The organism is Methylocystis sp. H62 (genome assembly GCF_015709515.1).
Classification (GTDB): Bacteria; Pseudomonadota; Alphaproteobacteria; order Rhizobiales; family Beijerinckiaceae; genus Methylocystis.
The window spans coordinates 283,457-398,319 of sequence record NZ_JADNQZ010000059.1 but is presented as its reverse complement, the minus strand read 5'-3'; the positions used below and the strand labels follow the sequence as shown (position 1 = coordinate 398,319).

At 62.9% G+C, this 114,863-nt stretch carries 104 protein-coding genes, 3 tRNA genes, 1 pseudogene and 1 riboswitch (2 of these 109 running past the window's edge); of the genes and pseudogenes, 47 read left to right on the top strand and 61 right to left on the bottom strand.

Going from position 1 to position 114,863, the window contains the following annotated elements; translation table 11 throughout:
- A protein-coding gene (locus IYY11_RS21245; protein ID WP_196405701.1) for a cation:proton antiporter crosses the window boundary here: on the bottom strand, positions 1-232 show its beginning. 980 nt of this gene lie to the left of the window's left edge; only the first 232 of its 1,212 coding nucleotides appear in the window; the start codon lies at positions 230-232; its stop codon lies beyond the left edge, outside the window.
- Positions 233-423: 191 nt separating this feature from the next.
- On the opposite strand from IYY11_RS21245, the gene purE reads away from it, so the two are divergent.
- Entirely contained in the window at positions 424-888 is a 465-nt protein-coding gene (purE, locus tag IYY11_RS21240) for a 5-(carboxyamino)imidazole ribonucleotide mutase (RefSeq protein WP_196405919.1), read from the top strand.
- Positions 888-1,964: a 5-(carboxyamino)imidazole ribonucleotide synthase gene (locus IYY11_RS21235; protein ID WP_196405918.1), complete on the top strand. Its 1,077-nt coding sequence runs from the start codon at positions 888-890 to the stop codon at positions 1,962-1,964. Before purE ends, IYY11_RS21235 begins: the two co-directional genes overlap by 1 nt.
- On the opposite strand, the gene nhaR is transcribed toward IYY11_RS21235, so the two are convergent.
- Positions 1,961-2,851 (bottom strand): transcriptional activator NhaR, encoded by an 891-nt coding sequence (nhaR, locus tag IYY11_RS21230; RefSeq protein ID WP_196405700.1) that lies wholly within the window; start codon positions 2,849-2,851, stop codon positions 1,961-1,963. The two genes, IYY11_RS21235 and nhaR, sit on opposite strands and share 4 nt — an antisense overlap.
- Positions 2,852-2,971: 120 nt before the next feature.
- Between nhaR and IYY11_RS21225 the strand changes: the two genes are divergently transcribed.
- From IYY11_RS21225 to IYY11_RS21210, 4 genes are all read left to right on the top strand, one after another.
- Positions 2,972-3,199, top strand: coding sequence for a hypothetical protein (locus IYY11_RS21225; RefSeq protein ID WP_196405699.1), 228 nt, complete (start codon positions 2,972-2,974; stop codon positions 3,197-3,199).
- 88 nt (positions 3,200-3,287) lie between these two features.
- Entirely contained in the window at positions 3,288-3,956 is a 669-nt protein-coding gene (locus tag IYY11_RS21220) for a carbonic anhydrase (protein ID WP_196405698.1), read from the top strand.
- A gap of 44 nt (positions 3,957-4,000) precedes the next feature.
- Positions 4,001-5,566: a SulP family inorganic anion transporter gene (locus IYY11_RS21215; protein WP_196405697.1), complete on the top strand. Its 1,566-nt coding sequence runs from the start codon at positions 4,001-4,003 to the stop codon at positions 5,564-5,566.
- Between the two features lie 78 nt (positions 5,567-5,644).
- A complete protein-coding gene (locus IYY11_RS21210) occupies positions 5,645-6,385 on the top strand; it encodes a DUF2490 domain-containing protein (protein WP_312029760.1) in 741 nt (246 codons plus the stop codon).
- Positions 6,386-6,407: 22 nt separating this feature from the next.
- Here the strand turns inward: IYY11_RS21210 and IYY11_RS21205 are convergent, their stop codons facing one another.
- From IYY11_RS21205 to IYY11_RS21185, 5 genes are all read right to left on the bottom strand, one after another.
- A complete protein-coding gene (locus IYY11_RS21205; RefSeq protein ID WP_196405696.1) occupies positions 6,408-8,417 on the bottom strand; it encodes an acetyl/propionyl/methylcrotonyl-CoA carboxylase subunit alpha in 2,010 nt (669 codons plus the stop codon).
- 74 nt (positions 8,418-8,491) lie between these two features.
- A complete protein-coding gene (locus IYY11_RS21200; RefSeq protein WP_124737773.1) occupies positions 8,492-9,127 on the bottom strand; it encodes an ATP-dependent Clp protease proteolytic subunit in 636 nt (211 codons plus the stop codon).
- A gap of 207 nt (positions 9,128-9,334) precedes the next feature.
- Positions 9,335-10,681, bottom strand: coding sequence for a trigger factor (gene tig, locus IYY11_RS21195; RefSeq protein WP_196405695.1), 1,347 nt, complete (start codon positions 10,679-10,681; stop codon positions 9,335-9,337).
- Between the two features lie 76 nt (positions 10,682-10,757).
- Positions 10,758-10,842 (bottom strand) — tRNA-Leu (locus IYY11_RS21190).
- 218 nt (positions 10,843-11,060) lie between these two features.
- On the bottom strand, positions 11,061-11,378 hold the full coding sequence (locus IYY11_RS21185) for a hypothetical protein (RefSeq protein WP_196405694.1): 318 nt from the start codon (positions 11,376-11,378) through the stop codon (positions 11,061-11,063).
- Positions 11,379-11,488: 110 nt separating this feature from the next.
- Here IYY11_RS21185 and IYY11_RS21180 point away from each other — a divergent pair, with 110 nt between their 5' ends.
- From IYY11_RS21180 to IYY11_RS21170, 3 genes are all read left to right on the top strand, one after another.
- Positions 11,489-12,844, top strand: a complete 1,356-nt coding sequence (locus tag IYY11_RS21180) for a multicopper oxidase family protein (protein ID WP_246720147.1) — start codon at positions 11,489-11,491, stop codon at positions 12,842-12,844.
- A gap of 122 nt (positions 12,845-12,966) precedes the next feature.
- On the top strand, positions 12,967-14,028 hold the full coding sequence (locus tag IYY11_RS21175; protein ID WP_246720146.1) for a crotonase/enoyl-CoA hydratase family protein: 1,062 nt from the start codon (positions 12,967-12,969) through the stop codon (positions 14,026-14,028).
- A gap of 3 nt (positions 14,029-14,031) precedes the next feature.
- Complete coding sequence (locus IYY11_RS21170) at positions 14,032-16,326, top strand: bifunctional diguanylate cyclase/phosphodiesterase (protein ID WP_196405692.1); 2,295 nt, start codon at positions 14,032-14,034, stop codon at positions 16,324-16,326.
- Between the two features lie 17 nt (positions 16,327-16,343).
- Here the strand turns inward: IYY11_RS21170 and IYY11_RS21165 are convergent, their stop codons facing one another.
- Complete coding sequence (locus IYY11_RS21165; protein ID WP_246720145.1) at positions 16,344-17,036, bottom strand: enoyl-CoA hydratase-related protein; 693 nt, start codon at positions 17,034-17,036, stop codon at positions 16,344-16,346.
- A gap of 415 nt (positions 17,037-17,451) precedes the next feature.
- Between IYY11_RS21165 and IYY11_RS21160 the strand changes: the two genes are divergently transcribed.
- A complete protein-coding gene (locus IYY11_RS21160) occupies positions 17,452-18,030 on the top strand; it encodes a hypothetical protein (RefSeq protein ID WP_196405690.1) in 579 nt (192 codons plus the stop codon).
- Positions 18,031-18,037: 7 nt separating this feature from the next.
- On the opposite strand, the gene IYY11_RS21155 is transcribed toward IYY11_RS21160, so the two are convergent.
- From IYY11_RS21155 to proS, 3 genes are read right to left on the bottom strand one after another with little or no spacing between them, the layout of a single operon-like run.
- Positions 18,038-18,721: an ABC transporter ATP-binding protein gene (locus IYY11_RS21155; RefSeq protein ID WP_196405689.1), complete on the bottom strand. Its 684-nt coding sequence runs from the start codon at positions 18,719-18,721 to the stop codon at positions 18,038-18,040.
- Positions 18,722-18,726: 5 nt separating this feature from the next.
- Positions 18,727-20,007 carry a lipoprotein-releasing ABC transporter permease subunit gene (locus IYY11_RS21150; RefSeq protein WP_196405688.1) on the bottom strand — a complete coding sequence of 427 codons (1,281 nt, stop codon included), beginning with the start codon at positions 20,005-20,007 and terminating at the stop codon, positions 18,727-18,729.
- Positions 20,004-21,344 carry a proline--tRNA ligase gene (proS, locus tag IYY11_RS21145; protein ID WP_196405687.1) on the bottom strand — a complete coding sequence of 447 codons (1,341 nt, stop codon included), beginning with the start codon at positions 21,342-21,344 and terminating at the stop codon, positions 20,004-20,006. The genes IYY11_RS21150 and proS overlap by 4 nt, the downstream gene beginning before the upstream one ends.
- A gap of 174 nt (positions 21,345-21,518) precedes the next feature.
- On the opposite strand from proS, the gene IYY11_RS21140 reads away from it, so the two are divergent.
- The gene (locus IYY11_RS21140; protein WP_409455272.1) at positions 21,519-21,854 is read left to right on the top strand and encodes a GNAT family N-acetyltransferase; all 336 of its coding nucleotides are present in this window, start codon (positions 21,519-21,521) and stop codon (positions 21,852-21,854) included.
- A 105-nt stretch (positions 21,855-21,959) separates the two neighbouring features.
- Here IYY11_RS21140 and IYY11_RS21135 read toward each other — a convergent pair whose 3' ends face one another.
- From IYY11_RS21135 to IYY11_RS21120, 4 genes are all read right to left on the bottom strand, one after another.
- Positions 21,960-22,496 (bottom strand): DUF3365 domain-containing protein, encoded by a 537-nt coding sequence (locus tag IYY11_RS21135; protein WP_196405686.1) that lies wholly within the window; start codon positions 22,494-22,496, stop codon positions 21,960-21,962.
- Between the two features lie 74 nt (positions 22,497-22,570).
- A complete protein-coding gene (locus IYY11_RS21130) occupies positions 22,571-23,302 on the bottom strand; it encodes an RNA polymerase sigma factor (RefSeq protein WP_196405685.1) in 732 nt (243 codons plus the stop codon).
- Between the two features lie 251 nt (positions 23,303-23,553).
- On the bottom strand, positions 23,554-23,883 hold the full coding sequence (locus tag IYY11_RS21125) for a TfoX/Sxy family protein (protein ID WP_281431711.1): 330 nt from the start codon (positions 23,881-23,883) through the stop codon (positions 23,554-23,556).
- A 6-nt stretch (positions 23,884-23,889) separates the two neighbouring features.
- The gene (locus tag IYY11_RS21120) at positions 23,890-24,243 is read right to left on the bottom strand and encodes a GFA family protein (RefSeq protein ID WP_246720144.1); all 354 of its coding nucleotides are present in this window, start codon (positions 24,241-24,243) and stop codon (positions 23,890-23,892) included.
- A 151-nt stretch (positions 24,244-24,394) separates the two neighbouring features.
- On the opposite strand from IYY11_RS21120, the gene IYY11_RS21115 reads away from it, so the two are divergent.
- Complete coding sequence (locus tag IYY11_RS21115; RefSeq protein ID WP_196405682.1) at positions 24,395-24,799, top strand: winged helix-turn-helix transcriptional regulator; 405 nt, start codon at positions 24,395-24,397, stop codon at positions 24,797-24,799.
- An 11-nt stretch (positions 24,800-24,810) separates the two neighbouring features.
- On the opposite strand, the gene IYY11_RS21110 is transcribed toward IYY11_RS21115, so the two are convergent.
- A complete protein-coding gene (locus tag IYY11_RS21110; protein ID WP_196405681.1) occupies positions 24,811-26,685 on the bottom strand; it encodes an ABC-F family ATP-binding cassette domain-containing protein in 1,875 nt (624 codons plus the stop codon).
- 142 nt (positions 26,686-26,827) lie between these two features.
- Between IYY11_RS21110 and IYY11_RS21105 the strand changes: the two genes are divergently transcribed.
- Positions 26,828-26,903, top strand: a tRNA-Glu gene (locus IYY11_RS21105).
- A 325-nt stretch (positions 26,904-27,228) separates the two neighbouring features.
- Here the strand turns inward: IYY11_RS21105 and IYY11_RS21100 are convergent.
- From IYY11_RS21100 to IYY11_RS23900, 6 genes are all read right to left on the bottom strand, one after another.
- On the bottom strand, positions 27,229-28,299 hold the full coding sequence (locus tag IYY11_RS21100; protein ID WP_196405680.1) for a toll/interleukin-1 receptor domain-containing protein: 1,071 nt from the start codon (positions 28,297-28,299) through the stop codon (positions 27,229-27,231).
- A gap of 470 nt (positions 28,300-28,769) precedes the next feature.
- Positions 28,770-31,541, bottom strand: a complete 2,772-nt coding sequence (locus tag IYY11_RS21095; protein ID WP_196405679.1) for a Dam family site-specific DNA-(adenine-N6)-methyltransferase — start codon at positions 31,539-31,541, stop codon at positions 28,770-28,772.
- A 391-nt stretch (positions 31,542-31,932) separates the two neighbouring features.
- Positions 31,933-32,571 carry a hypothetical protein gene (locus IYY11_RS21090; RefSeq protein ID WP_196405678.1) on the bottom strand — a complete coding sequence of 213 codons (639 nt, stop codon included), beginning with the start codon at positions 32,569-32,571 and terminating at the stop codon, positions 31,933-31,935.
- A gap of 33 nt (positions 32,572-32,604) precedes the next feature.
- Positions 32,605-33,177, bottom strand: coding sequence for a hypothetical protein (locus IYY11_RS21085; RefSeq protein WP_196405677.1), 573 nt, complete (start codon positions 33,175-33,177; stop codon positions 32,605-32,607).
- Positions 33,178-33,201: 24 nt separating this feature from the next.
- Positions 33,202-33,540 (bottom strand): hypothetical protein, encoded by a 339-nt coding sequence (locus tag IYY11_RS21080; protein WP_196405676.1) that lies wholly within the window; start codon positions 33,538-33,540, stop codon positions 33,202-33,204.
- Positions 33,541-33,579: 39 nt separating this feature from the next.
- Complete coding sequence (locus IYY11_RS23900; protein WP_409455271.1) at positions 33,580-34,005, bottom strand: hypothetical protein; 426 nt, start codon at positions 34,003-34,005, stop codon at positions 33,580-33,582.
- 318 nt (positions 34,006-34,323) lie between these two features.
- On the opposite strand from IYY11_RS23900, the gene IYY11_RS23895 reads away from it, so the two are divergent.
- Positions 34,324-34,632 (top strand): hypothetical protein, encoded by a 309-nt coding sequence (locus tag IYY11_RS23895; protein WP_409455270.1) that lies wholly within the window; start codon positions 34,324-34,326, stop codon positions 34,630-34,632.
- A gap of 124 nt (positions 34,633-34,756) precedes the next feature.
- Here the strand turns inward: IYY11_RS23895 and IYY11_RS21070 are convergent, their stop codons facing one another.
- The 4 genes from IYY11_RS21070 to IYY11_RS21055 all read right to left on the bottom strand — a co-directional run bounded on the left by IYY11_RS21070 (position 34,757) and on the right by IYY11_RS21055 (position 38,267).
- Positions 34,757-34,990 (bottom strand): hypothetical protein, encoded by a 234-nt coding sequence (locus IYY11_RS21070; RefSeq protein WP_196405674.1) that lies wholly within the window; start codon positions 34,988-34,990, stop codon positions 34,757-34,759.
- The gene (locus IYY11_RS21065; RefSeq protein ID WP_196405673.1) at positions 34,987-35,379 is read right to left on the bottom strand and encodes a hypothetical protein; all 393 of its coding nucleotides are present in this window, start codon (positions 35,377-35,379) and stop codon (positions 34,987-34,989) included. Before IYY11_RS21065 ends, IYY11_RS21070 begins: the two co-directional genes overlap by 4 nt.
- Positions 35,380-35,622: 243 nt before the next feature.
- Positions 35,623-36,204: a recombinase family protein gene (locus IYY11_RS21060; RefSeq protein WP_196405672.1), complete on the bottom strand. Its 582-nt coding sequence runs from the start codon at positions 36,202-36,204 to the stop codon at positions 35,623-35,625.
- A gap of 161 nt (positions 36,205-36,365) precedes the next feature.
- The gene (locus tag IYY11_RS21055) at positions 36,366-38,267 is read right to left on the bottom strand and encodes a DUF805 domain-containing protein (protein WP_196405671.1); all 1,902 of its coding nucleotides are present in this window, start codon (positions 38,265-38,267) and stop codon (positions 36,366-36,368) included.
- Between the two features lie 782 nt (positions 38,268-39,049).
- Here IYY11_RS21055 and IYY11_RS23145 point away from each other — a divergent pair.
- Both IYY11_RS23145 and IYY11_RS21050 read left to right on the top strand, forming a co-directional pair.
- Positions 39,050-39,736 (top strand): annotated as a pseudogene (locus tag IYY11_RS23145) (hypothetical protein); the annotation flags it as partial.
- Positions 39,737-39,754: 18 nt separating this feature from the next.
- Complete coding sequence (locus IYY11_RS21050; RefSeq protein ID WP_246720169.1) at positions 39,755-40,498, top strand: enolase C-terminal domain-like protein; 744 nt, start codon at positions 39,755-39,757, stop codon at positions 40,496-40,498.
- Between the two features lie 312 nt (positions 40,499-40,810).
- On the opposite strand, the gene IYY11_RS21045 is transcribed toward IYY11_RS21050, so the two are convergent.
- Together IYY11_RS21045 and IYY11_RS23345 are read right to left on the bottom strand one after the other, a co-directional pair.
- Positions 40,811-41,650: a DJ-1/PfpI family protein gene (locus tag IYY11_RS21045; protein WP_196405670.1), complete on the bottom strand. Its 840-nt coding sequence runs from the start codon at positions 41,648-41,650 to the stop codon at positions 40,811-40,813.
- Positions 41,651-41,658: 8 nt separating this feature from the next.
- Entirely contained in the window at positions 41,659-44,031 is a 2,373-nt protein-coding gene (locus IYY11_RS23345; RefSeq protein ID WP_196405669.1) for a TonB-dependent siderophore receptor, read from the bottom strand.
- Between the two features lie 255 nt (positions 44,032-44,286).
- Here IYY11_RS23345 and IYY11_RS21035 point away from each other — a divergent pair, with 255 nt between their 5' ends.
- From IYY11_RS21035 to IYY11_RS23890, 3 genes are read left to right on the top strand one after another with little or no spacing between them, the layout of a single operon-like run.
- Complete coding sequence (locus IYY11_RS21035) at positions 44,287-44,964, top strand: response regulator transcription factor (protein WP_196405668.1); 678 nt, start codon at positions 44,287-44,289, stop codon at positions 44,962-44,964.
- Entirely contained in the window at positions 44,961-46,382 is a 1,422-nt protein-coding gene (locus IYY11_RS21030; RefSeq protein ID WP_196405667.1) for a HAMP domain-containing sensor histidine kinase, read from the top strand. The genes IYY11_RS21035 and IYY11_RS21030 overlap by 4 nt, the downstream gene beginning before the upstream one ends.
- Entirely contained in the window at positions 46,285-46,548 is a 264-nt protein-coding gene (locus IYY11_RS23890; protein ID WP_409455273.1) for an ATP-binding protein, read from the top strand. The genes IYY11_RS21030 and IYY11_RS23890 overlap by 98 nt, the downstream gene beginning before the upstream one ends.
- 93 nt (positions 46,549-46,641) lie before the next feature.
- Here the strand turns inward: IYY11_RS23890 and IYY11_RS21025 are convergent, their stop codons facing one another.
- The 6 genes from IYY11_RS21025 to IYY11_RS21000 all read right to left on the bottom strand — a co-directional run bounded on the left by IYY11_RS21025 (position 46,642) and on the right by IYY11_RS21000 (position 54,332).
- Entirely contained in the window at positions 46,642-47,637 is a 996-nt protein-coding gene (locus IYY11_RS21025; protein WP_196405666.1) for a polysaccharide deacetylase family protein, read from the bottom strand.
- Entirely contained in the window at positions 47,634-48,746 is a 1,113-nt protein-coding gene (locus IYY11_RS21020) for a hypothetical protein (protein ID WP_196405665.1), read from the bottom strand. The genes IYY11_RS21025 and IYY11_RS21020 overlap by 4 nt, the downstream gene beginning before the upstream one ends.
- A 122-nt stretch (positions 48,747-48,868) precedes the next feature.
- On the bottom strand, positions 48,869-49,456 hold the full coding sequence (locus tag IYY11_RS21015; RefSeq protein ID WP_196405664.1) for an Isoquinoline 1-oxidoreductase subunit: 588 nt from the start codon (positions 49,454-49,456) through the stop codon (positions 48,869-48,871).
- Between the two features lie 46 nt (positions 49,457-49,502).
- A complete protein-coding gene (locus IYY11_RS21010) occupies positions 49,503-50,003 on the bottom strand; it encodes a 2Fe-2S iron-sulfur cluster-binding protein (protein ID WP_210331494.1) in 501 nt (166 codons plus the stop codon).
- Between the two features lie 49 nt (positions 50,004-50,052).
- Positions 50,053-52,878: a xanthine dehydrogenase family protein molybdopterin-binding subunit gene (locus IYY11_RS21005; RefSeq protein WP_196405662.1), complete on the bottom strand. Its 2,826-nt coding sequence runs from the start codon at positions 52,876-52,878 to the stop codon at positions 50,053-50,055.
- Between the two features lie 218 nt (positions 52,879-53,096).
- Positions 53,097-54,332, bottom strand: coding sequence for a M48 family metallopeptidase (locus IYY11_RS21000; protein WP_196405661.1), 1,236 nt, complete (start codon positions 54,330-54,332; stop codon positions 53,097-53,099).
- Between the two features lie 315 nt (positions 54,333-54,647).
- Here IYY11_RS21000 and IYY11_RS20995 point away from each other — a divergent pair, with 315 nt between their 5' ends.
- The 3 genes from IYY11_RS20995 (at position 54,648) to IYY11_RS20985 (ending at position 57,512) form a co-directional block, all read left to right on the top strand.
- A complete protein-coding gene (locus IYY11_RS20995; RefSeq protein ID WP_196405660.1) occupies positions 54,648-55,049 on the top strand; it encodes a DUF423 domain-containing protein in 402 nt (133 codons plus the stop codon).
- Positions 55,050-55,153: 104 nt separating this feature from the next.
- Positions 55,154-55,519, top strand: a complete 366-nt coding sequence (locus tag IYY11_RS20990) for a response regulator (protein WP_018407617.1) — start codon at positions 55,154-55,156, stop codon at positions 55,517-55,519.
- A gap of 154 nt (positions 55,520-55,673) precedes the next feature.
- Entirely contained in the window at positions 55,674-57,512 is a 1,839-nt protein-coding gene (locus IYY11_RS20985) for an AsmA family protein (protein ID WP_246720143.1), read from the top strand.
- 10 nt (positions 57,513-57,522) lie between these two features.
- Here IYY11_RS20985 and IYY11_RS20980 read toward each other — a convergent pair whose 3' ends face one another.
- The 4 genes from IYY11_RS20980 to IYY11_RS20965 form a co-directional block, all read right to left on the bottom strand.
- Positions 57,523-57,816 (bottom strand): hypothetical protein, encoded by a 294-nt coding sequence (locus IYY11_RS20980; RefSeq protein WP_196405659.1) that lies wholly within the window; start codon positions 57,814-57,816, stop codon positions 57,523-57,525.
- Positions 57,817-57,912: 96 nt separating this feature from the next.
- Complete coding sequence (locus IYY11_RS20975; protein WP_018407613.1) at positions 57,913-58,116, bottom strand: hypothetical protein; 204 nt, start codon at positions 58,114-58,116, stop codon at positions 57,913-57,915.
- A gap of 159 nt (positions 58,117-58,275) precedes the next feature.
- Positions 58,276-58,346: transfer RNA gene (locus tag IYY11_RS20970), tRNA-Cys, on the bottom strand.
- A gap of 93 nt (positions 58,347-58,439) precedes the next feature.
- The gene (locus IYY11_RS20965; protein ID WP_196405658.1) at positions 58,440-58,925 is read right to left on the bottom strand and encodes a cupin domain-containing protein; all 486 of its coding nucleotides are present in this window, start codon (positions 58,923-58,925) and stop codon (positions 58,440-58,442) included.
- Positions 58,926-59,034: 109 nt separating this feature from the next.
- On the opposite strand from IYY11_RS20965, the gene topA reads away from it, so the two are divergent.
- Both topA and rnr read left to right on the top strand, forming a co-directional pair.
- Positions 59,035-61,959 (top strand): type I DNA topoisomerase, encoded by a 2,925-nt coding sequence (gene topA, locus IYY11_RS20960; RefSeq protein ID WP_196405657.1) that lies wholly within the window; start codon positions 59,035-59,037, stop codon positions 61,957-61,959.
- A gap of 142 nt (positions 61,960-62,101) precedes the next feature.
- The gene (gene rnr, locus IYY11_RS20955) at positions 62,102-64,363 is read left to right on the top strand and encodes a ribonuclease R (protein ID WP_196405656.1); all 2,262 of its coding nucleotides are present in this window, start codon (positions 62,102-62,104) and stop codon (positions 64,361-64,363) included.
- A 185-nt stretch (positions 64,364-64,548) separates the two neighbouring features.
- On the opposite strand, the gene IYY11_RS20950 is transcribed toward rnr, so the two are convergent.
- Entirely contained in the window at positions 64,549-65,247 is a 699-nt protein-coding gene (locus tag IYY11_RS20950) for a hypothetical protein (protein ID WP_196405655.1), read from the bottom strand.
- Between the two features lie 113 nt (positions 65,248-65,360).
- Entirely contained in the window at positions 65,361-66,347 is a 987-nt protein-coding gene (locus tag IYY11_RS20945; RefSeq protein WP_196405654.1) for a hypothetical protein, read from the bottom strand.
- 369 nt (positions 66,348-66,716) lie between these two features.
- On the opposite strand from IYY11_RS20945, the gene rpmG reads away from it, so the two are divergent.
- The 5 genes from rpmG (at position 66,717) to IYY11_RS20920 (ending at position 69,988) form a co-directional block, all read left to right on the top strand.
- Positions 66,717-66,884: a 50S ribosomal protein L33 gene (gene rpmG / locus IYY11_RS20940; protein ID WP_014892635.1), complete on the top strand. Its 168-nt coding sequence runs from the start codon at positions 66,717-66,719 to the stop codon at positions 66,882-66,884.
- A 477-nt stretch (positions 66,885-67,361) separates the two neighbouring features.
- Entirely contained in the window at positions 67,362-67,775 is a 414-nt protein-coding gene (locus IYY11_RS20935; protein WP_109024824.1) for a hypothetical protein, read from the top strand.
- Positions 67,776-67,779: 4 nt separating this feature from the next.
- Positions 67,780-68,526 carry a 3-deoxy-manno-octulosonate cytidylyltransferase gene (locus IYY11_RS20930; protein WP_196405653.1) on the top strand — a complete coding sequence of 249 codons (747 nt, stop codon included), beginning with the start codon at positions 67,780-67,782 and terminating at the stop codon, positions 68,524-68,526.
- Positions 68,523-69,386 carry a prephenate dehydratase gene (locus IYY11_RS20925; RefSeq protein ID WP_196405652.1) on the top strand — a complete coding sequence of 288 codons (864 nt, stop codon included), beginning with the start codon at positions 68,523-68,525 and terminating at the stop codon, positions 69,384-69,386. The genes IYY11_RS20930 and IYY11_RS20925 overlap by 4 nt, the downstream gene beginning before the upstream one ends.
- Before the next feature lie 167 nt (positions 69,387-69,553).
- On the top strand, positions 69,554-69,988 hold the full coding sequence (locus IYY11_RS20920; protein WP_196405651.1) for an HIT family protein: 435 nt from the start codon (positions 69,554-69,556) through the stop codon (positions 69,986-69,988).
- A gap of 82 nt (positions 69,989-70,070) precedes the next feature.
- On the opposite strand, the gene IYY11_RS20915 is transcribed toward IYY11_RS20920, so the two are convergent.
- Positions 70,071-71,651, bottom strand: coding sequence for a DEAD/DEAH box helicase (locus tag IYY11_RS20915; RefSeq protein ID WP_196405650.1), 1,581 nt, complete (start codon positions 71,649-71,651; stop codon positions 70,071-70,073).
- Between the two features lie 240 nt (positions 71,652-71,891).
- Positions 71,892-72,248, bottom strand: coding sequence for a hypothetical protein (locus tag IYY11_RS20910; RefSeq protein WP_196405649.1), 357 nt, complete (start codon positions 72,246-72,248; stop codon positions 71,892-71,894).
- A gap of 267 nt (positions 72,249-72,515) precedes the next feature.
- On the opposite strand from IYY11_RS20910, the gene clpS reads away from it, so the two are divergent.
- Positions 72,516-72,872, top strand: coding sequence for an ATP-dependent Clp protease adapter ClpS (gene clpS / locus IYY11_RS20905; protein ID WP_196405648.1), 357 nt, complete (start codon positions 72,516-72,518; stop codon positions 72,870-72,872).
- Positions 72,873-72,881: 9 nt separating this feature from the next.
- Positions 72,882-75,320 carry an ATP-dependent Clp protease ATP-binding subunit ClpA gene (clpA, locus tag IYY11_RS20900; RefSeq protein WP_196405647.1) on the top strand — a complete coding sequence of 813 codons (2,439 nt, stop codon included), beginning with the start codon at positions 72,882-72,884 and terminating at the stop codon, positions 75,318-75,320.
- Between the two features lie 97 nt (positions 75,321-75,417).
- Here the strand turns inward: clpA and uvrA are convergent, their stop codons facing one another.
- Positions 75,418-78,453 (bottom strand): excinuclease ABC subunit UvrA, encoded by a 3,036-nt coding sequence (uvrA, locus tag IYY11_RS20895; protein ID WP_196405646.1) that lies wholly within the window; start codon positions 78,451-78,453, stop codon positions 75,418-75,420.
- Positions 78,454-78,890: 437 nt separating this feature from the next.
- On the opposite strand from uvrA, the gene IYY11_RS20890 reads away from it, so the two are divergent.
- The 3 genes from IYY11_RS20890 (at position 78,891) to ssb (ending at position 81,530) form a co-directional block, all read left to right on the top strand.
- Positions 78,891-79,346 carry a type II toxin-antitoxin system VapC family toxin gene (locus IYY11_RS20890; RefSeq protein WP_196405645.1) on the top strand — a complete coding sequence of 152 codons (456 nt, stop codon included), beginning with the start codon at positions 78,891-78,893 and terminating at the stop codon, positions 79,344-79,346.
- Positions 79,347-79,501: 155 nt separating this feature from the next.
- Complete coding sequence (dctA, locus tag IYY11_RS20885; protein ID WP_196405912.1) at positions 79,502-80,815, top strand: C4-dicarboxylate transporter DctA; 1,314 nt, start codon at positions 79,502-79,504, stop codon at positions 80,813-80,815.
- A 205-nt stretch (positions 80,816-81,020) separates the two neighbouring features.
- Positions 81,021-81,530 carry a single-stranded DNA-binding protein gene (ssb, locus tag IYY11_RS20880; RefSeq protein WP_196405644.1) on the top strand — a complete coding sequence of 170 codons (510 nt, stop codon included), beginning with the start codon at positions 81,021-81,023 and terminating at the stop codon, positions 81,528-81,530.
- A gap of 16 nt (positions 81,531-81,546) precedes the next feature.
- Here the strand turns inward: ssb and lpxB are convergent, their stop codons facing one another.
- From lpxB to IYY11_RS20810, 14 genes are all read right to left on the bottom strand, one after another.
- Positions 81,547-82,689 (bottom strand): lipid-A-disaccharide synthase, encoded by a 1,143-nt coding sequence (gene lpxB / locus IYY11_RS20875; protein WP_196405643.1) that lies wholly within the window; start codon positions 82,687-82,689, stop codon positions 81,547-81,549.
- Positions 82,686-83,483 carry an acyl-ACP--UDP-N-acetylglucosamine O-acyltransferase gene (gene lpxA, locus IYY11_RS20870; protein ID WP_196405642.1) on the bottom strand — a complete coding sequence of 266 codons (798 nt, stop codon included), beginning with the start codon at positions 83,481-83,483 and terminating at the stop codon, positions 82,686-82,688. Before lpxA ends, lpxB begins: the two co-directional genes overlap by 4 nt.
- A 22-nt stretch (positions 83,484-83,505) precedes the next feature.
- Positions 83,506-83,970, bottom strand: coding sequence for a 3-hydroxyacyl-ACP dehydratase FabZ (gene fabZ / locus IYY11_RS20865; RefSeq protein WP_196405641.1), 465 nt, complete (start codon positions 83,968-83,970; stop codon positions 83,506-83,508).
- 66 nt (positions 83,971-84,036) lie between these two features.
- On the bottom strand, positions 84,037-85,107 hold the full coding sequence (lpxD, locus tag IYY11_RS20860; protein ID WP_196405640.1) for a UDP-3-O-(3-hydroxymyristoyl)glucosamine N-acyltransferase: 1,071 nt from the start codon (positions 85,105-85,107) through the stop codon (positions 84,037-84,039).
- A gap of 82 nt (positions 85,108-85,189) precedes the next feature.
- Positions 85,190-87,508: an outer membrane protein assembly factor BamA gene (bamA, locus tag IYY11_RS20855; protein ID WP_196405639.1), complete on the bottom strand. Its 2,319-nt coding sequence runs from the start codon at positions 87,506-87,508 to the stop codon at positions 85,190-85,192.
- A gap of 412 nt (positions 87,509-87,920) precedes the next feature.
- Positions 87,921-89,075 carry an RIP metalloprotease gene (locus IYY11_RS20850; RefSeq protein ID WP_196405638.1) on the bottom strand — a complete coding sequence of 385 codons (1,155 nt, stop codon included), beginning with the start codon at positions 89,073-89,075 and terminating at the stop codon, positions 87,921-87,923.
- Positions 89,076-89,130: 55 nt separating this feature from the next.
- A complete protein-coding gene (gene dxr, locus IYY11_RS20845) occupies positions 89,131-90,378 on the bottom strand; it encodes a 1-deoxy-D-xylulose-5-phosphate reductoisomerase (protein ID WP_196405637.1) in 1,248 nt (415 codons plus the stop codon).
- Between the two features lie 10 nt (positions 90,379-90,388).
- A complete protein-coding gene (locus tag IYY11_RS20840) occupies positions 90,389-91,267 on the bottom strand; it encodes a phosphatidate cytidylyltransferase (RefSeq protein WP_196405636.1) in 879 nt (292 codons plus the stop codon).
- The gene (locus IYY11_RS20835; RefSeq protein WP_196393374.1) at positions 91,264-92,043 is read right to left on the bottom strand and encodes an isoprenyl transferase; all 780 of its coding nucleotides are present in this window, start codon (positions 92,041-92,043) and stop codon (positions 91,264-91,266) included. Before IYY11_RS20835 ends, IYY11_RS20840 begins: the two co-directional genes overlap by 4 nt.
- Positions 92,044-92,093: 50 nt before the next feature.
- On the bottom strand, positions 92,094-92,654 hold the full coding sequence (gene frr / locus IYY11_RS20830; RefSeq protein ID WP_196405635.1) for a ribosome recycling factor: 561 nt from the start codon (positions 92,652-92,654) through the stop codon (positions 92,094-92,096).
- 171 nt (positions 92,655-92,825) lie between these two features.
- Positions 92,826-93,554 (bottom strand): UMP kinase, encoded by a 729-nt coding sequence (gene pyrH, locus IYY11_RS20825; protein ID WP_196405634.1) that lies wholly within the window; start codon positions 93,552-93,554, stop codon positions 92,826-92,828.
- Positions 93,555-93,749: 195 nt separating this feature from the next.
- Complete coding sequence (locus IYY11_RS20820; RefSeq protein ID WP_246720142.1) at positions 93,750-94,739, bottom strand: SDR family oxidoreductase; 990 nt, start codon at positions 94,737-94,739, stop codon at positions 93,750-93,752.
- A 372-nt stretch (positions 94,740-95,111) separates the two neighbouring features.
- Complete coding sequence (tsf, locus tag IYY11_RS20815) at positions 95,112-96,038, bottom strand: translation elongation factor Ts (RefSeq protein ID WP_196405633.1); 927 nt, start codon at positions 96,036-96,038, stop codon at positions 95,112-95,114.
- Positions 96,039-96,129: 91 nt separating this feature from the next.
- Positions 96,130-97,173: a 30S ribosomal protein S2 gene (locus IYY11_RS20810; RefSeq protein WP_196405632.1), complete on the bottom strand. Its 1,044-nt coding sequence runs from the start codon at positions 97,171-97,173 to the stop codon at positions 96,130-96,132.
- A 421-nt stretch (positions 97,174-97,594) separates the two neighbouring features.
- Between IYY11_RS20810 and IYY11_RS20805 the strand changes: the two genes are divergently transcribed.
- Complete coding sequence (locus IYY11_RS20805) at positions 97,595-97,786, top strand: hypothetical protein (RefSeq protein WP_196405631.1); 192 nt, start codon at positions 97,595-97,597, stop codon at positions 97,784-97,786.
- Between the two features lie 150 nt (positions 97,787-97,936).
- On the opposite strand, the gene IYY11_RS20800 is transcribed toward IYY11_RS20805, so the two are convergent.
- The 3 genes from IYY11_RS20800 to cobO all read right to left on the bottom strand — a co-directional run bounded on the left by IYY11_RS20800 (position 97,937) and on the right by cobO (position 100,722).
- Positions 97,937-98,866 carry a DMT family transporter gene (locus tag IYY11_RS20800; protein ID WP_196405630.1) on the bottom strand — a complete coding sequence of 310 codons (930 nt, stop codon included), beginning with the start codon at positions 98,864-98,866 and terminating at the stop codon, positions 97,937-97,939.
- The gene (locus IYY11_RS20795) at positions 98,863-99,906 is read right to left on the bottom strand and encodes a sterol desaturase family protein (protein ID WP_196405629.1); all 1,044 of its coding nucleotides are present in this window, start codon (positions 99,904-99,906) and stop codon (positions 98,863-98,865) included. Before IYY11_RS20795 ends, IYY11_RS20800 begins: the two co-directional genes overlap by 4 nt.
- Before the next feature lie 183 nt (positions 99,907-100,089).
- Entirely contained in the window at positions 100,090-100,722 is a 633-nt protein-coding gene (gene cobO / locus IYY11_RS20790; protein ID WP_196405910.1) for a cob(I)yrinic acid a,c-diamide adenosyltransferase, read from the bottom strand.
- Positions 100,723-100,770: 48 nt separating this feature from the next.
- A riboswitch (cobalamin riboswitch) is annotated at positions 100,771-100,968 on the top strand.
- A 49-nt stretch (positions 100,969-101,017) separates the two neighbouring features.
- On the opposite strand from cobO, the gene IYY11_RS20785 reads away from it, so the two are divergent.
- From IYY11_RS20785 to IYY11_RS20730, 12 genes are all read left to right on the top strand, one after another.
- Positions 101,018-101,203 carry a CbtB domain-containing protein gene (locus IYY11_RS20785; RefSeq protein ID WP_196405628.1) on the top strand — a complete coding sequence of 62 codons (186 nt, stop codon included), beginning with the start codon at positions 101,018-101,020 and terminating at the stop codon, positions 101,201-101,203.
- A 12-nt stretch (positions 101,204-101,215) separates the two neighbouring features.
- A complete protein-coding gene (locus tag IYY11_RS20780; RefSeq protein ID WP_196405627.1) occupies positions 101,216-101,878 on the top strand; it encodes a CbtA family protein in 663 nt (220 codons plus the stop codon).
- Positions 101,875-102,906: a cobalamin biosynthesis protein CobW gene (gene cobW / locus IYY11_RS20775; RefSeq protein WP_196405626.1), complete on the top strand. Its 1,032-nt coding sequence runs from the start codon at positions 101,875-101,877 to the stop codon at positions 102,904-102,906. Before IYY11_RS20780 ends, cobW begins: the two co-directional genes overlap by 4 nt.
- A gap of 6 nt (positions 102,907-102,912) precedes the next feature.
- On the top strand, positions 102,913-106,341 hold the full coding sequence (gene cobN, locus IYY11_RS20770; protein ID WP_196405625.1) for a cobaltochelatase subunit CobN: 3,429 nt from the start codon (positions 102,913-102,915) through the stop codon (positions 106,339-106,341).
- Positions 106,325-107,605, top strand: a complete 1,281-nt coding sequence (cobG, locus tag IYY11_RS20765; protein WP_196405624.1) for a precorrin-3B synthase — start codon at positions 106,325-106,327, stop codon at positions 107,603-107,605. Before cobN ends, cobG begins: the two co-directional genes overlap by 17 nt.
- On the top strand, positions 107,602-108,234 hold the full coding sequence (locus tag IYY11_RS20760; RefSeq protein ID WP_196405623.1) for a precorrin-8X methylmutase: 633 nt from the start codon (positions 107,602-107,604) through the stop codon (positions 108,232-108,234). Before cobG ends, IYY11_RS20760 begins: the two co-directional genes overlap by 4 nt.
- Positions 108,231-108,995 (top strand): precorrin-2 C(20)-methyltransferase, encoded by a 765-nt coding sequence (locus IYY11_RS20755; protein ID WP_196405622.1) that lies wholly within the window; start codon positions 108,231-108,233, stop codon positions 108,993-108,995. The genes IYY11_RS20760 and IYY11_RS20755 overlap by 4 nt, the downstream gene beginning before the upstream one ends.
- Complete coding sequence (gene cobJ, locus IYY11_RS20750; protein ID WP_196405621.1) at positions 108,992-109,744, top strand: precorrin-3B C(17)-methyltransferase; 753 nt, start codon at positions 108,992-108,994, stop codon at positions 109,742-109,744. Before IYY11_RS20755 ends, cobJ begins: the two co-directional genes overlap by 4 nt.
- A complete protein-coding gene (gene cbiE, locus IYY11_RS20745; protein ID WP_196405620.1) occupies positions 109,741-110,943 on the top strand; it encodes a precorrin-6y C5,15-methyltransferase (decarboxylating) subunit CbiE in 1,203 nt (400 codons plus the stop codon). Before cobJ ends, cbiE begins: the two co-directional genes overlap by 4 nt.
- Before the next feature lie 189 nt (positions 110,944-111,132).
- Positions 111,133-111,537 carry a cobalamin biosynthesis protein gene (locus tag IYY11_RS20740; RefSeq protein ID WP_196405619.1) on the top strand — a complete coding sequence of 135 codons (405 nt, stop codon included), beginning with the start codon at positions 111,133-111,135 and terminating at the stop codon, positions 111,535-111,537.
- Positions 111,534-112,298: a precorrin-4 C(11)-methyltransferase gene (gene cobM / locus IYY11_RS20735; protein ID WP_196405618.1), complete on the top strand. Its 765-nt coding sequence runs from the start codon at positions 111,534-111,536 to the stop codon at positions 112,296-112,298. The genes IYY11_RS20740 and cobM overlap by 4 nt, the downstream gene beginning before the upstream one ends.
- A complete protein-coding gene (locus tag IYY11_RS20730) occupies positions 112,295-113,695 on the top strand; it encodes a cobyrinate a,c-diamide synthase (RefSeq protein WP_196405617.1) in 1,401 nt (466 codons plus the stop codon). Before cobM ends, IYY11_RS20730 begins: the two co-directional genes overlap by 4 nt.
- A 233-nt stretch (positions 113,696-113,928) precedes the next feature.
- On the opposite strand, the gene IYY11_RS20725 is transcribed toward IYY11_RS20730, so the two are convergent.
- On the bottom strand, positions 113,929-114,863 hold the 3' portion of the coding sequence (locus tag IYY11_RS20725) for a murein L,D-transpeptidase family protein (protein WP_196405616.1). Its footprint extends 322 nt past the window's final position; the window shows 935 of its 1,257 coding nt (coding positions 323-1,257); its start codon lies off the right edge, out of view — the gene reads right to left on this strand; it ends in the stop codon at positions 113,929-113,931.

Genomic DNA, 114,863 nt, shown 5'->3' with positions numbered 1-114,863 from the left:
CCAGTTCGCGCCAGGACAGAGTCAGCGCCGCCTCGAACAGCAGCGGCGGCAAGATCAAATCAAAGATCAGATCATGCGTGAGATGCGGCGCGAAGTCGGCGCCCGACAACGCGACGGCGGCGCCGACGATGACCAGCCCGACGGTATAGGGCAGTCTGATTTGACGGGCGGCGATCGCCACGATCATCGCCACCGCCAGCACGGCGACCGCTTGTCTCAGGCTTTCATCCATAATTCGTCCACGCCGATAGAGAGAATGCTGTGGAGTCTTAGCGCGGGCGCCGCCCGCTCGCGAAGCGAAATCGGTCCGCGATCGACGCCGATCGCGCGCTTGCCTATCGAGAAGCCATCGTCTATGCCGCATGGCTTCCCTTTGTAAAGGAATGCAGTGTGGGGAAGTCGAAACCGCCCGTCGCCGTCATCATGGGGTCGCAATCCGACTGGGCGACGATGCGCCACGCGGTGGAAACTCTCGCGGCGCTCGATATCGGCTGCGACGCGCGCATCGTTTCGGCCCATCGCACGCCCGATCGACTGGCGACGTTCGCGAAGGGCGCCGAATCGGAAGGCTTCCAGGTCATCATCGCCGGGGCTGGCGGCGCCGCGCATCTGCCGGGCATGACAGCCGCGATGACGCGGCTGCCGGTCCTCGGCGTTCCGGTCGAATCGGAAGCGCTGAAGGGCCTCGATTCGCTTCTCTCGATCGTGCAGATGCCGGGCGGCGTGCCCGTGGGAACCCTCGCCATCGGCAAGGCCGGCGCGATCAACGCCGCGCTGCTCGCCGCCGCGATTCTTGCCCTCGCCGACAAGGCGCTCGCCGCGCGACTCGCCGACTATCGCGCGCGTCAGACGGACAGCGTGGCGGCGACGCCGCGCGACGGCGCTTGATGCTCGCGCCGGGCGCGACGATCGGCATTCTTGGCGGCGGCCAGCTCGCGCGCATGCTGGCGCTGGCGGGCGCGCGCCTCGGACTGAAGGCGCATGTTTTCTCTCCAGTGTCCGACGATCCGGCCTTCGACGTGTGCGCCGCCCGTACGCAAGCCGGCTTTAACGACGAAGCCGCTCTCGCCGCCTTCGCCGAATCTGTCGACGTCGTGACGTATGAATTCGAGAACGTGCCCGCCCGCACGGCGCAAGTGCTCGAGGCGCATCGGCCGGTGCGCCCCAATCCCAGGGCGCTGGCCCTGACTCAGGATAGGCTCATCGAGAAGCAGTTCGTGCAAAGCCTCGGGATCGCGACGGCCGATTTCGTCGCCGTCGACAACGCCGGCGCGCTTGCGCGCGCCGTCGCGCAGCTCGGCCGCAACTCGATCCTGAAGACGCGGCGCCTCGGCTACGACGGCAAGGGTCAGACGCAATTGCGCGATGGCGGCGACCTCGCGGTCGCCTTTCGCACGCTTGGCGGCGCGCCATGCATTCTGGAGAGCGTCGTGCCCTTCGAAAAGGAAGTGTCCGTCGTCGCGGCGCGCGGACTTTCCGGCGAGTTTCGCGCCTATGACGTGTGCGAGAATTTCCATGAACAACACATTCTAGCGAGGACTCTGGCGCCCGCGGAGATCTCCGAGGAAACCGCGACAAGGGCGGTCGACGTCGCCCGGCGCCTCGCCGAGGCCGCCGATTACGTCGGCGTGATCGCGGTCGAGATGTTCGTGGTCCGCGATGGCGACCGCGAAACCTTGATCGTGAATGAAATTGCGCCGCGCGTGCATAACTCCGGACATTGGACGCTCGACGGCGCGCTGACCTCGCAATTCGAGCAGCATATGCGCGCGGTCGCCGGCTGGCCGCTCGGCGCCACGCGCCGGCACGGCCGTCGCGTCGAGATGCGCAATCTGATTGGCGAGGACGTCAACGCATGGCCGGAGCTGGCGCGCGAAGACGGCGCCTGTCTGCATCTTTACGGAAAAAAAGAGACGCGCGCGGGCCGCAAGATGGGTCATGTGACGCGCGTGTTCAACGATTAGACCAGCCAGTCCCGGGCGCTCTCGAGAATGGCCGCGACTCCCGCGTGCTTGATCTTTCTCTGCGCGGTGATCGCATAGAATCGTTCGCTGACCCCGTCCAGCGTCGCGATATATTTAACGCCATATTGCTCCTCGACCTGGGCGCGAACGGCGGTCGGCGCCATGAAGACGCCGGCGCCCCCCGCCCCGAATGTCTTCAGCAGGGCGCTGTCCTCGACTTCCGCGACGATTTTCGGAAACAGACTGTTGGCGTCCAGCCATTGGTCGAGCGAACGTCGCAGCGCCGTGTTCGTCGTCGGCAGCAAGAGCGGCGCACCGTCAAGGCAACGCGGGAAATTCTTCCGATAGCGCTGCTGCAGTTCGAGCGTCGCAAACGCAGCCACCCCGCATTCGCCGATCGGATGATTGTAGATCCGCGCATCCGCGGCGCCTGTCGCAGGCCAGTCTGAAAACACGAGATCGACTCCGTGCACTGGCAGTTCAGCCAGGAGGCGCTCGGTTTTATCCTCATGACAGACGACTTGATTATGCGCGGCGAGCGCGGGTTCGAGCAGACGATAGACGAGAAGTTTCGGCAGGGCGTTGGAGACGCCGACGCTCAGCCTGACGCTTACCGCCCCGGCGCGGTTCTTCAAGGCGCTGCCGAGTTCGCGGCCCAGCGAAAATATTTCGTCGGCGTAATTGAACACCGTGCGTCCGGTTTCGGTCATCACGAGATTGCGGCCTTCCTTGCGGAAGAGCTGCGCGCCGATCGACTCCTCCAGAACCGCGATCTGGCCGCTGATCGTCGGCTGCGCCAATCCGAGCTTTTCGCTCGCGCGGGTGACGCCGCCCTCCCGGGCGACGTTCCAGAAGTAGAACAGGTGCTGATAGTTGAGACGGTCCATGGTTCCATAGCTTTTATCGATGTAACTAATTTATATATCCTTATTTTCAATATCAATCCCCTGCGCCATCTTTGATGACGTCAGCGTCGCGGCGGCGCTCGACGAAAAGGAGGACAGGCAATGGCGCATCGCTTCGCACTCATCGCGCTGGCCTTGGCCGGTGCGCTGGCGTCGCCCGGATTCGCCACCGGGCGTGAATTCATCGACGGCGCTCCTGGACACTGCCTGCTTTGCGACCTCTTTAGCCAATTGCGCACGCGCAACGCAGATGCGGATTGCCGACCGCCGACGGCCGACGACGTGGGCGGATCGGAGCAGGCGGATGAAGGAACCGGCGGCCTGAATTGACGCGGCCGCCAGAGACGCTCGGGCTGTTTTCATGCGGTTGGAGCGCGACTTCACGGCGCGATCTGACGCTAAGCAATAGGAGTTCAAGGTGCAGCGGTTAATCGAAGGCCTACACCACTTCCAGTCGCAGGTGTTCGGTAGCCAGCGCGACTTGTTCGAGCGCCTCGCCCAGGGGCAGGCGCCGGAGACGCTGTTCATCACCTGCGCCGATTCGCGCATCGACCCGTGCCTGCTCACCCAGTCGGCGCCTGGAGACCTTTTCATCCTGCGCAACGCCGGCAATCTCGTGCCGCCCTACGGCGCCGTGCGCGGCGGCGAAGCGGCGACCATCGAATTCGCGATCGCCGGCCTTGGCGTCAAGGACATCATCGTCTGCGGCCATTCGCATTGCGGGGCGATGAAGGGCCTGCTCGATCCGCCGCCGGCCACAGCCTTTCCCGCGCTGAGCGACTGGCTGTCGCACGCCGAAGCCACACGGCGCATCATGCACGAAAAATACGCGGACAGAACCGGGGCAGAACAGCTCAACGTCGCCATCCAGGAGAATGTGCTCGCGCAACTCGAAAACCTGCGCACGCATCCTGTCGTCGCCTCCGCCCTCGCTCAGGACAAACTGAGGCTGCATGGCTGGGTCTACAAGATCGAGACAGGCGAAGTCTTTGTTTATGACCCCGCGACGCGCCAATTCGCGCTTGCGCCGACGCCATCGGAAATGCCTGCGCACGAAGAGAGAGAACGCGTCAACGTCGAGGTTTGACCTCGCGCCGCCTCCGCGAACCTGAACCATTAAAGGATGCGAAAATGTCTTTAGATCTTGATGTCGCGCCTTCTCGTCTCTCGAGGATTAAAGACGACGTCTTCGCTTCCATCGTCGTGCTGCTCGTCGCCCTTCCCTTGTCGATGGGTCTCGCGCTCGTCGCCGGCTTTCCCTTCGAGAACGCCGCCGCCGTCGGCCTCATCAGCGGCGTCATCGGCGGCATCGTCGTCGGCATGCTTTCGGGCTGTCCGCTGCAGGTGAGCGGCGCGGCGAATGGCGCGGCCGTGATGGCCGCCGTGTTCATCAAGGACCTCGGCTTCGAGGTCTTCGGGCTCATCGTGATAATGTCGGGCGTGATTCAGATTGCGGCCGGCGCCCTGCGTTTCGGACCGGTGTTCCGGGCGGTCGCGCCGGCGCTGATTCAGGGCATGCTCGCCGGAATCGGCTTGCTGATTTTCGCCTCGCAATTTCATGTGATGGTCGACGATACGCCGCCCGGGACGGGACAGGAATTCGGCGGCGTCATCAATCTCTGGTCGCTGCCGGTCGCCGTTTGGAAGGGCCTGACGATGGAGGCGCACCAATCCGCCGCCCTGATCGGACTGCTCACGGTCACCGTCATTCTCGCGTGGCGCCGCTGGGCGCCGAGATGGCTGTCTTTTCTCCCGGCCCCGCTCATCGGCGTCGGCCTGGCGACGGCGGCTGCGGCGTTCTTCGCCCTCGACATCAAATATGTCCCGGCGCCGGACGATCTTCTGGCTGCGGTGAATTTGCCGACGACGCACACCCTTGGCAGGATCGGCGAGGGCGCGCTCTGGGCGGCGGCGTTGTCGCTCGCGTTCGTTTCGAGCGCGGAATCGCTGCTGACGGCGACCGCCGTCGATGCGATGCAGCGCCGCACGCCGCGAACCCGCTACAACAGGGAACTGGTGGCGCAGGGAGTCGGCAATTTCCTTTGCGGAATTCTTGGCGTGCTACCCATATCGGGCGTCATCGTGCGCAGTTCGGCCAATGTCACGGCGGGGGGACGCACGAGACTCTCGACCGTGCTGCATGGCCTGTGGATTCTGCTGTTCATCACCCTCGCGCCCGACGTGCTCCGCATCATCCCCGTGGCGAGCCTCGCGGCAGTGCTGGTCTACGCGGGGATCAATCTGATCAATCTCGGATTCGCGCGCTTTCTCTGGGGTCAGGATCGTATCGAGACCGGCATCTACGCGGCGACGATGGCGACGGTGGTCGCGACCGACGTCTTGACCGGCATTGCGGTCGGCGTCGGTCTGGCGGTCGCGCGCCTGCTCTACACGTTCTCGCATCTCAACATCCGCAGGGAACAGATCAACGGCATGACCGTGATCCACCTGGAGGGCGCCGCGACGTTTATACGGCTGCCGCAACTCGCCGCCGCTTTCGAAGCCCTGCCGCGGGGCGCGCGTCTCCATGTGCATCTCAACGAGCTGAAGTATATCGATCACGCCTGTCTCGATCTGCTCGCGAGCTGGGACGAGCAACTTCGCAGCGACGGCGGCGAACTGGTGCTCGATTGGGATGCGCTGCACGGCCTGTTCCGGGAGCGGGCGCGTCCCACGCCCACATCAGTCGCGGCCTGATCTACCATCTCTGTGGTTTGACTGGCGTGAGAGGAGTCGCTCCAATGCGCTGGGCGCTCGATTTTCACGGAGACGGCGGTGTCAGCGGCGACACTTCAAAGGACGAGGCGGCTCGCCGTTTGCGTCGGGTCCTTGCTCGGAATTTTCGCGACCGGCCCAGCGGCGGCCGTCGACGAAGATTTCAGGATCTGGGAAAACGTCACCACCATCGCCAAGCTCGGCGCGATTGATCCGAGTCTGGAAAAATGGCGGCTGTGGCTGGAAAGCCAGGGACGCTTTCGGAACGATGGCACAAGCGCCGATCAGGCGCTGGGGCGCGCCGGCGTCGGCTATGCGCTATCCGACAAGGCCAGCCTGTGGCTGGGCTACGCGCATATCGCGACGTTTCCGCAAGACGCCAAAACGCAACATGAAAATCGGATCTGGCAACAGGTCCTGCTGACCGACAAGGCCGCCTTCGGCGACCTGACAAGCCGCACCCGCCTTGAACAACGCTTCATTCAGAACGTGAACCCCGTCGAATGGCGCCTGCGCCAATTTGTGCGCTTTTCGCATCCGCTCTGGGAAAACGCTCCCTTGAGCCTCGTGCTCTGGGATGAGGTGTTTGTGCGGCTGAATTCAACGACGCCTTCAACGCGGTTCGGCTTCGATCAAAATCGCGGCTTCGCCGGCCTTGGCTACAGTTTCAGCGAGAAGGCGCGCGTGGAGATCGGCTATATGAACCAGCTCATCCAATCGCGCGTCGTCTCGCAGCGCGAGCAGAAGTTCGATCACCGGATCAATCACATTCTCTCGGTGAGCATGTTCCTCAACCTGTAACGCCCCGTCAGCGCGCGACGCCTTAAGCGAACTCCATGATCACGGCGTCGACCGCAAGACTGTCGCCGGCCTTCGCCAGGATCTTCTTCACGGTCACGTCGCGCTCGGCGCGCAGCACGTTCTCCATTTTCATGGCTTCGACCATGCACAAAGCCTCTCCGGCCTTGACTTCCTGACCTTCCGTGACGTCGACGGTCTTCACCAGGCCGGGCATTGGACACAACAGGTGCTTGGAGGCGCCGGCGTCTTTTTTCTTCGGCATGAAGGCGACAAGCTCCGCCTCACGCTTGGTGTAGACGCGCGCGGTGACGTCGACGCCCTGATGCGACAGCCCATAGCCGTTGAGGATGGGCCGCGCCTGCACATAGACCGTGCGGCCGTCGACATCCCCTTCGAGCACGAGTTCGCCGGGACGCCACTGGGTCGAAACGCGATGGGCGCGCTGATCGCCGTCGGCGAAACGCACGATCAGCGCTTCGCCTTGCGCCTCGACGCAGACGTCGAATCTCTGATCGCCAAGCATGCACACGCGTTCGCGCTCGAATTCGACCGGCCGTCCGCCGCGCAGTTGTCCGGAGATCTTGCGTTTACGCTCATTGCCGATGTGGTCCATGAGCGTCGCGATCGCGGCAAGCGTGTGCGCCAGATCTCCACGAGGCTCGGGCGAAGAAAATCCTTCCGGATATTCTTCGCTGATAAAGCCCGTCGAGAGATTGCCTGAGCGCCAGCGCGGACTCTGCATGAGCGACGACAGAAACGGAATGTTGTGGCGAATTCCATCGATCACGAAGCGATCGAGCGCGTCGGCCTGCGCCACGATCGCCCGAAGGCGGTCCGGCGCATGCGTCACCAGCTTGGCGATCATCGGATCGTAGTGGATCGAGATTTCGCGGCCTTCGGTGACGCCGGTGTCGTTGCGCAGCGTAACGCCGCCTTCGCGCTTCTCTTCCGGCGGCCGGTATTTGACCAGTCGCCCAACCGAGGGCAGGAAGTTGCGCGTCGGGTCCTCGGCATAGATACGGCTCTCGACCGCCCAGCCGTTGATCTTGACGTTTTCCTGCTTGAGTTGCAGCGGCTCGCCCGCCGCGACGCGGATCATCTGCTCGACAAGATCAATGCCGGTGATGAGCTCCGTCACCGGATGCTCGACCTGCAGGCGGGTGTTCATTTCAAGGAAGTAGAAGCTCTTGTCCTGACCGGCGACGAATTCGACCGTGCCCGCCGAATCATAGTTCACGGCCTTGGCGAGGGCGACGGCCTGCGCGCCCATTTCGCGACGAGTCTTCTCGTCCAGCAGCGGCGACGGCGCTTCTTCAATCACCTTTTGATTGCGGCGCTGAATGGAACATTCGCGCTCGTTCAGGTAGATGACATTGCCGTGCTTATCGCCGAGCACCTGAATTTCGATGTGGCGCGGATTGACGATGAATTTCTCGACGAAGACGCGGTCGTCGCCGAAGGAAGACGCCGCCTCCGAACGCGCGCGCGTGAAACCTTCGATCACTTCGGCGTCGGTGAAAGCGACGCGCATGCCCTTGCCGCCGCCGCCAGCCGACGCTTTCAACATCACCGGATAGCCGATGTCCCTGGCGATCGTAACGGCCTCTTCGGCGTTCTCGATGACGCCAAGGTAGCCGGGCACGACGCTGACATTGGCGGCTGAGGCGAATTTCTTCGACTCGATCTTGTCGCCCATCGCCTCGATGGCGCGAATATTGGGGCCGATGAAAACGATATTCGCCTCGGCGAGCGCATTGGCGAAGGCGGCGCGCTCGGACAAAAAGCCATAGCCCGGATGCACCGCTTCGGCGCCGGTTTCCTTACAGGCGGCGACGATCTTATCGATCAGCAGATAAGACTGGGCGGCGGGCGGCGGGCCGAGACGGACGGCCTCGTCGGCCATTTCGACATGCAAAGCGTCGGCGTCGGCGTCGGAATAGACGGCGACGGTTGCAAGTCCCATGCGCTTCGCCGTCTTAATGATGCGACAAGCGATCTCGCCGCGATTGGCGATTAGAATTTTACGAAACATGCGCGCCCCAGTGCCCCAATCCCTCAAGCAATTGGCGCCGGACGCTCAGAAAACGCGGCCGACGCCTTCAGCGTTTATCGCTTGGCGTCGCTCTCGTCGTCAGGCCGTCGCTCCTGAACGGCGTCGACGATTCCGAAATGCCGCGCCTCTTCCGCCGACATGAAATGATCGCGGTCAAGCGTGTGCTCGATCGTCTCATAATCCTTGCCCGTGTGTCGGACATAGATGTCATTGAGGCGCTTTTTGACTTTCAGAATGTCTTCCGCATGGCGCTGGATATCCGACGCTTGACCCTGAAAGCCGCCAGACGGCTGGTGAAGCATCACGCGCGCGTTCGGGAGCGCATAACGCAGACCGGCGGCGCCCGCGGCCAGCAGAAGCGAGCCCATCGACGCCGCCTGCCCCACGCAAAGCGTCGAAACCTTCGGCTTGATGAACTGAATCGTGTCGTAGATGGCGAGGCCGGACGTCACCACGCCGCCCGGCGAATTGATGTAGAGCGAGATTTCCTTTTTGGGGTTCTCGGACTCCAGAAACAACAGCTGCGCGATGATGACCGACGCCATGTGATCTTCGATCGGCCCGGTGATGAAAATGATGCGCTCGCGCAGCAGGCGGGAATAGATGTCGAAACCGCGCTCGCCGCGCGAAGTGTTCTCGATCACCTGTGGGATGAGATATTGGCTGTAGTTTTCGATTGGGTCGCGCATCGCGTATCGCCTCTGTGGTCCGGCGGAGGCGGATGCGCCTGCGCCGGGAACTCTTGACCCGTCATATATCTGCGCCCGCGCCGGACGCAAAGACTCGTTTGCGGCCGTCACGCCACGATCACCGCAGCGCGCCATGCGCATGAGCCTGAGATCCCGGATTTTCTCGCGGCGCGCCGCCGCCTGCGGGGAAGGCGGCCGGACGACAGACTATTCCTCGTCTTCCTTGAACAGCTCTTCGCGGGAGACGGTCTTGTCGGCGATCTTGATCAGCTTCGAGAGGTGGTCGACGACGCGCTCCTCGTAGATCGGGGCGCGGAGCTGGGCGAGGGCCTGCTCATTGTTGCGGTAATAGTCCCAAACCGCCTTCTCCTGGCCTGGGAACATGCGCGCCCGCTCGACCAAAGCGTCGGTCAGATCCTTTTCGTCCACCTTCACGTCGGCGCTTTTGCCGATTTCCGCCAGAACCAGCCCCAAGCGCACGCGTCGTTCGGCGATCTTGCGGAACTCGGCCTTCGTCTCTTCCTCCGTCTTGCCGTCTTCGGCGACGGGTTGGCCCGCCCGCTGGCTTTCCTGCTCGTGCTGGCCCCAGATATTGGCGAATTCCTGCGCTACAAGGCTCTCCGGCAGCTCAAAGGAATAGCGTCTGTCGAGCGCGTCGAGGAGCGCGCGCTTCATCTTTTCGCGCGACGCCTTGTCGAAATCGGCTTCGAGATTGCCGCGAACGGCGGTCTTCATCGCCTCGAGCGACTCGAAGCCGTATTTCTTGGCGAGCTCCTCATCGAGCCCGAGCGTCTTGGGCGCCGAAACGGCCTTGACCGTCACGTCGAACTCGGCGTCCTTCCCCGCCAGCTGCTTGGCGGCATAGTCCTCGGGGAACCGGACCTTGACGACCGGCTGGTCGCCGGCGGCGGCGCCCTCGAGCTGCTCCTCGAAACCGGGGATGAAGGTTCCCGCGCCCAGCACCAGATCGACGTCCCCGCCCGCGCCGCCCTCAAAGGGCTCGCCGTCGAGCTTGCCGGTGAAATCGATCGTCAGTCTGTCGCCCTTCTCCGCCTTGCCCCCTTCGGGCTTGGCCTCGAATTCCTGAGCACGATCGGCGAGAGACTGCAGCGCCTTCTCGATATCGTCCTCGGCGACTTCGGCGACGGGACGCTCCAGGGAGATGTCGTCGAAGGCGCCGATGTCGAACTTCGGCAGCGTTTCGAAGGTGACGACATAGGAGAAATCGCCCTCTGCCGTCAGCGCGCGCTCGACTTCCTCCTGCCCGCCGGGGAAATCGATCTTCGGCTCAAGCGCGATGCGCAGCTCGTTTTCCTCGACGATCTTGCGGTTGGCGTCGTTAACCGCCTCCTGCAACACGTCGCTCATGATGCTCTTTCCGTAGAGCTTCTTGAGATGGCCAATCGGCGCCTTGCCGGGGCGAAATCCCTTGATCTGACTCTTCGCCTGAATCTCGGTGAGCTGGGCGGCGAGCTTGGCGGCGAGTTCGCCGGCCGGCAGAACCACCTTGTATTCCTGCTTCAAGCCCTGCGAGGAGGTCTGCGTTACTTGCATCTCGATTAGCCTTCTTAATGACTGCGACGTCGCCGGCGCGCGACGACGATTATGCGACTGCCACGGTAGGCGGCTCTGGTGCGGGCGGAGGGAGTCGAACCCCCACGACTTTCGTCACCGGAACCTAAATCCGGCGCGTCTACCAGTTCCGCCACGCCCGCGATCGGCGGATAGGGCCCGCCTCAATTCCCTGCCCGTGAACCGGGATCGCTTGAGATGAAATCGAACCGTTCGACTCCCTCTCAAACGATCCTGTTCCCCCGAAAAGGCGCAGTCCCTTGCGCGTTTTGAGGGCGCGCCAAGGCGCTCCCAAGCGCGAACTCGATTCGTCGGGCGTCGCTCTATAGCATGGACGCGGCGGGATGCCAGCCGCCGCTGGCTATTGTGGCGCCACGCGGTGATCCGCCCCCTCGAGGCCGCGGATCAGCGTAATGACCTTTTCGCGCCCCTGGGGATCGCGCCATTTGGCGTTGCAGATCGTCGGACCGCAGACGACTTCCGGAAACTTATAGAGGGGCTTGCCGCGGGCGGTTTTCAGCCCGTAGCCGACATTGGGCTTCCAGCCGCCGGCGATCAGCGACTGGCGATAGTCGGAATAGCCTTGCGACGCCTGCGCCCACGCGGCGAGCGGCAGAAACCCGCATGCGCTGCAGAAGCCTAAAATTGCGGCAGTCTTCTTCATGCGCGGCGCGCTCATGTCTCTCGCCTCCTCGTGTTTTGGCCGTTCTCGCGCTCCCCTCACGGCGCGTGACGTTGAAGCTCTCAATCATTGCCCAACGGGCCGGGCTGCGCCATAGCTAGATGGCGATGTCACAACTCCTCTCCCGCCGCGTCGTTCTTTCCGGCGTCGCCGCCAGCCTGGCGGCGCTTCCGGCGATGGCGCAGTCGCCGCCGCTCCCCGCCCTGCGGCGGCTCGAGGCGCGGCCGGGGAAGGCGCGCCTGTCCGGCGGCGGCGAAACCAGCATTCTCGGTTTCGACGGGATCACGCCCGGGCCCATCCTTCGCTACCAGCAGGGCGACGACCTCGCCGTCTCGTTCCTCAACAAGCTAGACCAACCCGCAACCATTCATTGGCATGGCTTGCGCGGCGACAATGCGATGGAGGGCGTCGCCCCGCTGACGCAGGCGCCGGTCGCGCCCGGCGGGTCCTTCGATTACCGCCGCAGGCTCGCCGATCCCGGCCTGTTCTGCTACCGGCCGAGCGTCTATGGCGCGACGCCGGAGCTTGTCGGGCGCGGCCTCAAGGGCCTGCTGGTCGTCGATGAGTCGGCGCCGCTGCCCGCAGACGCCGACCTGCTCCTCGCGCTCGACGACTGGCGGCTTGATGACGCCGGTCAGATCGTCGGCGGCTTCGACGATCCTGCGGCGGCAAGCGGCGTCGGCCGGATCGGCCCGCTGCTCTGCGTCAACGGCAAGGCTGCCCCGGCCCTGCAGAGCCTCGCGCCCGGCGCCAGGGTGCGGCTGCGCCTGGCCAATCTCAGCAATGCGCGCATCATGGTGCTGTCCCTTGCGGGCGCGCAGCCTTTCGTGATCGCCATCGACGGCCAGCCGTGCGACGCCTTCGAGCCGATCAAGCGCAGCATTCCCGTTGCGCCGGGGGCGCGCTTCGAGCTGATGTTCGACATGCCGGAGACCGAGGGCGCCAAGGCCAATTTGATCTTGCGCGGACCGAATGGCGAGGATCGCGACCTTTTCGTCGCGGACGCCAAGGGCGCAAAGGCGTCGAAGCGCCCGCCGATAGCGTCGCTCCCGCAGAATGCGGCGCTCCCTGCCGAGATTAAGCTTGCGAACGCCAAAAAAGTCGATCTCGTGATCGAACCGCGCAAGGCCGCAACCGGCCCCGCCTGGACGATCAACGGCGCGCTGACGAAAGGCTACGAAGGCCAGCCTCTCTTCAAAGTGGCCCGCGGAACCCCGGTGACGCTGGGCTTTGTCAATAAGTCGGGAGCAGCGCTCGCGATGCATGTTCACGGGCAGTGCATGCGTCTTCTGCATGACCTCGATGACGGATGGGAGCCCTATTGGCGCAACGGCGTGATCGTTCCCCCCGGAAAAACCAAGCACGCCGCCTTCCTCGCCGAATCGCCTGGAAAGTGGGCCGTTCATGATGATATTCTGGAGCACGAAGCAGGCGGACTGGCGACGTGGTTCGAAGTCGCCTAGAGCAAGCGTCACAAAGGTTAATAGAACACCGAAATAGAACCACGCTTTTTCCGTCTGTTCAGACCTTTGTCTGAACTTCTTTGACGGAAAATGCTTCGAATACGAGTTGAAGGCATTGCCAAATGCTGGATCAAACTCACTTGAAGCTTGGCGGCTTAGCCCGCCCGCGCCGCCGCGCCTTGCGTCGGGACCCGGACGGCTCGTTTTCTTGCGTCATCGAGGGGGGAGGCCTTGGCCCCGAAGTATCGGATATGATCGGCGCCGCGCACCTACGGCACCCTCCCCAAGATTTTCCGCACTGGCGCTTCGAACTCCTAGAAATTGAATATGACGCGCCGACGCAATCGGTGTGGATGAATTATCGCGCAGACTCGCCGCACTGTTACACTTTGCGGATGTTGCAGGAGGCGATCGAGTTTCGCGACGCGATCAAACGTCTGGCGCAGACGGAGGGCTCGACTTGGCCGATCCGCTATATCGTGATGGCCTCCAAGAAGCCGAATGTATTCAGCTTGGGCGGCGATCTTGCGACATTCGTTTCCTGCATCAGGAACAATGACCGAGATTCCCTGTTAACCTACGCCTACGCCTGTATCGAGGTCATGTACGCGCTAACCTCGGCTTTCGATCTTCCTGTCTTGACGCTGTCCGTCGTCAGGGGACAATGCATGGGCGGCGGCTTCGAAGGGGCGCTGGCCACCGATTTTGTCATCGCCGAGGAGAGCGCGCGTCTTGGAGTGCCCGAGATCGCCTTCAACACCTTTCCGGGAATGGGCGCGGTGACGTTTCTCACCAGGCGCGTGGGGCCGGCGCGAACACAACAGATTCTCTCGGCCGGCCGCGTTTATACGGCGCGCGAACTGTTCGATCTCGACATTGTCGACGTCGTCGCGCCGGAAGGCCGGGCGCTCGAAACCGCCCATGAGTGGATGCTCGACCCCGACGGCGCGAACTGGCGGCGCCGTCAGGCCCTCGTCAACTTTCGGAAGCAATGTTTCCCCGTGCGCAAAGAAGAATTGCTTCGGGTGGTCGAGCTTTGGACGGATTGCTCCATGGCCATTTCACGGCACGACCTGCGCTATATGGAACGGCTCGTTTCGGCTCAGTCGCGTCTTCCCCGCGACGAGCTTCCCTCCGGCAAGGGCGAGGCTTTAAAAAAGCCGCCGCCTTCCAAAGAGGATTAGCTCATGCTCGTCCGCGCGAAGCCAGCCGCCAGCGAAAGCTCCGATGTTCAAATCCATAGCGACCTGGTTGAAACCCTGTTCGGCACCGCCGGTTCGTTTTTTGCGGGCCTTCTCGGCGGCCTCATCGCGCCTGCGCTCGCATGGCTTCTTCTCGGCGATCGAATCTACCTCTACTTCGTGGCGCTGATCGCCGTTCTCGGCGCCTTTCGCCTGTACGTTTTCTTTGCGCATGCGAGCACGCCGGTCTCGCTTCGCCGACGGGATTCGCTGGAATGGGAGAGGCTCTACGCAATTGGCGCGGTCGGCTTCATGACAGCGGTCGGTGCGTCCGTCGCGGTCTTGTTCTATAATCACTACAATGATGTGCTCGGCATTTACAGCATCGTCATTATGATGAGCGGCCTTAGCGGGCTTGCGGGTCGCAACGCCGGCCGTCCCTGGATCGTTCTCGCGCAATCGCTCGGCCTCGCGCTTCCGCTTGCCATCGCCGCGATGATGCATGAAGAACGGCGCTACCTCGGCCTTGCGCTGATTGTCGTGCTGCTGATCGTCTCCATTCATTCAACGACGAAATTTCTGCACGGCAATCTGGAGTCGGCGCTGCGCAACGGCTTGGACGCCACCCGCCAGCGGCAAAAATTCAGCCTCGCATTGAACTCGATGACACACGGCCTGTGCATGGGCGACGCCGATCTGTCCGTCACGGTCGTGAACCGGCGCGTGATCGATTTCTTCGGCATCGTGGCCGCGGCGACGCCGATCCGGCTCGAAGCGCTGGCGCACGCGATCTGCAAGAGCGTCGGCATGTCGCCGCACGAAAGCAAGATCTTTTTTGAGCGGTGGAAGCGGCACGTCACAATGCCGCGTGCGACCATCTTCACGCACAAGCTCGGCGAACGTTTTTTTGAGTTTCACTGCGAACGCGCCGAAGCGGGCTCCTTCATCACCGTCATCGAGGACGTGACGATACAAAAGCGCGCGCTCCGTGAGATTGAGCGCATGGCGCATTTCGACGATCTGACCAATCTCCCGAACCGCTATCAATTTCAGGAGACGCTCGAAGAGGAAATGGTTCAGCTCAGGCAGCGCGGGTTCCACGCCGCGCTGCTCAACATTGATCTCGATCGGTTCAAAGACGTCAATGACACGCTGGGCCACTCCATCGGCGATCAGCTGCTGTCCGCGGTCGGCGCGCGTCTCGCCGCCTGCGTGCCGCATCCGCACGTCGTGGCGAGGCTCGGCGGCGACGAATTCTGTGTGCTGCTGCGCGCCGGCGAACACCTTCCTGAGGTTGACGAACTCGCCGCCAATATCCTTGCCGAGATGCATCGCACCTTCATCGTCGAAAATCACGTCATCAACATCGGCGCGAGCATCGGCATGGCTGCGGCGCCCAACGACTCGGAGACCTCCGGCGGCCTGCTCAAATGCAGCGATCTCGCGCTTTACCAGTCGAAAGCCGAAGGGCGCGGCAAGGCGATTTGGTATTCCCAGGAGATGCAGGATGCGTTGACCCGAAAGCGGGCAATCGACACCGAACTGCGTCACGCGTTCCTGGCGAACGAATTGATCGTCTACTATCAGCCGGTCGTCGATTCCCGCACCGCGACCATCGTTTCCATGGAGGCGCTGCTGCGATGGCGCCACCCGACCCGAGGAATGATCTCACCGGGCGAATTCATTCCTGTCGCTGAAGAAACCGGCATGATCATCGAACTCGGCGCCTGGGCGCTGCGGCAGGCGTGCAATGACGCGAAGTCGTGGCCTTCGAACGTCCGTGTCGCCGTCAATATCGCGCCGAGACAGTTCCAACAGAAGGATCTCGCCGAGATGGTCGCGGCGACGCTCCACGAATCTGGATTGGAGCCCGATCGTCTGGAACTCGAAATCACCGAAACGACGCTCATGGTGTCAGATGACGTCGACAGTAAGTTACGCGAGATCGAAGCGCTCGGCGTCCGTCTCTCGCTCGATGATTTCGGAACCGGCTACAGCAGCCTCGGCTATCTCAATCGTTTCCCGGTCAAGAAGGTCAAGATTGATCGCTCCTTCGCGCGGCAGGCGATCGAGTCGCCGAAGACGCAGGCGATCATTTCGGCGATCTCTGCGCTGGCGCGGGATCTGTCCATCGATCTCGTCGCCGAGGGCGTCGAAACTGACGCTCAACTCGCCTTCATGGCGAGCAAGAATATTTTTCTTATTCAGGGATATCTATACACGAGACCGCGGCCAATCGAGGAGCTGAGACCGCTCCTCAAGTATTGGCGCGACGCGCCGCGCCTCGTCAGCGCGGCGTGATTTACGTTCAACAAGCATCAGTTGCGCTCAAGCGCCACTAAGCTCCGCCGATCAACCCCAGGTTGCACCATGCGCTGCGCGCGAAAAATCGCGTGCGAGGCGTTATAGCGTCGACCGAATTGAGCGAGGTAGCGCTCTATCGCAGCGGCGCCTGGCTGTGGCTCGACGACGTCTCTAACGATCAGCAGTTCATGGGCGTCTTCGGCGGTGAGCGCCCTATTGCTCTCCATGAGACGTTCGGCCTTGACGAAGCCGAGCGTCCGGCCAACCGCCGCGTAAAGTCCCAGAAGATCAGAGGGATCACCCGAGAAGGAGAACTGCGCGTCCCTTTCTGCGACGATGGCGGAGCAATGCATCGCGAAGTCGAAATCGGAGCCGCTCATCAGGCCGCGCGCCCAGGCGAGCGTGATCACCGGCGTATCGACGATCAGCTCGGAATTTTCGGCAGCCATCTCCCCAAAACCCTCCGCCGGCCTCGGCGCCTCTCGCACGCCATGCGCGAAATCATAGACGAGGTAGCGGATCTCGTTCAGCTCGCCTCGGTCGATCGCCGACAGAATCTCGGTAATTGTACGCATCGTTAGGGCGTCAAAACCCGGCCGAGTCTTGCGCAATACTAGAGCCTGGTGGTCTTTCAACCAGATGGTTGAAAGACAGCCGCCGGCGCCAGAAAGTTCAGCTTGGTCACGGAGATAAGGAAAGTTCAACATGTTTCCCGCCATAGTTTGTGAAGGCTCGGTTAAGTTAAATGAAAATTTAACTTCGCCAACCCTGGCGCTCATGATTGCCTCGAAATTGCGCCGAACTTGCGCCAAGTGCATGACGTTTAAGCAACTTCGCTAACGGCGGGCCTTATGAAAAATCATCGTAAGGCGACGAGTTTGTACAATAAAAGGGCCGCGCATACTTTTTTCGCGCCCGTGTGGCCCTTGGTCGCGGGACAAGCGAGCGCAGCTAATTTATATTAACTAAAGCGCTGCTGGAGGTTCCGGAATCTCGCCCGTCGCAGCTCGCGGCTCGCATTCGCTCAAAGGGTGTGCGAAAACTGGCGCGTCGGAACCGGACCTGCGCGCCAAGAAGAGACCGCTCATCGCAGAGCGGCCGGTTCAGAAGGGAGAAAACCAGATGATCATGCGATTTTTCGCCGTTGTGCTGTTCGCGGCGGCTGGCTGGGTCACGCAAGCACACGCGCATGGCGACGTCGGCATCAATCAGGGCCAGTGCCTGATGAAACTCGGCCCCGATACGATGACTTTCACAGGGTATCAGCCGCAAAAGTCGCGTGAACAGTTCTGCGACGACATTCCAGACGCCGGGCCCACCATTATCACCCTGGATGCGCAGCAGGACGAACTGCGAGACATGAATCTCGAAATGCGCGTCGTCCGCGACGTGGGCCAGAAGGACGACACCGAAAATCTTGAGGGGAACACAGAGTATTACTCTCCCCCCAAGAAGTATAAGTCTGGCACACTCACCTTCGAACACGTCTTTCCGCAGGAAGGCAAGTTCATCGGGCTGGTGAAGGCGAAAAGCGACGATGGCGCAAAAGAATATGTCGCTCGCTTCCCCTTCTCTGTCGGCTTGACCCAAACCAGGGAAATAACGATCGCCGTGTTCTTCGCGGGTCTGGCGCTGGTCGGCTTCGGGCTTTGGTACAAAAATCAGTTCATCGACAAGAAGAAGTCTGCGCCGAAGGCTTAAATCGGCTTCAGCTTAGCAGCTCTACTCGACCGTCGCGTAAGGTTACGCGGCGGTCCATTTGTTTGGCGAGCTCCAAATTGTGGGTCGCGATGAGCGCCGCCAGTCCGGTGCTGCGGGCGAGCGCCAACAACGTTCCGAAAACATGCTCCGCCGTGCGCGGATCGAGATTGCCCGTCGGTTCGTCGGCGAGCAGAAGATGCGGCGCGTTTGCGACCGCGCGGGCGATGGCGACGCGCTGTTGTTCGCCGCCGGAAAGCTCGGAGGGCCGGTGCGACGCGCGCGGTCCCAGCCGCAAATAGTCGAGCAATTGTTGCGCCCGCAGGCGCGCTTCGTTTGCGCTCAGGCCATTGATCATCTGCGGCAGCGCCACATTCTCGAGCGCCGAGAACTCCGGCAACAAATGATGGAATTGATAGATGAAGCCGACGGTGGCGCGCCGCAGACGCGTGCGCTCCGCGTCAGACATGCGCGACGTCGGCGCATTCTTGATCAGCACTTCGCCGCCGTCCTGGCGCTCCAAGAGTCCGGCGATATGAAGGAGCGTCGACTTGCCGGCGCCAGAGGGCGCCAGCAACGCGACCGTCTCGCCCGGGTAGATGGACAGATTGACGTCCATCAGAATGTCGAGCCGCGCCTCGCCCTCGCGATAGTGGCGCGCAATGCTGCGGAATTCGAGAACGGCCTCGCTCATCGCGACTACTCGTGGCGCAGCGCTTCGATCGGATCGAGCGATGCGGCTTTCCAGGCTGGATAGATCGAGGCGAGAACGGCGAGCGTGAGCGTCATGGCCACAATGGCCGTCACCTCGCGCGGGTCGACGATCGCCGGCAACCGCGAGAGAAAATAAAACTCCGCGGGGAAGAGATTGGCGTCGAAAAGCTTATTAACGCCGAGGCGGATGGTGTCGAGATTTTTCGCCAGCGCCAGACCGAGCGCAAAGCCGGCCAGCGTGCCCACGACGCCGATCGAAGCGCCGATGATCAGGAACACGCGCAGGACCGCGCCCCGCGTCGCGCCCATCGTGCGCAGTATGGCGATATCCTGAGTCTTGTCCTTCACGAGCATCGTCAACCCGGAGATAATGTTGAAGGCCGCGACCACGACGATCAAAGCAAGAATGATGAAGAGGATGTTTTTCTCGACCTGCAGCGTGTCGAAGAACGTCTTGTTGCGCTGTCGCCAATCGGTGACGATCAACGGCCGCTCAATCGCCTTTTCGACGTTGATACGAAAATCGTCCATCTTCTCGGGATCGGTGACGAAAGCTTCGACGACCGTCGCCTCATTCTCCCTGTTGAAGAAGAGCTGCGCCTCGGTGAGCGGCATATAGACGAAGACGCTATCGAATTCGGACATGCCGATAGAAAAGATCGCGACGACTTTGTAGGCTTTGATGCGCGGGGCGACCCCGAAAGGCGTCTGCGCCCCCTTGGCGATGAGCAGGCTGACCGAATCGCCGACGCCGACGCCGAGCGTCTCCGCCAACCGCTGACCGACGGCGACGCCGCCGGCCTTATCGAATCCCGCGAGCGCGCCGCTCTTGACGTTGCCCGCGACGCCAGGAAGCCGCGTCAGGTCCTTCTCGCGCACGCCGCGCACAAGCACGCCCGATTGGCCGAACTGGGTCGATATGCCGGCCGCGCCCTCGACCATGGGAATTGCAAGCTGGACGCCGGGCAGCTTGGCGGTCTTCGCCGAGACGCGGTCCCAGTCCGTGAACGGCGTCTCCACCGCCTGTAAAAATGCGTGGCCGTTGATGCCGATGATCTTGTCCATCAGCTCGCGATGAAATCCGTTCATCACCGACGTGACGACGATGAGAGTCGCGACGCCCAGCATGATGCCGAGGAACGAAAAGCCGGCGATGACCGACACGAAGCCGTCGGCGCGGCGGGCGCGCAGATAGCGCAGCGCCACCATCCGCTCAAAGGTCGAAAAGGCGCCGGCGCCTCTTGCCGGCTGCGCCGCTTCCGTCATGCCTGAGCCTGTCGCATTGCGGCGACGATGCGGGTGACGGCGTCCTGAGGCGCGAGAAGCTCCCGCTCTCCGGTGCGGCGCTGCTTCACCTCCACCCTGCCCTCAGCCAGGCCCTTGGGCCCGACCACGACCTGCCAGGGCAGACCGATGAGATCAAGCGTCGCGAATTTCGCGCCGGGGCGCTCATCGCGGTCGTCATGCAGCACGTCCAGTCCCGCGTTCTCGAGCTGCTCTACGAGATCGGCGCAGACCTTGCCGGTCGCCGGGTCTCCGGCTTTCAGATCGGCGACCCCGACATGGAAGGGCGCGACGGATTCGGGCCATATGACGCCGTTGTCGTCATGGCCCGCCTCGATGATGGCGGCGGCGAGGCGCGACGGCCCGATGCCGTAGGAACCCATTTGCACGACGACCTCCTTGCCGTCCGGTCCGTTGACGACGGCCTTCATCGGCTCGGAATATTTGGTTCCGAAGTAGAAAATATGGCCGACCTCGATGCCGCGCGCCGCAACCCGCGAATCCTCGGGAACCGCGGCGAAGGCGGCGGCGTCATGCATCTCGCTCGTCGCCGCGTAGCGGCTGGTCCATTTGTCGACGACCGCCTGCAACGCCGCCGCATCGTCGAAGTCGATCGAGGCGGGCGGCGGCGCGAAGGACAGAAAATCTTTGTGGCAAAAAACTTCGCTCTCGCCTGTCGACGCGAGGATGATGAACTCGTGGCTGTTGCCGCCGATCGGGCCGGACTCCGCCGCCATCGGAATGGCGGTCAGGCCCAGGCGCGCGAAGGTGCGCAGATAGGCGACGAACATCTTGTTATAGGAATGCTGGCCGGCTTCCGCCGTGAGATCGAAGGAATAGGCGTCCTTCATCAGGAATTCGCGCGAGCGCATCACGCCGAAACGCGGCCGCACCTCATCCCGGAACTTCCACTGGATATGAAAGAGATTGAGCGGCAGATCCTTGTATGAGCGCACATAGGCTCGAAAGATCTCGGTGATCATCTCCTCATTGGTGGGGCCGTAAAGCATCTCGCGGTCATGGCGATCGGCGATGCGCAGCATTTCCTTGCCATAGGCGTCATAGCGCCCCGACTCGCGCCATAGATCGGCGGACTGAATGGTCGGCATCAGACATTCGATGGCGCCGGCGCGGGTCTGCTCCTCGCGGATGATGGCGTTGATCTTGTTTAAGACCCGCAACCCGAGCGGAAGCCAGGCGTAAATCCCCGCCGACTCCTGTCGGATCATGCCCGCCCGCAGCATGAGCCGGTGCGAAACGATCTCCGCTTCTTTCGGCGTCTCGCGCAGGATGGGCAGGAAATAGCGGGAAAGGCGCATGTGGGATCCAGTGGGCGAATCGAAGGAGCGGCGAGCATAGCCCGTTCGCCGCCCGGAAAAACGGCGCGGGCGGAGCTTTTGAACCCGGCGCGGGCGAAAACGCAAGCCGAAGGCGCCTTTCCTTTTCGCCGAGCCCGGCCCATTTCGGGATCACGAACGCTTGAGGAGGCCAGCATGGGCAAGGCTGTGGGCGAGACTATGGGCAAGGCTAAAGGCGAGTCTGCGAACAGACATCCCTGGGGAAGCGTGCGCGACAATCCCGAGTTCAGTCGCTTCGAACTCGACATCGATGGCGAGACGGCGCTCGCCTATTACCGCATCGACAATGACGTCATGGTCTTCACCTCAACGCAGACGCCGCCAAGGCTGCGCGGCCAAGGTGTCGCGTCGGAGCTCATCCGCAACGCGCTGGAATTTGCGCGGGCGCGCGGCCTGAAGGTTCGGGGCGACTGCGCTTTCGTCGCGGACTATGTGGAAAGACATCCGGAGTTCCGGGATCTTCTTCCCTAAGCGATCGGACCACCGGCAGCCTTTCGCCGCCGGTCTCATAAAAAAGCGGCCTCGACAGATGCGTCGAGGCCGCTTCATTTTGTCGCCCTGCTTGATGGCGCTGGCCTATTTCACCACCGGCATGGTGTAGGACAAAGCGCCGATATTGCCCTTGTCGCCCTTGAAATGCGCATGGCACATGACGCAATTCTCGGACACGACGGGTATCCCGGTGGCCATGCGCAGATAGCGCTTGCCGTCCTTTTCCAGGATCTCTTCATAGGCCTGCTCGCCGCCGCCGCGCAGTTTTTTCGCCGCTGTCTTTTCAAAGGCGTCCTTGGGCTCATCGTCGGGGTCGCCGACTTTGTCGGTCAGCCCGATCAGCCTGACGTCGTACCAGCCGTTCTTTTTCATCGCGGCGAAGAGCGCCTTGGCCGCCGACGCGGCGGATGGGTCCGACGGGTGTTTGACGTAAGTTTCGTCGATCAGCACCACGGCCGTCTTGAAGACGTCATCGAGCATTTTGATGTGCTGCCGCGTGCGCTCGATCTCGGGATCTTTGATCGGCGCGGCGTTTTCGGCCAATGCGGCGAGCGTCACGCCGGCCAATCCGCCGACCATCGCAACCGCCATAACGATCTTTCTCTTCATTCCCTTGGTCATCTCTTCCTCCCGGCCCCGGGCGACCGCCTGTGGGCGCATGGGCGCCAACTTCGCTCACGACTGCTGCGTGACGGTCATTGGATGAGGGCGGGCGGAAAAGGTTCCCGAATTTTATGTGGCGATGACAATCGCGCCAGAACGGCGCGCACGCTTTGCGCGCAGCGCGCGCCTCCGAAAGGAAACGCCTCCATAACGAACGGGCCGATGTCCTTCTCCAGCTGGTCGCGAATGAGACGGCGGGCGCGATGCAGGCGAGTTTTTACGGTCTCCGGCCGCAATTCGAGAATGTGCGCGGTCTCGGCGACGGTGAGGCCTTCAATGGCGCGCAGGACGAAAACCAGGCGAAAATCCTCGGGAAGCCTCTCGGTCGCCCGCTCGACGAGGCGCAGAATTTCGCGCTGGGCCAGAGATTTCTCGGGATCGTCGCAGTCTTTCGCCGGCGAAGAGAAAGCCTCGCCCTCGTTTCTCTGCGCGCCAAAGACATGAATGAGCTTCGCCCGGCGCCGGACTCTCAGCCGCGCCGCGGCTTCGTTAATCGTGATCCGTGCGAGCCAGGTAGCGAGCGCGGCCTCGCCGCGAAATTCGTCGAGATGGGTGAAAGCCTTCAGGTAGGCCTCCTGGACCACGTCCTCGGCCTCATGACTGTCGAGCACGATGCTGCGGGCGATGCGATAGAGGCGGCGGTTGTTGTCCGCCATGATAAGGCGCAGCGCCTCCTCTTCGCCGGCGAGAGCGCGCTGCGCGAGCCGGCGCTCGTCGCGCCTCTCCACCTCAGGCGTTAATTGCGCCGCGTGCGCGCCTTCCATCCGATCGGCCTTTCGACGCCCTCAAGGATAAGGCTTATCAGGCGCGACCATAGATCCAGTGGCGGCGCATTCATGCGGGCCAGCGCGGACCGGAGAACTTTACGCCTCCGCCTCCGCCTCCACGGATGAGTTCGCGCCCTTCCTTCTCCACTAGAGGAAAGGGTGGCTCGGCGAAGCCGGATCGGATGTGGGCGGACCATGCGCAACCAACTTCGCGCCACAGAGCGCGAAGTCATCGAGCGGGGAACGAACTATTTTGGCGGCAGCGTTTCAACAAAATCGACCGCGAGTTGCGCGTAGCTGGAAAGCTGAGCATCGGTCCGAATGGCTTTTGGGAGTATTGTCGCCCATCCCTTCATAACCTTGCCCGTCAAGTCCATGGGCTTGACGCCTTCGCGGGTCAGCAACTCCTTAGCTCGCGCTTCGCCGACACGAAGAATGAGGTTCGTGTTGTGGACGCCGACGCACATGTTGCCGTTCAGAGTGAAGCAAGCGCCGCCAAACATGCGGCGCGCTTCGATGTGCCGGTGGTGCGCGAGAACAGCTCGCAATCGTTCAACAAGAGCGGGGTCGGACGCCATTCGGGCCTAGCCCTTCATCATGGGCGGCATTGTTTCGAAGCGCGGCAAATTCGTATCGGAGATATCCCAGGAAGCGCCACGGCTCGCGTAAACGATCATTTGAGGCTTGAACACTTCGAGGTCGTCGAGGCTCGACGCCCGGAGGAAAATCAAATCGGGCATTGCGTCGTTAAGCGAATAGATCGGTGCGCCGCAGCGAGGGCAGAAAGCGCGCGAGACCACATGCCCGCTGTCAGCCGGTTTGTCGTAGACGGTGACGTCCCCTGATAGGGTCACAGAGGTGCGAGGAACGGCGAGATGCGAGCTATGCCCCGTCCCGCTGCTCTTGCGGCAATCAGCGCACTGGCAATGACCGGACATGAGGGGATCGGCGTTGCATTCATACTGGACAGCGCCGCAAAGACAGCGGCCTTGGAAGGGTCCCGGCATTGGATTTCCTCCTCGATTGTGCGTTCATGCCGCACGAGATTAGAACAGTGACTTGTGAATCACAAGTCACCATCAGCCAACGATGCGCGCCTTGAAAAAACTCAGGTCGGGATGCCCGATAGCCACCGCTCTCGATATTTTTGGCGACCGATGGACGCTCGTCATCATGCGCGATCTTGCAATGGGGAAAACCCGGTTTGGAGATTTTTGCCAATCTCCTGAACGCATCCCGACGAACGTGCTGACCGATCGACTCTTACGATTGGAGGAATTCGGCCTCATCGAGAAAAGCGCTTATCAAAAACATCCAATCAGGTACGACTATGCGGTGACGCAGAAAGGAGCCGAATTGCTGCCCGTGCTGCAAGCCGTTTGCAAATGGGCGAATAAGCATCTGCCCGACACATGGAAAACGCCGGATAAGTTTCTCTCGCTGAAGCCGTCAGACCTCACGGGTAAAAAAGCCAAAAACCGGAGAGTAGACTGACGCCATATCCGTTAAACTTCCGCCTCCGCAGCGAGCTCCAGCCATTGTTCCTCGGCTGCGGCGAGCGCCTGCGCCAATTCCTCGCGCTGCGACGCGAGCCGCGCCGCCTCCTGCGGATTGCGCGCGAAGGCGTCGGGCGCGGCGAGCGCCTCGTCGACGCGGGCGATCAGCTGCGTGAACTTCTCGACGCGTTCCTCGGCGGCGGCGAGCTTGCGCCGCGTCTGCCCGGCGTCACGGCGCCTTGGCGCCTGCTGCTTTGCCGCCCCCTGCTCTGCCGCCTCTTGCGCCGGCGTCGCAAGCGCGCGCCTCGGCTCTTCATCGCGCGATTTTGAGAGCACCTGCCGCGCATAGTCGTCCATATCGCCGTCAAAGGCGCGCACGGTTCCGTCGTCGACCAGCCACAGGCGATCGGCGCAGGCCTCGAGCAGATAGCGGTCATGCGAGACCAGAACGACGGCGCCCTCGTAATCGTTGATCGCCTCGATCAGCGCGGCGCGGCTGTCGATGTCGAGATGGTTCGTCGGCTCGTCGAGGATGAGGAGATGCGGCGCGTTGAAGGTGGCGACGCCGAGCAGCAGCCGCGCCTTTTCGCCGCCCGAAAGCTTGGCGATGAGGGTTTCGGCGCGCGCGCCGGAAAATCCGGTCTGCGCCGCGCGACCGCGAATGCGCGCCTCGGGGGCGCCCGGCATCAGCCGCGCGAAGACGGCGTAAGGCGTCTCGCCCTCATTCAGATCATCGACCTGATGCTGCGCGAAAAATCCCGCCTCCAGCTTCGGCGCGCGCACCATCTCGCCGGCGCAGGCCGAAAGCCGCCCGCCGAGCAATTTGGCGAAGGTCGACTTGCCATTGCCATTGGCGCCGAGCAGGCCGATGCGATCGTCGTTGGAGATCGACAGCGTGAGCCGCGACAGCACGACCCGATCACCGTAACCGACCGCCGCTTTCTCCAGCGCGATGATCGGCGGCGATAGCGGCTTCTCGGGCGACGGCAGACGAATCGGCAGGACGGAATCGTCGACGATCGCCGCGATCGGCTCCATTTTGGCGAGAAGCTTCAAGCGCGACTGCGCCTGGCGCGCTTTCGTCGCCTTGGAGCGGAAGCGGTCGACGAAGGCCTGCAGATGCTTGCGCTGCTCTTCCTGCTTCTTGGCGCCCTTGATGGCGAGGAGCTGCGCCTCGCGCCGCTGCTTTTCGAAGGAGGAATAATCGCCCTTGTAGAGCGTCAGCTTTCCCCGCTCGAGATGCAGAATATGCGTGGCGACGTCGTCGAGCAGATCGCGGTCATGGCTGATGACGACGACGCTCGCCGGATAGCGCGACAGATAATCGACGAGCCACAGCGTCCCTTCGAGATCCAGATAGTTGGTCGGCTCGTCGAGGAGCAGCAGGTCGGGCTGCGCGAACAGCACCGCCGCCAGCGCGACGCGCATGCGCCAGCCGCCTGAGAATTCCGACAGCGGCCGGCGCTGCGCCGCGGCGTCGAAGCCCAGCCCGTGCAGGATGGCGGCGGCGCGGGCGGGCGCCGAATGGGCGTCGATGTCGGCGAGCCGCGTCTGAATGTCGGCGATGTCATGCGCATCATGCGCGGCCTCGGCCCGCGCCAGCAGGTCGGCGCGCTCAAGGTCGGCCGCCAGCACGAAGTCGATCAGCGCCGTCGGACCGCCCGGCGCCTCCTGCTCGACGCGCCCGAGCCGTGTACGGGCGGGAATCGAGATCGCGCCGCTTTCCGGGGCGATTTCGCCGCTGATCAGCCGGAACAGCGTGGTCTTGCCGGCGCCGTTACGGCCGACAAAGCCCGCGCGGGAGCGTCCCGGCAGGAAAACCCCGGCGTGGTCGAACAGCGGCCGGCCGCCGAGCCGGTAGACGAGATCGTTGATCGTGAGCATTGCTGCGATGCTTTAGGGCCTCGCCCGAAGGGGTGCAAACGCGAGGCCATGCGCGGCGATCTGGCGCCGCCGGACGGCCTTGTCTTGCGCCGCCCGCGCCTCTATACACGCCCTCGCGCCGCCGCAATGCGGCCGCGCAGCCGCGCCCATCGTCTAGAGGCCTAGGACGTCGCCCTTTCACGGCGAAAACAGGGGTTCGAATCCCCTTGGGCGCGCCACCTTTAAATTCAATAAGTTGCGAATAATATCGCTGCGGGCAGATTCGGCATTTGTCCAATATTTGTCCAATAAGCCTGTATGGAACGTGGCGCAGAAATGTGCAGTCGCACGGACTGACCTATCGATGCACCCCGTCCCGCCGACCGTCGCCGATCTTCGCGCGCTGAGGGCGTCGCTGGCGCATGGGACTGGTGCATTGGGCTGGGGCGCGCGCATCACGGTAGGATCGCCTTCGCCATTCATCGCACTGGCGCGATCGCGCCCATTCGTCTGTAACCTGCCCGCCCACCACAGCGACGATCCCCGCCGCCAGTCAAAACCCGCTTAAAGGCGCGGGAAATCTTTTGTAAGTCGAAATAGATAACGCTTACCTTGCCCTTTGTCCTCGGTCCAAAGCACTAACGATGTCTCAAGGTAACTAAGTATTTTCATTATTCGATGTGAGTTGTCGAATGCTCTCGCAATCGTATCAAGGCCAATGATCCGATTATCGTAGGCATCTTCTGCCCAACGGTTCCAAAACGTTGCCAGCTTTTTACGTGCGCTATGAAAGGCGTCGAACATGTCACGAGGAATCGCACTACAATCGGCGAGAAGCTTAGAACTGTCCTTTGGGGGATAAATGAGATTACAAATATTCCGTAACTTAACGCTATCGCCGGTCAAATATCTTGCATAATTGACTTGGTAATTTAGCAAGTGCTCGTTTTTGTCCTTCAGCGGAAGGCCGTAAGGGGGCTCCGAGAGATCCACTAACTGCTCAATCGTGTTAGTATAACCTTTGGCCGCTCTGTACTTAGCTCCATAGTATTTGTTTAACGCCTCCCAGAAAATCTTCCGCTCATCAGCTAATTCGTCCCATTCTAAGCGCATCTTGTGGAGATGGACATGTTCCTGTTCTTTTGCGGCGGGACTAAGTGGGGCCGGCATATCGCTGACCGCCGCCAGCTTAATTATTTCTGCGCTTTGCCGCTCGTCTATGTTCGGTTTGTCGAATTCTATTTCAGAGGAAATATTCTTGATAAGGCGTTTTAGCCCCTCTTCGTCGGCGATGTTTAATAATTGCATAACGTTTAGGGGGGGGCCGACATGGTCCTTCGCAAGCCCCTTTGTGCAGACAGGAATGACCCGAATCCCTTTTCCAAGTGCAACGCCTGACTCGAAGATCACCCATGGACGGCTAAGCGATTGTGGGGTCAGGATTGAAACCAGTATCTTTGCGCCTTGCAAGTGCTCCACTATCTTTGCAGACCAATGATCTCCTGGGAGCAAAGACTCGGATGACACGAAAACAGTAACGCCTCCAGCGAAGGTGCTCTCTATGAAATTCTTGAGAGCTTCTGCAAACTCTTTGTCAATGCTCGCGTAGCTGACAAAAATTTTAGCCTTCATCATGGTTCGTATCCCTCAAAACTGTAATGGCATGTCGATTGCGCTTCGCGCGAGTTCATGAAACCTGAATTGCACATCTTTGCCAAGTTTGCGGTCGGTCGCACGGGCCGTCGAACGTGGAAATCGTGGACCATCATTAGGAGGCAGGAGCAATGGCACGACCACCCATCGATCCCGCTTCCATAATCGCATTGCCGATCATCTTACATTGGCGCGGCGCAGGCCCTGGATGACGGGCAGCGATCCCGGCGCATTGCTGCGCCCACCGCCTGAGGACGCTTTGCAGGATTGGATCGTTTTGCTGCGCGTGAATCGCGCTGGTGTCGGCGATGACGATACGGCGCTAATCGAGCCTGAACGACTTGGTGTGCGCCTCACGTCGATCAGAAGATGGGAAATCTCAAAAGATGCGGCTGAGAGCCGCCATTTTCGGCTGAATTTAATTTGGCCATCCCGTTTTCACACAGCCAGGGTCAGGATCGGCCACTCGCGGACGGCTGCTTCGCGCCAAAAGCGGACTCTCGATGTGGTGGTGGCGCTTCTCTGACCAAGCCGTCAGCTTCTGCACGGTATCCCACTGTAACGATCAATTCTTCGACGCTCCCGCGTCGTTTCGTTTCGGATGCAAGCACGCTCGCTCGCGAAACAAGGCCAATCTCGCCGAAATCCCGATATAATTCGATCACCGACTTGTGCGCCGCATTCGTAACGAGGGCCTTGCCGCCGCGCTTCCTAAACCGACGAATGCAGGCTGCCAGCCTACGCTGGTCTTCCCAAGAAAATATCTTCTCGTTGTACTTAAGGAAGCCGTTCGCGTTGTGTTTCGCCGTGTAGGGCGGATCGACAAACGCAAAGTCACCAGCGTCGCATTGGTCCAGAACATCTTCAAAATCCGTATCGACCAGCGTGGCCCGTTTGAACAGGCGCGATACGCCATCGAAATCATCTGTGCCGAAGATCACAGAGTCCTTGCTTCCTTTCGGCACGTTGAACTCGCCGCGCAGATTCACTCGGTACAGGCCATTGAAGCAGGTTCTGTTCAGGTAGACGAATTTCGCAGCACGCGACGACTCCGTGAAAGGGTTGCTAGACCTTACCCTGTAATAATAGTCGCCGGATTCCAGATGCTTGCACTGATGGACTCGCAGCTTGGCGTAAACCTCCTTTGGCTCGGCGCGGATCGCGCGATAGGTCGCGATCAATTCCGTATTGAGGTCTGACAGCAGAGCCCCTTTGGGTTGCAACGCGAAGAAGGCGGCCGCGCCGCCGAGGAACGGTTCAACGTATCTCTCGTATGGCGTTTCAAACAGTGAAAATTCGTTCAAGACGCAACGGACGAGGAGTTCGAGGCGCAGTTCAACGTCAAACTCGGTAGTGGCGGCGTCAAGCAGTATTATTTCGCGCTCTCGAAAATTACGAACGCTTCGTTGCCGGAGTTCAAGCCGACCGGGTTTGAGCAGTGGCTGTCTGAACTGAACAAGGAACAGCAGGCGCACGCAGACAGAACAGCCAAGTGGATTCAGGACGTAGTGCATAAGCACGTCGTAGAAACGCTCAAAAGCGAGTACGGCGAAAAATTCTACCGGCTCGAGAAACGGACTGATCGCCTTCTCAAGGTCCTTGAGCGCCAAGTCAGTCGCGCTAATCCCGTCAGTCTTCTCGACGTGGCGGATTATTTCCGACAACAATCTGATGTAGCCTGGGACGCCAAAGTTGTTGCAAATTCGGCCCGCCTTACCCTGTTCCCATCTGTCACGTTCAAATGAACGAATTTCGCTGAAGTACCAAGTGAGGCCATCCATGAGGCGATCTAGCGTTGCCTTATTGTCGATTTGCCCTTTTTTCAGACAACAAAAGGGCCCCGGTGCCCAAGACTCCCTGTTAGTTATGCGCCACACCAAATTCGCTGAAATTATTGTCTTGCGAATTTCTGGCAGCGTTAGAGGCCGATCCTCCGATGCGTTGATGCCAGGCGAAACAACTTTGTCTTCGAACGGATTGCCGTAGGCGGCGTTAAGCAGGTCTATCGCTCGCGAGCAGATTGCTTGCACGCGTTCGCTCACTACCTCGGAATCCCACTTCAACTCGCCGTCCAATTCGTCCAGGAGGCGTTTCTGAACCTTCTGCTGCTCTTTATTGATGGTCGCGAACAGGTTCGCTTCTTCGGTGCCGGAGATCCCATCGAACGCTACGAAGAAGAGATTTGGGTCCCTATCCTCCTCATCGAGCAGCGCGCACCCATAAAGCCGATGTTGGCCGTCAATGATTTTTACGCTCTTGTATTTTTTAGGAAGATACAGGTGACCGAATTGAATGTCCTTGTCGTTGCTAGCAAGAGCGAGATCGAACCGAGGGCGAAATTGGAAGTTGACTAGGATTGAGTTTGGGAAATAGCCGCCGCCCCTGAGAAATTCGGCAACCTTCTTGAGGCGGTTTGGATTCACAAGACGTTGATACGTGGGAGCCGAATTGGGATCTCGAAGGTCGCGGTGATTGACAAAACCGATGCGGCTCATGTCAGATGCCTTACATGAGAATACATAAGCCGGTTTGTTGTTGAGCTTAGTTTTTACGGCCGGCACGGAAACATTATCGAGTGCCGGGATGTCCTGCCCCGCTAAGTATTCTGCTTTGAATTGCTGCCGCGCAGCAGGGCCAAGCGCCTTCGCGATCTCCTCGAAGTAAGTGAGTTCCCTGTCGCTAAGGAGATGAATTTTCAACTCGCGCGCACGCGCTAAATCCTGCTGCGTTACGACGACGTTTGACAGCACGAACAGCCAGATGATCTTCGGCTTAAAGTTGCGCCCATAGTGGTTGCGCAGCGCACTCGCTATCAAGCGCTTATTTGAATCAAATTCACCAAGGTCCTTTTGCAACGATTTTTTCTTATAGGTTTCCGCAGTCTTGCATTCAGCAATCACCACCGTCTCTGCGTCCTTGGCAAAGACGTCGATTTGTTTCTCTACATTCTCGGCAGTCGGAATTTTGAAGTGACGCCCGGCATCGAGTTCAGGATAGCCAAGCCGGTACATGCAACACCAAAAGCGATTCTCCAAATTGTGGTCATCAGTTCTCGGCTTGCGAAGCTTGAATTTAGTCTTCAGTTCGCGAGCTACTGACCAGCCGTGTGGCTCGTAGTCCTGGATCGCCCCCGGGGTTACGGACTGCTCATCATAATCACGGTTGCGCTGCTTGAACTCGTTTATCCTGTCAGCTGCCGTGACAACAAGGTTCGTCAGCTTCATATTTCCCCGCCGAATCAACCACCTTTTTCTGTCATAATATAACTTTTCTAGGGTCTTCCGTTGATCCTGTCCAATTGCAGGCCGCCCCGGTTAGCTTGCGGTGACAGACGCCGAGGCCAGCGACCAGTTCGCCCAGCCGACAAATGTTCCGGGAATATCGGATGATTAGGAGACGGAACGCGACTTTTTCCAGGAGGCGGATATAGCGTCAGGAGCCCTAGCGGTGAAAATCAGACAGAAGAGTACGGAGATCGACACGCGCGAAGCTCTTTCAAAAGTCGCCCGCCCCGGAGCACGCTTGCGCCCACAAGAAAGCGCCCCGAGGCGGACTTCGCGGCGCGTGGGCATGACGTGCGGCGCTCCCTCTTGCGCGAACGCGGAGGGAATTCCTTCAACTCATCGTCGCGCCAGCGTCGGCGCACAGCGCGGCGAACCATTTGCGATGGGCCTCGCTGCCGGCAGCGCGCTCGACCGCATTTGGTGAATGCCAGCCTCTTTGCATGAAGAGTTCGATCTCGTGGCGGCGCATGCTCGATTGCGGCAGCATGCGCATAACCGTCATCAGCTCCGCCGACTCGTGAAGCGTCGCTTGCCGGGCAGCTTCAGCGCGCGCGAGCATCGCCGCGACGTCCAGCTCGATTTCGGCGACACGACGAGCGGCTTCATCGACGCGGGAGCGCGCTAGATCGAGCGCCCGTTCGCGCGCCATGACGCTTTCTTCGGCGATGGTGCGGCCGGTGGCCCATATGGCGGACTCGGCTTGCGCGTCGTCTCGCGCCTTGCGCAGTTCGTCGGTGGGGTTTTCCAAGAGAGTGGCGACGTCGCCGGCAAGCTCAGTGATGAAGCGATCCGGCGGCGCGTCTTCGGCTTCTTCTAGCGCTCTCGTAAGCGCCGCGACCTTGCTGTTGGCGTCACTCCAGCGCTGGGTTGCATTGTGCTGCGCGCGTCGCGCTTCGTCCACGGCTTGCTGTGCGTCCTTCGCCGCTTCGACTGCTTCGCGAAGGCGGGCACGTTCGGCTGATGCGGTCATTCTCTTACGTCCCTTCCTTATAGCGCTCGCCGATCAGGCTTGCCCGATGCGCATAGCGTTCGGAAAACGCTTGGCGTAGTCGGACATTGACGCGGGCGGGGATTGTCGCTGCGGCGCTGGCGTGCATGACGGCTCGACGCGAATTCGCGCGGCGTCCGGCCAGCGCTGATCGTAGGCGATTCTTGCATCTTCCGCCGTATCGTTGCCGGGATCGTATCGACCGCCCTTCGACGGCTTCGACATTAAGATAGTTTTGACAGCCGACAATTCGCTTGGCGTCAGTCGCATTTCGAGCAGCGCCAAAACCTTGGCGACAATGTCCTCGTCGACTTCACCACCTTTCGTAGTTCCATCGGGTTGCGGCTCGTCGACAGCCTTTTTCAGGTTTCTGCGCAATTCGGGAACGACAGCGTCAAAAACGAGATCGCCAGATGTTGCGCGACAGACAGCGCCGATGACGTCGTCGATACGGTCGGCGAGATTTCCGTCATGCACGCCGATGAGGAACGGCGTAGCGTCGAAGTGGACGCCCGGTCGCAACTTCGGAGCGAGAAACTGACGCAACGCGCGATGGACTTTTTCGGTTTTCTGATTGCGGACTTGCATGGCTTTTGTTCCTTCTTCTGCGATTTAAAACGGGACGATGCGAGGATGCCCCGGCGTCGGTGCTGGACTATCCCCGAAGCGGTTACGCGGCGGACCGGGCATGCCGGCGAGTTCGATCATTTTCGGCGTGACTTTGAAGGAAGATTTGCGTTTGGTGATAAGGGCCAGCGCTGCTGCATTGCAGAGATCGTCGTGGCCGGCTGCGGGATGGTCGACTCGATCCCGACCAAGCGAACTTGTGCGCCGCTCCAGTTGCGCGAACTGCGTAATCAGCCGCTGACTGTCGAGAAGCCGCACTCTGCCAGAGGTGAACAAGGGCATTGCGTCAAGATAGATTTGGCTGCGATCGCGCTCGCTGTGCATGTAGCGAATGCCTTCCTTCTGGAAAGCGGAGACGACCCATCACGCAGCATATTTATCGCCGGTTGTTGAATGTAGACCATAGCTCTTGAGAACATGCGCAATCTGCTTTGTCGCTACGGATGGATCGAACGGCGCTTTGATTTCGACAACGCAATCGAGAATTGAGACGCCGTCTTCGTCATGCGCAATCGCGCAAGTGAAGGAATCTTTCTGGCCCCCGCTTGGATCGCACCCGCTCCTGTAAAAGATGCGTTTGCTTGAATTGAGATGTGGCGGCCGGACCGTAACGCCGCCATCGCGCGCCGCTTCGATGATCTCCAACGGCATCCAGCCGGCGACATCGTCACGCCATTCGGCGAACCATTCCGCTCTTGCGGCGGCGTAATCATCGGCGAGGTCTCGTTCGATTTCCGCATCGTCCAATGTCGGATTGAGCATCTTGCTAGCGGCGCGAATGACGAGCACGTCATCATCGTTCTTGCCGAAGTGCTTGGTGAATTTGCGATAGAGCAGACCGCTTTTTCGGTAAGGACTGGAAATGCCAATCACGACGCTGCCGGGCACGCGCGCCAGCGACGGGCGAATTGCGCGATAGGTCTCTTCATCAGGCGAAACGCTGTTCTCGTCGCGATAGAAAGCGCATTCGTCGAGCACACAGCCCAACATCGATCTGCCGCGAATGCTGCGATAGCTGTTCGTTAAGATCGAAACATCGACGCAGTTACTCAGTCGAAGCCCGTCGGCCGTGTCGTTCTCGACCATCTCGCGAAGAGGCAGACAGTCGTGAAAGAAGCTGCGCACATAACCTTTGATGATCGCGGCTTGCTCTCGGTCGACTGCGATGCAACCGACCAACGCTCGTTCGCCCGGCCGCAATGCGCTGCACTTGCGATCGAACAACATTGCGGTATGCGCGATGATCAAACTGGCGATGGAGTCTTTGCCGCCGCCGCGTCCGACGACGAACCACATTTCCTTGACCGGCCGCTTGGGCGGATCACGGCCGGCGACGCTGCGGAAGAAATCAATCTCAGCAGCGCTCATCGGCAAGGCGTAGGCGGCCTTGAGAACTGCCCGCCAGCCGTCCCATGACGGACCATCGAACCACGGCCGGAATAGCGCCGGGCTGTCCATCGCATCGACAATGGTGAGCAAGGCCAAGTCGGCGGAGGGCATTGAACGATGACCGCCACTCGGCGAGCGCCGTCGTGAGCCATCAATGCGTCAAACTGAGCGTCAGGCGCGCGTTGCGTCTCTGACGAAGCGTCTCGCCGGCAACCGACTCTCGCCATACGCTTCGCGCCAAGACTCGCCAGACTTCGCATCGCGCGGCGGCGCGGCGGCCCTCGTCTCTGACGCGGGCATAGACCAGAACAGCGCGGCCGATATCCTCGTCGGACCAGGGAACCAGGGCGTCAGACGGCTCCGGGCGCGGTTGAAGATGGCTCATGTCGCCTCTTCCTCGGCGATGACGTCGTCGCTGCACGGAGAGGACGCGTTCGTGCGTGATTCGGCGTCGGCTGCGGCGGTAGTCGCCTCAGACGCTTCCGGCGCTCTGTTGGGCTTCTCAGGCGCTTTGGACTGGTGGGCGGCGATGATTTGCTGGAGCGTGGGCGAAACGTCGCGCGACACGCGATTTAAGCCGATCGATTCGCTGATTCGCCGAATATGGCTCGAAACGCGCGCCAAAACGTCGATATCGACCGGCTGACCGTCGGCGAGTTGGCATTCAAGGCGCTCGGCTTCGACGGTCAGCGCCGCAACCCTGCGGATAAGCCCGAGTTTAAGTTCGCTGATCGCTTCGATGCCTCCAGCATCCTCAACCAGCAACTGCGTCAAATCACGGTAATGCCTCGACCATGCCGATCTGCCACTGCCCTCAAGGAGCAGGCTTCGGACGCCGAGCTGCTTGTGTTTAAGCCGTCGGTTGGTGATCCGCGAACGGGCGGTCGCCTTCATGAGCCCGGTATGTGGATCACCTTTAGATTTCATACCGGCTAATATAAGGCGATCCTAATACAATGTGAATAGCATTAACATTAGTCGCCCGCTAAGTTCGAGGCGGGACGGTGCGACCGGGAGTCAGGGCGCAGCCGCTCTCGCCCGTTGGATCAGACGACGATCGACACCGAACTCTCGCGCCAATTGAGAGACTGTCGCCCCGGCCCCGAGCCGATCGCGGACGCTCCTTCGCTCTTGTTCCGTAAGCCGCCACGGCCGCCCCGTCACTCGGCCTTCGGCCTTGGCGCGGGCGAGCCCGGCTTGCGTTCGCTCAATCAAGAGATCGCGCTCGAATTCAGCCATGGCGGCGACGACGCCCATCAACATCTTGCCGGCGCTGGACGTTAGATCGGTAGCGCCGCCAAGTCCGAGACACGCCACTTTAACGCCGCGCGCAGCAAGGTTTTCAACAGTCTGCCGCACGTCGAGCGCATTCCGGCCGAGCCTGTCGAGTTTCGTGCAAACCAGCATGTCGCCCGGTTCCAAACGCTCCATCAAGCGAGCAAAGCCCGGACGCTGACTGGCGACCACGCCGCCGCTGATCTCCTCTTCAACGATCCGATGCGGCGCAATGTCGAAGCCGGCGATCTTGATTTCTTCGACCTGATTTTGCGTCGATTGCTCCTTCGTCGAGACGCGACAATAGGCGTAAACGCGTGGCATGGCTGGTCCTGATGTGCGTGACTAGCCTTCATTTTCGCACATGCGCGTAAAGTCGCAACAGCTATATTCTGCGCAATGCGCATCAGGCATGTGCGCAACCGATCGTTTTCGCGCATGCCTTCAAGAAAGCAGGCTTTGCAGCGAGGAGCGCAAAAAAAAGATCAGGGGGCGTTTGTCCGCGTCGTCGGGCCTGTATTTGCCTCGACTTGTTCGTTTTCTAACGACCTCCTCTGATACGTCACCGTCAACGTGCCTTCAGGCGGGACGATAAGCATGTAAAGAAAAACGAAAAAACCGACGAACAAAAAACATAGCAGAAGAGCCACGATAAAGGACCCACAACCCCAGTGGCCGGGGGTCCAACTCTGAGAAACAGGAAAATAGCCTACCGCCGCCATTTCATTGGCCTCAGATTGAAACTGCGCGATGGCCCTGGATTCCCGCCCTGTATAGGTCTTAACAACGATTGGCGGCCATTTTTCGGGTGGGGGACCGCTCATCCACTCCGTGATACGGTTTGTTGCAATCTCGTCGAGAAGTGCAAGTTTCTCCTCAGCACTCTTCGCTGCAGTTACAAGTTTCTCCTCGATCAAGCGGGCTGTTTGTTCGACTTGCTCTAGCGGGGTTTGCACTATGTCTGCCTGCATCCCTTCAGGCCCTGGCTTCTTAGGCAAGAGGTCTGCTCCGAAACGGTTCGCCCCACGGGTCCCCGGAACGAGCAAAAGCGCTGCCACGTAGAACAATATAAAGGCCAATGAAAAGAAAAAGGCATAGCCTGTAAATCGGTAATCGAGAAAAGGATTCAAAATGCCGAACAAAAGAAGAAGCACGTAGAAAGTAGGGATAGAGAAAATTATTACGTAATAACCGTTGTTATTTAGGTCGTGAAGACGCTTTACCGTTGTTGCCGCGACAATCCAAAGTAATGGCAAGAGCATTAAGAGCTCACAAATCAAGAGACCTGCGGCTAAGACACTTGGAGGCGATGTGACAAGCAAAATAATAATACTTGTATTTATTACAAATAAGCAAGCAATGATACCCAGCTGAACAAACAGGAAATGGAGGCGGTTTAAACGTCCCTTGAAGCTGAAGAGAAGCGTTTTCAATTTTGGCGCGGCTTGCGAGCCGTTCAATATTATACCAAAGAGAGCCAGAGCCGCCAGAACGGTTATTGAATACAGCACGGCCAAAGCAAATGGACCATTCGACTGGTTATTCGTTTGTAACGCGGTCGCTTTCGACGGCGGCGAGCTCGGTGTTGTGCCAGGGTGAATCGTGTTTTTTTTGGCTTGCTCTGATGGAGATAGATTCTCAGCCGGCGCTGCAGCCGACACCTTAGGCTTTATCTGGTTCAGGGCATCAATCGCTTCCTTATCTCCTGGTTCTAATCTGGCAAATGCCTCCAAATCGCGAATAGCGGCATCAATTTGGCCAACGCTCCTAAAGGAAAAACCGCGTTCCCGCAGCGCGAGCCGGTTCTCTGGTTCAATATCCAAGGCTTTGGCGAAGTCCGCGATAGCCTCGTTGGCCTGTCCTTCTCTTGCAAAAATTCTCCCTCGGGCGACGTAAAGGCCAGCATCACCTGGATTGATGGAAATGCCGCTCGTGTAATCTTGAAGCGCCTCGTCGTAGCGCTGCATCGTTTCATAGAGGATCGCCCGGCTGAGATATACAAACGATTGATTGGGGGCCAATTGAACAGTGCGATTGGCGTCCTCCAGGGCCTCATTAAATCGGAAAAGCAACTTCAGCACATTTTGCCGGTTATCATAATACCCGGCAATTTTTGGATTCAGCTGAATGATCTCAGTAAAATCCTTAGCTGCTTCTTCAAGACGATCTATTTCCTTATAAGCATTGCCACGCCGAAGATATGCCCGTTCCAGTTGCGCGCGTTTGCGCGATGTTGAAATGACGGTCGAGCAGCGGTCGATTTTTTCTAACGCCGCCTTAGCCTTTAGACATAAATCGAATGCGCTTCCAGTCGTCGTTGCACAGGCTAAGTCCGGCCGGGAGACGAGCAAGACAGCGGCGAAAAGTTGTTTCCAAATCCGTTGCATTTTACCACCGCGCCGCGTCCAGCTTCGCGGAAATCCACGATTTTGAATCCGATCATGCAGAGCCAGCGTAGTCAATCACGACTGATGACGGTCGGTCAGGCACTGTCGCCAATATTCCTCATAGGCCATTGTGCGAGCTTGTTGCCGTCCTCATCGCCCTCACAGCTTTCAAACCGCCGTGTAACGCGACAGCGGAGCCCGCAGGAGCGTCTTTCACAGAAGGGAGGAGAAATCCCGGCTCAGGCCGCCCGTTGATCGTTCTCGCCGTGCTCACTGGAGCGTCGGCTTCATTCCTGCTCCCCGTGCTCATTGCCGACTCGTCAAGGCGCGCGTCCGAGATGTCGGGCGCTTAGGCTGCATTGCCGCCGCCAAGGGTTTTGCCAGCGTGTTCGGAACGGGAGCTCAATTTCGCCGACGACGGGAAAACGTTCGGCCGCCCAGGGGGCACTTGAAGGACGCGTCCAGCTCAAAAATCAGGTCCAGGGCTCGCGCGCGCATACTCTCTCAAACCCGATCACAATGGTCACAACGGTAACAATGAGGACTCAGGAAGAGAGTCAGAGGGTCGGATTGTGATTGGGCATATAAGGAGCGATCACAATGCCGGTCACAATTGACGGACGATAAATACCTTGTATATCAAGCGCTTGGGCAGCGTGATCGGCCGTTGTGATCGTTGTGATCATTGTGATGGGTGGTAGAGAAAAAGCCGATTTTTGGCGTCTGGCGCTCCGCCGCCATTGTGACCGCTCATTGTGAACGCCAAAGTCACAACGGTCACAATGAGAGCGAATCTTGCCGCTGAAACCGCCTCAACCCTCCTTAAACAGCTCCGTCGCGCTGTCCTCTGCGGCCAGCTTCTCCGCGTGCTCAGCGTGCAAATAGCGACCGCGTCCCGCCTTCAACGCCTCGCCGGCCGTCACCATTTTGCCGATCAACTTGCGCACGTTGGCGTCTTTCATGCCCGTTTCGGCGGCGATCTCTCGCGGCGTCATTCCCTCTCCGCCCGCAGCCTTGAGAGCCGTGAGAATCGTGTTGCGCTCGTCCGTTCGCCTGACTTCAGCCGCCTCACCGAGCGCGCGCCATTTACAAGCCTCCTTGTCGAAGACGACGGCGACGTCGAAATCGGGAATGTCGCGCCCGCGCCCATAGAGCGTCGCGCCCTGAGAGTCGCGGCGCGGCCCTTGATCCTCAAATTGGAACGCCCGATCGTCGCCAGAATAGCGACGATCTCCGACTGGCCCGTGATCCTCATCGATCTTTTCACAAACGAAGGAATCGTTGGGCGCAGCTACCTCGAACCGTACACGGCGAAGGCGATGAAATACATCATTGCCGCCTTGGAGGATTTTGGCGAACTTCTCGAGGGTCATGCCGTCGCGCCGACCGAGATCTTCGAGCTGACCCGCAAGTCTCTCCATTTCGTTGGCTATCAGGGATTGAGCATGATCGCCGTTTCGGGCCTCGATATGGCGGCGTGGGACGCCTTGGCGAAGGCCGCGAATCTACCCTTGTGCGTGCTCCTCGGCGGAACGGTTGGGCCGGTGAAGGCCTATAACAGCAACGGTCTTTGGCTGAGCGATCCAGCGCAATTAGGGGAGGAAGCCGCGAGGCTCATCCAAGAAGGAGGATTCGCCGGACTGAAAATCCGGCTAGGCCGCGCAACCGCAGATCAGGATTTGCGCGCGATCGAGACTGTGCGCGCGGCAGTTGGCCCCGGCGTTCGTTTGATGGCGGATTTCAATCAAGGGCTCGATCTTGCTGAAGCGCTCGTGAGGTGCCAGTCGGTCGACGGCTTGGGCCTGGATTGGATCGAGGAACCTATCGTTTACGACAATCTGGATGGATATGCGCGCCTCGCTTCGCAACTGAAAACGCCGCTGCAGATAGGAGAAAACTTCTACGGTCATCGGGATCTGCACCGTGCGCTTCAAATGAAGGCGTGCGACCTGGTCATGCCCGACTTCATGAGGATCGGCGGCGTAACCGGCTGGCTAAAATCGGCAGCGATTGCGGCGGCGTTCGGGGCGCCCATTTCTACGCATCTCTATCCAGAGGTCGGCGCCCACGTCATGCGGGTATCCGAAACGTCGCATTGGCTTGAGTGGCAGAATTGGGTCAATCCAATCCTGAAGCAGCCCTATGACGTCGTAGACGGGATGTTGCATATTCCCGCTGTGGCCGGAACAGGCCTTGATTGGGATGAAGCTGCTATTGGACTCAGGAACTGACTGCTTGCGCGGCGTGCGCTCGGTTCAATCAGCCTCGCCGATACGCTCGGTTGGCGCATTGCGGCTGCATCACTACGGCGCTCGGGATGCACGGTCACATTCCGCTTTTTCGAGATATCGCCGAGGAGAGCGAAATGCTGTTCTCCAACGCGGAATTGTTGTGGCCTAAATCGGTTTATCGAGCGGCGACCGCCGCTCGTCTAGCGGCGCCAACCCCGCCATCATCGTCCGGCCCTTCGACGTCGTGCGATTCACAACACCTTCATGCATGATAATTTCGAAGGCGGGATGCAAGTGTTCGCCGATTTCGCGTCAGAGCCCTTTCGATCTTGTATAGGCCGCCGCAGCAGCGGCGCGCATTTCCTCTTTGAAACCGGCAAACATAGTGTCGAGCATTGTCGTGACCGCCGCGGGCGCCGTTCCAGGTTCGCCGGCGTTGAAGGGCGGCGCTGGCGCATATTGCGCCAGCAGCTGAACGCCCTCGGCATATTTGCGATCCCGCAATTCCGCGACGAGGGCGAGCGCGAAGTCCAGACCGGCGGTGACCCCTTCCGCCGTGATCCTGTTTCGATCCCGCACGAAACGGCCTTCGGCCGGCGTCGCGCCGAAAACGGGCAACAGCGGCTTGGTGACCCAATGAGACGTGGCGCGATAGCCGTCGAGCATGCCTGCGGACCCCAGCAGCATGGAGCCGGTGCAGACCGACGTGACGTAACGCGCGCCGTGTCCGGCGGCGCGAATATAGGCGAGGGTCTCTTCATCGCGCATCGCGGCGAGCGTTCCGGCCGAGCCTCCAGGAACACACAAAATGTCGAGGTTCGACGCGGCGTCCTCGAATTTTGCCGACGGCGTGAAGACGACGCCAGTATCGCTGCGGATGGGATCGCGCGACTTGCCGACGATCTCTATCGTCGCGCCCATCAGATTGGCGAACATATATTGCGGCCCGACCATGTCGAGCGCGGTGAAGCCGGGGTAAATCAGAAAGGCGACTTTCTCCTTGCCGCGCCAATACGCAGGCATGTCCGGCATCTTATGCGGCGCCCTGCCGTCGTCCGGCGACGGGCTCGGGGCCGCCAAAGCGCCGCTTGCGAGCAGCATGGCGAAGGCGGCGACGCCGTCGCCGAACTGACGGCGGTCGATCTCACTCATCGTCACTCCTACATCCGCGCCGAGAACGACACGAAGACCGTGCGTCCCTCTCCCGGCGCAACTCTTCCGGAAAGATAGGGATATTGAACGAAATACTGTTGGCCGCCGAGATTCTTGCCATTGATCGCGAATGTAAAATTCTCGTGCTTGTAGGCGAGCGTGGCGTCGAAGGTGACATAGCTGCTGGTGCTCCAGGGGCGCCCGATCAGCGCCCAGGGTTGCGGCTGGCCGATCTCGATCACGGTCCCCGATGCGGCGTAAAGTCCCGCGCCAACCGACCACCCTCTGAGCGCGCCGTCGAAAAGCGCGCCGTCGAAGGCATAGTGTCCCCACAGGCGCCCGGAATCGCGCGGCGCAAGATTGAGCGTGGCGTTCACCAGCCTCGGGTTTTCGTCGCGCGACACTCTTGCGTCGATATGCGCATAGCTTGCGAGAACGGACAGTTCCGCCGTCGGCTGCCAAATGAGATCCGCCTCAAAACCGGTGGAACGCCATTCGCCGGACTGTCGCTGCGTCAGGCTGCCCGCCGGAGTCACCGGCACGCCGGTGCGTTTGAGATCGAAATAGTCAAGCGTGCCGGAAAGACCCATCGGGCCGTTGAGCTTAATGCCAGCCTCCCACTGCTCCGAGCCCTCGGGCTTTGGCGCGGCGCCGCCAGCGCCATTGAAGAAGGTCACCGGACGCAGGCCTTGCGCATAGCTGCCGTAGACTGAGAGCCAGTCTGTCACGTCGAAAAGCGCGCCGACGCGCGGCAGGAATGCGGTTCGGGTGGAGTTAAATCTCGTAGGCGGGACGAGGGCCGCCTCCTCCGAGTTGATGTCGATGAAGGCGACCCGGCCCGCCGCGAGAATGTGCAAACGGTCGAGTATCGTCGACTGCAGCTGCAAGGTGACGCCGGCGTTCTGATAGGCGTTGTTGACGCGACTGAAAATTGTGTAATTGCCCTGGCCCGGAAGCGGGTAGAGATAGGGCGGAAAGACCGGCGCTCTGAAGTCGGTGAAGATCGGGTAGAGCGGCGCGAAGGCTCCCAGTCCCCAAAAGTCAAGGACGCTTTGGATAGCGGGATCCGGCGCGGTGGCGTTGGCGCCGGCAAGGTAGCCGAGTTCCCAGACGCGGTTGAAATCGCCGCCAAGCAGCAATTTGTTTTTGGTCGGCCCAGCGTCGAATTTGGCCATGACGTTCGACGTGACCGACACCTCCTTCACCTGCTGTTTGAGGATCGTGTTCGCCATATAGAACTGGCTTGGGCCGCCGATGACTCCCGGGCCGCCAAGCAGGGGCAGGAAAGGATCGGCATAGAAGGTCGGCGTGTTGCCGAAGGGTATTTGCGAGGGCTCGTAAATGCCCGACGAAGAAAAGCGCGCGCTCGTGAAAGTGGAGAATGTTTCGTCGAACTTGTGATCGAAACGCAGCGTCACGCCGGACGATGAGGTCCCGGTGCTGGGCAGGCCGGGCGTCGACAAAAAGGCGGTGGGACGGATCGCAAAAAGCGAATGGTCGATCGTTCCAACGGCCGGAAGTCCCGCATAGTCCGGCTGATCCCGCCGCGTGATAATTCCCTGCACGATCAGCGAGGTGGCGTCGGTCGGCGCGATCTTGATGGTCGGGTTGATCGTATAGCTGCGTCGATGCACGACATCGATGTTCGAACGCGTCGTCTCATATTGCGCCGTGAGACGGAACAAGACGCTCTTATCCTCGGTCAGCGGCTGATTGACGTCGATGTAAGGGCTTACGTAGCTGTAGCCGCCCCCGCGCACGCCCGCTTCGGCGAAGCGATCCGGCGTCGGAAGCCTTGAGACGATGTTGACGACGCCGCCGACCGGGCTTTGTCCGCCCTGAAAGAGAATGCTTGCCGGCCCTTTGATCACTTCAATGCGCTCGACATTGACGAGGAGGTCGCGCACGCCGAGATCATAGTAATTCGGCAAACCGTCGATATAGCGCTCCGCCCGCATACCCCGCAGGCTGGGGCCGATTCCGCCGGGGAACAACGGACTTACCGGCTGTAGACCGGAAACGTTGCGAAAGACCTCGGCTTGCGAAATGGCCTGCTGATCGTCGATCAGCTTGCGTGGGATCACCTGCACCGACATCGGCAATTCTTGGATGGGGGTTTGGAATCGCGTGGCGCGCGTCGTGAGCGCCTGATAGCCCCGAACCGGTCCGGCGGTGGTCTGCTCGATCGGCGGACCATCCTGCGCTGACGAGAGAGACGATGGCGCCTCGGTCGTCGACGGGATCGACCGCTGAGACGAGCGTGGGGCCCTCGCGCCAATGTCGATCGTCGGCAGGCTTTGCTGCGCGAGCGCCGCGCCGCTCACCCAGCCAATCGCCAACACCTGTACGCTAACGCCCCAAAATAGCTTGTGAGTGAGCATGGTGGCCTCCTGCTGCTCAACTGTCGAAAAGTCGCCGCCGCGATTCAGGAAGCCTGTCTATGAGGCGAAACTTTCATGGAGGTAACATGGAGGGTCGTGACTTCGACTTATCGAAACTGTTGCATTTTTATCATTCTTCGCCTTACCCTCGCGCATTCGCTTGCGGCGGAGCGATTGATAAATGTCTCAACTTTCAAATTTGTCCCTGGCGTCCCATCGGACGCGGGCGGGTAGCGCGACGACTGGCCACGCTCGATGCGCATTCTGCTAGTCGAGGACGAGCCGGAGTTGGCGCGCGCGCTTAGCGTACGATTGGGACGGTCTGGATTTATTGCAGACCATGTCAGCGCGCTCGATGAAGCGCGTGCGGCCCTGACGTGCCACAAATACGCGCTCGCCCTCGTGGATCGGCGTCTGCCCGATGGGGACGGACTTGAGCTCCTTTCCGGGATGCGGGCGCTTCAGCCCGGAATCCGGATCTTGATTCTGACCGCATGTGAGTCGGTCGCCGATCGCATCTGCGGGCTTGACGCCGGCGCTGATGATTATCTGGCGAAGCCTTGCGATCTCGATGAACTGATGGCGCGAATCAGGGCGTGTCTCCGGCGTTCGGGCGGAGACGCGCCTCCCCCTGTCGCGCTTGGCCGCTTGTCGTTCGATCTGGCGTCCCATCAGGTGGTCGTCGGCGGCCGGCCCATCGTGCTCCACCGGCGAGAGCTCGCGCTGCTTGAAGCGCTTATCCGAAACGCCGGCCGCGTCGTATTGCGCGACAAGCTTCTCGAAGAGATTTACGGATTCGATGACGACGTTGACGGCAATGCGCTAAACATTCTGGTTTCGAGATTGCGCAGGCGCCTGCATGATCTCGACGCCGGCGTCGAGATCCATGCAGCGCGCGGAATTGGCTACATGCTCGCGCGAGAGCCGTCATGAACAAGCGCCAATCTTTATCAGCTCGGGTGATCGTCTATCTCGCGCTCGCACAATTCGCCGCGCTGTTTTTCCTGATCCCAATCACCGACTTCTTCGTCTCCATATCGGGCGTCAGCCCGAACTGGGAAATCGCGCCAGACGATTGGGGCGAATATCGTATTCATTCGCTTGTCGTCGACTCATTGATGCAGGCTCCCGAAGGGACCGTGGTTCTGGAGCCGACAGCCGCTTTGCGCGCCTATAACGACGCCAATCCGCAGGTTCGCTATGCCGCATTTGATCAACGAAGCGGTCAGGCCCTGCGTGGCTCATCGCCGGAACTCGTCGCAGCGCTCGGCGGTTTCAATCAAATAGAGGCCTCGGCGATAAAGTTTCGGATTCCGGGTAATGAGACAAGCCAAGCGCGCGGCTATTTGCGGCAGGCGCAGACCGCGTTCGGGCCGTACGCAATAGCGGCCTATGGATATAGATTTGCGTGGAGCGATCTCGTTGCAGTCGCCGGACTGTTCTTGACGCTGCATACCGCTATCGTCACTGCCCCCGCGATGTTGGGGGCGCTTGCCATTGCATGGTTCGTCGTTCAGCGCGGGCTTGCGCCGCTGCGCGCCGCCGCGGCTGACATCGCCGCCATCGACATGAACACTTTGCACCAGCGCGTCGCGGCCAACGACGCGCCGAAGGAGGTCGTCCCCTTCATCGACGCGGTCAACGCCGCGCTGGCGCGTCTCGACGCCGGAGTCGCCGCGCAACGCCGCTTTACCGCCAACGCGGCCCATGAGTTGCGCACGCCCATCGCAATTATGCGCGCCCATGCAGATAATCCCGACGACGTTGCGTTTCGTCGCAATATCCGGCGCGACATTCGGCGCATTCAGACGATCGTAGAACAGCTGTTGGCGACGGCGCGATTTTCGGTTCGCAAGGAATGCGAACAAGACCGCATTGATCTGGGAACGACCGTTCTGCATCTCGTCGCCGATTATGCGCCGCTGATGATCGAAAACAAAAAGCGGATCGCGTTCGAAGAGCCCGAATCGCCGACCGAAGTAAGGTGCGCGCGATGGGCGCTTGAATGCGTCGTCGCCAATCTTCTCGACAACGCGCTTCGAGCCGAGCCGGAGGGCGACGTCGTCCGGGTTCGCGTCCTTTCAGGGGCGGCGATCGAAGTAATCGATCATGGCCCGGGCGTCGCGCCTTCGGATCGCGAAAAGATATTCGAACCTTTTTGGCGCCGAGACAGGGAAGGCGTTGGCGTCGGCCTCGGACTGTCGATTTCGAAGCGACTCGTCGAGCGGATGGGAGGATCGATCCTCGTCAAGGATACGCCGGGCGGCGGCGCGACATTCAGGATCGAGCTGGAAGAATTCGGGTCGGGCGGCTGTCGAGCTGACCGACGTCGACGCTCAATCGCGCACTGACGCAGGACTCGGTAATCTGCTCCAGGCGACTTGGCGCAAGAACGAGGCGGAGCCTGGAACAGGACTTGGGCTCGCGATCGCGAAGGAGATTATGGACGCCCTGGGGGGCTCTATTGGAGTGCAGGAAACGCTCGGAGGCGGCGCGACATTCACATCTTTGTCCTGACCGGCGCGCCAAACGGCGTTGGCCTGTTCCAGGCGATCCGTCGGGATCAAGCGCGCGAATACCGGTGAAAGTCGTCGGAATCGACGGCTTCGCTCATCTCAGGCCAGCCGCCTTCAAAAGGGCGTCGGCGTCCGCCAGCCATACAGCGTCGTCTTCCTTGAGGCGCAAAAGAACGCGCCGCAGCGCGAGGGCGCCGTCCGGCGTGCCGACGACAAAGGGATGTATGCCGATGACCACGGTCGTGGCGCCTCGCGCCGGATCTGCGCGCGCCTCGATGGTCAGTTCCGAGACATAGTCCAACCAGAGCGTCTCGATCTCTCTCGTCGTTTTCATCCGAGCGAGATATTGGCCCATGTCGACGGTTACGGCCGGATAGGGCAGCAGAATGAGCGAGCCTTCCGGCGTCTTCAAACGTGAAATGACATCCGAATCCATCTGGTCGAGCGTATAGGCGACGCCTTCGGCGGCCAACGCACGCATCGTGTCGCGATTGGCGTAGACGCTCGGACTCGACCAGCCCGTCGGCCTGACGCCCGTGGCTTCGGCGATGAGATCCAATGTTCGGCGAATGTAGGCCTTCTGCGCGGCGATCCCGCTCCGAAGCGGCAACATGCGGCTTGTGTTGTTCATGCCGTGCGCGACGATCGGCGCGTTCGGCAGCATCGAACGGAACTCCTTCCAGACCGATGGATGCTTGCCGAAAAACTCCGCGTTCACCACGATGGTGAGCGGCACATTCAGTTCTTGAAATAGCCGGCCGACGCGGACAACGCCCCAGTCGATCGCATATTGACGGAACGCTTCGTTCACGAGGTCAGGATTGCGCGAGGCAAGATCTGGACGGAAGATCGGACCTTGGCCGAAGCCGAACTCCTCCACGAAAAACGCGAAGCTGACCGCGACCTTTTTGCCGGCCGGCCAGGCGGCGGTGTGGATCGCTTCGCGCTCGAAACCCGTGACGCGATCAATGCGATCTTGCGCGTGAGTCTCAAGCGGAAGCAGAACGCCAAGAACGAGCGCAACTCCGACGATAAAACGAGATTCAGGAGCCTTTCGCGCCGTGATCCTGGCTACAGGATTCAACTTCACGGAAGGTCGCTCAAGCTCTTCGCGCCGGGCCCCGGCGTGATCAACGTCGGCCATTGATGCGAGCCGAACGGCACTTGCGGCGGCAGGACCACATTCATCTTGCGCTTCGCGTCTTCATCGATGATCGCTTGCCGTGCGTCACCGCCCATCAATTCAAAATCCATGAGATGGGAGTCGCCAAAGAAGGCGGCGCCCACCGATCGGTCGGCGATGATGCGCGTCAGCGATTCCAGCATATCGTCGGGCGTCGTAGTGAATGAGATTGTCTCGATCAGCATCAGGCGATCATTGATGGCCTCAGGTCCGAAGAACTGCGCCAGCACGCTGAACAGGACATTGTTCTGGCGGGCGACGTAGATCGTATTGCTGGCCGCATAGGTTTTGTCCCAGTCGGCGCCAAGCATCTCTTTCCAACCGCCGAGGACATCCATCCAATGGGCGACCTGAGTTTGCGCCGCCCAAGCGATATTTTTCTTCAGCAGCGGCGACTGCGTCTTGGCGAATTTCTGCAGGCCTTCCGCTGAGATCGCATTATTTTTCAGGCACTCGTCCATGAACGCGATATTGTTTCGCAGAATGCTTCGATTGTTTGTTCGCCAGTCTTTTTGCATGCCGCTCGCATCAAGCGTGTCGAGCGCGGATTGCATGCGGCTCCGATACGCCGCCAACGCGCCGCGCCATGTCGTGTCCTTGGGACTGTTCAGATACGGAACGACGACTTCGGCCAACGCCATCGTGCTGTGGCCAACCGATTTCAGCAACTGATAGACGATCGGCGCCTGCGGCGCCTCAATCGGCGCCATGCCGGGACGATAAAGGATAAATCGCCCGCCGGCGCCGGAAAACAGTCCCAGAATAATCGGATGCTTCGCGAGGATGTTTTTCTTGAAGATCTGTGCGGCGTCGCCATACAGCTGGAACATCGACGTATTCAGCTGCAGCAGGTTTTTGTTGGCGATGTCGGCGGGGCTGGCCGTCTCGGCGCCGACAAGTCCTGTGAAGTAGCTTGGCGACTCCGTCGCGAACGCGGGCGAAACCGATAATCCAAAGACGACAACCGACGACAGCAGCTTGCGGAGACCGCTCGTCGTGAGCGTGGTGGGCATCATGAGACTCTCCAGTGAGATGAGGACAGCAAAGGCGCGGCGTGGACGGCCAATTGTCTCGACGATAGATGCGGGGGCGTCGTGCGATCGCCGCCGGAAGCCGCGCGGGGTTCGCTTATCCTCCGCTAATTCGGGCATACCGCCCCGGTGTTGATCCATGCTTCGACGAGCGCCCCCGCCTCCTTCTGCGTTCCCGGCGCGGGTTGACGGCCAAATCCGGGCGACCACGCCCAGCCGACGAGCGTGTCGCCGCCAATGTGGCGTGCAAGCGCGTCCAGCGAACGGCCGCCGTTGCGCGACTGATCTTTGATCTGCGCACAGATATCACCGAGCGTTTTGCCTTCCCAGCCCATCGCACGCGGCGCGAGACGCCATTCGTGGTGACCGGGAACGCGGCCGGGGTCGAAATTGGCGTCCTGATGGCAGATCGGACAGCGCATCGCCGTGAGGCCTCGGCCATCCGGCCCGCGCTCGACCGGCGGCTGGTGACTCCGGCCCAGTTCACCCTGATGCGGGCGATCGCCGGCGGGATGGCAATTGACGCAGCGTGGACTGGTCAGGACTTTGCCGAGTTCGGCAAACAAGGCCGCGGACCGCGCCGCGGCGTCGCTAATGGCGGCAAAACTTTCTGGAGTCGCGAGCGTCGCCGATTGGCAGTCGGACGTCACGCATGTCGTTAGCCCCACGACCCCTGCGAGAACCGCAAATTTCATCCTCGGTCCCCCTCCTGCGCCGCGCTCCTGCGGAACGCCGTTTTCACTACGTCAGATATCGTCCCGGATCGGCGAGAATGACGTCGCGCACAGCCTCGTGATATTTGAAGTAGCCCGTGCAACGGCACAGATGTCCGTCAAACGCATCAACGATTGTTTTCTCGAGATCGGCGCGCGCCACCGGCGTCTTCGCCAGACGCTCCAGCAGAACCTGTCCCTCGTTCAAGAAGCCGGCTGTGCAATAGCCGCATTGGAACGCGAAATGCTCGATGAACGATCTTTGCAGCGCAGTGAGTTCGCCGTTCTTCGCATGGCCTTCCACGGTCCGAATGGATTTCCCGTTGAAGCTCGCCGCCGGAACGATGCAGGTTGGACTGGTGTGGCTCGTCCCGTCCGGATCGTCGATGATCACTGCGCAACTGAGGCACTGCCCGGCGCCGCAGCCAAATTTGGTGCCGGTAAGTCCGAGGCGCTCGCGCAGAAAATCATTCATGGTCAGCTCGTCGCGCACCTTCACCGGGCCATATGCGCGGCCATTGATCCTCATGCGCACGGTCGTCACGTGAGCGCTCCCTTGATCCTCATGCGCACAGTCGTCACGTGAGCGCTCCCTTGAGCACGTGTTGAGTCACCGGCAGGGCATGGAAGCGACGCCCCGTCGCGTCGAAGATCGCGTTTAACAACGCTGGAACGATGGGAATCATAACGACCTCAGCCATGCCCTTTGGCGGATCGTTCGGCAGCGGGGGCAACACGTCGATCTCGAGCCCCTGCCGAGGCAGGTCCGACCCGCGCGCGATCAAATATTGTCCGAGATTCCATTGGCCATTGCCGGGTCCGTCTTCATAAAGCGGCAGCGATTCGAGGAGCGCGTAGCCGACGCCCATCGCGAAACCGCCCTGCGCCTGGCCAAGCACGATTTCAGGCGTCAGCGCGCGACCACATTCGAGGACGGTATATGCCCTGTCGATGCGCAAGGCGCCGGTGTCTCGCTCGATCTCGACACGGACCAGCGCGCCGCATAGCGATGTGTAGGAGGTCCCGATCCGGTTGAACACGGTGGGCGGATATTTGACATCGGCGCGATCCAACCGAACGAATTTTCCAGAACTCTTTCGCACGGCCAGCGCATCGATCTCCGCCGTCCACGGTTGTCCGCCGATCGCAAACGTCGCTTTCGACCACGACCAGCGAGAGAAGCTGTGCGCCATCGCCCCTGTCACGCCTTTGCGCGCATGGGCCCTTGCGGCGATCTCCGACAGCGGCAAAGGTCTCAACTCCGGCATCGTGAGCCGCCCCTGCTCCCAACGCGCCGCGTCCCATTTCGCGGCTCTCGGATCGGTTGGCGCGAGTCCCCATAGTTCGAGCGCCGCGGGCCACAGCCCGAACCGGAAGATGACGCGGGCGGCTTCCGACGCCGAATGAGTTCCGACGTGCGCGCCAATCGAGGAACTCGTTGGCGAACTGATCGCCGGAACCCAGCGCGGATCGCGTTGCGCGGCGTCCTGCGTCGCCTGGTCCATCGTGTAAGAATCGCCGGAGGTGACGAGCCCGAGCGCGCCGAAGCGGTCGACTTCCGCGACGGCGACTTCGTCGGCCACGGCGCCGAGATGGGCCGCGACCCGGTTCGCAAGCGCCGTCCCTATGCCGTTCCCCATCTCGACGTGATCGCAATGGATGGAGATCCGACCCTTTGGATCGACCTCAACTGACGACAAAGAAGTGTCGGCTCCACTGCCGTAATCCTTGGTGACGCAAGCCACTCCCGTGCCGACAACGCTTCCCGGGCGCCGTCCGCGCGCTTTCTCTTCGGCGCGCTGTCGCCAGATCGCATGCTTTTCCAGTCTGTCGAGGATCTCGGGCGTGCGAACCACGACGTCATAGGTGTTTCCCGCCATCGTCCTACCGCCGGTCTTCAGCGCGTTGCGTCGGCGAAATTCGATCGGATCAATCGCCAGCGCCGACGCCGCCTCATCAATCAACACTTCCAGCGCCGTCATCGTCTGCAGCGTGCCATAGCCGCGCATCGACCCTGCCGTCACGCCGCGTGAATGCAGCGCGACGGTAGTGACGTCGACTTTTGGAACATCGTAGATGCCGATCGCGGCATTGGCGGAAACCGCCGCCACGCTCGCCGAATAATTGGCGAGGCCGCCGCCATTCAGCACATGGTCAGCGGCGAAGGCGGAGATTTTGCCTGTCGCTCGATCGACGCCGATGCGTGTGCGCATCTTGAACGCATGCCGCTTAATTCCCCCCTGGAACTGCTGATAACGATCTTGGGAGAGCCGCACGGGGCGACCGGGAAGGAACATCGCGGCCAGCGCGACGTAAAGCGGGAATGGCGTGTGGTCGCGTCCCCCAAATCCGCCGCCCATATAAGCGAAATGCGCGTTGATATGCGCCGGCTTGAAGTTGGCGCGGGCGTTGCCCAGCAGGGTTGCGACTGAGGTTGCGGCGTCGTACGGCGACTGCACGCCGAGCACGAGCTCCAGGTTCTTGCGATCGGCGTCATACCAGGCAAGACCGCATTCGGGCTCGAGAAACATTGGATCAACGGACTGGGTCTCAAATTCGCGATCAAGAACGAGAAGGCTTGGATTGTCGGCCTCAAGTTCAGCGCGGATCTGTTCGCCGTAGCTCGCCGCATTGGCGTAGGCGGCCCCTGTCGGCACGGGGAGCCGCGCCCATATTGGGCCGCCCCCGTCTTGAAAGAACCCTGGACTGACCCAGCCATCCTTGACCGGCGAGTACACGTCGGGCGCGTCTGGCGTCGCGCCGGCGACGCGCGTGAATCGAAACGCGCCGTAGTCGCGCTCGACGACGGGGCCAGTTTCCGCGCCGAATTTCAGGAGCGTTTCGTTGCGTAAGGCAAGCCGCGCCTGATCGAAATTGTCGAAGCTTTCATAGATCAACAGAGCCGCCGGCTGACCAAGATACAAGGGCGTCTTGCCGACGGGGCAGAACAGGTCGCCGGAATAAAATTTTGGAACGCGAGCGCCGATGCGCGCGAGATCAGCTGCGGTGACGACCACGGAAGGCTTTAACGCGCCGCTCAAGCGCGCGAGATCAACGCCCTCGTAGATATGCGTGGCGTTCGCCGTCCGGATGAGCATGGCGTGCGCGGTATGCGTCGGCCATCCCGGGAGATCCGCGGCGCGGAAATCGGACGCGTACAGCTTCGCCCCTGTGACTTTGGCCACCCCATCAATCCGGCCCATGCCTGTGGCGGCCGGGTTCCAACGCTGCCTTCCAGGCAGCGTCTCGCGTGCGGCGAATCCAGGTTCATTCGCGAGGGCGAGACGCGACAGGCTGAGCGCAATGCCGCTCGCGGTGACCAGTTTGGCGAACTCGCGTCGAGAAGCCTTCACGCTCCGACCTCTTGGTTCCACCTCGGCGACCGCCAACGGCGATGCTTTCATTGGCACGGGCATAGATCGCCAGCAAGCTCGGCTCTCCGCGCCCTGGTCTTTACAGGCGCCATTCTCCCGCAGATCATCCGACCAAATGGACGATGCAGTCGCCGTAAGCGCTTCGCGCGATGGGTTCGCACGATTGCGACGGCGCTATCGCCGTCGTCGATCGCACTGAAGGGATCGCGCGCCTGCGAAGAAACCGCGGTTGACGCGCCTCGCGCCCGCTACGCCGCGGCGCGCAGTTGCGCGACCCGCACCGGCACGGGCGGATGCGAGAAATAGAAGGTGGCGTAGAGCGGGTCGGGCGTCAGCGTTGCGAGGTTGTCGCGCGTCAGCCGGGTCAAAGCCGAGATCATCGGCTCCTTGCCGACGATCTCGCGGGCGAAGGCGTCGGCTTCGAACTCCGCCCGGCGCGACCGCCACGCAAGCAAGGGCGACAGGACATGCGAGATCGGCTCTCGGGCAAGCAGCAGCGCGACGAGCACCACGCCAGGGTCGTTCGGCAGGCCGAACCAGCCGGCGAAGACATCCGAGCCGAAGGCCCACCACAGCGCCGCGAAACCGACGAAGGCGATCGCGGCCGCCAGCGCCAGCATCTGCCGCACATGGCCGAATTTGAAATGGCCGAGTTCATGCGCGAGAATCGATTCGATCTCGTCCGGCGAATGTTTCTCGAGCAGCGTGTCGAAAAAGACGATGCGCTTGGCCTTGCCGAAGCCGCTGAAATAAGCGTTGCCATGCGTGGAGCGCGTCGAGGCGTCCATCACATAGAGGCCTTTCGACTCGAAGCCGCATCTGGCGAGCAGCGACTCCATGCGCCGCTTCATGGCGCCGTCTTCAAGCGGCGAAAATTTGTTAAACAGCGGCGCGATGACGGTCGGATAGATCACTGTCATCGCAATCGCGATGGCGATGAAAACGACATAAGCGATGAGCCACCATGTGTCGGGGGCGGCGCCCAGAAGCCAGAACATGCCGAAGAGCAAGGGCGTCGAAATCGCGAGTTCCAGCGCGCCGGACTTTGCTTGGTCGACGAGAAACTTTTGCGGCGTCAGCCGATTGAATCCGAACCTGTCTTCGAGCCAGAAGGCGCGCGCTGCGGCGAAGGGCATGTCGATCAAACTGCCGATCACGCCGAAGACGAGAACGAACAGAACGCTGCGAACCAGGCCAGGTTCGACGAAGGCGGCGATCGCCGCGTAAAGCGGCGCGAGCCCCAGCGCCAGCCACGCGATAGACATCGCGGCGTCGAAAATCGTTTCGGCGACGGAAAATTTTGTTTTTGCGATCGTATATTCGGCGGCGCGGCGATGCTCGTCGAGCGTGACTTCCTGCGCGAAATCGGCCGGCACCCGATCGGCATGGGCCTCGACCGTCGCCGTCTGCCGCATGCGCAGATACACGCCGAGGGCGGCCGAGGCGGCGATCGCCAGACAAATCACGACGCCCATTGCGCTCATTCTTCTCTCCCGCAAACTTTCATGCGCCAATATAGGAAAGCGCGCCCGGCTTTGCGAGAGCGCCGCCTTATGTCGCCGCTGATCTCGACTTTGGTGCAGACGACATCTTTCTCTTGGCCGTTGCAGTAAAACCAAAGCCTGGACACAGTTATCTCAATCGCCTGCAACACGACGGTTGCAGGGGGTCGATCCGCGATGAAGAACGCTGTCGATTCTGCTCGAAGTCTATAATTTGGCGACGCCTGCGACTCTCCTTAAGCTGCGACTCTCCTTAAGCTGAGAACGCCATCTAGCTGCGCGAAACGGAGTTTGCCATTGAGACTGTCGTTCGCCATCGCCACGATCGCCGCTCTTCAAGGAGCGGCCGGCGTGTCTCTCGCCGCCGCCGCGGCCCATGCCGACGCGAGTCCTTTTCTCGCGACCGCCAGCCAATTTCTAATGATCCACGCCGCCGCCGGCGTCGGCCTCGCGGCGCTTATCCGCACGACGCCGCGACCAAAAGCGAATTGGCTCGCCGCGATCGCGCTGGCGCTCCAGGCGGGGGGCACGCTGTTCGCGAGCGACCTGGCGGCGCGGGTCTTCTTATCGGGAAGACTGTTTCCTCTCGCCGCGCCGATCGGCGGCGGGCTGACGATCCTGAGTTGGTGCGCTCTCGCCGTCTGGGCGGCATTCGCCATGTTCGCAGCAAATTCGCTGCAAAAGCCGCCCGAAAGCTAGACAACTGTGGCATTCCGCCCCACCATTTACTCATGTCGGTTTCAAGCTCCGGCCTTTCTTCCTCGGCCGCTCAGAGAGATGACTCCCAGCGCACGAGCGATCCTTTGCTCGGGCGACGGCTGCTGATTGTCGAAGACGATCCCTATATCGCGCTGGCGCTCGAAGAGACGCTCGCGGAATTCGGCTTAGTTATCGCGGGGATGGCGCGCAGCGTCGACGAAGCGGTGCGGCTGTCCCGCGAGGATGGCGTCGATCTGGCCTTGCTCGACGTCAATATCGGCCACGAAAGGATTGATCCGGTCGCCGACGCGCTCGCCGCCCGCGGCTGCCCCTTCATTTTCACGACGGGATGCGGGCGCGCAGGGTTGCCCGAGGCGCATCTTGAGCACGCCATGGTCGAAAAACCGTTTTACGTCGAGGAGATCCTGACCGCGCTCCGCAGCGAACTGTCGCGCGCGGAAGCGCGCTAGGCTCGGCCTTTCGCCACTATATCGCCGCCCTTGGCCGCGACAAGCAACGTCCGAAGACTTTGCTTCAGGAGCACGGCTGCTGCCCTCCGCCATAACCGACAAGCCTTCCGCATCGTTGAAAGCGCGCCGCCCTTCGGGCGCGGCGCTTCGGCTATTGGCGACGGCCTTGGCGGCGGGGGCAACCCTGGCGGCGACCGCCGCCGTCGTCGCGCCGTGGCTGTTCTCGCCCGGCGCGCTCATGGACGCCGTCGCCGACCAGCTCCAAGGCTCTTCGGGGCTTTATGTCGCCGCGCGCGGCCGGACGAGCTTCTCGCTCTTTCCGCGTCCGAGCATCGCCGTCGAAGGCGTCGCCTTCGCCGACCGGAACGGCGCGCTGCTTATCGAGTCGAGCGAACTTCGCGGCGACGTCGACGTTCTGCCGCTGATCGCAGGGCGCCTCAAGGTCGCGTCGGTGAAGCTCGTCCGGGCGCGCGCCCGCATCGATCTTGACAAAAAGCCGGCCGGCGTGGCCGGCGCAGCCGCCCGAGCGGCCGCTGCAAAGCCGGCGACGCTGGAAGCTGCGGCGGCCGATAATGTGCGGTTTGGCGTGGTGTCGATCGTCGACGGCGACGCACGGATCACCTACCGCAGCCGCGTCTACGCGCTGGAGCGAATCAACGCGAATTTTGAATGGCGCCGCATCGGCGAGGCGGCGGCTCTGACGGGCGCGTTCGATTTGAACGGCGAACGGCTCGAGGCGATCTTCTGGGTCGCGCGTCCGGGAGCGCTGTTGCGTGGTGAACCGTCCGTCGTGACCGGCCGGCTTGACGGCGAGAGCCTTCGGGCTGAGGCGCAAGGCGTGGGACAACTTGGCGCCAACGCCCGCTTCGAGGGGCGCGCGGCGGCCAGCGCGCCTTCGGCGCAGCAGGCGCTGCGGCTCTTCGGCGTCGCCGCGCCACTGCCCGGCCCCTTCACTGACGCGCAATTCTCCGCGCAGGCGACGCTCGCGCCCGGAGAGGCGCATTTCAAGGGCGCACGTCTATTTGTCGACGGAAACGAATTTCGCGGCGATATCGACCTTCAGAAGGAGGATGGCCGCCCGACGCTGACGGCTGCGCTCCAGAGCGAGTTCCTCTCCCTGCGGCCGTTTCTCGCCGACGCGCCGCCGCTTGTCGCCGCGAACGGACAGTGGAGCAAGCAGCCGTTCGATCTCCCGGACCTCTCCGGCGCCGACGTCGATCTGCATCTCGCCGTCGGCCACGCCAGACTTGGCCGGCTGAAGGTCGAAGACGCCGCCATCGAAGTCACGTTGCGCGACGGCGCCGCCGAGTTCGCGATAACGCAGGCGCACGCCTATCGCGGCGGAGTGAAGTTTCGGGCCTCGATCGCGCCTTCGCCCGACGGGCTGGCGCTGCGGGCCAATGCGCAAATGACGGCGGTCGAAGCGGGCCCGCTGCTCTGGGACGCTTATGGAAAACCTGTTCTGGCGGGAGCGCTTAACGCGACTCTCGCGGTCGACGGCGTCGGCGACCGGATGGCGACGCTGATGCAAAGCCTGAACGGGCGCGCCAGCGTCGCTCTTGTCGACGGGGAGATTTCCGGCGTCGACCTCGAGAAAGCGCTGCGCCGACTGGAGACGCGGCCTCTATCGAGCGCCATCGACATCCGCTCGGGCCGCTCGACGCTCGACGCCGCCAGCGCCACTGTAAAGATAGAGAACGGCGTCGCCGACATCGCCAAGGGCGTCGCGCGCGGTCCTGGGTTTACGCTTGCCTTCGGCGGCTCGGCGCGCCTGCCGGAGCGTAGCCTCGCGGTCAGGGCCGTTGCGCGCGAAGCTGACAGCGCCGGTCAGACCGCCGATTCAGCGCCAAGCATCGCCCTCGAACTCGCCGGCCCCTGGGATGAATTGGCGTTGGGGCTGGACGCGCAAGCCTTCATCCGCCGCTCCGACGCGGCCGCGCCGCTGCTGCCGCGCATGGACCCGCCGCCCCCGGACGGACCGGCGGCGCGATGACGCGAGAAGGTTAGACGTCCTCCAACTGCGTCTCGTGCAGCAGCCTTGTCAGTTCGTCAGGGATATCGAGGTAGCGGAAGCGTCGAAGCTCAAAACCAACCTCCACGACGCCCCAGGGCGGCGCATAGGTCCGCCAGGGCGAAACTTCCCCCAGAATGACGACGTGACCGCCATCGATGCCGCGGGCGATCCGCGCGACCGTGTAAATCCCGCCACGGGCCAAGCCCTCGCAACGGCCATAGGGGCCCGCAGTCGCGTCTACGCAAACTACCTCGGCGCCAGGAGGCGTTTCAGGACTAATCATTTGGCGACCTCGTTCTGCGGCGCGATGAACGCGCGCTCCTAAATTAATTATGGAGCGCGCGTCGGCGGGCAAAAGAGCCGACGCGCCGCAGAGCGGTCACCAGACTTTCAAAAACCCCAAAAAGCCTCTCTTGAGCTTCTTGCGGTCGAGCGCGCTGAGTTCGTCGTAGACGCGGCGCGCCGAGGCCCGCAATTCCAGAAGCCTGTCGTCTGAGACGTCGAAATCAAGCACGGCGGATTTCAACTCGCGGCGCGCCTGGTCCAGCCGCGCCTGCGCATCCGCAATCAACGCATTCAGCATCGTTACCCTCTTCGATGTGATGTCGCCCCAACTATACCGCAACTGCGAAGAAAACGAACCCAAATGCAGCGCGTATTGACCGCGCGGCCCGCTTCTTCTGCGCTATCGTTAAGTGCGCGCCTTCAAATTATGGCGCCAAATTCTCGTGTGAGAAAGGCGAGGCCTCGGAGGGAATCGAACCCCCGTACAAGGATTTGCAGTCCTCTGCGTAGCCACTCCGCCACGAGGCCTTGGCACGGCGTGCGCCGCGTGCGACCGCTCATACAGGAGGGCGTCATGGCGAGCAAGCCAGTCGCACGAGCCAAGTCGCGCGCGTCCGCGCATCAATAGGGACGGCCGTCCTTGTGCGTCATGATCCAGTGCCCGTCCGGGCCGAGCGCTGCGGCGAGGTCGTCGTCGGGATAGGTCGCCGCGTCGCCTGCCGACCGGTCGCCAATTTCCAGATAGACGACGTCGCCATCGGTTCTGTTGACGAGGCAGTGGGCTGCGCCCTGCGCGGGGAAGCCCGCGCACATGCCGGCGCGCAGGAGGATCTCTTCATCGTCGCGCAGCAGCGTCGGCTCTCCCTCCAGGATAAAGACGAATTCGTCCTGCCGGCTGTGGCGATGCTTCAGCGCGGACTGCGCGCCGGGGGCGAGCGTCGTGAGATTGACGCCAAAATTGGTCAGGCCAAAAAAGTCGCCAAGCGACCGTTTCTCGCGGCCGCGAACCCGCGCCGAGAACGGGTCGGGGTAGCTCGAGCGCTTGGCGCGAGGGGCGACATCCGTCGCCTCGACTGCGGCTGAAACGGACCTGATCGGCTTTTCCATGGCGCAGCTTTCCTTCAGGCCCCTGGACTAGCCAATTTGACAGGGGGCGCCCATTTTGACCATCTTCCGCCGCTCGCCAAGCCGGCGCGCCTCCTGGAATGATCATGAGATGAATGTCGTTATCGTCGAATCGGCGGCCAAAGCGCAGACGATCAACAAATATTTAGGCAAGAACTTCAATGTGTTGGCCTGCTACGGCCATGTTCGCGACCTTCCCGCCAAGGACGGATCGGTCGACCCCGACCAGGATTTTCTCATGGTCTGGGAAATGGACGCCAAGGGCGCAAAGCGCGTCGCCGCCATCGCCGAGGCGGTGAAGGGCGCCGACAAAGTCATCCTCGCGACCGACCCCGACCGCGAGGGCGAGGCCATCTCCTGGCACTTGCTCGACATTTTGAACAAGAAGCGCGTGCTCAAGGATAAGAAGATTGAGCGCGTGGTCTTCAATGCGGTCACCAAGTCGGCGATCCAAGAGGCGATGGCGCATCCGCGCGAGATCGATCAGGCGCTGGTCGACGCCTATCTCGCCCGCCGCGCGCTCGACTATCTCGTGGGCTTCACCCTATCGCCGGTGCTGTGGCGCAAGCTCCCCGGCGCCCGTTCGGCCGGCCGCGTGCAGTCCGTCTCGCTTCGCCTCGTCTGCGACCGCGAGCTCGAAATCGAAAAATTCGTCGCACGCGAATATTGGTCGCTCGTCGCCCATCTGAAGACCAAGGCGGGCGAACCCTTTACGGCCCGCCTGGTCGGCGCCGACGGCAAGAAGATTTCGCGGCTCGACATCGGCGCGGGCCAGGAGGCCGAGGACTTCAAGAAGGCGCTGGAGACCGCCGCCTTCGTTGTCCGCTCGGTCGAAGCAAAGCCGGTGAAGCGCCACCCTTACGCGCCCTTCACGACCTCCACCCTGCAGCAGGAGGCCTCGCGAAAGCTCGGGCTGGCGCCGGCGATCACCATGCGCATCGCCCAGCGGCTCTATGAAGGCGTCGACATCGGCGGCGAGACGGCGGGTCTCATTACTTATATGCGAACCGACGGCGTCGACATGGCGCCCGAGGCGGTCGCGAGCGTGCGCGGCGTGATTGGAAAGACATACGGCGACCGTTTCGTTCCCAAGGTTCCGCGCAAATATACGACGAAGGCCAAGAACGCGCAGGAAGCTCACGAGGCGATCCGCCCGACCGACCCGGCGCGATTGCCCAAGGACGTGGCCAAATATCTCGAACCCGAACAGGCCAAGCTCTATGAGCTGATCTGGACGCGCACCATCGCCAGCCAGATGGAGTCGGCCGAGATGGAGCGAACCACCGTCGACATCGACGCCAAAGCCGGCGCCCACGCGCTGGAGCTGCGCGCGACGGGTCAGGTCGTTCGTTTCCCGGGCTTCCTCGAGCTCTATCAGGAAGGCCGCGACGACGGCGAGGACGAGGACGGCGGTCGCCTGCCGGCGATGGCGCAAGGCGAAACGTGCACGCGCGAAAAAATCGACGCCACCCAGCATTTCACCGAGCCGCCGCCGCGTTTCACCGAGGCGACGCTGGTCAAGCGCATGGAGGAGCTCGGCATCGGGCGCCCGTCGACCTACGCCTCGACGCTCGCCGTGCTGCGCGACCGCGACTATGTGCGGATCGACAAGAAGCGCCTCGTGCCCGAGGACAAGGGACGCCTCGTCGTCGCCTTCCTCGAAAGCTTCTTCTCGCGCTACGTCGAATTCGACTTCACCGCGGACCTCGAAGAAAAGCTCGATCTCGTCTCCAATAATGAGATCGACTGGAAGCAGGTGCTGCGGGACTTCTGGAAAGATTTCTCGGCGGCCGTCGACGGCACCAAGGATCTGCGCGTCAGCGAGGTGCTCGACAGCCTCAACGAACTGCTGGGTCCACACGTCTTCCCGGCGAAGGAAGACGGAGGCGATCCGCGGCTCTGCCCCGCCTGCAACAGCGGTCAGCTCTCGCTCAAGATCGGCAAGTTCGGCGCCTTCGTCGGCTGCTCCAACTATCCCGAATGCCGCTACACGCGCACCCTGTCGCCGCCGACGGGCGACGCCGCCGATGCGGCGAGACCGGGCGTGAAGGTCCTGGGCGTCAATCCCGAGACGGGCGCGGAGGTCACCCTGCGGGATGGCCGCTTCGGCGCCTATGTGCAGGAAGGCGAGCAGGAAGAAGGCGGCGAAAAGCCCAAACGCGCGTCGCTCCCCAAAAGCATCAGGCCTGACGATCTGACGCTGATGCAGGCCATCGCCCTGCTCGCGCTGCCGCGCGAAGTCGCGAAACATCCGACGAGCGGCGAACCCATCGTCGCCGGCATCGGGCGCTTCGGGCCCTATGTCCAGCACGGCAAGACCTACGCCAATATCGGCCGCGACGACGACGTGCTGAGCATTGGCGCCAACCGCGCCATCGATCTCATCGTGCAGAAGGAGTCGGGCGGCGGGGGCTCCCGCTTCTCGCGCGGGTCCTCGGAGCCGGCGCGCGTGCTCGGCGATCACCCTCAAGGCGGTTCGGTGACCGTCAAGGCTGGCCGTTTTGGTCCTTATGTAAACTGGGGCAAGATCAATGCGACGATCCCGCGCGCCATCGATCAGGCGTCGCTGACGCTCGAACAGGCGCTCGAGCTTCTCGCCGAAAAGGCTGCCGGCGGCGGCGGCGCGACGGGCGGCGGGGGACGCTTGCTCGGCGAGCATCCCGAGGGCGGCAAGGTCACGGTGCGCCCCGGCCGCTTTGGCGCATACGTCAACTGGGGCAAGATCAACGCGACGCTGGCCAAGGGCGCTTCGGCCGAGGACGTGACTCTCGAAGAGGCCCTGCAACTGATCGAAGCCAAGGGCGGCGCGCCGAAGAAATCGGCGAAAAAAGCGCCGGCCAAGAAAGCAGCCGGTAAGAAAACGCCGACCAACGCCAAGAAGAAAATCGAAGACAGCGATGAGGCGCCATTCGACGAGTCCCAGCCGGTAAAGGTCGCCGGGACGGTCGCAAAGAAACCTGCGGCCAAGAAGGCGCCCGCCAAAAAGCTGGCGACGAAAAAAGCTGCGGCGAAGTAGAGGAACGCGCTCTCGAATTCGCCGAGCTTGAAGCAGCGTTTCAACTTTGCCGCCGGCGTCCTATATGTGTGATGCCGAGTTCGGTTGAAGCGCACGCCCGCCGCGTCGAACGGCGATTTTCTTGCCTCTATTGAGCGAGCCCTTGGCGAAAGACGACACAGCAAAACACACGCCCTCTCGCGAAGACATCCTGGCCTTCATCACCCGCGAAACCGAGGCGGGCGGCCCGCGCAAGATCGGCGTGCGCGAAATCGCCCGCGCCTTCGGCGTCGCCGGCGACGACCGCATCGCCGTCAAGCGGTTGCTCGCCGAGATGGCGGACGAGGGCCTCCTGGAAAAGCGCGGCAAGCGCGTGAACCGCAAGGGGACGCTGCCGCCAGTTGCGCTCGTCGACATCATCGCGCGCGACCGCGACGGCGAGATGATCGCCGCGCCGGTCGAATGGGACGAGGACGAGCTGGGCCCGGCCCCTCGCATCCGCATCCACGCGCCGCGCCACGCCCGGCCGGGGGAGCCCCTGCCCGGCGTCGGCGATCGCGCGCTGGTGCGCGCCGAGCCCGACCGCGACGCCGGACCAAACGAGCCGCCCTATGTCGGACGCGTCGTCAAACTCCTCTCGCGCCAGCGGCAACGCGTGCTCGGCGTGCTGCATATCGAAGCGAATGGCGCCGGCCGTATCCAGCCGATCGACAAGAAGCAGGCCGGACGCGAACTCGCCGTCGCGGCGGCCGACCTCGGCGTCGGCAAGCACGGCGACCTCGTCTCGGTCGATCTCGTCGGCAAGACGCGCTTTGGCGCGCCGCGCTCCCGCGTGCGCGAAACGCTCGGCTCGGTGACGGGCGAAAAAGCGGTGAGCCTCATCGCGCTGCGGGCGCATGACATTCCCGACGTGTTTCGCGCCGAGGCGACAACGGAGGCCGAGCGCGCGCAGCCCGCGTCTCTGCACGGCCGCGAAGACTGGCGCGATCTGCCGCTTGTCACGATCGATCCGCCGGACGCCAAGGACCACGACGACGCGGTGCACGCCGCGCTCGACAGCGCGCCGGATAATGACGGCGGCTTCGTCCTGACGGTCGCGATCGCCGACGTGGCGCATTATGTGACGCCGCGCTCGGCGCTCGACCGCGACGCCTTGGAGCGGGGCAATTCGGTCTATTTCCCCGACCGCGTCGTGCCGATGCTGCCCGAGCGCATCTCCAACGACCTGTGCTCACTGCGGCCCAATGAAGATCGGCCGGCGCTCGCCGTGCGCATGCGCGTCACCAGCAAGGGCAGGAAGATCGATCACAGTTTTCATCGCGTGATGATGCGCTCGCACGCCAAGCTCGCCTATGCGCAGGCGCAGGACGCGATCGAGGGCCGCACGGATGAAACCACGAAGCCGCTGCTCGCCCCGGTGCTGCAAACGCTTTACGCCGCGCATGAAGCGCTGCGGCACGCCCGCAATCTGCGCGCGCCGCTCGATCTCGATCTGCCCGAACGCAAGATCCTGTTGAAGACAGACGGCACCTTCGACCGCGTCATCATTCCGCCGCGGCTCGAAGCGCATCGGCTGATCGAAGAATTCATGATTCTGGCGAATGTCGCGGCGGCCGAAACCTTGGAGCAGCATCGCCAGCAGCTGATCTATCGCGCCCATGACGAACCTTCGCGCGAAAAGGTCACGGCGCTTTCGGAATTTCTTGCGACGATCGGCGTCAAGCTCGCCAAGGGCCAGGCGCTGCGCCCCGCGCATTTCAATGTGATCCTGGGTCGCGTGAAGGGCCTGGAGCACGAGAACATCGTCAACGAGATCATTCTGCGCACGCAGGCGCAGGCGGAATATACGCATGAAAATTACGGGCACTTCGGCCTCAATCTGCGCCGCTACGCGCATTTCACCTCGCCGATTCGTCGCTACGCCGATTTGATCGTGCATCGCGCGCTCATTCGCGCACTGAAATTCGGCGAAGGCGCCTTGCCGGAGATGCCGGTCGGCGAACTCGCGGAGATCGCCGCCCGCATCTCGGCCGCCGAGCGACGCGCGATGGCGGCGGAGCGCGAGACCGTCGATCGGCTCATCGCGCATCATCTCGCCGACCAGATCGGCGCGCGCTTTCAGGCGCGCATTTCCGGCGTCACGAGATCCGGTCTGTTCGTGCGCCTCGCCGAGACAGGCGCCGATGGATTCGTGCCGGCGGCGACGCTGGGCCGTGAATATTACGCCTATGACGAGGCGGCGCATGCGCTCACCTCGCGCTCCGGCGTCAGCTACCGGCTGGCGGATATTATAGAAGTGAAGCTGATCGAGGCGGCGCCGATCGCCGGCGCCCTGCGCTTCGAGGTGGTGAGCGGCGGCGAACGCCGCGCCCCGCCGCCGCGGGCGAAAAAGGAACGTGAGCGGAAGCCCGCGCGCCGCAAATGATAGTCTGATACGGGTCCGGCTGATGAGTTCGCTTGGACCGCGGTCATTCCCGACAGGCCGAAGGCCTGATCGGGAATCCGGAGCCGATTCCAAGAACGCTGGTTTGCTCTGGATCGATCGCGCGCTTTGCGCGCGTCGGGAATGACAGGCGAGCCGTTCAAAGAGATGCGTATCACGGTCAAGGCTTATGTTTGCCCGAGAATCCCTCTCTCAATTTCGCGCCAAACGTCGTTGCGCTTTTCAAAAATTACCACCGTGTGGGTAAGTTCGAGGGGCAAGGGCGTCACCCTGCCATCGGGCCATCGTCTGAATTGCCTTACTACAACATTTTCTATGAACGCCGCCTTGCGAAATCTGGTGTCGAAAACCGGAAATGTATACTCTATCCGCACAAAGTACGGAGAATAAGGAGAATCTTCGATCTCACGCTTATCCAGCGATTTGGTTTTGTTCTCGAATACTTCGCGCCACTCTTCCAATTTCTCCTTATCCTCTTCCTCGGTGCACAAAGCATCGGGCTGCAGACCTTCCGGATCGAATATTTTCATGACCTCATAGAAGCCAGAAGGGTTTTCCGCGGCCAGTCCCGCCAGCGCCCTGATCCCGAAGAATTTGCGCGAGTATCCCTCCGGAATGCTCCCCCATCTCCATCTCGCCGAATAGAAGCAGCGCCGCACTGAATTGCGAGCCACTTTAGGGTGCATGACTCCATAAGCGCGAAAGAGCGCGATCGCCTCCTTCACAACCCGCTCCTCTGACTTCTCCGCCAGAGCGACGCCTGAAAACAATATCCCGGCGAGCGCCAAAGCGGTCGCGATAAGATGTTTGAATCTCAACGTGGCCTCCATCGAAAAAGTTGAATTCACGCCTTCGAGAAAACGCAAAAGCCCCGCCGCTAACGATCGGCGGGGCTGCCATTGTATCCGCAGCTGCCAGCGGGCGCGCCGCGCCCTCCAATGATTCTACGCGAGCGAAAAGCCGATAGGCCCGGCGCGCTTCACGCGCCCCTCGCGCAGATGAAGACCTGTCGGCGACGGCCCCAGCACTCGCCGCTTCGATAGACCTTGCCGAGGCTGCGGCCGCCGAGGCTCGCCGTCCACGTCCGTCCATGATCTTGCGTCAGAACGACCGCGTCGTCTCCGGCGTTGAGCGTCAGCGTTGAGCGCCTGGGCTGGCGGAGCATGCAGCTGCGCTCGAAGAGAACCCGTCCATCGATCTTGACGAAGCATTTTGCGCGGCGGCCTTCGTCCGCGGGCTCGTCCTCGCGCTGGCTTTCGCGCGCCGCGGTCCGTGCCGCTGGCGCCGCGTCGTCCGGCGCCGCCGTCGCGGCCGCATCAACTGGCGGCGCGTCGTCGAAGGCGGTGTTCGGCAGCGCCGCGCCGAGCGGCGGAACCGTCGCCGCGCCGAGCGTTGACGTGGCGGCGGGAACGACGGCTTTTTGGGGCGGCGCCAGCGGCTCGGGCAAGGGCTCCGACGCGGCCTGGGCCTCCAGAAGCCGCTGCTTTAGCTCCTTGGAGTCGGGCGTCGACGGCGTCGGAGGCGCAATTGAGTCCGGCGGGGCGCTAAGCGCCGAGGATGACGCGACGTCGGCGGCTTGCGCCGCCTCGGTCACGGACGCCGGCGCCGGCTGCTCGATCCGCACAGGCGTCGTCGGCGTTTCGACCTGACGCAGCGTCGCGCCATCGGCGCGCGGCGCGCCTCTCGAGGCGAATTGTGCGACGAAGCCGCCGCCTCCGAGCAGGATGGCCCCGGCGACGACATAAAACCAGACCGGCGCTCTAATTGACGCGGCGCCCTGGACCGCGCGCCACGCGCCAGCGACGTCGCTCGAAAAATCCTTGATCCAGCCCATCGCGCGCGTGTTGCGGAAGGGCCTCTCCAAGCTTTCCAGCTCGCTTAAAAGGCGCCGCTTCTCTTGAAGTATCCGCCGTTCAAAATTCTCCAACTCCGCGACTTTGCGCCGCTTTTCGAGTGTTACGCTCATACTACTCACTCCAAGCGCGTTCGCGTGAAGGCGAAGGAAGCACTTCTTCACGTCGATACATGCAGGCGCTGCGCTCGACGACGCGCGTGCGCATCGGCTGCTTACGAGATATTTCTCCCCGCCCGAGTATTGCCGCGCAATTCGCCGAAGTCGTCCCGGCCCTACGCTGCTCCTCTTGTGGATTAACCAACAAAATTATGGCTGTTCTTTGCCGTATCCTCTTGACGAGGCGCGAATCGCGCTGGACTCAGGCTGGCCCGGCGCGCCTTCTTGACATCGTTCGCGCCGCACGTATGTTGCCGGCCAATTCGCTCCCGGCGCGCTCAGCTACCGGGACGATTTCATTTCTCTGATAGACTGGGATGAGCAATGGCCAAGTCCGCCATGATCAAGATCAAGCTCCTGTCCACGGCGGATACGGGCTATTTCTACGTGACCAAGAAGAACGCGCGCACGAAGACGGAAAAGCTCGTTTTCAAGAAATACGATCCCGTCGTGCGCAAGCACGTGGAATTCAAGGAAACCAAGATCAAGTAAGCGCGCGCGGACAAAGGCGCGCGCGCCTTGCCAAGGCGTTCGTCACAATCGCTGGTCTAGCCGGAAGGAGCGTCGCCGCAAGGGACGCTTCCAAACTTTATTGGCTGCAAACTTATTGGCTGGATGAGGAACCGCTTTGGGGAAGGCGGCCGACTGACGATGGCTTCAAGGAGGCCACTCCAACCACCGCCAGTCGGCCAACCCCACGGACCCAGGAGATGCGGCGGACCTGAGCACTCCGCAGGGTATTCAAAGTTGTGCCGAATACGCATCAAACGCTTACGCACGCCATGGGTCTTGTTGCAGGCCCTTCGACGCCGCCAGACGCGCAACTCATTTGGCGCACTCACGTTACTCCGGCTGCACAAAAATGCAACTATCTGATATGAATTTTCACAGACGCGGAGTTGTGAAGCGTTTGTGCAACAGCGTAACAAATAACATCGCGCTGCGATGAACGCGGCGCCGGAGGAATAGATGACATCTCGATTCCGCTTTGTTCTCGGGCTTGTGGCCGGCGTCTCAATCACCCTGACGCTTTCCGCTTGCGGCGACCATATGCCCGGCGACGCCACGGGCGCGAAGGTTTTGCGCAATCTTCTGGAGAAGAACGGCGTGGACGCCAAGCTCGTGTCCTTCAAGAAGGTGCAGGGCCGCGAAGTGAAGCGCGAGAACGTCGACGCATACGAATTGATGTATGAGGCTGAAATTCTGTTTCCCGAGGGTTTCGAAGCCAAATGCGCCGATGAGCGCGAGCGCGGAACATGCGCCTTTCTCGGCCTCGACAACGACCGGACATTCACCAAGGCGGAAGTGCACACAAGCGAAGGCACGCTGCATTTCGTGAAGAGCGAAAAGGGCTGGATGGCCGAGGATAGCAACGCCTATTAGCGCCGTGCAGGCGCTCGCGCCGATCGTCATCATTCCGGCGCGTCTACGCTCGACGCGTCTGCCCGGCAAGGCGCTCGCCGACATCGACGGTCGGCCCATGATCGTCCACGTCTGGGAGCGCGCATGCGCCGCAGCGCTCGGACCTGTCGTGGTCGCGACCGACTCTCCCGAGATCGCGCGGGCGATCGAGTCGGTCGGCGGACACGCGGCGCTCACCTGCGGCGCTCACGCCTGCGGCAGCGACCGTATCGGCGAAGTCTTGCGGGCGCTCGACCCACAGGGCCGGCATGGCGCCGTCGTCAATCTGCAAGGCGACCAGCCCTTGCTTCCTGAGGGGGCGCTTGAAGCGGCGCTCGCGCTTCTCGACGATCCGGCCGTCGACATCGGCACCCTCGCCTGCCCGGCGCGCGCCGAAGACGCCGGCGATCCCAACGCCGTCAAGCTCGTGGGAACTCCGCTCGCGCCTGGGCGGGTTCGCGCGCTTTACTTCACCCGAGCGCCCGCCCCCCATGGCGACGGGCCACGATTGAAGCACATCGGCGTCTACGCCTTTCGCCGCGCCGCTCTGGAACGATTCGTCTCGCTGCCGCCCTCCCCGCTTGAACGGCGCGAAGGGCTTGAGCAGCTGCGCGGGCTTGAGGCCGGCATGCGCATCGACGCCGCGCTGCTGGACAAAGGCGCCCCATCGGTGGATACGGAACGCGATTTGACCGCGCTGCGCGCCGCGGCGCGCGAACAGGACCCGAAGTGACGCAATATATCGCCTATCAGGGAGAGCCGGGCGCGAATTCCGACCTCGTCTGCCGTCAGGCCTTTCCGCAACTGACGCCGCTTCCTTGCGCGAGCTTTGAGGACGCCTTCGCGTCGGTGACCGAGGGGCGCGCCGCGCTTGGCATGATCCCGATCGAAAATTCGATCGCCGGACGCGTCGCGGACATTCACCATTTCCTGCCGCATTCCGGTTTGCATATCCTCGGCGAGCACTTCCTGCCGATCCATTTTCATCTGATGGCGCCCAGAGGCGCGACGCGGCAGGGGCTCAAGAGCGTCTACAGCCATGTCCATGCGCTCGGTCAGTGCCGACGCGCGATCCGCGAACTCGGCCTCGCGGCGCATACCGCCGGCGACACCGCCGGCGCCGCGCGCGAAGTGGCCGAATGGGGCGATCCGACGAAGGCCGCGATCGCGCCGCGACTCGCCGCCGACATTTACGATCTCGACGTGCTGGCGGAGAATATCGAGGACGAGGCGCATAACACGACGCGCTTCATCGTGCTGTCGAAGACCAGGCAATGGGCGTCGCCGAACGCCGGTTCGACCATCACCACCTTCATCTTTCGCGTGCGCAACGTGCCGGCCGCGCTCTACAAGGCGCTCGGCGGCTTCGCGACGAATGGCGTCAACATGACCAAGCTCGAAAGCTACATGGTTGACGGCGAATTCGCCGCGACGCGCTTTCTCGCCGACGCCGACGGACATCCCGAACAGCCGGCGATGGCGCGGGCGCTCGAAGAACTGCAGTTCTTCTCCAAGGAAGTGGAGATTCTCGGCGTCTATCCCGCGAGCGAATTCCGCCTCACCAATATCCGCGCCTTCGCCTTTGGGGATTGACAGGCCTCAAGCGCAATTGCTTTCCTTGCCGGCCTTCTTCAGCGGAAACGGGACTGTCGCCCCAAGCGACGCTTCGTTCGCGCCATGAGCGACGTCCTTCGAGACGCAAGCGCCCGTCGAAACGGCCAAAATGATTTTAAGGAGCAAGCGCTCGAAGGGAACAGCCAATGGCCGTCGCCTATGACCCCAACAATATTTTCGGCAAGATTCTGCGCGGAGAAATCCCCGCGCATAAGGTCTTTGAGGACGACGTCTCGCTCGCGTTCATGGACATCATGCCGCGCGCCGAGGGCCATGTTCTGGTCGTTCCAAAGGAAGGCGTGCGCGGACTCCTCGACGTCTCGCCGGAAACGCTCGGCGAATTGATGAAGCGCGTGCAGCATGTCGCGAAGGCGATCGAAAAGGCGTTTGCGGCGGACGGCCTGACGCTGCATCAATTCAACGAAAGCGCCGGCGGACAGGTGATCTATCACCTGCACTTCCACCTGCTGCCGCGTTGGGAGGGTGTCGCCTTGCGGCCTCCGGGGACCATGGCCGAGGACGCAAAGCTCGCTGAACAGGCGGAGAAAATTCGCGCCGCCATGGCGCCTTTCGAAGGATGAGGCCGCCGCGGCGACGGCTTGCCTGATCGGGCAAGCCTTTGACCAGGCGAGCCTTTGACCAGACGAACCTTGCCGAAAAAACCTATTCTTCGCCGACCTTCGCCGGCCTCAGCGCCACCGGGCGCAGCAGGAAGGACGGCACATGGTCGCCCAGTCCAATGACAGGGGGCCCATCGTCTTCATGATGGCGCGGACGGCGTTCACGCCCCTCTGCGGCCGGCGGCCCCGCCGGCGCCCCATAGGCCGGAGTCCGGAGACCTTCTCCCTCGGCCTTGGCGCGGCCGCCGCGCGGCCGGCCCATGCTGACCGGCGTTTCGCGTTCGGGCCGGCGGCTGACCGGCGCTTCGCGTTCGGCGGCGGCTGGACGGCGGCGGCTGACGGGCGCTTCGCGCTCGGCGGCGGCGGCGGAGCGGCGGTTGACGGACGCTTCCCGGTCGGCGGGCGCGGCTGGCCGGCGGCCGCGCTCCCGGCGGGGTCCGCGTTCGTCGCGCTCGCCGCGGCGCTCTTGCGGGCTCGTCTCCATGGGCGGCGGCAAGGCGTCGAAGCCCGGCCCCTCCCAGTCGATTGCCTTGCCGATCAGGCTCTGGATCTGATCGATGTATTTCATGTCGTCGCCGGTGACGAGCGTGATCGCCACGCCCGACCGGCCGGCGCGGCCGGTGCGGCCGATCCGGTGCACGTAATCCTCGCTGTGCGTCGGGACGTCGAAGTTGAGCACATGGCTCACGTCCGGAATGTCTAGGCCGCGGGCCGCCACATCCGAGCACACGATCAGCGACACATCGCCATTCTTGAACGCGTCGAGCGAGGCCATGCGCGCCAGCTGATCCATGTCGCCGTGCAGGGCGCCGGCGGAAAAGCCATGCTTGACGAGCGAGCGATGAAGGGTCGCGACGTCGCGCTTGCGGTTGCAGAAGATGATCGCGTTCTTGAAGTTATCGGCGTCGCGAATGAGCTTGCGCAACGTCTCACGCTTGTCGGCGTGCCCCCGCGAGGCGACGAGAACTTGCCGGATCGTGGTCGCCGTCGACGCGGCGCGCGAGACTTCGCAACGGATCGGGTTATGCAGAAAGGCTTCGGTCAGCCGCGTGATTTCAGGCGGCATGGTCGCAGAGAAGAAGAGCGTCTGCCGCGTGAACGGCACCAGCTTGCAGACGCGTTCGATGTCGGGAATGAAGCCCATGTCGAGCATACGGTCGGCCTCGTCGATGACGAGAATTTCGATGCCCGTGAGCAGCAGCTTGCCGCGATCGAAGAAGTCGAGAAGGCGGCCCGGCGTCGCGATCAGCACGTCGGCCCCGCGCATGATTTTGGTTTCCTGCTCGCCGAAGGCGACGCCGCCGATCAGCAGCGCGACGTTGAGACGATGGTTCTTGCCGTATTTGGCGAAGCTTGCTTCGACCTGCGCGGCGAGTTCGCGCGTCGGCTCGAGAATAAGCGTCCTCGGCATTCTGGCCCGGGCGCGGCCGCTTTCGAGACGGCTCAGCATCGGCAGGGTGAAGGCGGCGGTCTTGCCGGTGCCCGTTTGGGCGATGCCGAGAATGTCGCGCCCCTGCAAGGCGGGTGGAATGGCCTGCGCCTGAATGGGCGTGGGGGTCGTATAGCCGGACGTTTGGACGGCTGCGAGAACCTTTTGGGAAAGGCCCAGTACTTCGAATGTCATTAATTATCCTGAATTACGGCTCGCATATGCGGAAATTCCGCTTGCGCGCCAGCCGTAAAGAAGCGCGCGTGGATTGTTGAGAGAAGTCGCCGTCGTCGCCGCAACAGCTATTTGGCCCGCCGACGGTCCGCCGCAAAGAAGCGCGGGCGATAGCCACGGGAATGCTTTACGGGCAATTGCCGAATTGTCAATAAATATATGCGCAAGGCGTCGCGCGCGCGAGGGCTGGCCGCAAAAAAACTAATGATCGGCGATTTCGCCAGCTTCGCCGCAAGGCGTCAACGCCTTCCGCCCTTTGCGCCTGTCTGGGATCGTACCTGTCGGCAAACGGTCGATGTCGGCCTCGCGTTGTCCTGTCGGCGGCGGCGCCTCGGTTTGCGGCGCCGCCTTGGCAAGACCGGGCAGATCGGTTTCTGCTCCCCGGGAAAAGCCTGCGGGCGCCAGCGCTTCGGGAGGCTCAAACATATTTGAGAGCAGCTTGGCGCCGAGCACGCTGCACAAACAAGCGGCGATCGACAGCGCCGCAAGACTCCAAACACCCGCCGGAAGGCCGGCGCGGCGGTGGCTTAAACGGCGATGCTCGAGGGGTCGACGCACTTGAATGCCTGAAGGTTAGCGGTGTGACGCTAATCTTGCGTAGGTAAATTTTTTATTGATGCGACTTTCGACAAAACTCGGCGACGGCGCGTCGCGCGACCCCTTGCCAAGCCGGTGGGAAAGCTCAAAACTAGCGATGTTCTTGATTTCCCTCATCGTGGAAATGGCCCAGATTCTGCGAGTCGACCCTAAAAGAACCACTGTGCCGACCTACATGAAAAGGATCGAAAGGGTGAAGACGTGGCGGCGGAGGATTTAACGCGAGCGATGGCGGCCAATGGGCCGCGAGCGGCCAAAGAGCCGCGCAAGGGAGGCGACGTCGGTCCCGGGGCCGGAACCGCGCTCGTCACTCGAACGCGTCCTCAGACGCGCAAGCCTAATATGTATCGGGTGCTTTTGTTGAATGACGACTACACGACGCAGGAGTTCGTGGTGATCGTGCTGCGGAAATATTTCAACAAATCCGTGGAGGAAGCCACGCGCATCATGCTCCACGTCCACAATCACGGCGTCGGCGAATGCGGCGTCTACACCTACGAGGTCGCTGAGACCAAAGTCACCCAGGTCATGGATTTTGCAAGGAAGCATCAGCATCCTCTGCAATGCATCATGGAAAAGAAATAGGACGAGCGCATGCCGACCTTCTCGCGCAATCTCAAGCAGACCCTCGACCGTGCGCTCGCGTCCGCCCGCGAGCGGCGCCATGAATATGCGACGCTCGAGCACCTGCTGCTGAGCCTCGTCGAGGACGTCGACGCATCGGCGGTGCTCCGCGCCTGTTCCGTGGATCTCGACGTGCTAACGAAGAATTTGCGCGACTACATCGATCGAGAGCTCGACAACCTCGTCAATGAAGACGCGGATGAATGCAAGCCGACCGCCGGGTTCCAGCGGGTCGTGCAGCGGGCGATTATCAGCGTTCAATCGTCCGGCCGCGAAGACGTCAGCGGCGCCAATGTTCTTGTCGCGCTGTTCGCCGAGCGCGAAAGCCACGCCGTCTATTTCCTGCAGGAGCAGGACATGACGCGCTATGACGCGGTCAATTTCATCAGCCATGGCATCGCCAAGCGTCCGGGGCTTTCGGACGCCAGCCGGAGTCCGCGCGGCGTCGAGGAAGATGGCGAGCGCAGCGAAGGCCGCGAGGGCCGCGACGGCGAGAGCCGCAAGAAGGAAGGCGCGCTCGAGGCCTATTGCGTCAATCTCAACAGGAAGGCGCGCGACGGCCGCATCGACCCGCTGATCGGCCGCGAGCCGGAAGTGCTGCGCACGATTCAGGTCCTGTGCCGCCGGCAAAAGAATAATCCCCTGCTCGTCGGCGATCCCGGCGTCGGCAAGACCGCGATCGCCGAAGGCCTCGCGCGTAAGATTGTTTCGAACGAAGTGCCGGAGGTTCTCGCCGGCGCGACGGTGTTCGCGCTCGACATGGGCGCGCTGCTCGCCGGCACGCGCTATCGCGGCGACTTCGAAGAGCGCCTGAAGCAGGTCGTGAAGGAAATCGAGAATCACAAGAACGCGATCCTCTTCATCGACGAGATCCATACGGTGATTGGCGCGGGCGCCACCTCGGGCGGCGCGATGGACGCCTCGAACCTTCTGAAGCCCGCCCTGGCGCAGGGCGTTCTGCGCTGCATCGGCTCGACGACCTACAAGGAATACCGGCAGTATTTCGAGAAGGACCGCGCGCTCGTTCGCCGCTTCCAGAAGATCGACGTCAACGAACCCTCGATCCCCGACGCGATCGAAATCGTGAAGGGGCTCAAGCCCTATTTCGAGGAGTTCCATAAGATCCGCTACACCAACGACGCGCTGAAGGCGGCGGTGGAGCTCTCGGCGCGTTACATTCATGACCGCAAGCTGCCGGACAAGGCGATCGACGTGATCGACGAAACCGGCGCGGCGCAGATGCTGGTCGCGGAAAACAAACGCAAAAAGACCATCGGACTGAAAGAGATCGAAACGACGATCGCCACCATGGCGCGCGTGCCGCCGAAGACCGTCTCCAAGGACGACGCCGAAGTTCTCGCGCATCTCGACGAGACGCTGCGGCGCGTCGTCTATGGGCAGGATAAGGCGATCTCGGCGCTGACGTCGGCGATCAAGCTCGCGCGGGCGGGCCTGCGCGATCAAGAGAAGCCGATCGGCTGCTATCTCTTCTCCGGACCGACCGGCGTCGGCAAGACGGAAGCCGCGCGCCAACTCGCGACATCGCTCGGCATCGAACTCGTGCGCTTCGACATGTCGGAATATATGGAGCGTCATACGGTGAGCCGGTTGATCGGCGCGCCTCCCGGCTATGTCGGCTTCGATCAGGGCGGACTGCTGACCGACGCCATCGACCAGCATCCGCATTGCGTGCTGCTGCTCGACGAAATCGAGAAGGCGCATCCCGATCTCTACAACATCCTGCTGCAGGTGATGGACCACGGGAAGCTGACCGACCATAACGGCAAGACCATCGACTTCCGCAACGTCATCCTCATCATGACGACGAATGCGGGCGCGCAGGATCTTGCCCGCACGCCGATCGGCTTCACGCGCACGCGCCGCGATCTCGACGACAGCGAGGCGATCAATCGGCTCTTCGCGCCGGAGTTCCGCAATCGTCTCGACGCCATCGTGCCTTTCGGTCATCTGCCGGTCGACGTCATCAAGCGCGTCGTCGACAAATTCATCATGCAGCTCGAAGCGCAGCTTGCCGACCGCAACGTCACGATCGAGCTCACCGACGAAGCGCGCAGCTGGCTCGTCGAGCACGGCTATGACGAAGCCATGGGCGCCCGACCGATGTCGCGGGTCATTCACCAGCACATCAAGACGCCGCTCGCCGACGAGGTGCTGTTCGGCCGTCTGAAGAACGGCGGCGCCGTGCGCGTCGTCGTCGTCGGCGACGATAGCGGAACGAAGTCGCTGGGCTTCGTCTTCCCGGAGGGACCGGTGTTGCCGCGGCCTGAGCGCGATATCTTCGAGGCCGGCAAGAAGCGCGCGGCGGAGGAAGCCGCATCCGGAGATGATTCGGCGATTCGCAGCGCCGAAGCGGAACGCGACGAACGTCCGGCGCCGCTGAAGAGCTAAACGCCTAACGGGCGCGCGCACAACAAACATGGGCCGCTTCGCATGCGCTGCGAGGCGGCCTTTTTTTTGAGGAGAAGACGTGGCCGCGACGGGCTTTTTAAACCGTTCGCGCTTTCTTGGGTTTCGCCGGCGCGGTCGCCGCCACGGAGGGTTTGCGCGCCATCGCTTCAGCGAGATAGCGCCCGGTGTGGCTGCGCGTTTCCTTGATGATCTGAGACGGCGGTCCGGTCGCGACGATTTCGCCGCCGCCGTCGCCGCCCTCCGGCCCCATGTCGATGATCCAGTCCGCCGTCTTGATGACTTCGAGATTGTGCTCGATCACGACCACCGTATTGCCCTGTTCGACAAGCTCATGCAGCACTTCGAGCAGCTTGGCGACGTCGTGGAAATGCAGACCCGTCGTCGGCTCGTCGAGAATATACAGCGTGCGGCCTGTGGAGCGGCGCGACAGCTCCTTGGAGAGCTTGACGCGCTGGGCCTCGCCGCCCGACAGCGTCGTCGCCTGCTGGCCGACATGGATGTAGTCGAGGCCGACGCGTTTTAAGGTTTCCATCTTGTCGCGGATCGAGGGCACCGCCTTGAACAGAGTCGCCGCCTCCTCCACCGTCATGTCGAGCACGTCGGCGATGGATTTTTCGCGATATTTCACTTCGAGCGTCTCGCGATCGTAACGCTTGCCCTTGCACACGTCGCAGGTGACGTACACGTCCGGGAGAAAGTGCATCTCGATCTTGATGACGCCGTCGCCCTGGCAGGCTTCGCAGCGGCCGCCCTTGACGTTGAAGGAGAAGCGTCCCGGCGCATAGCCGCGCGTCTTCGCCTCGGGGAGGCCCGCGAACCATTCGCGAATAGGCGTGAACGCGCCGGTATAGGTCGCCGGATTGGAGCGCGGCGTGCGGCCGATCGGCGACTGGTCGATGTCGATGATCTTGTCGATCTGTTCCAGGCCTTCGAGGCGATCGAAGGGCGCCGGGTGCTCATGCGCGCCGGAGAGCCGCCGCGCCACGGCCTTGTAGAGCGTTTCGATGACCAGCGTCGACTTGCCGCCGCCCGAGACGCCGGTGACGCAAGTGAAGAGGCCGAGCGGCACTTCCGCCGTGACGTCCTTAAGATTGTTGCCGCGCGCGCCAAAGAGCTTGAGCCAGCGCCCTGCCGTCGGCTTGCGCAGCTTGTGACGAAGAATCACCTGCTTTTCGCCGGTCAGATATTGCCCGGTGAGCGAAGCGGGATCGTCCATGATCTCCTGCGGCGTCCCTTGCGCGACGATTTTGCCGCCGTGAATGCCGGCGCCGGGCCCGACATCGACGACGTAGTCCGCGGCGAGAATCGCGTCCTCGTCGTGCTCGACGACGATGACGCTGTTGCCGAGATTGCGCAGCCGCCGCAGCGTGTCGAGCAGACGGTCATTGTCGCGCTGATGCAGCCCGATCGACGGTTCATCCAGCACATAGAGCACGCCGGTCAGTCCCGAGCCGATCTGCGACGCCAGACGAATCCGCTGGCTTTCGCCGCCCGACAGCGAGCCTGAATTGCGCGACAGCGTCAGATAGTCGAGGCCGACGTCGACGAGAAAATTTAGCCGGTCGCGAATCTCCTTCAAGATGCGGAAGGCGATTTCATTGCGCTTCTTGTCGAGCGCGTCGGGCAGCGCGCGAAACCAGTCGAGCGCGGCGCGCACGGAAAGCTCCGAGACTTCGCCGATATGTTTGCGCGCGACTTTGACGGCGAGCGCTTCGGGCTTCAACCGAAAGCCTTCGCAGGCGAGACAGGGCGTCGCCGACATATAGCGGCCGATCTCGTCGCGCGCCCATTCGCTGTCGGTTTCAAGATAGCGCCGCTCGAGATTGATGACGACGCCTTCGAAGGGCTTCTTCACGTCATAGGCGCGAAAGCCGTCGTCATAGGAAAAGCGGATCTCCTCCTCGCCCGAACCGTAGAGAATGACGTTTCGCGCCTTGTCGGAAAGCGTCTCCCACGAGACGTCGAGCCGAAACTTGTAATGCTTGCCGAGCGCTTCGAGCGTCTGCTGATAATAGGGCGAGGTCGATTTCGCCCAGGGCGCGATCGCGCCTTTGCGCAGCGTCAGCTTCGGATTCGGGGCGACGAGGTCGGCGTCGACCTTCTGCTCATGGCCGATGCCGCCGCAGACCGGACAGGCGCCGAAGGGATTGTTGAAGGAAAACAGCCGCGGCTCGATCTCCGGGATGGTGAAGCCCGACACCGGACAAGCGAATTTCGACGAAAAGACGATGTGGCCGGGCGCGTAATGGGTAGAGACATTGGCGACGGCGGTCGGCATGTCGGCAATCGGCAGTCGGTCGTCATCCCTAGACCGCCCACTGCCGACTGCCGACTGCCGATCAGCGAATTCGACGACGGCGAGGCCGCCCGACAAATCGAGCGCGGTCTCAAAGCTGTCGGCCAATCTCGCGCTCATATCGGGACGCACGACGATTCGATCGACCACGACATCGATGTCGTGCTTCAATTTCTTGTCGAGCGCCGGCACGTCAGCGATCTCATGATAGGCGCCGTCGATCTTGAGGCGCTGGAAGCCTTTCTTCGTATATTCGGCGATCTCCTTTCGGTATTCGCCTTTGCGGCCACGCACGACCGGCGCGAGCAGATAGAGCCGCGAGCCTTCCGGAAGCGCCAGCACGCGATCGACCATCTGCGAGACGGTCTGGCTCTCGATCGGCAGTCCTGTCGCCGGCGAATAGGGCACGCCGACGCGGGCCCAGAGCAGACGCATATAGTCGTGAATCTCGGTGACCGTGCCGACGGTCGAGCGTGGATTTTTGGATGTCGTCTTCTGTTCGATGGAGATCGCCGGCGACAGCCCGTCGATCTGATCGACGTCGGGCTTCTGCATGATCTCCAGAAATTGCCGCGCATAGGCCGACAGCGATTCGACATAGCGGCGCTGGCCTTCAGCATAGATGGTGTCGAAGGCGAGCGACGATTTCCCGGAGCCTGACAGGCCGGTGAACACCACCAGCTTGTCGCGCGGGATCGTCAGATCGACGTTCTTGAGATTATGTTCGCGCGCGCCGCGTATCGAGATGGATTTAGAGTCTGCGCTGGAGTTTATTGATGCGCCCGCTCGCGCGTCCTTTTGCTTGATGATCGCCATTCATAAAGGCCGGAAGGAGAGTGGAAGCGTCATTTAGGCGCTGAGCAAGGCAAATGCCACGCGCCGCCGCATAAATCCATCGGAACGCCTATCCGATGCACGATCAGCTCCCTTGCATGCCGGCCTTGATATCGCGCCCGCATAGCGATATCATTGATATCAAACGCGGAGGCAGGCGTGCCTGACATTCTGTTGAGAGACGTTCCCCCGGAAATGAAGCGCCAGATCGAGGATCTAGCGCACGGGCATAAGCGCAGCATTTCGAGCCAGGCCAAATTATTGCTCGAACGCGCTTTATCACAGGCTGTCCGGCCAGAGCGCGCCCGAGCGACTGGAGGACTTGGAACGCGGCTCAAAAGTCTCGTGTCGCAAGAAGATTGGACGGACGATTTCATTCAGCCTCGTGATCAAAGCGACCGCGCCCCGCCAGATTTCGAATGATCTTGCTCGACACGAACATCGTCTCTGAAATGATGAAGCCGACGGGCGACGGTAACGTGCGGCGATGGATGGACTCCTATTCTGAGCTCGATTTCTTCATCCCGACGCCAGTCATCGCGGAGCTTCGTTTTGGTCTGGCGCTGCTGCCTGAGGGGCGAAAGAAGGATGTTTTGACCAAAGCCTGCGACACGATCGAAGATGAGATTTTCGCTGGCCGCATATTGGCGTTTGATCATCGCGCGGCGCACGCCTTCGCCCGTTTGCGTGGCAGACGCAAAACGCAAGGCAAGCCGCTCGCCGTCATGGATGCGATGGTCGCAAGCATCGCCGCCGCCCACGCAATGACGCTCGCGACGCGCAATGTTGCAGACTTTAGCGATTTAGACCTTGCTGTCGTCAATCCCTTCGCGGTCGAATGGGAGACTGTCATTCCCGGCAGGCCGGAGGCCTGACCGGGAATCCAGTGCAAATACTCAAAGCTTCGGAATCTACTCTGGATTCCCGATCGCTTCGCTTAAAGCGAAGCGTCGGGAATGACATCGGAGCTGTTCAGAAGGTAAAGAGCATCACGCCCTATTGAGGAGCTATTGAATTGCCGCTCGATGCAATGAGGCGCGATGGCGCGACGACGCCGAAGAAGCCACTTTACCGGCACCTCTATGTCCAGGTGCTCGCGGCCATTGCGCTTGGCGCGCTGTTCGGCTGGCTGGCGCCGCACGCCGCCGCGCAGGACTGGGTGAAGGCGCTCGGCGACGGCTTCGTCAAGCTCATCAAGATGGCGATCGCGCCGATCATTTTCTGCACGGTCGTCTCCGGCGTCGCCCATATCGAGGATGCGCGCAAAGTCGGCCGCGTCGGGCTCAAGGCGCTCCTCTATTTCGAGATCGTCTCCACATTCGCCCTCGCGCTTGGCCTGCTGATTGGAAATCTTGCGCAGGTCGGCGCTGGCTTCGCCGGCAAACCCGACCCTGCCGCCATCGCCAAATATACGGCGCTCGCGGAAAAGCGCGGCGGCGTCGATTTTCTTCTCGACATCATTCCCGAGAGCGCGATCGGCGCCTTCGCCAAGGGCGACATTCTGCAAGTTTTGCTGTTCTCGCTGCTCTTCGGCTTCGCGCTCTTGGCGCTGGGCGAACGCGGCCGCGCGCTGCGGGTGATCATCGACGACGTCGGCCACGCCATGTTCGGCGTCATCGCCATCATTATGAAGGCGGCGCCGATCGGCGCCTTCGGCGCCATGGCCTATACGGTGGCGAAATACGGCTCGGCCGCGCTTCTGTCGCTCGCCGGACTCGTCGGTCTGTTCTATCTCACGGCCGGGCTCTTCGTCGTCTTCGTGCTAGGCGCCATCGCGCGCGCGGCCGGTTTCAACATCTTCAGCCTTATCGCCTATCTGCGCGACGAGCTGCTTATCGTGCTTGGCACGTCCTCATCGGAAAGCGCCCTGCCCGCGCTGATGGAGAAGCTGCAATGGCTCGGCTGCTCGAAGTCGGTCGTCGGACTCGTCGTGCCGACCGGCTATTCCTTCAATCTCGACGGCACCAACATCTATATGACGCTGACGACGCTGTTCATCGCGCGCGCGATGGGCGTCGAGCTGGATCTGTCACATCAGGCGACCATCCTCATCGTCGCCATGCTGACGTCGAAAGGCGCGAGCGGCGTTTCCGGCGCGGGCTTCATCACCCTGGCGGCGACCTTGATGGCGGTCGATCCGCAACTGGCGCCGGGCATGTCGCTTGTGCTCGGCGTCGATAAATTCATGAGCGAGTGCCGCGCCTTGACGAATTTTATCGGCAATGGCGTCGCCACCATCGTGGTCGCCGCCTGGGAGGGCGAGCTGGATCGCGCTCGGCTGACGGCGGGGCTTGCACGCAAGATTGATCCTTCCGATGTCGCGATCGGCGTCACGACGGAGTGAGGCAAGGAGCCCGCAAGCGCTAAGCTTCGGAAAAAGAGAACAAAATTCCGCTGTGCTTGCGCGATCTTACGACCGCTGCTAGAACAAAAATCGAACGTTCCGGGGTCGAGCGGCGCAACACATCATCTGTGGACAAGCCGAGCCGGCGCGCCCCAGGACCGGCCTTTGCACTAGAGTGCCACGCGTCAAGCAAGCGGAGAGCGACATGGCGGGCAGCGTCAACAAGGTGATCCTGATCGGCAATCTCGGCCGCGATCCGGAGGTGCGGACGCTGCCGTCCGGCGATCGCGTCGTCTCCTTCTCGGTGGCGACCACCGAGTCCTGGCGCGATAAGAACACCGGCGAGCGCAAAGATCGCACCGAGTGGCACAATGTGTCGATCTTCAACGAAAATCTCGGGAAGATCGCCGAGCAATACTGCCGCAAGGGCTCAAAAATATATATCGAGGGTCAGCTGCAGACCCGCGAATATACCGACAAGGACGGCAATCAGCGCAAGGCGACCGATGTCGTGCTGCAGCGTTTTCGCGGCGAGCTGACCTTGCTCGACAGCAAGGGCGGCGGACGCGGCGAAGGCGACTACGACAGCGGCTACAGCCAGAGCGGCGGCGGATCCTTCGGCCGCTCCTCGCCGATGGAGCGCGGTCCCGCCGAACGGCGTCCCGCCCCGGCCGGCAAGCTCTCCGACCAGCTCGACGACGACATCCCCTTCTGATCCCACTACGGCGCGGCTACCCCCGACCGCGCGACGCATATTCGAGGATGATGTCAGCCGCCCGAACGCTCGGCGTTCGGCCTGCCTCGAGCAGACGCGCGCGAACGCGCTTAAAGGCCGCGAGCTGCGCGTCGCGCGCGGCGCTCTCGCGCAAGAGCGGCCTCAGCGCCTCGGCGAGCGCGTGCGGCGTCGCCGCCTCCTGCAGGAATTCCGGTACAATATTCTCGCCGATGACGAGATTGGGCAGTACGATCGAGTCGACTTTGACGAGAAAGCGCAGCAGCGATTCGGCGCGCGAGACCTTATAGGCGACAGCCATGGGAACGCCGGCGAGCGCAAGCTCCAGCGTCGCGACGCCGGACGTCACAAGTGCGGCGCGCGCATTTCGGAACGCGGCGAATTTCTCCGCCTGGCCAATCAGACGCGGCGTCATCGGCCATCCCCGCAATTCGCGTAGTAATGTCTTCTCAACATTCGGCGCGACAGGAATGACGACCTCGAAGTCGGCGCGTTCGCGCAAAAGAAGCTCGAGCGCCTCGCCGTAGATCGGCGTCATGCGCCGCACTTCCGCAAGACGCGATCCGGGCAGAACGAGCAGCGACCGCGCGCCGCCGCGATCGTGAGACGGCCGCGTCAGCTCGTCGAGCCGCTCGACCAGCGGATGGCCGACATAGACGCATCGCGGCCCGCCGAGCCGATCATGCGCCTGCGGCTCGAAGGGCAGCAGCGCCAGCAGGCAATCGACGTAGTCGCGCATCGCGCGCGCGCGGCCGGGCCGCCACGCCCATACGGTCGGGCTGACGTAATCGACGATCGGCAGGTCAGGTCGGGCGACCCGGACCCGGCGCGCGACGCGATGGGTAAAATCTGGCGCGTCGATGATGACGAGACAGTCCGGCGCCTGATCGACGATCGCCCGCGCCGTCTGAGCGATGCGCCACACAAGGCGCGGCAGCCGCGCCAAGACCGGAATGAGGCCCATCACCGCGATGTCTTCGAGCGGAAACAGGGAAACGAGGCCTTCGCGCGCCATCGCCTCGCCCCCGACGCCGGTGAAAACGGCCTCGGGACGCGCGGCGCGCAAAGCCCGCATCAGCGCCGCGCCGAGCTGATCGCCAGAGGCTTCGCCAGCGACAACGAAGATGCGCGGCGCGCTCATGGTTCGGCGCGTGCGCGAGGCGCGCAAAGCGGCCGCGTCGAGGGCGCCCGCAAGAATTCGACGATCGCCGCAATGTCCGAGTCGTCCGCGAAATCTCGCGACAGACCGTCGATGCGTTCGCTCAGCGCGCGCGCCTCTTGCGCGAAGAGCAGGCGATACGCCCGGCGTAGCCGCTCAATGCGCTCCGGCGCAAAACCGCGCCGCTGCAGGCCGACCCGGTTGAGGCCGAAAAGATGGGCGCGGTTGCCCGACGCGAGCGTAAAGGGAATGACGTCGCCTTCAACGCCCGAAAGGCCGCCGACGAAGGCGTGCGCGCCGATCCGCACATTCTGATGCACCGCCGTGGCGCCGCCGATCATCGCATGGTCCCCGATCTCGACGTGGCCGCCCAGCAGAACCTGATTGGACAATATCACGTCGTCGCCCAGCCGACAGTCATGAGCGACGTGCGAAGCGGCAAGAAAGACGCAGCGCGCCCCGATACGCGTGCCCTCGCCCACGCCTGCATTGATGGTCACGCCTTCGCGAATGACGCAGTCGTCGCCGATCGTCAGCGCGCCCTTCGCGAGCGCAGCCTTGATATCTTGCGACGCCAGTCCCACGGCGGCGAAGGGGAAAATCCGGGCGCGCGCGCCGATGCGCGTGCGGCCGCCGACGACGATATGGGAAAGGAGAGTCGCGCCGTCGCCAATCTCGACGCCGGCGCCGATGTGGCAAAAGGGGCCGATGGCGACGTTGGCGCCGAGCCGCGCGCCGTCTTCGACGACACAGGACGGATGAACCGATGGGTTCATTGTCGCACTCGCCGCTCCGACGCTAGGCGCCCATCATGACGCTGATCTGCGCCTCGCAGACCAGCGCGCCGTCGACCATCGCGCGCCCGGAATACCACCAGATGTTTCGCTTCTGCGCGGTTTTGGCCATGTGGAATTCGACACGGTCGCCGGGCGTCACCGGCTTGCGGAATTTCGCATTGTCGATCGTGACGAAATAAACGAGACGCGACCGGTCCCCGCCTTTCAGCGCGCGGATGGCGATGACTCCGGCGGTCTGCGCCATCGCCTCGATGAGCAGGACGCCGGGCATGATCGGACGCTCGGGAAAGTGTCCCTGAAACTGCGGTTCGTTGACCGTGACGTTCTTCACGCCGACGCATGATTCGTCGCCGCGGATGTTGAAGATGCGATCGACGAGCAAGAATGGGTATCGATGCGGCAGTTGGCTCATAATCTGCAATATGTCGGCGCTCTCCAGAGTCGCGCCGTCCGCGGCCTCGGGCATTTCTTCCTCCCTCTCGAGGGCATGGCGAGCGCCATCCCAGTTTTTGCTTGTTTTCGCCGGCTTGTCTTACGTCGGCTTGTCCCTGCGCGCGAGTCGGTCGAGCAGCGCCGCGCCGCGCAAGAACCGCCGCAACGGTCGCGCGGGCGCGCCGCCGACCCGCGCCCCGGCCGGCAGGTCGCGCATCACCCCGGACTTGGCCGCAACCGCTGCGCCTTCGCCGATCGTGAGGTGGCCGGCGACGGCGGATTGTCCGCCAAGCGCGACGAAATCGCCGATCTCACAGGAGCCGGCGACGCCCGATTGGGCGACAATGGCGCAAAAACGGCCGATCACCACATTGTGGCCGATCTGCACGAGATTATCGATTTTGGTTCCCTCGCCGATGATCGTGTCGCGCGACGCGCCTCGATCAATCGTCGTATTGGCGCCGATCTCGACATCGTCCTGCACGATCACGCGACCGACCTGCGGCGTCTTGAGATAGCCTTCGCCCGTTGGCGCGAAGCCGAAGCCATCCTGCCCAAGCCGCGCCCCCGGGTGAATGACGACGCGGTCGCCGATCAGCGTATGGGTGAGACTCGCATGCGCGCCGATCGAACAGTCGCGGCCGATGCGCACATTCGGGCCGATCACCGCCTGCGGCCCGATAATCGTTCCGGCGCCGATCTCGGCGCCCGGCCCGATCACGGCGCCGGGATCGACGACCACGCCAGGTTCGAGTCGCGCCTGCGGATGCACCGCCGCTCCCGGAGAAACGCCGCTGGACTGGAATAAGGAGCCGGGCCGCAGCGCGTCGGGAAAGAGATGCGCGGCCGCAAGCGTCATCGCCCTCTGCGGATCGTCGACGACGAGCGCGACGACGGCGTTAGGCAGCAGGTCAAGATGGCGCTCGCGCAGGAAGCAGGCGGTCGCTCGGCACTCCGAGAGCGCCTTGCGATAGCGCGGGTTGTCGTAGAAGCAGAGGTCGCCCGGCCTGCTCCAATCGAGCGGCGCGACGCCGAGAATAAGGGGCGGCGGCGCACGCTCGCTGGACGCTGGCTCGCCGTCAGGGCCGCCGCGAATTTTTGCCCCGGCGATCCGCGCAATTTCGCTCAAAGGGGCGGGTCGCGCCAAGGGAAAGAAGGCTGCGGCGCTCACCCTGCAAGATCCTGTCCGGCAGCCCAAGCCAAACCTTCAGCCGTCCGCCGGGCGCAGTTCGCCCGGCGATCGTCTCCAATCATTAGAAGTTGGTGCCGCCGCTGAAGCGGAAATTCTGCGTGATGTCGCCATAGACCTTGGAGGTCACGACCGCATAGTCGAAGCGGATCGGCCCCATCGGCGAATTCCACAACACCGAGGCGCCGACCGACGAGCGGATGGCGAATTTGTTCGCAATCGGCACAACGCAATTGCCCTGGCCGAAGCCCGCCTGCGGCGTGTAGGCGCCGATGCAGGTCACGCCGGGGATTGTCGGCAGATTGTTGGCGTAGTTTGTCCGGCCGCTGAAATTCCACAGCGAACCGGCGTCGGCGAAGAGCGCCCCTCTCAACCCCAAATCCTTGGGCAGGTACCAGAACGGGAACTGAACTTCGAGCGACGCGCCGACATAGTTGGAGCCGCCCAGCGAGTTGCCGCGGTTGTTGTTGAAGCTCGTCAGAATGTTCGAGTCGCGTGGGCCGATGCCGCCCGGCGCGAAGCCGCGCACCAGGCTGGGGCCGAGGTTGAAGTTGTCCTGAATGCGCGGCTTGTAGCCGCCGAAGGTCGACAGATCGCCACCCTGCAGTCGGGCGATGCCGACCACATCGTCGAGATAGGGAATCTCACGGAAGTAGCGAATGTCGCCGGTCGTGCGCAGATAGCGCGTGCCGCCGCCGAGACCCGCGACGTCCTGATTGAGCGAGGCGAGCCAACCATTATGCGGGTTCTTGAAGTTGTCGATCGTGCTGTAATTCATCGAATAGCCGACGAGCGACGTCAGCAGCCCTCCCTGCGACGACTTGATCGCGAGCGACGCTTCGCCGTTGGATTGGCAGTTCACCAGGAGGTTCGGATAGTCGGGCTGCGGGTAGAACGGACTGAAACCAGGCGTGTAGCCAAACACCGGCACCAAACAGTCGTTGTAAGGACGATTCTTGTCGTTCGGGATTGAAATCGTCGTCTCATAGATCGAGTAGTGCGGCGAGAAGCTGAGCTCTTCGGTGATCGGTATGCCGAAGCGCAATGTGCCGCCGTACGACGTCGAGCTGTAGATCGAATAGTTATAAGCGTCCTGTTGACGCACGAAGACGTCGAAGCCGGCGGCGATGCGCTGGTCGAGGAAATAAGGCTCGGTGAAGCTGAACGTCACGCCGCGGGCGATCTGGCCGCCCTGCACCGAAAGGCGCACCGCTTGGCCGCGACCCATGAAGTTGCTTTCCGACACGGACACTTCGGCGATAAAGCCCTGGTTGGTCGAATAGCCGCCCGAGATGCCGAAGTTGCCGGTGGGCTGGTCTTCGACGTCGACGTTGAGGATCACGCGGTCCGGCGCTGAGCCCGGCTCATTGGTGACTTTCACCTTTTTGAAATAGCCGAGGCCATTCAGCCGGCGTTCGGCGCGGTCGATCAGGACGCGGTTATAGGCGTCGCCCTCGCCGATATCGAACTCGCGGCGGATGACGTAGTCGCGCGTTCGCGTGTTGCCGCGAATGTTGATGCGTTCAATATAGACCCGGGGCCCTTCCTCGAGCAGGAACTGGATCGCGACCGTCTGATCGGCCGGATTGCGTTCGCCGCGCGGGCGCGCTTGGGTGAAGGCATAGCCCTTCCGAGCGATTTCGCGGGTCAGCGCTTCGACGGTCTTCTCAACCGCATCGCCGTTGTAGACGTCGCCCGGGGCAAGCCGCAGCAAATCATTCAACGCGGCGCCGTCCACGTCGGGAAGATGGGATTCGACGCCAACGGTTGACACCCGATACTGCGGGCCCTCGTTCACCACGACGGTGATGATGTAGCCGCCGGCCGTCGGATCGAACTGCACGTCGGAGCTGATCACGCGGAAATCGGCGTAGCCGTTCTTGAGATAGAATCGACGAATGAGTTCGAGGTCCGCGGCGATGCGGTCGGGATCATAAACGTCGCTTGTCTTGAGGAACGACAGGAAGTTCATTTCCGTCGTCTCCATCATGCCGACGAGACGGCGTGTGGAGTAGACCTCATTGCCGATGAAACGGATCTCCTTGACGCCGGTCTTGTCGCCTTCAACGATGCTGAAGACCAGGTCGACCCGTCCGTTCGGCAGATCAACCGTCCGAAAGCTCACTTTCGCCGCAGCGCGTCCCGACCGGCGATAGACTTCCGTCAATCGCGCGACGTCGGCCTCGGCCATCTGCGGGTTGAATTCGGTGCGGGCGCGCGAGCGCACCTGCTCCTGCAAGATGTCAGTCTTGACCTTGCTGTTGCCCTCGAACGCGATGCGATTGATGTCCGGCGCGGCGAACGCCGGAGCGCTAAACGCCAGCAGAGCGGCCACAACCGCGAACAGGAACGATGATTTCCAAATGCCGCTGATTGAGCGCATAAAGTGCAGGTCCTCGTCGCAACGTCGCCGCCCGGGCCGCGGCACGAAACTCATGTAAATGCGCTGACGATCGGCGCTTCGCCAACGTTGAGCGATTCCTTCTACAAGGTTTGTCCGACCCTGCAAATGCAGAATAAATGTTGTTTCCGCAATTTGTCGAAGGCGTGACGTTAAAGCCACGATTCATGGTCAGCGCATGGTTAAGACGTGGCGCCGCAAGCGTCATCATGTCCAAATTACGACGGGAATCGCGCGCTTACGCGGCGTCCTGCACGCCACGTCGTTGCAACGGCTGCGTGCGCTAAAGCAGGTCCGAAAAAGTTGACGGACTTTTTCGATGAGAACCTGCCCCAGCGTTTTTATTTAGAGCGATTCCTATCGATCACATGATTCCATGTGATCGGGATGCGCTCTAGGAGCCTGAGCCGGTGAGCTTGTGAATGAGCCGCGCGATGTCGTTGTAGGTCGAGAAAATCATCAGCGCGCCGACCATCGCGAGACCCACTCGGAAGGCGACCTCCTGCGCGCGCTCGTTGAGCGCGCGGCCGCGCGCCGCCTCAATCGCGAAGAACAGCAAATGTCCGCCGTCAAGCAGCGGCACCGGCATAAGATTGAGCAGGCCGATGGAGACCGAGAGAATCGCGATGAGGCTCAACAGCGGCGCGATGCCGACCTTGGACACCGCCTGCGCCATTTGCCCCGAAACTTGCGCGATGCCAATCGGTCCGGAAAGCTGATCGGCGCTCTCGCGTCCGGTGACGAGTCCGCCGATGTAATTTCCGGTGCGGCGCACGACCGTCCATGTTTCCTGCACGCCCATCGCGACTGCGTCGGCGGGTCCGTAGCGTTCCTGGCGGATGTCGGCGGCGGCCTTCGAGGCCTGAATGCCCAGCATGCCGATTCGGATTTTGCCGATCGCGCTCTCGACCTCGCGCAGGGCGGGAACGACCGGTAGCGTCAGCTGCTGATCGCCGCGTTGAATCACGAAGATGAGTTTCTTATCTGCCGAACCCGAAACGATTTCCTGCAGATTCGAAAACGAGCCGACCGGCGCGCCGTCGACGGTCAGCACCAGATCGCCGGCCATGAAGCCGGCAGCGGCGCCAGCCCCGTCAGGCGACAGCGAGCCAACCCGCGGCGCATAGGTGGTGCGTCCGTAAACCCCGAAGAGAATGGCGAAAATCGCGATCGCCAAAATGAAATTCGCAAAAGGACCAGCGAACACGATGGCGGCGCGCTTCCATACCGACTGCGCCGCGAAGGTCACCGCGCGCTCGCTCTCGGGCATCGCGCGCACCGCTTCGGGGTCGGGCGCGCTTGCGGCGTTGGCGTCGCCATGGAAGCTGACGTAGCCGCCGAGCGGAATGCTGGCGATGCGCCAGCGCGTGCCGAGACGATCCACCCGAGACCACAGCTCCGGTCCGAAGCCGATGGAAAAGGCGTCCACCTTCACGCCGCACCATCGGCCGACGATGAAGTGTCCAAATTCGTGCACGAACACGACCAGCGTGAGGACGAGCACGAAGGGGATGAGATAGAAGGCGACGGTCGTCAGGATGTCTAGCAAAGCGCTGTCTCGCAGGTCTCGCTTGCGCCAAGCCTGTCGGCGGCGCGCGCCATGATCACTGAAGCAGCATGCCTGATGTGGCACGCCCGGCCAAGGCCGATCGTGATCTTTCTCTGACAATATGGTCCACCGCGAGGGCGTCCTCAACTGTTGCGGGCGCATTTGCGGTTCCGTCGCGCAAAGCGGCCTCGCAGGCCTCGGCGACATGCCGAGCGATCCCGTCGAAGGAAATGCGGCGATCGAGGAAGGCTTCGACGGCGATTTCATTGGCGGCGTTGAGCACGGTCGGCAGACCGCCGCCGGCGCGCAGGACGTCGAGCGCCAGTCTGAGCGCCGGAAACCGATCAAAATCAGGGGCTTCAAATGTCAGGGTGGCGATTTTCGCCAGATCGAGGCGCGGCGTCGGGGTCGTCAGCCGATCAGGATAGCCCAGACAATGGGCGATCGGGGTGCGCATGTCCGGCACGGCGATTCCCGCGGTCACGGAGCCGTCGGAAAAGGCGACAAGGCCATGGATGATCGACTGCGGATGGACCACGACTTCGAGCTTTTCGGCCGGAATGCCGAATAGATGATGGGCTTCAATCAGTTCGAGCCCCTTGTTCATCATGCCGGCCGAGTCGACGGTTATTTTCGGGCCCATCGCCCAATTGGGATGGTTGAGCGCCTCCTCGACGCTCGCCTCGGAGATGCGCTCCTTGCTCCAGGTGCGGAAGGGGCCGCCGGAGGCCGTGACGATCATGCGTTCGATGCGGGAGGCGTCCTCGCCGCCAAGCGCCTGGAAAATGGCGTTGTGCTCGCTGTCCATCGGCAGCAGCCGCACGCCCATTTCCGCCGCCATCCGCATGAAGGGGACGCCGGCGCAGACGAGACATTCCTTGTTGGCGAGCGCCACGTCGCGGCCGGCGGCGAGCGCCGCGTAGGTCGGCTCCACGCCGGCGGCGCCGACGATGGCCGAGACCACGAGATCGGCGTCGCGCAGCGCAGCCTCGATGACCGCCTCGCGACCCGCGGCGACCTGAGTGTTGGTCCCGGCGAGCGCTTCCTTGAGCGCCGCATAGGCGCTCTCGTCGCGGATCGCGGCGAATTCAGCCCTGACCGCGCGGGCGACGCGCGCGAGCGCCTCGACATCGCGGCCGCCCGCCACCGCCGACACCGAATACCCTTCCGGATCGCGCTCGAGAATGTCGACCGTCGAACGGCCGATCGAGCCTGTCGCGCCCAGCAGCACGATGCGGCGCGGGACCGGCGCCCGCGGCTGGGCCGGGGCGTGCGCGTGAAACTGTCCGTTTGCTAATGTCATTGGCTCCGCCCTACCAGAAGAAAAGACCGGCCGCCACCGACGGCGCGCCGCGCAGCAGGCCCACCGCCGCCGCGAAGGCGCTGGCGAAGATGAAGCCGTCGAGCCGATCCATGACGCCGCCATGGCCGGGAATAAGCTGGCTCGAGTCCTTCACGCCGAAGCGGCGCTTGACCGAAGATTCGAAAAGATCGCCGACTTGCGAAAAGGCGGCGGTGGCCAATCCGACCAGGAACACACGCCAGTTCGCAAGTTGCGGGCCGGCGCCGAGGTAAACGGCGACGAGGCCAAGGAATGCGCCGCAGAGGACGCCGGTGATGGTGCCGGACCAAGTCTTCCCCGCCGAGACGCGCGGCCAAAGCTTGGGTCCGCCGATCAGCCTGCCGCCAAAATAGGCAAAAATATCGGTGCCCCAGACCACGGCGAACAGGAAGGCGATGGCGAGCGCGCCGACATCGGCCGATTCGCGCAAGAGACATACGGAGAAGGCGAGCGCGCCGGCGTAGAGGACGCCCGTTCCGGCCCAGAGCCGACGATCGGCCCCCGCCAGCGCTGCGCACGCAAGCGCGAAAACCACAATCGCGAGCGCGGCGGCGCCCGGCATGGAGACGCGTCCGAACGCCATTGCGGCGGCGACCGCCGCGCCGCCGACGGCGATTCTGGCGGCGCGACCTTCGCCGTCGATCAGGTTCTGCCACTCCCAACTCACCGCGAAGGCGGCCGCCAGCCAGAAGAGCGCAAAGACGTCGCCGCCCACATAGAGCGCGCCAAGCGCCGCCGCGACCATCGCTGCGGCGGAGGCGACGCGCGGCCCGAGGTCGGCGAAGCCTCCGGCAGACGGCTTCGGCCGGCCGGCGGCGCTTATGGTTGGCTCCCTTCGATCCGCCGTCATGACGCGGTCTTGGCGCTGCGCGCCGCGGCTTCAAGCCCGCCGAAGCGCCGATCGCGATGGGCGTATTCGGCGATCGCGGCCGCCAGCGCGCCCTCATCGAAATCGGGCCAGAGAATCGGCAAGAAGATGAATTCGGCGTAAGCCGCCTGCCACAGCAGGAAATTCGACAGCCGCTGCTCGCCCGACGTGCGGATAATCAGGTCGGGATCGGGAATGTCCGCCGTGTCGAGACGCTGCGCGATGGCGTCGGCGTCGATCTCCTCGGGCGCCAGACGGCCTTGCGCCACCATTTCCGCGAGCGCGCGGGCCGCCGCCGCGATCTCCTGCCGCGCGCCGTAGTTGAATGCGACGACAAGGGTCAGCCCGGAGTTCGCCTGCGTCATCTGCTCGGCCTCGCGCAGCAGGTCCGAGATGTCAGGCGCGAGCTCGGCGCGCGCGCCGATGACCCGCACGCGCACATTGCTCGCGTGCAACTCCGCCAGATCGTTGCGGATGAAGCGATGCAGCAGCGAGAGGAGGCTTTCCACCTCCTCGCGCGGGCGCGACCAGTTTTCCGCCGAGAAGGAATAGACCGTCAGATAGCCGATGTTGAGCTTGATCGCCGCCCGCACCGTGCGGCGCAGCGCCTCGACGCCGCGCCGATGCCCTTCGAATCGCGGCAAGCCCCGCTTCGCCGCCCAGCGGCCGTTGCCGTCCATGATCAGCGCGACATGACGCGGCGCCGCGCGCGCGCGCTGCGCGTTCGTTTGCGCCTCCAAAATGTCGCTTTCCGTCATATTCGGGTTCCGAATGGCATGGGACCTGCGCCAGGCGACGTCGCAGCTTCCTAGACCTGCATGATTTCCTTTTCCTTGGCGGCGAGCGCGGCGTCGATCTCCTTCACCGTCTCGTCCGTCGCCTTCTGCACCTCTTGTTCGTGGCGCTTCTCGTCGTCCTCGGGAATCGCGTGATCCTTTAGCAACTTCTTGAGAATGTCGAGGCCGTCGCGGCGCACGTGGCGCACGGAGACTCGCGCCTCCTCGGCGTATTTATGCGCGACTTTGACGAGTTCCTTGCGGCGCTGCTCGTTCAGCTCCGGCATGCGTATGCGCAAGTTCTGACCTTCAACCGTCGGCTGAAGACCGAGATTGGCCTCGCGAATCGCCTTGTCCACGGCGATGACCAGCGCCTTGTCCCACACCTGCACCGAAAGAAGACGCGGCTCGGGTACGCTGACGGTGGCGACCTGATTGAGCGGCGAAACCTGCCCATAAGCTTCCACATGAATTGGATCGAGCAAGCTCGTCGAGGCGCGTCCTGTGCGAAGCCCGCCGAATTCGTGCTTGAGCGTCGCGAGCGCGCCCTGCATGCGGCGCTTCATATCCGCAAGGTCAAAAGTTTCCGCCATGTTCACAACCTGTCTTTGATCTGTCGCCGCTCTCACGAACACTCGCGCGGCTCGGCTTCTTATATTTTCCAACTTGGCGTGGCGAAAAGGCGCACGCCGCCGCCCTCGCCGGCGCTGCGGCTCCGCGGCGCAGGATTTATGGCACGATTTCCCGTCGTGCGCGAAAGGGGCTTAGGGCGCGACGAGGGTGGCGCGCGCCCGACCGGAAAGCGCCCCGTCGATGGCGCCGGCCTCGGCGATCGAAAAGACCAGAATCGGGATCTTATTCTCCCGGGCGAGCGCGAAGGCCGCCGTATCCATCACCGCCAGGTTTTTGGCGATCGCCTCGTCATGGCTCAAGCGGTCATAGCGCTGCGCGGTCGGATCGCGCTTGGGATCGGCGGTGTAGACGCCGTCGACCTGAGTGGCTTTGAGCACGGCGTCGGCGGAGAGCTCCGCGGCCCGCAACACCGCGCCGGTGTCCGTCGTGAAGAAGGGATTGCCGGTGCCGCCGGCCGCAATGACGACGCGTCCCTTGGCCAGATGATGCAGGGCGGCGCGGCGCGAAAAGGATTCACAAACGGACGGCATCGTGACGGCGGAGAGGCAGCGCGCCTGCCGCCCCTGCCCTTCGACCGCCTGCTCCAGCGCCAAGCCGTTCATCACCGTCGCCAGCATGCCGATCGAATCGGCGCGCGCGCGCTCGATGCCGGTTTCGGCGCCCTTGATGCCGCGAAAGAAATTGCCGCCGCCGACGACGACGGCGATCTCATGTCCCGCGTCCGCGGCGGCCGCGAGATCGGCGGCGATGCGGGCGAGCGTGACGGCGTCAAGCCCGTGCGGCGCCGACCCCTGCAGGGCTTCGCCGGACAGCTTGACGACCACACGCTTGAATCGTCGCGTCGACGTGAGGTCGGACATGAGGCGGATCTCGCTGGCTGAGGCGGGGCGCGTTCTTCTTACGGAGACCGAGCGGCGCCCGCAAGTGAGGCAGTCGTGACGCAGGCGCCAAGCGGCCGTTTGCGATGTGGCGCAGACGCAGCAACGACTGGCGTCGCCCCCCACGCGAACGCAAACGACCGCCACGCGTCGACCAAGACGTGATTCAGGCTTTGATTACGGCCCCACCTCGCCGCCCGTCGCGCCGAACACCTGGCCGGTCGTGAAACTCGCTTCGCTTGACGCGAGCAGCACATAAAGCGGGGCGATTTCCGCCGGCTGACCCGGGCGTCCGAGCGGCGTATCGGCGCCAAATTCGGCGAGGTGATCGGGAAATTGTCCGCCGCTGGGCTGCAGGGCCGTCCAGAACGGGCCGGGCGCGACGGCGTTGACCCTGACGCCTTGGTCGGCGAGCTGCTTCGCCAGACATCTGGTGAAATTGAGTATGGCGGCCTTGGTCGCCGAATAATCCAGAAGCTGCGGCGAAGGATCGAAGGCCACGATCGAACTCGTATTGATGATCGACGATCCCGGCTGGAGATGCGGAATCGCGGCTTTCGTGATCCAGAACAGCGCATAGAGATTGGTTTGAAACGTCCAGTCGAGGTCCTCGGTCGTAATGTCGAGAATCGATTTGCGCGCATGCTGACGCGCGGCGTTGTTGACGAGAATGTCCAGGCCGCCGAGATCGCGCGCCGCGTCATCGACGAGCTTGCGGCAAAATTCTTCGTCACGAATATCGCCCGGAAGCGCCACCGCATTGACCTCGGCCTCGCCCAGGAGAGTCATGACCTCCTTCGCGTCCGCCTCCTCCTCCGGCAAATAGTTGATCGCGACATCGGCGCCTTCGCGGGCGAAAGCGATCGCCGCGGCGCGGCCAATGCCGCTGTCGCCGCCGGTGATCAGCGCCTTGCGGCCAAGCAGACGCCCCGAGCCGCGGTAGCTCTCTTCGCCATGATCGGGACGCGGCGTCATGAGGCCGGCGAGACCCGGCCAGGGCTGCGTCTGCTTCTCGAAGGGCGGCTTGGGATAGAGCTCGCGCGGATCGCGCAGTTCCCGCAGGGAACGCGCATCCTCAAAGCCGAGCACCGAGGTATTGGCATCGATCGCGCGCTCAACGCGCGGTCCGCGAATCGTTGCGTCGGCGGCGGTCTTCTTGGCGCGCATGCGCGGCTCCCTCTGCTCGATCTTCGCCCTGCGACGAAGATCAGGTCAGGAGCCTAAACGCCGCCCGCCCGCGATTGTTTCGCGCGGGCGCGACGACCAGAGCATCGCCAACAGCTGTCGCACCTTCTTCGCGCACGCGGCCGCAAGCAGGATGAGGCGAAGGCGAAGGTCGCCGCGGCGATGCGTGGGGAGTGTCGGCGCGGACGTTCAGCCGTCATGGCCGGGCCCGTCCCAGCCATCCACGCGGCGGGGCTGAGTAGACGGATGCTTGGCACTAGCCGGTCATGACGCGGAGAGGTTCGTGGAAACAAAAAAGGCCGGGGTCAACGCCCCGGCCCGCACTAACCTTTCCACCACAAGCGAGGGAGTGACTTACCCCTTCACAGCGGCCGCGACCTCGGCGGCGAAGTCGCTCGTCTGCTTCTCGATGCCTTCGCCGAGCGCATAGCGCACGAAGCCCTTGATGGCGATCGGCGCGCCGGCCTTGCCCTCGATCTCCTTGACCGCCTGGGCGACGCTCTTGCCGCCGTGGTCAGGATGGTTCGAGACCTGATCGAGCATGCAGACCTCCTTGGCGTAGGTCTTTATCCCCGAGTCGATGATCTTCTGCAGCACGTTTTCCGGCTTGCCGGCGTTCTTCTCGGCGAGCAGCTTCTTTTCGCGCTCGACGGTCGCCGGGTCGAGGCCTGTGGCGTCAAGCGCCAGCGGATTGGCCGAGGCGACATGCATGGCGAGCTGGCGCGCGAGAGCCGCCAGCACGTCCTTGTCGCCCTTCGATTCGAGCGCGACGATCACCGCGATCTTGCCCTGGCCGTCGACGACCTGCGCATGCACGTAACGGCCGACGACGCCCTCGCTGACGCTGAGCGCGGCGGCGCGGCGCAGCGTCAGATTCTCGCCGATGCCGGCGATCGCTTGGGTGATCGCTTCGCTCACCGTGCCGCCGCCCGGATAGGCTTCCTTGCCGAGCGCCTCGACGTCGCTCGCGCCGCTCTTCAGCGCGACTTCGGCGATGTTCTTCACCAGCGTCTGGAAATCGGCGTTGCGGGCGACGAAGTCCGTCTCCGAATTCACCTCGACGACGACGCCAGAATTGTCCGAGACCAGCGCGGCGACAAGCCCTTCGGCGGCGACGCGATCGGCTTTCTTCGCGGCCTTGGAGAGGCCCTTCTTGCGCAGCCAATCGACCGCCGCTTCGAACTCGCCGTCCGTCTGGGTGAGCGCCGCCTTGCAATCCATCATGCCCGCGCCGGTGCTCTCGCGCAGTTCCTTCACAAGGGCGGCGGTGATCGTAGCCATGGCTGAAATTCCTTCTTAAGGGAGTCATGCGACGACGCCGGCCCATTTGGACCGGCGCGCGCGTCTTAAAGCATTGGACTTGACGGATCGACTAGGCGGCGAGGAGCGCCTTCGCCTGATCGACCCAGCCGTCGCGCGCAATGCGGCCGTTCATCTTCAATTCGCCGTCGAGTTTTTCGACGTCCGCCGGAGTCATCGCGGCAAGCTGCCAATAGTGATAGACGCCGGCGTCGTTCAGCTTCTTGACAAGCTGCGGGCCGACGCCGTGCAGCTTGGCGAGATCGTCCGGCGCGCCGCGCGGCGCCGACAGCAGTTCGAAGGCCTCGAGAGGCGTCTCCGTATCCGTCCCGGCGGCTTCGGCGGGACGCAAATCTTCGCGCACCACGGCGAGCGCGGGCTCAAGCGCCGGCGACTCATCGGCGCCAATATCGATTCCCACCGAGCCCTGGCTGCGCGAAATGCCGTCGATGGCGGCTCTCGCCACGAGATCGCAGTAGAGCGCGATGGCGCGGCCGGCGTCGTCGTTGCCGGGGATCGGATGGGTGACGCCATCCGGATCGCAATTGGTGTCGAGCACGGCGACCACGGGAATCTTGAGGCGATTCGCCTCCTTGATCGCGAGCTGCTCTTTGTTGGTGTCGATCACGAAGATCAAATCCGGCGTGCCGCCCATATCCTTGATGCCGCCGAGCGCCTTTTCGAGCTTGTCGCGCTCGCGGGTCAGCAGCAGGCGCTCTTTCTTGGTGATGCCCGAAGCGCCGGCTGAAAGCATCTCGTCGAGCTTGCGCAGACGGGTGATCGATCCGGAGATCGTCTTCCAATTGGTGAGCGTGCCGCCCAACCAGCGGGAGTTGATGTAATATTGAGCGCTGCGCTTGGCGGCGTCGGCGATCTGCTCCTGCGCCTGGCGCTTGGTGCCCACGAACAGCACGCGGCCGCCCTTGGAGACCGTGTCCGAAATCGTCTTCAGCGCCTGATGGAGCAGCGGCACCGTCTGGGCGAGATCGATGATGTGGATGTTGTTGCGGGCGCCAAAGATGAAAGGCGCCATCTTCGGGTTCCAGCGATGCGACTGATGGCCGAAGTGAGCGCCGGCCTCGAGGAGGCCACGCATGGTGAAATCGGGCAGAGCCATAGTGTCTTTTCTCCGGTTGAACCTCGGCGAGAGAGTAAAGAGGCCGGAGATCCGGCCACCGGAGCGACGTCTTGAGGCAGACGCCGCGTAACTCTCGCCTGTGGAATGGCGCGGTTATAGGCGATGCGCCCACGTCCGGCAAGGGCCGCCGCTGGCCAACGGCCGCGGCCGCTTCAGTCGTTCGACGCTCGGCTGGCGCATCGGCGTTCGAAGGGAAACGCGGACAGGGAAATGCGCTTAATTTTTGCAACGTCCGCGACGTTCTGTCGCATGTTAACTGCTTGGATTTAAAAACTAATATTGCTTTTTTGGCGGAGCTTTGAGCTCCCGCAAGAGCGCATTGCCATCCGATCGGAAACAAGCTAGGCTCCCTCTCGATGCGGCAAGCATTCACGTAAAATCAAGAACAGGGGGAAAACGCATGGCCGTCAACGTTCACAATACCGGCGATATCGGCAAGATGCTGCTTTGGGTCGCCGCCTTCGTCGCGTTCGTTATCGTCGCTCTGACCTGGGTTCCGGACTGGATCTCTCCTGAAGGAACCAACGGCACGGGCAACCGCAACGGTATGCAAGGCGATGGCGTTGGTTCGACCGCCCGCATGATCCAGTAATACATACCCCTGCCGAAAAGACTCGCCGGGCGCGAAAGCTCCCGGCCCTTGTCTTTCTGGCGGGTGATCGGCCGGTTACCGCGCAGATCATTTTGGAGCCGACGTTCTCGACGTGATCGAGCGTCGGCTTCCACTTTTTCGGAACCTGCTCTAACGCGCCCTGCTCCACACTTGCGACAGCCGACTCCAATACTGCGACGCCCAAATATTTTGCGCCGCCGGTCCTGCTTCGACGAAGACGGCGCTGAGCAAGATCAGCAACCCGCCCAGCATCGCCGGCCCGGTGAGGCGCTCGGACAGCAGGAGGGCGCCCGACAAGGCTGCGAAAACACTCTCCAGCGACATGATGAGCGCGGCTTCCGCCGCTGGCGTATAGTTGAGCGCGACGATTTGCAGCGTGAAGGCGATCCCTCCGGAGAAAAGCCCCGCATAGAGAATCGACGGCAGGGCCGCGATGAGGCCATCGAGCGAAAAAGGCTCACTGCTTAGGCCCGCAACGGCTCCAAGAACGCCGATGACGCCGAACTGCGCGAAAGCCAAAAAATACGGCCGGTTGGTGCGAGCGAGAAAGGTCGGGACGAGACTGATCCCGGCCGCCCACGCGATATCCGCAATCAGAACCAAGGCGTCGCCCGACGTCCAACTCTGGAGCTGCGCGCTGTCCGTCAGCAGCCAGGCGCCCACGATGGACCCGAGGCCCGCGACGAGAACGACCTGCCGGGGTCTGACGCCGGTCTGCGCAAAGACGAACGCTGGAACGAGCACGACATAGAGCGCGGTGAGGAAGCCGCCGTTGGTCGCCGTCGTCGTGGCAAGGCCCACTTGCTGCAAAGCGGCGGCGAGAAAAACGCACAAGCCGATCAGGCCGGCGAGAGGCAAATCGCCCTTTTTTAGCGGAGCGCCGCTGTGACGGCCTTCATAGAGCGCCAGCGGCGCGAGCGCGGCGCAAGACAGGAGAAAACGGACGCCGACGAAGGTGATGGGGCCCATAAGCTCGCCGGCGTTTTTTTGCGCGATAAAGGCCGTTCCCCAGATAAACGCCGCCAGCACAAGCAGCACATCGGCGCGGATGCGGCTCATAAAACGCCTGTGCTCTTTAGCCTTTGACGGCGCTGCTCGAGTCGCTCACTCGCTGCATTCCACGCATCGGCGAGCGCGCCCCAGAGCGCGAGGGCGGCTCTCACCATCGGGGTCGCCAATAATCCGAAGGACGAATGCGGGTCCGCGGCGTCTTCCTCGACCCCGTATTTAAGGCGCGGGTTTTTGGTCGAAGGCATCTCGAGCGATCCGAACATCCAGTCCCAGACGGCGAGAACGCTGCCGAAGTTGCGATTGAAGTGCTGCGGATCTGTCGAATGATGGATCTGGTGATGCGCGGGGCTTAGGACGATGTGCCCCAAAACGCCGCGAAAGGGAATCCAGAACTGCGAATGTTGAAGATGCCCGATCGTCCAAAGGAACAAGATGAAAAGGATGTTCTTCCCGTCGACCGTGAAGGACTCTGTGGTTCGCCCAAAGACCCACGCCAACATGCCTGACGCGGCGCCAATGAACGTCGCGAGCATGTAGCCGAAAATGATGTTGTCGATCGGATGATTGCGAAAGTTCGTCACCGGGGTCAGCACCTCGGCGGTGTGATGCACCTTGTGGAATTCCCACAAAAACGGGATCCGATGCTTGAGGTAGTGATCGACCCAATAGCCGATCTCATAAGCCAAAAAGAGCACGGCGGTCGAGAAGAGCTTTATCGAAAGGTCACAGCAGGAGACCGGCGCAAAAGCGCCAAAGGAATTGCGCAGCGCGGCGCTCACGGCCGTCGCGACGGCATTCGACGATAGAACGAGCGCGCCCACCACGACCGGCATGAGAACGACGCTCAGGATGAGCAGCTTGACGTCCGCGGCGAAGGACTTGGAGAGCAGGAGTCTCTTGTCGAAGATTGCGCGGGCGATGGCCCGCAGGTTGACGCGCCCCCGGCGCATCTTGCGCTGATAGGCCAGCGCGCCAACGGCGATGACAAATGTCGTCGCCAGGGAATAGACCGAAAAAATCGATCCTGCCGAAAACAGTTCGTTGGAGATCCTCGAAGCGGAAAAGCGGAGCGCGCCGTAAACGTCCATCGAGCTTTCGGGTCCAGATGATGTTGAGAGTTCAGCCTAGGACTGACGCGCTTCGGGATGCCTGCTCGCGTCGCTGGCCCGCGTCCCGTCCGTTACGGAACTGCCTGCCCGCAAAGCGTATTCTCTACGCGCGCCGCTGCCAAGAGCGATATGCCGGCGGGCCTTCCGAGCATATGCTCCAGATTAGAATTCGATTCCCTCCTGCGCTTTGACGCCGGCGCCGAAATGGTGCTTGACGAGGGTCATCTCGGTGACGAGATCGGCGGCGGCGATGAGCTCCGGCTTGGCGTTGCGTCCGGTCACGACGACGTTGAGATCGTCGCGGCGCGCCGCGAGCGCGCCCAGCACCTCGTCCAGCGGCAGATGCTCATAGCGCAGCGAAATGTTCAATTCGTCGAGCACGAGCAGGCGAACATCTGGGTCGTCCATCAGTTCGCACGCCTTTTCCCAGGCGCGCCGCGCGGCCGCTTCGTCGCGCGCGCGGTCCTGGGTCTCCCAGGTGAAGCCCTCGCCAAGCGTATGCCAGGCGACTTGACCGAACTCTTGACCGAACTGTTGGCCTAGCTTTTCGAGCATGTTGCGCTCTCCGGTGCGCCACTGGCCCTTGCCGAACTGAACGACGCCGATCTTCCAGCCATGGCCGAGCGCGCGCAGCGCCAGCCCGAAGGCCGCCGTCGACTTGCCCTTGCCGGCGCCCGTGTGGACCATCAGCAGGCCTTTGCGGGCGACCGTCTTGCCGGCGACCTCGGCGTCCTGAACCGCCTTGCGCTTCTCCATTTTGAGGCGATGGCGGCGCGCCTCGTCGTCTTCGTTCATCTCGGTCACAGGCGCTCCTCGGCCGGTTTGACGGAAGCCTAAGCCGCGCATATGACTAGTCGAGACGGTCCTTCGCAAGAAGTGAAAAGGGAACGCGGCGCGGGCATTACGCCCCTATCCGCGGCTGCCCCCGCAACTGTAGCCGGCGAGGCCCGCGCCATCCGCCACTGAGCTTGAACGCTTGGGAAGGCGGCGCGGTCCGACGAGCCGGGAGCCAGGAGACCTGCCGTCTGGCGATCGCTTACGATCGCCGCGCGCATCGCATCGCCGCCGGTGGGGCGGCAGGGAGACCGACATGAACGCCAAATTATCCGCCAACGCCGCCGCCCTCCCCTCTTCGAGACTTGAGGCGCTGAAGGCCGCCGCCGTTGCGCTCACGCTCGGCTTCGGGCTCGTCTGGCTCGCGGGCTTCGCCTATCCGAAAAGCGTCCATGACGCGGCGCATGACACGCGCCACGCGCTCTCCTTCCCCTGTCACTAGGCCGCCACGCGCTTGATCGCGCGCGTTTTGACGACCGGCCTTATCGCCGGCCTTGTCGCCGGGCTTGCGGTCGCGGCCCTGCAGCATTTCACCACGACGCCGCTGATCCTCGCCGCCGAGGTCTATGAGGCGGCGCAGCATGCGCATGACGGCGCCGACGCCGGCGCAGCGCTTTCCGGCCTGAGCCGCACGGCGGCGACTAGCGCCGCGACGATCGCCGTCTCGATCGGCTATGCGCTCATATTGCTCGCCGCGATGCTTCTCTCTGGCGACGCCATCGCGCCGCGCCGCGCCGCGCTCTGGGGCGCCTGCGCCTTCGCCGCGACAGGACTCGCGACGAGTCTCGGCCTCGCGCCGCAGCTTCCCGGCATGGCCGAAACCGAACTCGCCGCGCGCCAGATCTGGTGGCTCGCGACCGCGCTTTGCACCGGCGCCGGACTCTTCGCCTTGTTGCGGCTCGACTCGCCGGCGGCGAAGATCGTCGGCGTCGTGCTGATCGCCCTGCCGCATTTTTTCGCGCCGCAGCCCGCCACTCCCGAGAGCACGGCGCCGGCGGAGCTCGCCGCGCGCTTCGCGGCCGCCTCGCTCGCCGTTCAGGCGATCAGCTGGGCGCTCGCCGGCGCGCTCGCCGGTCTAATCTGGCGACTCCAGTCGCGCCAACAGGAACCCTCATGAGCGCCAAAATCCCTGCAACGATCGTCACCGGCTTCCTTGGCGCGGGGAAGACGACGCTTATTCGTCACGTTCTCGAAAACGCCAAGGATCGTCGCCTCGCGCTCGTCATCAATGAATTCGGCGACGTCGGCGTCGACGGCGAAATCCTGCGCGCCTGCGGCGTCGAAAACTGCCCGGAAGAAAACATCGTCGAACTCGCGAACGGCTGTCTGTGCTGCACCGTCGCCGATGATTTCATCCCGGCGATCGAAGCGCTGCTCGCGCATGACAAGCGTCCCGATCACATCATCATCGAAACCTCGGGACTGGCGCTGCCCAAACCGCTCGTCAAGGCGTTCGATTGGCCCGCGATCCGCTCGAAGCTGACCGTCGATGGCGTCATCGCCGTCATCGACGGCAAGGCCGTGGCGGAGGGCCGTTTCGCCGACGATCTCGACGCCATCGCGCAAGAGCGCAAAGACACGCAGACGATCGATCACGACAATCCGCTTGAAGAGGTGTTCGAGGATCAGCTCGCCTGCGCCGATCTCATCATCCTGAACAAGACCGATCTGCTGGGCGCCGACGAAGAACGCGACGTCGCGGATCGTCTGGCGCGCGGCGCTCGGAAAGCGGCGAAGATCGTGCGCGCCAGCGGCGGGCGCGTCGATCCGCTCGTGCTGCTCGGCCTTTCAGCGGCGGCGGAGGATGATCTGGCGAACCGTCCGTCACATCATGACGCCGAGCCCGGACATGACCATGACGACTTCGACAGTTTCGTCGTGTCTCTCTCGGCGATCAAGGATCCGGCGGCGCTGGTTGCGCGACTCGCCGAAGCGGCGCGCGCGCATGACGTGCTGCGCATCAAGGGATTCGTTGAAGTCGTCGGCAAGCCGATGCGCTTGCTCGTGCAAGGCGTCGGCGCGCGCATCGAACATCATTTCGATCGGGCCTGGAAGCCCGATGAGCAGCGCATGAGTCGCGTCGTGATCATCGGCGAGAAAGGCCTTAATCGCGACGCGGTGATCGCGACGCTGGCGCAGCCGTGATACGCCATGCATCTTCTCCCGCGCGATCTCCATAATCTCGACGACGCCGGCGCCGCCGTCGATCTTGGACAATCTCCCGCGAAGATCGTGTTTCTGTCCTTTTCGGATTCCGAGCTGCGGCTGCTGGCGCGGCTCTATGAACAAAGCGGCGCGACTCTCCCGAGCTTGCGCTGCGCGTCGCTGGCGCAACTTAAGCACCCCTATTCCGTCGATCTCTATCTCGACACTGGGGCGCGACATGCGCGGCTGATCGTCGTGCGGCTGCTCGGCGGCAAAGATTATTGGCCCTATGGCGTCGAGCAGCTCGAGGCGCTGGCGCGCGCGAAGAGTATTGCTCTCGCGATCGTTCCCGGCGATGCGCACGACGACGCGCGCCTGAAGCAGGCGTCGACACTCGGCGCGGAGACGCTCAATCGAATTTGGCGGTTCTTTCAGGACGGCGGTCCCGATAATCTGCGTTCATTCCTCGGCTACGCCGCGACTCTCGCCGGCCATCCGGCGCCGTGGCGCGAGAGCGCTCCCGCCGCCAGCGCCGGGAAATTCCAATCCGCTTGCCGCGCCGACGGCGAATTGCGCGCGACGATCGTCTTCTATCGCGCCATGTTCCTCGCCGACGACGTCGCGCCGATCATCGCGCTCGCCGATGCGCTGGCTGAGCGGGGGTTTGCGGTCGAGGCGGTTTATGTGGCGAGCCTGAAAGAGGCGGAAAGCGAAGCTTTCGTTTCGCGCGCGCTTGAGGCGTTCGCGCCAGACGTCATTCTCAACGCCACGGCTTTTTCGGCGCGGCGCGATGCGGGAAGCGTGCTCGATGGCGCGGACGCGCCGGTGCTGCAACTCGCGCTCGCAACGTCTTCGCGCGATGCGTGGGAAGGCTCAACGCGCGGCGCGAACGGCGCCGATCTCGCGATGAATGTCGTCTTGCCTGAAGTTGACGGACGCATTTTTACGCGCGCGATTTCCTTCAAGGAGGAAGCGCAGCTGCGTCTTGCGGCGGAATTCAGCGAAACGCGCCACGCGCCGGAACCCTCGCGCATCGATTTCGTCGCGAATCTCGCATTGAACTGGGCGCGGCTGCGCCGCAAACCCAACGCGGAAAAAAGCCTCGCGCTCATTCTCTCGGATTATCCGGCGCGGCGCGGCCGTGGCGGCTACGCCATCGGCCTCGATGCTGAGGCGAGCGTGCATGAGATCGTCTTGGCGTTGATCGATGCGGGATATGACGTTGGCAATGACGCCGACAACGCGCTCCCCTCTCCCGCGGGCGGGAGAGGGTGGCCTTGCGAAGCAAGGTCGGGTGAGGGCCCTCATCCGTCGTCGCTCCGCGACGACACCTTCTCCCGCCAGCGGGAGAAGGTGCGCGCATTATCTTTGTTGCGATGCCTTGAAGACCAGAAGTTCGTTGTCAGTTTCCCGCTTGCCGACTATCGGGCGTTGCTCTCGACCCTGCCCGCCTCCTTCGTCGCGAGCGTCAACGCCGCATGGGGCGCGCCGCAGGATGATCCTGCCGTCGTCGACAGCGCCTTCCGCTTTTCCTGTCTCGAAGCCGGCAAGCTCATCATCGCGCTGCAGCCCGATCGCGGCGCGCGCACGGAGCGTTACGAGTCCTATCACGACATTCAACGCCCGCCGCGTCACGCCTATGTCGCCTTTTATCTCTGGCTGCGGCATCAGCGAAGGATCGACGCGCTCATTCATCTTGGCGCGCATGGCACGCTCGAATGGCTTCCCGGCAAATCGGTCATGCTGTCCGAGGCGTGCGCGCCGGAAGCCGTGCTCGGCCCGACGCCGCTGATCTATCCGTTCATCGTCAATGATCCCGGCGAAGCCGCGCAGGCGAAGCGCCGCACATGCGCCGTGACCATCGGCCATCTGACCCCGCCGCTCGTCGACGCGGAACTCTTCGACGCGGCGGCGACAGTCGAAACGCTGCTCGACGAATATGCGACGGCAAGCGCGCTCGACGCGCGCCGCGCGCGGCTCGTCGCCGGCGCCATCATCGACGAAGCCGAACGCAGCGGTCTTGCCGCGGAATGCGGCGTCTCGCGCGAGATGGACATCGCCGAAACCTTGACGCGGCTCGACGCCTGGATGTGCGACCTGAAGGACATGCGCATCGGCGACGGGCTGCATGTCTTCGGGCGCGCCGAAGAAAATTCCGACGTCGATCCTGCGCGGGGCGCCTGCGCGCGCGCCGAACGCGAGGCGCTTGTGGCCGCGCTTGCGGGCCGCTTCGTCGAGCCAGGCCCGGCGGGCGCGCCGTCGCGCGGGCGCGCCGACGTTCTGCCGACGGGACGCAATCTTTATTGCATCGATCCGCGCCATGCGCCCACGCAAACGGCCTATGACATTGGCCGACGCGCCGCCGCCGAGGTGATGACGCGCCACGCGCAACTGCATGGCGAATTCCCGCGCCGCATCATGCTCGACCTGTGGGGCAGCGCGACGATCCGCACCGGCGGCGAGGATTTCGCGCAAGCGCTCGCGCTTCTTGGCGTCGCGCCGCGCTGGGATGCGGCGAGCGCGCGCGTCATCGGCTTTGAAATTCTGCCGCAGGCGCGGCTCGAGTTTCCGCGCGTCGACGTGACGCTGCAGGTCTCGGGGCTGTTCCGCGACATGTTCGGAAATCTCATCGCGCTGTTCGACGACGCCGTGCGCGCGGTCGCCGCGCGCGATGAAGACGCTGAAATCAATCCGTTGAAAGCGGCGGACGATCTGCGCCGCGTCTTCGGCGCCGCTGACGGCGCTTACGGGCTTGGCGTGAGCGATCGCGTTCTGCGTGGCGAGTGGTCGAACCGCGACGATCTTGCACGCGCCTATCTTGGCGCCGCAGGTCACGCCTTTAATCGCGCGGGCGAAAGCAATGAGGCCGTCGCGGCGTTCAGCGCGCGCGTCGCGGGCGCCGATGCGCATGTCCATGTGCAAGACATGGCCGAAGTCGACGTTCTGATCGGACCCGCCTTCGCCGACTACGAAGGGGGCTTTGCCGCCGCCAACGCCATGCTTGGCGGCGACGCCGATTTGGTGCATATCGATGCGACGCGGCCGGAACGGTTACGGCCGCACGCTCTGAAAGACGAAATCGCGCGCGTCCTGCGCATGCGGCTCGCCAATCCGCAATGGCTGCAAGGCCAGAAGCGGCACGGCCACCGCGGCGCCGGCGAAATCGCCGAGACGATAGACAATCTCTATGCTTTCGCCGCGACGAGCGGCCTCATTAGCGATGCGCAATTCGATCTCGCTTTTGACGCCACCTTAGGCGATGATGCGACACGGGTTTTTCTCGCCATGGAAAATCCCCGCGCGCTCACCGCAATCGCACGGGTTTTTAGCGAAGCGCTCGCGCGCGGCTTGTGGAAGACGCAACGCAACAGCGTGCGCGGCGCCTTAAGCGATATCGAACGCCAAGAGGGAGGGCGTCTTGCAGCCGAGGCCTGAGATCAAAGGCTGGTGTCCCGGAGCCTTCGCGCCGATGCCGAGCGGCGACGGTTTGCTGATCCGCGCCAAGGCGGTCGGCTCTCGCATGAGCGCGGCGCAGGCGCGTGAGATCGCGAGAATTGCGGACAACTGCGGCAATGGGCTGATTGATCTCTCGCAGCGCGCGCAATTGCAGCTGCGCGGGATCAGCGAGGCGACGATCGCCGAAGCCCTGCGCGGCCTCGAGGCGATCGGCATGCTCGCGCCCAGCGCCGACGCCGAACGCGTGACGAACGTCATTGCATCGCCGCTCGCCGGGCTCGTCGCCGGCGTTTTCGACGCCAACGCCATGGCTGTGGAGCTTGCTGCGGAATTGCAGCGCGACGCGGCGCTGCGCGCGCTCCCGCCGAAATTTCTGTTTCTTCTGGATGATGGCGGCGCGCTGTCGATCGCCGACGTCGAAGCCGACATTCGGATCGAAGCGATTACAAACGGCGGCGTCGCAATTCGCATCGCTGGCGTTTCCAATCGCGCCGTCGTCGTCGCGACCGATGACGCGCTCGACGTGGCGTTGCGCTTTGCACGCGCCTTCGTGGAGCTGCGCGACCGTCATGCAAATAGCTTCAGGCGCGTCCGCACGCTGGTTGAGGCGCTCGGCGCCGACGCGCTGGCGCGTGCGGCTGGACTCGTCATGCGCGTCTCCAGGGAAGCGCCCGCGCCCGCATCCCGTGCGCATATTTTTGGCGCGCAACGCTGCGGCGCGCAGGCTTTCGCCGGCGTCGGCGCGCCCTTCGGCCGCTGGCGCGCAGATGAACTCGCCGCCGTGGCCGATCTTGCACAAAGCGAGGGAACAGGCGAACTGCGCCTCACGCCCTGGCGCGCCTTGCTGATCGTCACGCTCGATGAAGACAACGCGCGACGCATCGTCGCGCGCGCGCAAGACCATGACCTCATCACGTCGGCCGACGACACGCGCCTTGCCGTCATCGCTTGTCCCGGCGCGCCGGAATGTCCGCAGGCGAACGCGGAGACCCGCGCGCATGTGATGGATCTCGCGCCGCTTGCGCAGATGATCGGTGGCGCTGACGGCGTTGGCCTTCATCTTTCGGGCTGCGCAAAAGGCTGCGCCCGGCAAAGCGCCTCGCCGATCACGCTGCTTGCCTGCGCTGAAGGGTTCGATCTTATCGAGAACGCCGGCGCCGACGGCGCGCCGCGCTTCAGATCGCTGACCTTCGAGGCGGTGATGCGCGAACTCTCCGCGCGCGCAAACGGTCGGACGCAATGAGCCGCCGTTTCGACTATATCCACGAAGGCGCGCAGATTTACGCGCGTTCGTTTGCGACCATTCGCGCCGAGTCGAATCTATCGCGTTTCACGCCGGAGCAGGAAAAGATCGCCGTGCGCATGATCCACGCCTGCGGCATGGTGGAGCTTTCTGACGACATCGAGTTCTCGCCGGACTTTGTTGCGGCGGCGCGTGACGCGCTGCAGAAGGGCGCGCCGATCCTCTGCGACTCCAACATGGTCGCGCATGGCGTCACCCGTTCGCGTCTGCCGGCGGAAAACCAGGTGGTCTGCACGCTGCTCGAGCCGCGCGTGCCGGCGCTCGCCGCCGAGATCGGCACCACGCGCAGCGCCGCGGCGCTGGAGCTGTGGCGCAACCGGCTGGATGGCGCATTGGTCGCGATCGGCAATGCGCCCACCGCGCTGTTCCGTCTCCTCGAGATGATTGACGAAGGCGCGCCGCCGCCGGCCGCCATCATCGGCATGCCGGTCGGCTTCGTCGGCGCGGCGGAATCGAAGGACGCGCTGCGCGAATACGGCCGCGTCCCCTTCGTAATCGTGAAAGGCCGGAAGGGCGGCAGCGCCATGGCCGCCGCCGCCATCAATGCGCTGGCGAGCGAGCAGGAATGAACGCGCTCGCCTCGACATCGCATGAAGGCGTCGCGACGCTCGGCGCGCTGATCGGCGTCGGACTCGGTCCTGGCGATCCGGAGCTTGTGACGGTGAAGGCTGCGCGTCTGATCGGCGCGGCGAACGTCGTCGCTTTTTTCGCCAAGCGCGGCCGCGCGAGTCACGCGCGCGCCATCGCCGCGCCTTATCTCGCGCCGGGTTGCGAAGAGATTGCGCTGCTCTATCCGGTGACAACGGAGATTCCTTTCGATCAACCGGAATATGTCTCGTCGCTTCAGCGCTTCTATGAAGATTGCGTGATGCGCATTCGCGCCGAGCTCGAAGCCGGACGCGACGTAACGCTGCTCTGCGAAGGCGATCCGCTGCTCTACGGCTCCTTCATGCATATGTTCGCGCGGCTTGACGCGCGTTTTCGCGTCGAGATTTGCGCCGGCGTCTCCGGCATGTCGGGATGTTTCGCCGCGGCGCGCCAGCCGATGGCCTGGGGCGACGACATTCTCACCGTTCTGCCGGCGACGCTCGATGAAGACAGGCTTGCGTCACGCCTCGCGGAGACCGACGCCGCGGTGGTGATGAAGCTTGGCGGCAATTTCGCCAAGCTGCGCCGCGCCATGACTCGCGCCGGCGTCATCGATCGCGCGATCTATGTCGAACGCGGCGCGATGCCTGGCGAAAAGATCATGCGCTTCGCCGACAAGCGCGACGATGACGCGCCCTATTTCTCGATGGCGCTTGTTCCGGGACGAGGCCGGCGCCCTTGAGCGGCGCGCTTGACATCGTCGGCCTTGGCCCGGCCGACGCGCGATGGCTGACTCACGAGGCGCAGGCGGCGCTCGACGAGGCGCAGGACATTATCGGTTATGCGCCTTACGTCGCGCGCGTCGCTGAGCGCGCGGGGCAGACGCGGCTTGCAAGCGACAACCGCGTCGAGATCGACCGCGCGCAGGAGGCGCTGGCGCGCGCCGCGCAGGGCCGCCGCGTGGCCGTCGTCTCCGGCGGCGATCCCGGCGTCTTCGCGATGGCTGCGGCGGTGTTCGAAGCGGTCGATTGCGGCCCGCGGGAGTGGCGCGATCTCGATATTCGCGTGCTGCCCGGCGTCTCGGCGATGCAGGCGGCGGCGGCGCGGCTCGGCGCGCCGCTCGGCCATGACTTTTGCGCGATCTCGCTCTCTGACAATCTCAAGCCGTGGGACGTCATCGCCAAGCGGCTGGAACATGCCGCTCAAGGCGACTTTGTCATCGCGTTATATAATCCCGCGTCCCGCGCGCGACCGACGCGCATCGACGACGCCTTTGCGCTGCTGCGTCGTCATCTTCCCGGCGAGACTTTCGTCGGCCTCGCGAAATCCGTCGGCCGCGAGAATGAGGAGATCATTCTGACGCGACTTGATGAAGCCGAGGGCGACAAGGTCGACATGTCGACGCTTGTCGTTATCGGCGCGAGCGGCACGCGCCGCATTTCGCGCGATCGCGCGCGCGACTGGGTCTATACGTCACGGAAGGCGACATGAACGCGCCATGGCTGTCGCTGATCGGCCTCGGCGAAGACGGCGCCGAGGCGTTGACGCCGGCGGCGCGCGCGCTCGTCGCGCAAGCCTCGGTGATCGTCGGCGGCGCGCGCCATCTCGCGATGATCGACGCGCCGGCGGAGCGCCTGCAGTGGCCCTCGCCGCTCTCCGAGGCCTTGCCGCGCATTCTCGCCCAGCGCGGCAAGCCCACGGTGGTTCTCGCCTCAGGCGATCCCTTCTTCTACGGCGTCGGCGATCTCATCGCGCGCCACGTCGCGCCTGACGAAATTTTCTGCGTTCCGGCGCCCTCGGCTTTTTCACTCGCGGCCGCGCGGCTCAAATGGAGCCTGCAGGATTGCGCGCTGCTTTCACTGCACGGCCGCGCCTTTGAGCGTGCGACGCCGCATCTGCAGCCGCGCGCAAAGATCATCGCGCTCTCCTGGGACGAGTCGACGCCTGCGCGCCTTGCCCGCCATCTCGTGGCGCGCGGCATGGGCGGCTCGCGCCTCCATGTGCTCGAGCGGCTCGGCGGTCCACATGAGCGCGTCCGCGACGCGCGCGCCGACGCCTTCGCGCTCAATGACATTGCGACGCTCAACACGGTCGCCATCCAAGTTGACGCCGGCGGAGACGCAGCGGTGATTCCGCTTGCGCCGGGCCTGCCTGACGAGTGGTACGAACATGACGGGCAGCTCACCAAGCGCGACATCCGCGCCGTGACGCTCTCCGCGCTCGCGCCGCGCAAGGGCGAATTACTGTGGGACGTCGGCGCCGGCGCCGGCTCCGTCGCCATCGAATGGATGCTGAGCGATCCCGCAAACCGCGCCATCGCCATCGAGCGGGACGCTACGCGCGCGGCGCGCATCGCGCGCAACGCGCTGTGGCTCGGCGTCCCGGATCTGCGCGTCGTCGCGGGCGAAGCGCCGCAAGCGCTCGCCGAACTCGACACGCCGCGGGCGATCTTCATCGGCGGCGGCGCCGATGCGGCGACGCTCGCAGCTGCGTGGGACGCCCTGCCCCATTTCGGACGCGTCGTCGTCAACGCCGTCACGATCGAGACTCAGTCGCTGCTCGCCGACGCCTATCGCGACAAGGGCGGCGAGCTATTACATCTGCAGATCGCGCATGCGCGTCCCATCGGCCGCTTCCATGCGCTCGACCCGGCAATGGCGGTCACGCAATGGCGCGCGGTGAAGAGATGAATGTTGCGACAGCGCGCACTGCCTCTCCCTATGGAGAGGGCTGCCCCGCGCAGCGGGGCCGGGAGAGAGGTTTCCATCCTTGTTCATTTTGCGAAGATCATTCGGTCCAACGGCGCAGCCAATTTCGGTCGATGGATACTCCTCACCCCGGACCTTCGGTCCGACCCTCCCCCGAAGGGGCGCGCGCCTATGACTGACGCTCCGCTTTACGCCTTCGGGCTCGGCGCAAGACGCGGCGTCGCCGCGAACGATATCGTCGAACTCGTGCGCCGCGTCGCGCAAACGCACAACGTCGACCTGCACGAGGCGAAGCTTTGCGCGCTCGAAAGCAAGGCGCAGGAGACCGGTCTGCACGAGGCGGCGCGCGAACTTGGGCTTGAACTCGTCTTTTTGCCGCTCGCGGCGCTGCGGACCCGCAAGGCGCGGGCGGCGACCCATTCGCCGCGCGTGCAGGCGATGTTTGGAGTCGGCAGCGTCGCCGAAGCCGCAGCGCTTGTTGGCGCCGGGCCAGGGAGCCGCCTTGTCTCGCCGCGCGTCACGACCCCCGTCGCCGCTTGCGCACTGGCGCGACGCGCCGAGGACGAAAACTCATGACCGTGCATTTTATCGGCGCCGGTCCCGGCGCCGCTGATCTGCTCACCTTGCGCGGGCGCGATCTCATCGCGCGATGCCCGGTCTGCCTTTACGCCGGCTCGCTCGTGCCAGCTGGCGTGCTGGCGCATTGTCCGCCGGGGGCGCGCATCGTCGATACCGCGCCGCTGTCGCTCGACGCCATCATCGCAGAAATGCAGCAGGCCCATGATGCCGGCCTGGACGTCGCGCGGCTGCATTCGGGCGATCTCTCGATTTGGAGCGCGGTGGGAGAGCAGATGCGCCGCCTCGACGCGCTCGGCATTCCTTGCACAATGACGCCGGGCGTTCCCGCTTTCGCAGCGGCGAGCGCCGCATTGAAGCGCGAACTCACGCTGCCCGAAGTCGCGCAATCGCTGGTGCTGACGCGCACGTCGGGGCGCGCCTCGTCGATGCCCGAGCGCGAAAGCCTCGCGACATTCGCGCAATCCGGCGCGACGCTCGCGATCCATCTCTCGATCCATGTTCTGGCGCGGGTCGTGGAGGAGCTGACGCCCTATTATGGCGGCGGCTGTCCCGTGGCCCTCGTTTATCGCGCCTCATGGCCCGATGAGCGCGTCGTGCGCGGCACGCTGGCCGACATCGAAACGCGCGCCGCCGAGACGCCGATGGAGCGCACCGCGCTCATTCTCGTCGGACCGGCGCTCGCGAGCGAAGATTTCCGGGAAAGCGCGCTTTACGACGCCGATTATGATCGGCGCTTTCGGGCAAGAGGCGAAAGGTGAACGCGCCTGGCCTGCTGATCGGCGCCGCGCGCTCCTCCTCGGGCAAGACGACGCTGACGCTCGGCCTGATGCGCGCGCTGATGCGGCGCGGCTTGCGCGTCGCCCCGGTCAAATGCGGGCCGGATTACATCGACCCTGCCTTTCACGCGGCGGCCACCGGCCGACCGGGCGTCAATCTCGATTCATGGGCGATGGACGCCGATTTGATCGGGCGCCTCGCCACGCGGGCGAGCGAGGACGCTGACATTGTAATCGCCGAAGGCGCGATGGGGCTCTTTGACGGCGCGCCCGGCGGCGCGGCGGGCGTGGGCGCCTCCGCCGACGTCGCCGCCTTGCTCGGCTGGCCGGTCGTGCTCGTTCATGACGTCTCCGGCCAGGGGCAGACGGCGGCGGCGATTGTTCGCGGGATCGCTGGACACGACGCGCGCGTAAAGGTCGCCGGCGTCGTGCTGAACCGCGTCGGCTCCGAGCGTCATCGCAGACTCGCTGGCGAAGCGATCGAGGCGCTGGGCGTCCCGGTGTTTGGCGCGCTGCCCCGCGACGAGGCGGTTTCCCTTCCCGAACGCCATCTCGGCCTGGTTCAGGCCGGCGAAACCCAGGGGCTCGACGGACGTCTCGAGGCGCTTGCGGATTTCATCGAAGCGCATGTGGATGTGGGTGCAGTGACCGAGACTGCGCGCGCCGCCCCCTCCCCGACCCTCCCCCGCTTCGCGGGAGAGGGAGCAAGGCGGCGCACGTCATCAGCAACACGCGAAACCATCGTGAGCGTCCCCTCTCCCGCCGCCAGGCGGGGGAGGGACAGGGAGGGGGTCCTTCCGCCTCCCGCGCAGCGCATCGCGGTCGCGCGCGACGACGCGTTTTCCTTCTTCTATCCGCATCTCGCGCAGAGCTGGCGCGACGCCGGCGCGGAACTTTGCTTTTTTTCGCCGCTCGCCGACGAGGCGCCGCCGGACGATTGCGATCTCTGCTGGCTGCCGGGCGGCTATCCGGAGCTGCACGCCGGTCGGCTGTCGGCGGCGCAAGGCTTTATGAAGGGCTTGCGGCGTTTCGCTCAGAGAGGGTGGCTCCATGGCGAATGCGGCGGCTACATGGTTCTTGGCCGCGCGCTGATCGACGCGGCAGGCGAGGCTCATGAAATGGCCGGACTGCTGGAACTGGAAACGAGTTTCGCCCAGCGCAAATTGCATCTCGGCTATCGGCAGGCGCAACTCGCGGCAGACCACCCGCTGGGCGCTGTCGGATTTCGACTGCGCGGGCATGAATTTCACTACGCGACTGTTCTTCGCGAAGAAGGCCTGCCCTTCGCGCTGGCGCGTGACGCCTATAGCGATGATGAGCGCCCAGCCGGACTGGCGAGAAACGGCGTTTCCGGCTCGTTTTTCCACCTGATGGCATAAAAAAGGGCCGCCGGACGAACCAGCGGCCCAAGTCAAGGGAGGAAACGCCCAAGGAGGGCTACGAAGCAAGACAACTCTCGCTGCGTCGCACTGTTATATTGCTGCGCCGCACAAGAGTCAAGATATTTTTCGCTACACTGCAAAGCTTCAGCTAGTGGCCGCCCGCCGGCCTTGGACAAAAAGAAAGCCGCGCCGAGGCGCAGCCTTGAGTTTGCTCGAAGGATCCGAGGGTCTTAAAAAGATTTGGTCGAATGAACGGCGGCGGATTTCCTGACGCCGATAGAGGCCGGCGGCGTCGGAATATCTCCCGCCGATGCGTCCTTGCTGGAACGCACCAGTTTTTTCACGCTGTTGGTGGGGCTTGGATCCGAGACTGCGAGCGCCGACAGGTCACGGTGGTCGCTGCGCATCGGCGCCATGGCGACGACGCGGGTCTGCCGGCTTTGGTCAGCAGCCTTCGCCCCGGTCAGGGTCACGACCGGCGATTTGACGGCGAGATTGGCAGCTGCCGACCCGGCGCCTCGGTTCGGCTCGTCGAGGGCGATCTCGGTCGGCGGAAGGATCGTTTCCGGCCGGCTGACCTCTGGAACCCGCGACGCAAAGGCCGGGTGCTGGCCGCCGTCCTGATAAACGATCCGCACCGGCTTCACGCCGCTTTGCGCGAGCTGGGCGATTTTGGCTTGGTCCTTGGCGCTCTTCTCGGCCACCGCCTGGGCGATCTCCGGGTCCTGTTTGAGCGGCGGACAGGCCGCGTCCGGATCGAGATTGGCCGCGCCGGCGGCGTTGAACACGTAGCGCCGGTTGCAGAAGGCGACCTGCGGCTCCTGCAAGGTCACCTCAAAATGATCGGAGCCTTCCTTGAGCTGCTTCCAGAAGTCGATGTTGGGATCGAGACGATGCTTGGCGAGATTTTCCGCCGTCATCTTGAAGGGGAAGGATTGCATCTGGATCGCGCGTTGACCGCCGCCGAGCGACGAGCGGGCGATCGCGTAGATTTCGGCGATCTGCTTGTCGGTCATGGAGAAGCAGCCGGCCGACGAGCAGGCGCCATGCACCATGATGTCGCCGCCCGTGTGGCCAAGGGCGCGGTCGAGCGCGTTCGGATAGCCGACGTTGAACGACAGATAATAGCTTGAGTTCGGATTCATCTGCGCCGGGCCGATGGCGT

Coding starts and splice junctions, on each gene's coding strand:
- cobM (WP_196405618.1), top strand. CDS start 111,534: ATGACCGTGCATTTTATCGGCGCCGGTCCCGGCGCCGCTGATCTGCTC.
- tsf (WP_196405633.1), bottom strand. CDS start 96,038: ATGGCTACGATCACCGCCGCCCTTGTGAAGGAACTGCGCGAGAGCACC.
- IYY11_RS20980 (WP_196405659.1), bottom strand. CDS start 57,816: ATGATTAGTCCTGAAACGCCTCCTGGCGCCGAGGTAGTTTGCGTAGAC.
- IYY11_RS21125 (WP_281431711.1), bottom strand. CDS start 23,883: ATGGCGTCCGACCCCGCTCTTGTTGAACGATTGCGAGCTGTTCTCGCG.
- purE (WP_196405919.1), top strand. CDS start 424: ATGGGGTCGCAATCCGACTGGGCGACGATGCGCCACGCGGTGGAAACT.
- IYY11_RS21180 (WP_246720147.1), top strand. CDS start 11,489: ATGTCACAACTCCTCTCCCGCCGCGTCGTTCTTTCCGGCGTCGCCGCC.
- cobW (WP_196405626.1), top strand. CDS start 101,875: ATGAGCGCCAAAATCCCTGCAACGATCGTCACCGGCTTCCTTGGCGCG.
- IYY11_RS20915 (WP_196405650.1), bottom strand. CDS start 71,651: ATGACATTCGAAGTACTGGGCCTTTCCCAAAAGGTTCTCGCAGCCGTC.
- IYY11_RS20795 (WP_196405629.1), bottom strand. CDS start 99,906: ATGGACGTTTACGGCGCGCTCCGCTTTTCCGCTTCGAGGATCTCCAAC.
- IYY11_RS20820 (WP_246720142.1), bottom strand. CDS start 94,739: ATGCGCGCCAAGAAGACCGCCGCCGACGCAACGATTCGCGGACCGCGC.
- IYY11_RS21010 (WP_210331494.1), bottom strand. CDS start 50,003: ATGAGGATCAATGGCCGCGCATATGGCCCGGTGAAGGTGCGCGACGAG.
- IYY11_RS20755 (WP_196405622.1), top strand. CDS start 108,231: ATGAACGCGCTCGCCTCGACATCGCATGAAGGCGTCGCGACGCTCGGC.
- IYY11_RS20945 (WP_196405654.1), bottom strand. CDS start 66,347: ATGAGCGTAACACTCGAAAAGCGGCGCAAAGTCGCGGAGTTGGAGAAT.
- IYY11_RS21000 (WP_196405661.1), bottom strand. CDS start 54,332: ATGAGCGCAATGGGCGTCGTGATTTGTCTGGCGATCGCCGCCTCGGCC.
- IYY11_RS21175 (WP_246720146.1), top strand. CDS start 12,967: ATGCTGGATCAAACTCACTTGAAGCTTGGCGGCTTAGCCCGCCCGCGC.
- IYY11_RS21215 (WP_196405697.1), top strand. CDS start 4,001: ATGTCTTTAGATCTTGATGTCGCGCCTTCTCGTCTCTCGAGGATTAAA.
- clpS (WP_196405648.1), top strand. CDS start 72,516: ATGGCGGCCAATGGGCCGCGAGCGGCCAAAGAGCCGCGCAAGGGAGGC.
- pyrH (WP_196405634.1), bottom strand. CDS start 93,554: ATGTCCGACCTCACGTCGACGCGACGATTCAAGCGTGTGGTCGTCAAG.
- IYY11_RS21200 (WP_124737773.1), bottom strand. CDS start 9,127: ATGCGCGACCCAATCGAAAACTACAGCCAATATCTCATCCCACAGGTG.
- cbiE (WP_196405620.1), top strand. CDS start 109,741: ATGAACGCGCCATGGCTGTCGCTGATCGGCCTCGGCGAAGACGGCGCC.
- nhaR (WP_196405700.1), bottom strand. CDS start 2,851: ATGGACCGTCTCAACTATCAGCACCTGTTCTACTTCTGGAACGTCGCC.
- IYY11_RS21035 (WP_196405668.1), top strand. CDS start 44,287: ATGCGCATTCTGCTAGTCGAGGACGAGCCGGAGTTGGCGCGCGCGCTT.
- IYY11_RS21055 (WP_196405671.1), bottom strand. CDS start 38,267: ATGCAACGGATTTGGAAACAACTTTTCGCCGCTGTCTTGCTCGTCTCC.
- IYY11_RS20965 (WP_196405658.1), bottom strand. CDS start 58,925: ATGGAAAAGCCGATCAGGTCCGTTTCAGCCGCAGTCGAGGCGACGGAT.
- IYY11_RS21140 (WP_409455272.1), top strand. CDS start 21,519: ATGGGCAAGGCTGTGGGCGAGACTATGGGCAAGGCTAAAGGCGAGTCT.
- dxr (WP_196405637.1), bottom strand. CDS start 90,378: ATGACATTAGCAAACGGACAGTTTCACGCGCACGCCCCGGCCCAGCCG.
- IYY11_RS21205 (WP_196405696.1), bottom strand. CDS start 8,417: ATGTTTCGTAAAATTCTAATCGCCAATCGCGGCGAGATCGCTTGTCGC.
- IYY11_RS21100 (WP_196405680.1), bottom strand. CDS start 28,299: ATGATGAAGGCTAAAATTTTTGTCAGCTACGCGAGCATTGACAAAGAG.
- IYY11_RS21155 (WP_196405689.1), bottom strand. CDS start 18,721: ATGAGCGAGGCCGTTCTCGAATTCCGCAGCATTGCGCGCCACTATCGC.
- cobO (WP_196405910.1), bottom strand. CDS start 100,722: ATGAACGAAGACGACGAGGCGCGCCGCCATCGCCTCAAAATGGAGAAG.
- IYY11_RS21235 (WP_196405918.1), top strand. CDS start 888: ATGCTCGCGCCGGGCGCGACGATCGGCATTCTTGGCGGCGGCCAGCTC.
- IYY11_RS21185 (WP_196405694.1), bottom strand. CDS start 11,378: ATGAGCGCGCCGCGCATGAAGAAGACTGCCGCAATTTTAGGCTTCTGC.
- clpA (WP_196405647.1), top strand. CDS start 72,882: ATGCCGACCTTCTCGCGCAATCTCAAGCAGACCCTCGACCGTGCGCTC.
- IYY11_RS21120 (WP_246720144.1), bottom strand. CDS start 24,243: ATGTCCGGTCATTGCCAGTGCGCTGATTGCCGCAAGAGCAGCGGGACG.
- IYY11_RS21045 (WP_196405670.1), bottom strand. CDS start 41,650: ATGAGTGAGATCGACCGCCGTCAGTTCGGCGACGGCGTCGCCGCCTTC.
- proS (WP_196405687.1), bottom strand. CDS start 21,344: ATGCGCCTTTCCCGCTATTTCCTGCCCATCCTGCGCGAGACGCCGAAA.
- IYY11_RS20920 (WP_196405651.1), top strand. CDS start 69,554: ATGGCCGTCGCCTATGACCCCAACAATATTTTCGGCAAGATTCTGCGC.
- IYY11_RS21150 (WP_196405688.1), bottom strand. CDS start 20,007: ATGACGGAAGCGGCGCAGCCGGCAAGAGGCGCCGGCGCCTTTTCGACC.
- IYY11_RS21165 (WP_246720145.1), bottom strand. CDS start 17,036: ATGTTGAACTTTCCTTATCTCCGTGACCAAGCTGAACTTTCTGGCGCC.
- IYY11_RS21110 (WP_196405681.1), bottom strand. CDS start 26,685: ATGCTCACGATCAACGATCTCGTCTACCGGCTCGGCGGCCGGCCGCTG.
- IYY11_RS20805 (WP_196405631.1), top strand. CDS start 97,595: ATGGCCGTCAACGTTCACAATACCGGCGATATCGGCAAGATGCTGCTT.
- IYY11_RS21070 (WP_196405674.1), bottom strand. CDS start 34,990: ATGAGCCATCTTCAACCGCGCCCGGAGCCGTCTGACGCCCTGGTTCCC.
- bamA (WP_196405639.1), bottom strand. CDS start 87,508: ATGCGCTCAATCAGCGGCATTTGGAAATCATCGTTCCTGTTCGCGGTT.
- topA (WP_196405657.1), top strand. CDS start 59,035: ATGAATGTCGTTATCGTCGAATCGGCGGCCAAAGCGCAGACGATCAAC.
- tig (WP_196405695.1), bottom strand. CDS start 10,681: ATGCAAGTAACGCAGACCTCCTCGCAGGGCTTGAAGCAGGAATACAAG.
- rpmG (WP_014892635.1), top strand. CDS start 66,717: ATGGCCAAGTCCGCCATGATCAAGATCAAGCTCCTGTCCACGGCGGAT.
- IYY11_RS21160 (WP_196405690.1), top strand. CDS start 17,452: ATGATCATGCGATTTTTCGCCGTTGTGCTGTTCGCGGCGGCTGGCTGG.
- uvrA (WP_196405646.1), bottom strand. CDS start 78,453: ATGGCGATCATCAAGCAAAAGGACGCGCGAGCGGGCGCATCAATAAAC.
- IYY11_RS23345 (WP_196405669.1), bottom strand. CDS start 44,031: ATGCTCACTCACAAGCTATTTTGGGGCGTTAGCGTACAGGTGTTGGCG.
- frr (WP_196405635.1), bottom strand. CDS start 92,654: ATGGCGGAAACTTTTGACCTTGCGGATATGAAGCGCCGCATGCAGGGC.
- IYY11_RS21060 (WP_196405672.1), bottom strand. CDS start 36,204: ATGCCACGCGTTTACGCCTATTGTCGCGTCTCGACGAAGGAGCAATCG.
- IYY11_RS21130 (WP_196405685.1), bottom strand. CDS start 23,302: ATGGAAGGCGCGCACGCGGCGCAATTAACGCCTGAGGTGGAGAGGCGC.
- IYY11_RS21020 (WP_196405665.1), bottom strand. CDS start 48,746: ATGATGCCCACCACGCTCACGACGAGCGGTCTCCGCAAGCTGCTGTCG.
- IYY11_RS21090 (WP_196405678.1), bottom strand. CDS start 32,571: ATGACCGCATCAGCCGAACGTGCCCGCCTTCGCGAAGCAGTCGAAGCG.
- IYY11_RS20810 (WP_196405632.1), bottom strand. CDS start 97,173: ATGGCTCTGCCCGATTTCACCATGCGTGGCCTCCTCGAGGCCGGCGCT.
- IYY11_RS21225 (WP_196405699.1), top strand. CDS start 2,972: ATGGCGCATCGCTTCGCACTCATCGCGCTGGCCTTGGCCGGTGCGCTG.
- IYY11_RS21080 (WP_196405676.1), bottom strand. CDS start 33,540: ATGCACAGCGAGCGCGATCGCAGCCAAATCTATCTTGACGCAATGCCC.
- IYY11_RS21085 (WP_196405677.1), bottom strand. CDS start 33,177: ATGCAAGTCCGCAATCAGAAAACCGAAAAAGTCCATCGCGCGTTGCGT.
- IYY11_RS20935 (WP_109024824.1), top strand. CDS start 67,362: ATGACATCTCGATTCCGCTTTGTTCTCGGGCTTGTGGCCGGCGTCTCA.
- IYY11_RS20840 (WP_196405636.1), bottom strand. CDS start 91,267: ATGACGGCGGATCGAAGGGAGCCAACCATAAGCGCCGCCGGCCGGCCG.
- cobN (WP_196405625.1), top strand. CDS start 102,913: ATGCATCTTCTCCCGCGCGATCTCCATAATCTCGACGACGCCGGCGCC.
- IYY11_RS20800 (WP_196405630.1), bottom strand. CDS start 98,866: ATGAGCCGCATCCGCGCCGATGTGCTGCTTGTGCTGGCGGCGTTTATC.
- IYY11_RS20975 (WP_018407613.1), bottom strand. CDS start 58,116: ATGCTGAATGCGTTGATTGCGGATGCGCAGGCGCGGCTGGACCAGGCG.
- IYY11_RS20785 (WP_196405628.1), top strand. CDS start 101,018: ATGAACGCCAAATTATCCGCCAACGCCGCCGCCCTCCCCTCTTCGAGA.
- lpxA (WP_196405642.1), bottom strand. CDS start 83,483: ATGAACCCATCGGTTCATCCGTCCTGTGTCGTCGAAGACGGCGCGCGG.
- IYY11_RS21030 (WP_196405667.1), top strand. CDS start 44,961: ATGAACAAGCGCCAATCTTTATCAGCTCGGGTGATCGTCTATCTCGCG.
- IYY11_RS21115 (WP_196405682.1), top strand. CDS start 24,395: ATGCGCGCCTTGAAAAAACTCAGGTCGGGATGCCCGATAGCCACCGCT.
- IYY11_RS21015 (WP_196405664.1), bottom strand. CDS start 49,456: ATGAAATTTGCGGTTCTCGCAGGGGTCGTGGGGCTAACGACATGCGTG.
- ssb (WP_196405644.1), top strand. CDS start 81,021: ATGGCGGGCAGCGTCAACAAGGTGATCCTGATCGGCAATCTCGGCCGC.
- IYY11_RS20835 (WP_196393374.1), bottom strand. CDS start 92,043: ATGACGGAAAGCGACATTTTGGAGGCGCAAACGAACGCGCAGCGCGCG.
- dctA (WP_196405912.1), top strand. CDS start 79,502: ATGAGGCGCGATGGCGCGACGACGCCGAAGAAGCCACTTTACCGGCAC.
- IYY11_RS20740 (WP_196405619.1), top strand. CDS start 111,133: ATGACTGACGCTCCGCTTTACGCCTTCGGGCTCGGCGCAAGACGCGGC.
- IYY11_RS21135 (WP_196405686.1), bottom strand. CDS start 22,496: ATGACCAAGGGAATGAAGAGAAAGATCGTTATGGCGGTTGCGATGGTC.
- IYY11_RS21095 (WP_196405679.1), bottom strand. CDS start 31,541: ATGAAGCTGACGAACCTTGTTGTCACGGCAGCTGACAGGATAAACGAG.
- fabZ (WP_196405641.1), bottom strand. CDS start 83,970: ATGCCCGAGGCCGCGGACGGCGCGACTCTGGAGAGCGCCGACATATTG.
- IYY11_RS21005 (WP_196405662.1), bottom strand. CDS start 52,878: ATGAAAGCATCGCCGTTGGCGGTCGCCGAGGTGGAACCAAGAGGTCGG.
- IYY11_RS21170 (WP_196405692.1), top strand. CDS start 14,032: ATGCTCGTCCGCGCGAAGCCAGCCGCCAGCGAAAGCTCCGATGTTCAA.
- lpxB (WP_196405643.1), bottom strand. CDS start 82,689: ATGAGCGCGCCGCGCATCTTCGTTGTCGCTGGCGAAGCCTCTGGCGAT.
- IYY11_RS20760 (WP_196405623.1), top strand. CDS start 107,602: ATGAGCCGCCGTTTCGACTATATCCACGAAGGCGCGCAGATTTACGCG.
- IYY11_RS20890 (WP_196405645.1), top strand. CDS start 78,891: ATGATCTTGCTCGACACGAACATCGTCTCTGAAATGATGAAGCCGACG.